106 protein-coding genes, 3 tRNA genes and 2 pseudogenes (1 of these 111 only partly in view) are annotated in these 112,945 nt (G+C 71.9%); 84 read left to right on the forward strand and 27 right to left on the reverse strand.

All coding sequences use genetic code 11. From position 1 onward, the window contains the following. A protein-coding gene (locus ABZ810_RS10875; RefSeq protein WP_358401922.1) for an aminotransferase class I/II-fold pyridoxal phosphate-dependent enzyme crosses the window boundary here: on the forward strand, positions 1-357 show its final stretch. The gene continues 921 nt to the left of window position 1, outside the view; only the last 357 of its 1,278 coding nucleotides appear in the window; its start codon lies off the left edge, out of view; its stop codon occupies positions 355-357. A 102-nt stretch (positions 358-459) separates the two neighbouring features. Then, positions 460-1,569, forward strand: coding sequence for a D-alanine--D-alanine ligase family protein (locus tag ABZ810_RS10880; RefSeq protein ID WP_358401924.1), 1,110 nt, complete (start codon positions 460-462; stop codon positions 1,567-1,569). 121 nt (positions 1,570-1,690) lie between these two features. Here the strand turns inward: ABZ810_RS10880 and ABZ810_RS10885 are convergent, their stop codons facing one another. After that, a complete protein-coding gene (locus ABZ810_RS10885) occupies positions 1,691-3,661 on the reverse strand; it encodes a beta-propeller domain-containing protein (RefSeq protein ID WP_358401926.1) in 1,971 nt (656 codons plus the stop codon). Positions 3,662-3,900: 239 nt separating this feature from the next. Here ABZ810_RS10885 and ABZ810_RS10890 point away from each other — a divergent pair, with 239 nt between their 5' ends. Then, positions 3,901-4,488, forward strand: a complete 588-nt coding sequence (locus ABZ810_RS10890; protein WP_358401928.1) for an acetamidase/formamidase family protein — start codon at positions 3,901-3,903, stop codon at positions 4,486-4,488. An 82-nt stretch (positions 4,489-4,570) separates the two neighbouring features. Then, positions 4,571-5,035, forward strand: a complete 465-nt coding sequence (locus ABZ810_RS10895; RefSeq protein ID WP_358401930.1) for a GNAT family N-acetyltransferase — start codon at positions 4,571-4,573, stop codon at positions 5,033-5,035. Here ABZ810_RS10895 and ABZ810_RS10900 read toward each other — a convergent pair. From ABZ810_RS10900 to ABZ810_RS10915, 4 genes are read right to left on the reverse strand one after another with little or no spacing between them, the layout of a single operon-like run. Next, the gene (locus ABZ810_RS10900; protein WP_358401932.1) at positions 4,956-5,381 is read right to left on the reverse strand and encodes a carboxymuconolactone decarboxylase family protein; all 426 of its coding nucleotides are present in this window, start codon (positions 5,379-5,381) and stop codon (positions 4,956-4,958) included. The two genes, ABZ810_RS10895 and ABZ810_RS10900, sit on opposite strands and share 80 nt — an antisense overlap. After that, positions 5,374-6,210 (reverse strand): NAD(P)-dependent oxidoreductase, encoded by an 837-nt coding sequence (locus ABZ810_RS10905; RefSeq protein ID WP_358401934.1) that lies wholly within the window; start codon positions 6,208-6,210, stop codon positions 5,374-5,376. Before ABZ810_RS10905 ends, ABZ810_RS10900 begins: the two co-directional genes overlap by 8 nt. A gap of 31 nt (positions 6,211-6,241) precedes the next feature. After that, positions 6,242-6,976 (reverse strand): SDR family oxidoreductase, encoded by a 735-nt coding sequence (locus ABZ810_RS10910; RefSeq protein ID WP_358401936.1) that lies wholly within the window; start codon positions 6,974-6,976, stop codon positions 6,242-6,244. Continuing rightward, entirely contained in the window at positions 6,973-8,406 is a 1,434-nt protein-coding gene (locus tag ABZ810_RS10915; RefSeq protein WP_358401938.1) for an aldehyde dehydrogenase, read from the reverse strand. Before ABZ810_RS10915 ends, ABZ810_RS10910 begins: the two co-directional genes overlap by 4 nt. A gap of 1,070 nt (positions 8,407-9,476) precedes the next feature. Here ABZ810_RS10915 and ABZ810_RS10920 point away from each other — a divergent pair. Beyond that, positions 9,477-11,075, forward strand: coding sequence for a DUF222 domain-containing protein (locus ABZ810_RS10920; RefSeq protein ID WP_358401940.1), 1,599 nt, complete (start codon positions 9,477-9,479; stop codon positions 11,073-11,075). Positions 11,076-11,290: 215 nt separating this feature from the next. Then, positions 11,291-11,818, forward strand: coding sequence for an SMI1/KNR4 family protein (locus ABZ810_RS10925; protein ID WP_358401942.1), 528 nt, complete (start codon positions 11,291-11,293; stop codon positions 11,816-11,818). A gap of 253 nt (positions 11,819-12,071) precedes the next feature. On the opposite strand, the gene ABZ810_RS10930 is transcribed toward ABZ810_RS10925, so the two are convergent. Continuing rightward, complete coding sequence (locus tag ABZ810_RS10930; RefSeq protein ID WP_358401944.1) at positions 12,072-12,476, reverse strand: ATP-binding protein; 405 nt, start codon at positions 12,474-12,476, stop codon at positions 12,072-12,074. A gap of 117 nt (positions 12,477-12,593) precedes the next feature. Between ABZ810_RS10930 and ABZ810_RS10935 the strand changes: the two genes are divergently transcribed. From ABZ810_RS10935 to ABZ810_RS10945, 3 genes are read left to right on the forward strand one after another with little or no spacing between them, the layout of a single operon-like run. Continuing rightward, positions 12,594-13,403: a DUF5753 domain-containing protein gene (locus ABZ810_RS10935; protein WP_358401946.1), complete on the forward strand. Its 810-nt coding sequence runs from the start codon at positions 12,594-12,596 to the stop codon at positions 13,401-13,403. Further along, positions 13,400-13,597 carry a DUF397 domain-containing protein gene (locus tag ABZ810_RS10940; RefSeq protein ID WP_358401948.1) on the forward strand — a complete coding sequence of 66 codons (198 nt, stop codon included), beginning with the start codon at positions 13,400-13,402 and terminating at the stop codon, positions 13,595-13,597. The genes ABZ810_RS10935 and ABZ810_RS10940 overlap by 4 nt, the downstream gene beginning before the upstream one ends. 20 nt (positions 13,598-13,617) lie before the next feature. Further along, positions 13,618-13,812: a DUF397 domain-containing protein gene (locus tag ABZ810_RS10945; RefSeq protein ID WP_358401950.1), complete on the forward strand. Its 195-nt coding sequence runs from the start codon at positions 13,618-13,620 to the stop codon at positions 13,810-13,812. 45 nt (positions 13,813-13,857) lie between these two features. Here the strand turns inward: ABZ810_RS10945 and ABZ810_RS10950 are convergent, their stop codons facing one another. Then, positions 13,858-14,538 carry an enoyl-CoA hydratase-related protein gene (locus tag ABZ810_RS10950; protein ID WP_358401952.1) on the reverse strand — a complete coding sequence of 227 codons (681 nt, stop codon included), beginning with the start codon at positions 14,536-14,538 and terminating at the stop codon, positions 13,858-13,860. Positions 14,539-14,610: 72 nt separating this feature from the next. Here ABZ810_RS10950 and ABZ810_RS10955 point away from each other — a divergent pair, with 72 nt between their 5' ends. The 5 genes from ABZ810_RS10955 (at position 14,611) to ABZ810_RS10975 (ending at position 19,910) form a co-directional block, all read left to right on the forward strand. Continuing rightward, positions 14,611-15,189 carry a TetR family transcriptional regulator C-terminal domain-containing protein gene (locus ABZ810_RS10955; RefSeq protein WP_358401954.1) on the forward strand — a complete coding sequence of 193 codons (579 nt, stop codon included), beginning with the start codon at positions 14,611-14,613 and terminating at the stop codon, positions 15,187-15,189. 109 nt (positions 15,190-15,298) lie between these two features. Then, on the forward strand, positions 15,299-16,177 hold the full coding sequence (locus tag ABZ810_RS10960; protein WP_358401956.1) for a metal-dependent hydrolase: 879 nt from the start codon (positions 15,299-15,301) through the stop codon (positions 16,175-16,177). 2 nt (positions 16,178-16,179) lie between these two features. After that, a complete protein-coding gene (locus ABZ810_RS10965) occupies positions 16,180-17,226 on the forward strand; it encodes a PDR/VanB family oxidoreductase (RefSeq protein ID WP_358401958.1) in 1,047 nt (348 codons plus the stop codon). Between the two features lie 72 nt (positions 17,227-17,298). Continuing rightward, entirely contained in the window at positions 17,299-18,822 is a 1,524-nt protein-coding gene (locus ABZ810_RS10970; RefSeq protein ID WP_358401960.1) for a protein kinase, read from the forward strand. Positions 18,823-18,905: 83 nt separating this feature from the next. Continuing rightward, a complete protein-coding gene (locus ABZ810_RS10975; protein ID WP_358401962.1) occupies positions 18,906-19,910 on the forward strand; it encodes a glycosyltransferase family 2 protein in 1,005 nt (334 codons plus the stop codon). Positions 19,911-19,915: 5 nt separating this feature from the next. Here the strand turns inward: ABZ810_RS10975 and ABZ810_RS10980 are convergent, their stop codons facing one another. Further along, positions 19,916-20,740: a glycosyltransferase family 2 protein gene (locus ABZ810_RS10980; RefSeq protein ID WP_358401964.1), complete on the reverse strand. Its 825-nt coding sequence runs from the start codon at positions 20,738-20,740 to the stop codon at positions 19,916-19,918. A gap of 38 nt (positions 20,741-20,778) precedes the next feature. Between ABZ810_RS10980 and ABZ810_RS10985 the strand changes: the two genes are divergently transcribed. From ABZ810_RS10985 to ABZ810_RS11035, 11 genes are all read left to right on the forward strand, one after another. After that, complete coding sequence (locus ABZ810_RS10985) at positions 20,779-21,390, forward strand: acyltransferase (protein ID WP_358401966.1); 612 nt, start codon at positions 20,779-20,781, stop codon at positions 21,388-21,390. A 195-nt stretch (positions 21,391-21,585) separates the two neighbouring features. Continuing rightward, the gene (locus ABZ810_RS10990) at positions 21,586-26,463 is read left to right on the forward strand and encodes a DUF4082 domain-containing protein (protein WP_358401968.1); all 4,878 of its coding nucleotides are present in this window, start codon (positions 21,586-21,588) and stop codon (positions 26,461-26,463) included. A gap of 40 nt (positions 26,464-26,503) precedes the next feature. Then, complete coding sequence (locus ABZ810_RS10995) at positions 26,504-27,559, forward strand: Gfo/Idh/MocA family oxidoreductase (protein ID WP_358401970.1); 1,056 nt, start codon at positions 26,504-26,506, stop codon at positions 27,557-27,559. Next, entirely contained in the window at positions 27,556-28,521 is a 966-nt protein-coding gene (locus tag ABZ810_RS11000; RefSeq protein ID WP_358401972.1) for an NAD-dependent epimerase/dehydratase family protein, read from the forward strand. Before ABZ810_RS10995 ends, ABZ810_RS11000 begins: the two co-directional genes overlap by 4 nt. A 99-nt stretch (positions 28,522-28,620) precedes the next feature. Next, positions 28,621-29,811: a glycosyltransferase gene (locus ABZ810_RS11005; RefSeq protein ID WP_358401973.1), complete on the forward strand. Its 1,191-nt coding sequence runs from the start codon at positions 28,621-28,623 to the stop codon at positions 29,809-29,811. A 5-nt stretch (positions 29,812-29,816) separates the two neighbouring features. Continuing rightward, the gene (locus ABZ810_RS11010; RefSeq protein ID WP_358401975.1) at positions 29,817-30,935 is read left to right on the forward strand and encodes a DegT/DnrJ/EryC1/StrS family aminotransferase; all 1,119 of its coding nucleotides are present in this window, start codon (positions 29,817-29,819) and stop codon (positions 30,933-30,935) included. After that, positions 30,932-32,167, forward strand: a complete 1,236-nt coding sequence (locus ABZ810_RS11015) for a glycosyltransferase family 4 protein (protein ID WP_358401976.1) — start codon at positions 30,932-30,934, stop codon at positions 32,165-32,167. The genes ABZ810_RS11010 and ABZ810_RS11015 overlap by 4 nt, the downstream gene beginning before the upstream one ends. Then, positions 32,164-33,630 (forward strand): lipopolysaccharide biosynthesis protein, encoded by a 1,467-nt coding sequence (locus ABZ810_RS11020; protein WP_358401978.1) that lies wholly within the window; start codon positions 32,164-32,166, stop codon positions 33,628-33,630. The genes ABZ810_RS11015 and ABZ810_RS11020 overlap by 4 nt, the downstream gene beginning before the upstream one ends. Further along, the gene (locus ABZ810_RS11025; protein WP_358401980.1) at positions 33,614-34,291 is read left to right on the forward strand and encodes a NeuD/PglB/VioB family sugar acetyltransferase; all 678 of its coding nucleotides are present in this window, start codon (positions 33,614-33,616) and stop codon (positions 34,289-34,291) included. The genes ABZ810_RS11020 and ABZ810_RS11025 overlap by 17 nt, the downstream gene beginning before the upstream one ends. Next, complete coding sequence (locus tag ABZ810_RS11030) at positions 34,288-35,376, forward strand: DegT/DnrJ/EryC1/StrS family aminotransferase (RefSeq protein WP_358401982.1); 1,089 nt, start codon at positions 34,288-34,290, stop codon at positions 35,374-35,376. The genes ABZ810_RS11025 and ABZ810_RS11030 overlap by 4 nt, the downstream gene beginning before the upstream one ends. 10 nt (positions 35,377-35,386) lie before the next feature. Continuing rightward, complete coding sequence (locus ABZ810_RS11035; RefSeq protein WP_358401984.1) at positions 35,387-36,370, forward strand: hypothetical protein; 984 nt, start codon at positions 35,387-35,389, stop codon at positions 36,368-36,370. 11 nt (positions 36,371-36,381) lie between these two features. Here ABZ810_RS11035 and ABZ810_RS11040 read toward each other — a convergent pair whose 3' ends face one another. Beyond that, a complete protein-coding gene (locus ABZ810_RS11040; RefSeq protein WP_358401986.1) occupies positions 36,382-37,728 on the reverse strand; it encodes an O-antigen ligase family protein in 1,347 nt (448 codons plus the stop codon). A gap of 15 nt (positions 37,729-37,743) precedes the next feature. Next, entirely contained in the window at positions 37,744-38,766 is a 1,023-nt protein-coding gene (locus tag ABZ810_RS11045; protein WP_358401988.1) for a hypothetical protein, read from the reverse strand. A gap of 138 nt (positions 38,767-38,904) precedes the next feature. On the opposite strand from ABZ810_RS11045, the gene ABZ810_RS11050 reads away from it, so the two are divergent. Further along, positions 38,905-39,603 carry a hypothetical protein gene (locus ABZ810_RS11050; protein WP_358401990.1) on the forward strand — a complete coding sequence of 233 codons (699 nt, stop codon included), beginning with the start codon at positions 38,905-38,907 and terminating at the stop codon, positions 39,601-39,603. Here the strand turns inward: ABZ810_RS11050 and ABZ810_RS11055 are convergent. Genes ABZ810_RS11055 through ABZ810_RS11065 form a run of 3 tightly spaced genes read right to left on the reverse strand, consistent with a single transcriptional unit; the run spans position 39,485 to position 42,167 of the window. Then, positions 39,485-40,300: a WecB/TagA/CpsF family glycosyltransferase gene (locus ABZ810_RS11055; RefSeq protein WP_358401991.1), complete on the reverse strand. Its 816-nt coding sequence runs from the start codon at positions 40,298-40,300 to the stop codon at positions 39,485-39,487. The two genes, ABZ810_RS11050 and ABZ810_RS11055, sit on opposite strands and share 119 nt — an antisense overlap. 41 nt (positions 40,301-40,341) lie before the next feature. After that, the gene (locus ABZ810_RS11060; RefSeq protein WP_358401993.1) at positions 40,342-41,535 is read right to left on the reverse strand and encodes a hypothetical protein; all 1,194 of its coding nucleotides are present in this window, start codon (positions 41,533-41,535) and stop codon (positions 40,342-40,344) included. A 5-nt stretch (positions 41,536-41,540) separates the two neighbouring features. After that, positions 41,541-42,167 carry a class I SAM-dependent methyltransferase gene (locus tag ABZ810_RS11065; protein WP_358401995.1) on the reverse strand — a complete coding sequence of 209 codons (627 nt, stop codon included), beginning with the start codon at positions 42,165-42,167 and terminating at the stop codon, positions 41,541-41,543. 1,005 nt (positions 42,168-43,172) lie between these two features. Here ABZ810_RS11065 and ABZ810_RS11070 point away from each other — a divergent pair. From ABZ810_RS11070 to ABZ810_RS11080, 3 genes are read left to right on the forward strand one after another with little or no spacing between them, the layout of a single operon-like run. Beyond that, complete coding sequence (locus tag ABZ810_RS11070; RefSeq protein ID WP_358401997.1) at positions 43,173-44,654, forward strand: sugar transferase; 1,482 nt, start codon at positions 43,173-43,175, stop codon at positions 44,652-44,654. A 10-nt stretch (positions 44,655-44,664) separates the two neighbouring features. Then, on the forward strand, positions 44,665-45,744 hold the full coding sequence (gene wecB, locus ABZ810_RS11075) for a UDP-N-acetylglucosamine 2-epimerase (non-hydrolyzing) (RefSeq protein ID WP_358401999.1): 1,080 nt from the start codon (positions 44,665-44,667) through the stop codon (positions 45,742-45,744). Between the two features lie 29 nt (positions 45,745-45,773). After that, positions 45,774-47,048 (forward strand): nucleotide sugar dehydrogenase, encoded by a 1,275-nt coding sequence (locus ABZ810_RS11080; RefSeq protein WP_358402001.1) that lies wholly within the window; start codon positions 45,774-45,776, stop codon positions 47,046-47,048. A gap of 45 nt (positions 47,049-47,093) precedes the next feature. Here ABZ810_RS11080 and ABZ810_RS11085 read toward each other — a convergent pair whose 3' ends face one another. Both ABZ810_RS11085 and ABZ810_RS11090 read right to left on the reverse strand, forming a co-directional pair. Further along, positions 47,094-47,624: a potassium channel family protein gene (locus tag ABZ810_RS11085; protein ID WP_358402003.1), complete on the reverse strand. Its 531-nt coding sequence runs from the start codon at positions 47,622-47,624 to the stop codon at positions 47,094-47,096. Next, positions 47,624-49,066: an MFS transporter gene (locus tag ABZ810_RS11090; protein WP_358402005.1), complete on the reverse strand. Its 1,443-nt coding sequence runs from the start codon at positions 49,064-49,066 to the stop codon at positions 47,624-47,626. Before ABZ810_RS11090 ends, ABZ810_RS11085 begins: the two co-directional genes overlap by 1 nt. Positions 49,067-49,306: 240 nt before the next feature. Between ABZ810_RS11090 and ABZ810_RS11095 the strand changes: the two genes are divergently transcribed. From ABZ810_RS11095 to ABZ810_RS11105, 3 genes are all read left to right on the forward strand, one after another. Beyond that, a tRNA-Leu gene (locus tag ABZ810_RS11095) sits at positions 49,307-49,380 on the forward strand. Between the two features lie 5 nt (positions 49,381-49,385). Continuing rightward, positions 49,386-49,458: transfer RNA gene (locus ABZ810_RS11100), tRNA-Leu, on the forward strand. Between the two features lie 29 nt (positions 49,459-49,487). Beyond that, positions 49,488-49,574: transfer RNA gene (locus tag ABZ810_RS11105), tRNA-Tyr, on the forward strand. 77 nt (positions 49,575-49,651) lie between these two features. Here the strand turns inward: ABZ810_RS11105 and ABZ810_RS11110 are convergent. Further along, positions 49,652-50,128, reverse strand: coding sequence for a hypothetical protein (locus ABZ810_RS11110; RefSeq protein WP_358402007.1), 477 nt, complete (start codon positions 50,126-50,128; stop codon positions 49,652-49,654). Between the two features lie 139 nt (positions 50,129-50,267). Between ABZ810_RS11110 and ABZ810_RS11115 the strand changes: the two genes are divergently transcribed. Together ABZ810_RS11115 and ABZ810_RS11120 are read left to right on the forward strand one after the other, a co-directional pair. Further along, complete coding sequence (locus ABZ810_RS11115) at positions 50,268-50,927, forward strand: response regulator transcription factor (RefSeq protein WP_358402009.1); 660 nt, start codon at positions 50,268-50,270, stop codon at positions 50,925-50,927. After that, positions 50,924-52,120, forward strand: a complete 1,197-nt coding sequence (locus tag ABZ810_RS11120) for a HAMP domain-containing sensor histidine kinase (RefSeq protein ID WP_358402011.1) — start codon at positions 50,924-50,926, stop codon at positions 52,118-52,120. Before ABZ810_RS11115 ends, ABZ810_RS11120 begins: the two co-directional genes overlap by 4 nt. Positions 52,121-52,169: 49 nt before the next feature. Here the strand turns inward: ABZ810_RS11120 and ABZ810_RS11125 are convergent, their stop codons facing one another. Beyond that, a complete protein-coding gene (locus tag ABZ810_RS11125) occupies positions 52,170-53,096 on the reverse strand; it encodes a hypothetical protein (RefSeq protein ID WP_358402013.1) in 927 nt (308 codons plus the stop codon). Between the two features lie 305 nt (positions 53,097-53,401). Between ABZ810_RS11125 and ABZ810_RS11130 the strand changes: the two genes are divergently transcribed. Together ABZ810_RS11130 and ABZ810_RS11135 are read left to right on the forward strand one after the other, a co-directional pair. Then, positions 53,402-54,034: an HNH endonuclease family protein gene (locus ABZ810_RS11130; protein ID WP_358402015.1), complete on the forward strand. Its 633-nt coding sequence runs from the start codon at positions 53,402-53,404 to the stop codon at positions 54,032-54,034. 121 nt (positions 54,035-54,155) lie between these two features. Then, positions 54,156-55,397 carry an MFS transporter gene (locus ABZ810_RS11135; RefSeq protein WP_358402017.1) on the forward strand — a complete coding sequence of 414 codons (1,242 nt, stop codon included), beginning with the start codon at positions 54,156-54,158 and terminating at the stop codon, positions 55,395-55,397. Positions 55,398-55,409: 12 nt separating this feature from the next. On the opposite strand, the gene ABZ810_RS11140 is transcribed toward ABZ810_RS11135, so the two are convergent. Continuing rightward, positions 55,410-56,939: a beta-N-acetylhexosaminidase gene (locus ABZ810_RS11140; protein WP_358402019.1), complete on the reverse strand. Its 1,530-nt coding sequence runs from the start codon at positions 56,937-56,939 to the stop codon at positions 55,410-55,412. Between the two features lie 15 nt (positions 56,940-56,954). Next, complete coding sequence (locus tag ABZ810_RS11145) at positions 56,955-57,875, reverse strand: MBL fold metallo-hydrolase (protein ID WP_358402021.1); 921 nt, start codon at positions 57,873-57,875, stop codon at positions 56,955-56,957. A gap of 167 nt (positions 57,876-58,042) precedes the next feature. Between ABZ810_RS11145 and ABZ810_RS11150 the strand changes: the two genes are divergently transcribed. From ABZ810_RS11150 to ABZ810_RS11175, 6 genes are read left to right on the forward strand one after another with little or no spacing between them, the layout of a single operon-like run. Next, the gene (locus tag ABZ810_RS11150; protein WP_358402022.1) at positions 58,043-58,642 is read left to right on the forward strand and encodes a helix-turn-helix domain-containing protein; all 600 of its coding nucleotides are present in this window, start codon (positions 58,043-58,045) and stop codon (positions 58,640-58,642) included. 10 nt (positions 58,643-58,652) lie between these two features. Next, entirely contained in the window at positions 58,653-59,852 is a 1,200-nt protein-coding gene (locus ABZ810_RS11155) for a cytochrome P450 (protein ID WP_358402024.1), read from the forward strand. Beyond that, a complete protein-coding gene (locus tag ABZ810_RS11160) occupies positions 59,852-60,631 on the forward strand; it encodes an SDR family oxidoreductase (RefSeq protein ID WP_358402026.1) in 780 nt (259 codons plus the stop codon). The genes ABZ810_RS11155 and ABZ810_RS11160 overlap by 1 nt, the downstream gene beginning before the upstream one ends. After that, entirely contained in the window at positions 60,628-61,962 is a 1,335-nt protein-coding gene (locus ABZ810_RS11165) for a cytochrome P450 (RefSeq protein WP_358402028.1), read from the forward strand. Before ABZ810_RS11160 ends, ABZ810_RS11165 begins: the two co-directional genes overlap by 4 nt. Continuing rightward, on the forward strand, positions 61,959-62,159 hold the full coding sequence (locus ABZ810_RS11170; RefSeq protein WP_358402030.1) for a ferredoxin: 201 nt from the start codon (positions 61,959-61,961) through the stop codon (positions 62,157-62,159). The genes ABZ810_RS11165 and ABZ810_RS11170 overlap by 4 nt, the downstream gene beginning before the upstream one ends. Then, positions 62,156-62,716 carry a nuclear transport factor 2 family protein gene (locus ABZ810_RS11175; protein ID WP_358402031.1) on the forward strand — a complete coding sequence of 187 codons (561 nt, stop codon included), beginning with the start codon at positions 62,156-62,158 and terminating at the stop codon, positions 62,714-62,716. The genes ABZ810_RS11170 and ABZ810_RS11175 overlap by 4 nt, the downstream gene beginning before the upstream one ends. 126 nt (positions 62,717-62,842) lie before the next feature. Here ABZ810_RS11175 and ABZ810_RS11180 read toward each other — a convergent pair whose 3' ends face one another. Together ABZ810_RS11180 and ABZ810_RS11185 are read right to left on the reverse strand one after the other, a co-directional pair. Next, positions 62,843-63,292: a DUF3515 domain-containing protein gene (locus ABZ810_RS11180; RefSeq protein ID WP_358402033.1), complete on the reverse strand. Its 450-nt coding sequence runs from the start codon at positions 63,290-63,292 to the stop codon at positions 62,843-62,845. Positions 63,293-63,341: 49 nt separating this feature from the next. Beyond that, positions 63,342-63,575, reverse strand: coding sequence for an Lrp/AsnC ligand binding domain-containing protein (locus ABZ810_RS11185; protein WP_358402035.1), 234 nt, complete (start codon positions 63,573-63,575; stop codon positions 63,342-63,344). A 139-nt stretch (positions 63,576-63,714) separates the two neighbouring features. On the opposite strand from ABZ810_RS11185, the gene ABZ810_RS11190 reads away from it, so the two are divergent. The 3 genes from ABZ810_RS11190 (at position 63,715) to thiD (ending at position 66,631) form a co-directional block, all read left to right on the forward strand. Beyond that, positions 63,715-64,635 (forward strand): thiamine-phosphate kinase, encoded by a 921-nt coding sequence (locus ABZ810_RS11190; protein WP_358402037.1) that lies wholly within the window; start codon positions 63,715-63,717, stop codon positions 64,633-64,635. A 102-nt stretch (positions 64,636-64,737) separates the two neighbouring features. Then, positions 64,738-65,787 carry a cellulose binding domain-containing protein gene (locus tag ABZ810_RS11195; RefSeq protein WP_358402039.1) on the forward strand — a complete coding sequence of 350 codons (1,050 nt, stop codon included), beginning with the start codon at positions 64,738-64,740 and terminating at the stop codon, positions 65,785-65,787. A 40-nt stretch (positions 65,788-65,827) separates the two neighbouring features. Beyond that, on the forward strand, positions 65,828-66,631 hold the full coding sequence (gene thiD, locus ABZ810_RS11200) for a bifunctional hydroxymethylpyrimidine kinase/phosphomethylpyrimidine kinase (RefSeq protein ID WP_358402041.1): 804 nt from the start codon (positions 65,828-65,830) through the stop codon (positions 66,629-66,631). Positions 66,632-66,720: 89 nt separating this feature from the next. Here thiD and rpmB read toward each other — a convergent pair whose 3' ends face one another. Then, positions 66,721-66,915 carry a 50S ribosomal protein L28 gene (gene rpmB, locus ABZ810_RS11205; protein WP_358402043.1) on the reverse strand — a complete coding sequence of 65 codons (195 nt, stop codon included), beginning with the start codon at positions 66,913-66,915 and terminating at the stop codon, positions 66,721-66,723. A gap of 270 nt (positions 66,916-67,185) precedes the next feature. Between rpmB and ABZ810_RS11210 the strand changes: the two genes are divergently transcribed. From ABZ810_RS11210 to ABZ810_RS11235, 6 genes and pseudogenes are all read left to right on the forward strand, one after another. After that, on the forward strand, positions 67,186-68,775 hold the full coding sequence (locus tag ABZ810_RS11210) for a DAK2 domain-containing protein (protein WP_358402045.1): 1,590 nt from the start codon (positions 67,186-67,188) through the stop codon (positions 68,773-68,775). Between the two features lie 26 nt (positions 68,776-68,801). Further along, a pseudogene (locus ABZ810_RS11215) lies at positions 68,802-70,520 on the forward strand (LAGLIDADG family homing endonuclease); the annotation flags it as partial. A gap of 138 nt (positions 70,521-70,658) precedes the next feature. After that, positions 70,659-72,011 (forward strand): annotated as a pseudogene (locus ABZ810_RS11220) (helicase-related protein); the annotation flags it as partial. Positions 72,012-72,082: 71 nt separating this feature from the next. Beyond that, entirely contained in the window at positions 72,083-72,181 is a 99-nt protein-coding gene (locus ABZ810_RS11225; protein WP_358402047.1) for a putative leader peptide, read from the forward strand. Between the two features lie 50 nt (positions 72,182-72,231). Beyond that, complete coding sequence (locus ABZ810_RS11230; protein ID WP_358402048.1) at positions 72,232-73,206, forward strand: HEAT repeat domain-containing protein; 975 nt, start codon at positions 72,232-72,234, stop codon at positions 73,204-73,206. Positions 73,207-73,367: 161 nt separating this feature from the next. Beyond that, a complete protein-coding gene (locus ABZ810_RS11235) occupies positions 73,368-75,257 on the forward strand; it encodes a serine/threonine-protein kinase (protein ID WP_358402050.1) in 1,890 nt (629 codons plus the stop codon). Positions 75,258-75,362: 105 nt separating this feature from the next. On the opposite strand, the gene ABZ810_RS11240 is transcribed toward ABZ810_RS11235, so the two are convergent. Further along, positions 75,363-76,160, reverse strand: coding sequence for a hypothetical protein (locus ABZ810_RS11240; RefSeq protein WP_358402051.1), 798 nt, complete (start codon positions 76,158-76,160; stop codon positions 75,363-75,365). A gap of 137 nt (positions 76,161-76,297) precedes the next feature. Here ABZ810_RS11240 and rsmD point away from each other — a divergent pair, with 137 nt between their 5' ends. The 20 genes from rsmD to ABZ810_RS11340 all read left to right on the forward strand — a co-directional run bounded on the left by rsmD (position 76,298) and on the right by ABZ810_RS11340 (position 97,937). Next, entirely contained in the window at positions 76,298-76,858 is a 561-nt protein-coding gene (rsmD, locus tag ABZ810_RS11245) for a 16S rRNA (guanine(966)-N(2))-methyltransferase RsmD (protein WP_358402053.1), read from the forward strand. Between the two features lie 198 nt (positions 76,859-77,056). After that, a complete protein-coding gene (locus ABZ810_RS11250) occupies positions 77,057-78,502 on the forward strand; it encodes a penicillin-binding transpeptidase domain-containing protein (RefSeq protein WP_358402055.1) in 1,446 nt (481 codons plus the stop codon). 113 nt (positions 78,503-78,615) lie between these two features. Continuing rightward, a complete protein-coding gene (gene coaD / locus ABZ810_RS11255) occupies positions 78,616-79,095 on the forward strand; it encodes a pantetheine-phosphate adenylyltransferase (RefSeq protein ID WP_358402057.1) in 480 nt (159 codons plus the stop codon). Between the two features lie 77 nt (positions 79,096-79,172). Then, positions 79,173-79,757 carry a YceD family protein gene (locus ABZ810_RS11260; protein ID WP_358402059.1) on the forward strand — a complete coding sequence of 195 codons (585 nt, stop codon included), beginning with the start codon at positions 79,173-79,175 and terminating at the stop codon, positions 79,755-79,757. Between the two features lie 3 nt (positions 79,758-79,760). Further along, positions 79,761-79,940 carry a 50S ribosomal protein L32 gene (rpmF, locus tag ABZ810_RS11265; protein ID WP_358402061.1) on the forward strand — a complete coding sequence of 60 codons (180 nt, stop codon included), beginning with the start codon at positions 79,761-79,763 and terminating at the stop codon, positions 79,938-79,940. Between the two features lie 324 nt (positions 79,941-80,264). Further along, positions 80,265-81,020 (forward strand): ribonuclease III, encoded by a 756-nt coding sequence (gene rnc / locus ABZ810_RS11270; protein ID WP_358402846.1) that lies wholly within the window; start codon positions 80,265-80,267, stop codon positions 81,018-81,020. A 10-nt stretch (positions 81,021-81,030) separates the two neighbouring features. Beyond that, complete coding sequence (locus ABZ810_RS11275; protein WP_358402063.1) at positions 81,031-81,231, forward strand: DUF1737 domain-containing protein; 201 nt, start codon at positions 81,031-81,033, stop codon at positions 81,229-81,231. Next, positions 81,224-82,126: a bifunctional DNA-formamidopyrimidine glycosylase/DNA-(apurinic or apyrimidinic site) lyase gene (gene mutM, locus ABZ810_RS11280; RefSeq protein WP_358402065.1), complete on the forward strand. Its 903-nt coding sequence runs from the start codon at positions 81,224-81,226 to the stop codon at positions 82,124-82,126. Before ABZ810_RS11275 ends, mutM begins: the two co-directional genes overlap by 8 nt. Before the next feature lie 91 nt (positions 82,127-82,217). Continuing rightward, positions 82,218-82,499, forward strand: coding sequence for an acylphosphatase (locus ABZ810_RS11285; protein WP_358402848.1), 282 nt, complete (start codon positions 82,218-82,220; stop codon positions 82,497-82,499). Positions 82,500-82,676: 177 nt separating this feature from the next. Further along, positions 82,677-82,874: a hypothetical protein gene (locus ABZ810_RS11290; RefSeq protein ID WP_358402067.1), complete on the forward strand. Its 198-nt coding sequence runs from the start codon at positions 82,677-82,679 to the stop codon at positions 82,872-82,874. A 386-nt stretch (positions 82,875-83,260) separates the two neighbouring features. Beyond that, positions 83,261-86,929, forward strand: coding sequence for a chromosome segregation protein SMC (gene smc / locus ABZ810_RS11295; protein ID WP_358402068.1), 3,669 nt, complete (start codon positions 83,261-83,263; stop codon positions 86,927-86,929). A gap of 553 nt (positions 86,930-87,482) precedes the next feature. Next, positions 87,483-88,193 (forward strand): response regulator transcription factor, encoded by a 711-nt coding sequence (locus ABZ810_RS11300; protein WP_358402070.1) that lies wholly within the window; start codon positions 87,483-87,485, stop codon positions 88,191-88,193. Between the two features lie 169 nt (positions 88,194-88,362). After that, positions 88,363-89,211 (forward strand): glycoside hydrolase family 16 protein, encoded by an 849-nt coding sequence (locus ABZ810_RS11305; protein ID WP_358402072.1) that lies wholly within the window; start codon positions 88,363-88,365, stop codon positions 89,209-89,211. A 127-nt stretch (positions 89,212-89,338) separates the two neighbouring features. Continuing rightward, entirely contained in the window at positions 89,339-89,755 is a 417-nt protein-coding gene (locus ABZ810_RS11310) for a globin domain-containing protein (RefSeq protein WP_358402074.1), read from the forward strand. Positions 89,756-89,983: 228 nt separating this feature from the next. Further along, positions 89,984-91,192 carry a globin domain-containing protein gene (locus ABZ810_RS11315; RefSeq protein ID WP_358402076.1) on the forward strand — a complete coding sequence of 403 codons (1,209 nt, stop codon included), beginning with the start codon at positions 89,984-89,986 and terminating at the stop codon, positions 91,190-91,192. Positions 91,193-91,196: 4 nt separating this feature from the next. After that, positions 91,197-92,156: a DivIVA domain-containing protein gene (locus ABZ810_RS11320; RefSeq protein ID WP_358402078.1), complete on the forward strand. Its 960-nt coding sequence runs from the start codon at positions 91,197-91,199 to the stop codon at positions 92,154-92,156. Between the two features lie 120 nt (positions 92,157-92,276). Next, a complete protein-coding gene (gene ftsY, locus ABZ810_RS11325; RefSeq protein ID WP_358402080.1) occupies positions 92,277-93,437 on the forward strand; it encodes a signal recognition particle-docking protein FtsY in 1,161 nt (386 codons plus the stop codon). Positions 93,438-93,728: 291 nt separating this feature from the next. Continuing rightward, positions 93,729-95,066, forward strand: coding sequence for an ammonium transporter (locus tag ABZ810_RS11330; protein WP_358402082.1), 1,338 nt, complete (start codon positions 93,729-93,731; stop codon positions 95,064-95,066). A gap of 2 nt (positions 95,067-95,068) precedes the next feature. After that, positions 95,069-95,407, forward strand: coding sequence for a P-II family nitrogen regulator (locus tag ABZ810_RS11335; protein ID WP_358402083.1), 339 nt, complete (start codon positions 95,069-95,071; stop codon positions 95,405-95,407). Between the two features lie 4 nt (positions 95,408-95,411). Further along, positions 95,412-97,937 carry a [protein-PII] uridylyltransferase gene (locus ABZ810_RS11340; protein ID WP_358402085.1) on the forward strand — a complete coding sequence of 842 codons (2,526 nt, stop codon included), beginning with the start codon at positions 95,412-95,414 and terminating at the stop codon, positions 97,935-97,937. Between the two features lie 36 nt (positions 97,938-97,973). On the opposite strand, the gene ABZ810_RS11345 is transcribed toward ABZ810_RS11340, so the two are convergent. Together ABZ810_RS11345 and ABZ810_RS11350 are read right to left on the reverse strand one after the other, a co-directional pair. Then, on the reverse strand, positions 97,974-98,885 hold the full coding sequence (locus ABZ810_RS11345; protein ID WP_358402087.1) for a hypothetical protein: 912 nt from the start codon (positions 98,883-98,885) through the stop codon (positions 97,974-97,976). Between the two features lie 52 nt (positions 98,886-98,937). Then, complete coding sequence (locus ABZ810_RS11350; RefSeq protein ID WP_358402089.1) at positions 98,938-99,534, reverse strand: RNA polymerase sigma factor; 597 nt, start codon at positions 99,532-99,534, stop codon at positions 98,938-98,940. 315 nt (positions 99,535-99,849) lie between these two features. Here ABZ810_RS11350 and ffh point away from each other — a divergent pair, with 315 nt between their 5' ends. The 6 genes from ffh to rplS all read left to right on the forward strand — a co-directional run bounded on the left by ffh (position 99,850) and on the right by rplS (position 104,336). Next, the gene (gene ffh / locus ABZ810_RS11355) at positions 99,850-101,415 is read left to right on the forward strand and encodes a signal recognition particle protein (RefSeq protein ID WP_358402091.1); all 1,566 of its coding nucleotides are present in this window, start codon (positions 99,850-99,852) and stop codon (positions 101,413-101,415) included. A 208-nt stretch (positions 101,416-101,623) separates the two neighbouring features. Beyond that, a complete protein-coding gene (gene rpsP, locus ABZ810_RS11360; protein ID WP_358402093.1) occupies positions 101,624-102,097 on the forward strand; it encodes a 30S ribosomal protein S16 in 474 nt (157 codons plus the stop codon). A gap of 1 nt (position 102,098) precedes the next feature. Next, complete coding sequence (locus ABZ810_RS11365; protein ID WP_151568089.1) at positions 102,099-102,341, forward strand: RNA-binding protein; 243 nt, start codon at positions 102,099-102,101, stop codon at positions 102,339-102,341. Between the two features lie 163 nt (positions 102,342-102,504). Further along, the gene (gene rimM / locus ABZ810_RS11370; RefSeq protein WP_358402095.1) at positions 102,505-103,020 is read left to right on the forward strand and encodes a ribosome maturation factor RimM; all 516 of its coding nucleotides are present in this window, start codon (positions 102,505-102,507) and stop codon (positions 103,018-103,020) included. Next, a complete protein-coding gene (gene trmD / locus ABZ810_RS11375; protein WP_358402097.1) occupies positions 103,017-103,850 on the forward strand; it encodes a tRNA (guanosine(37)-N1)-methyltransferase TrmD in 834 nt (277 codons plus the stop codon). The genes rimM and trmD overlap by 4 nt, the downstream gene beginning before the upstream one ends. Positions 103,851-103,982: 132 nt before the next feature. After that, positions 103,983-104,336 (forward strand): 50S ribosomal protein L19, encoded by a 354-nt coding sequence (gene rplS, locus ABZ810_RS11380; protein WP_358402099.1) that lies wholly within the window; start codon positions 103,983-103,985, stop codon positions 104,334-104,336. A 122-nt stretch (positions 104,337-104,458) separates the two neighbouring features. On the opposite strand, the gene ABZ810_RS11385 is transcribed toward rplS, so the two are convergent. Together ABZ810_RS11385 and ABZ810_RS11390 are read right to left on the reverse strand one after the other, a co-directional pair. After that, complete coding sequence (locus tag ABZ810_RS11385; RefSeq protein WP_358402101.1) at positions 104,459-104,665, reverse strand: hypothetical protein; 207 nt, start codon at positions 104,663-104,665, stop codon at positions 104,459-104,461. Between the two features lie 803 nt (positions 104,666-105,468). Further along, a complete protein-coding gene (locus ABZ810_RS11390) occupies positions 105,469-106,737 on the reverse strand; it encodes a hypothetical protein (RefSeq protein WP_358402103.1) in 1,269 nt (422 codons plus the stop codon). Positions 106,738-107,225: 488 nt separating this feature from the next. Here ABZ810_RS11390 and ABZ810_RS11395 point away from each other — a divergent pair, with 488 nt between their 5' ends. From ABZ810_RS11395 to lepB, 7 genes are all read left to right on the forward strand, one after another. Continuing rightward, on the forward strand, positions 107,226-107,864 hold the full coding sequence (locus tag ABZ810_RS11395; protein ID WP_358402105.1) for a hypothetical protein: 639 nt from the start codon (positions 107,226-107,228) through the stop codon (positions 107,862-107,864). Next, on the forward strand, positions 107,861-108,067 hold the full coding sequence (locus ABZ810_RS11400) for a hypothetical protein (protein WP_358402106.1): 207 nt from the start codon (positions 107,861-107,863) through the stop codon (positions 108,065-108,067). The genes ABZ810_RS11395 and ABZ810_RS11400 overlap by 4 nt, the downstream gene beginning before the upstream one ends. Continuing rightward, positions 108,064-108,435: a helix-turn-helix transcriptional regulator gene (locus tag ABZ810_RS11405; RefSeq protein WP_358402108.1), complete on the forward strand. Its 372-nt coding sequence runs from the start codon at positions 108,064-108,066 to the stop codon at positions 108,433-108,435. The genes ABZ810_RS11400 and ABZ810_RS11405 overlap by 4 nt, the downstream gene beginning before the upstream one ends. Before the next feature lie 62 nt (positions 108,436-108,497). After that, entirely contained in the window at positions 108,498-109,961 is a 1,464-nt protein-coding gene (locus ABZ810_RS11410; RefSeq protein ID WP_358402110.1) for a replication initiator, read from the forward strand. 153 nt (positions 109,962-110,114) lie between these two features. Then, positions 110,115-110,306: a helix-turn-helix domain-containing protein gene (locus ABZ810_RS11415; protein WP_358402112.1), complete on the forward strand. Its 192-nt coding sequence runs from the start codon at positions 110,115-110,117 to the stop codon at positions 110,304-110,306. Beyond that, positions 110,306-111,586 carry a site-specific integrase gene (locus ABZ810_RS11420; RefSeq protein WP_358402114.1) on the forward strand — a complete coding sequence of 427 codons (1,281 nt, stop codon included), beginning with the start codon at positions 110,306-110,308 and terminating at the stop codon, positions 111,584-111,586. The genes ABZ810_RS11415 and ABZ810_RS11420 overlap by 1 nt, the downstream gene beginning before the upstream one ends. 230 nt (positions 111,587-111,816) lie before the next feature. After that, a complete protein-coding gene (gene lepB / locus ABZ810_RS11425) occupies positions 111,817-112,689 on the forward strand; it encodes a signal peptidase I (protein WP_358402116.1) in 873 nt (290 codons plus the stop codon). Positions 112,690-112,945 lie beyond the last annotated feature (256 nt).

A 112,945-nucleotide genomic window follows, 5' to 3' on the forward strand; every position in this document is an offset into this window, starting at 1 on the left:
CGCAAGCTCTTCACCGCCGGCCCCGAGGGCACCCGCTTCGGCGCGATCGTCACGGTGGCCCCGCACGGCGGCCGGGACGCCGGGCTCGCCCTGGTCGACGCGCTGCGGCTGGCGCTGGTCGGCACGTCGCTCGGCGGCACGCACACCACCGTCGGCCACGTCGCCTCCACCACCCACCACCGGCTCGACGACGCGGCGCTGGCCGCCGCGGGCATCGACGCCGCGGCCGTGCGCTTCTCGATCGGCCTCGAAGACGCCGACGACCTGGTGCGCGACGTCACCGAGGCCCTCGACACCATCAGCCGCGTCCTGCGGCCGTCCGGCCCCGCCGTTCCCCTGGTGGCCGACCCCCGCTGACGAACGGCCGGGCACCGGCCATACCCGTCGTGCCGTGCCGGTCTTGCGGCGCACACGGCCTTCGTGGCCGGTTCGTGCTGTTCACCGGTAGGGTCGGCACTCATGTCCCAGGATTCAAAGATCCGCGTGGCCGTGGTGTTCGGCGGGCGCAGTTCTGAGCACAACATCTCGTGCGTCACGGCGGGGGCCGTGATGGCCGCCATCGACCGGGACCGGTACGAGGTGGTGCCGGTCGGCATCGCCCGCGACGGCCGCTGGGTGCTCCCTCCCGCGGACCTCGATCTCGCCATCGAGGGCGGCCGGCTGCCCGAGGTGTCGGGGGAGGGCTCGGCGCTGGCCCTGCCGTTCGATCCGGACAGCCGCGGCCTCATGGTCGTGGACCCGCTGAAGGCGCCGTCGGCACTGGTCGACGTTGACGTCGTCCTGCCGGTGCTGCACGGCCCGTTCGGCGAGGACGGCACCATCCAGGGCATGCTGGAGCTGGCCGGGGTGCGCTACGTCGGCGCCGGCGTGCTGGCCAGCGCGGTCGGCATGGACAAGGGCTTCATGAAGCTCGTCTGGGAGGCCCAGGGCCTGCCCATCGGCCCGTACGTGATCATCACCGACCGCGAGTGGCGGCGCGAGCGCAAGCGCAAGATCGACGAGGTCAAGGACCTCGGCCGGCCGGTCTTCGTCAAGCCCGCCCGCGCCGGGTCGAGCATGGGCATCAGCCGGGTCGAGGCCGAGGAGGATCTGGAGGCCGCGGTCGAGGCCGCCCGCGAGCACGACCCCAAGGTGATCGTCGAGGCCGCGATCGTCGGCCGCGAGATCGAGCTGGGCGTGCTCCAGGGGCTGGACGACGGCCCGCCCGAGGCCAGCCTCCCCGCCGAGGTCGTGATGGGCGGGGACGCCGACTTCTACGACTTCGAGACCAAGTACCTCGACAGCTCGCTGCGCCTGGACATCCCGCCGGACCTCGACCCGGCCGCCATCGAGGAGGCGCAGCGCATCGCGGCCCAGGCGTTCGACGCGCTCGACTGCGAGGGCCTGGCGCGCGTCGACTTCTTCTACACCGGCGACGGCCGGTGGATCCTCAACGAGATCAACACCATGCCCGGGTTCACCCCGGCGTCGGCGTTCCCGCAGATGTGGGCCGCGACCGGCGTCGACTACCCGGCACTGGTCGACCGCCTCATCCAGACCGCGCTGGGCCGCTCCATCGGCCTGCGCTGATCAGCGGCGACCGGTCGGCCGGTCGCGGGAACGGGGCCGGGGCCGGTTACAGCGACCGGTCGCGGGGGGCGCGCTGATCAGACGCGCTCCCGCGACCGGCCACCAGGGCCGCGGCATCCCCTCAGAACCGCAGCCAGCCCTGGTCGTCCAGCGTCGAGGCGCCGGTCGCGCGGGCTCCTTCGCTCGAGATGGTCCACAGGGTGTCGCCGACGAGCAGCGACCGCAGGATCTGGACCGGGATCTCCGAACGAGCGCTCGGGTGCTCGACCTCGCCGGTCCTGCTGATGCCGTCGGCGTTCACCGAGAGCACCAGCGCGCCGCCACCGCCGCGATGGCCGTTGACGGGGAGCACGGTGAGGCCCGTCCTGGGCCAGTACAGGAACGCGTGCGGGTCGTACTCGCCCAGCGTGCTCGTCCCGGGCAGCTTGAACGAGTCCAGCCGGCGCGGCGCGCCCGACACGTCGAAGAGGGACACCTGCGTGCCCAGCGTCCGGCCGTTCTCGTCGGCGTCCTGCCCGACGCCGAGCAGCTTGCCGTCGGCCGTGGGGTGCAGGTACGCGGAGTAGCCGGTGATCTTGAGCTCGCCCACGCCGCGCGGCCGGGCCGGGTCCTTCAGGTCGAGCACGTAGAGCGGGTCGACCTGCCGGAACGTCACCACGTAGCCCTTGTCGCCGATGAACCGGACCGAGTAGATCCGCTCACCCTTGCCCAGGCCGCCGATCTCCCCGATGGTCGTGAGCTTCGACCCGCGCTGCGCGAGCACCCGCACCGCGCTCTGCGACCTGTTCTGCGGCGCGGGCCGCGTGATGGGGTCACCCGTGCGCTCCGGGCCGACCTGCGGCGTGCTGGTCGTGGCGATCCGCAGGTTTCCCGCGTGCTCGGAGAGCGAGTACTGGTTGAGCAGCTCGCCCGGGACCGAGCCGGACGCGGCGTACGCGGGCCTCCCCTGCCCGCGCACGTCGAACTTGTGCACGTCGGTGCGCTGCTCCCGCTGTTTCGGCACGACATCGCCCCAGTTGCCCGGCTGCGGCGGCGTCCCGGTCACGTAGAGGCTCGCGCCGTTCCCGTACACGGTCTGCCCGTCCGCGGCGACCGCCACCGGGTCGGGGTCGCCCAGGCCCTTGGCCAGGTCGACGGTGAGGATGCTGAGCATCGTCGTCCCGGTGTAGGACGCGGGGCGGCTGACCTGGCCGCACGGCGTGGTGTACGACCGGACGTCCGAGCCGTTGCGCACCTCGACCTTCGGCAGCCACGCGCTCAGCGGGGCCTGCCGCACGATCCGCCGGTTGCGTTCGAGCGCCGTTCGGTTGTCGCCGTTGTGGGGCGACTGCGGAAAGTCGATGTCCGGCCGGTTCTTGACCACGATCCGCGCCACCGACCCGGTCTGCCGCGCGTCGACGAAGTCGCCGTCCGCGGTCATGCTCGCCGCCACCTTGGGCGGCCCGCCGAGGTCGACCAGCGTCAGCGTCGTCGTCGACCTGGTCCGCCCCGGCAGCGGCTTGGCGACGTCGCTGCGCGTCATCGTGTCGATGCCGACCGGTGAACGGCGGGTGAGCACCAGCGCGCGGTCACCGTTCAGGAGCAGTTGCGAGTCGCCGTCCCCGGCGTACATGCCGGGGCCCCGCACCGGAAGGTCGAGCCGGTGCGCCACCTTCTTCGTCGCCGGGTCGATCACCTGGAGCCGGTTGCGGGCGATCGTCACGATCCGCCGGCCGTCGGTCTTCACCAGGTCGGGCTCGTCGGCGCCCGCCTCGTGCACGTTCGTTCCGGAGAAGTCCTGCGCGCTCTTGCCCGCGCGGCTCTGCGCACCGCTCTCCGCGCCGCCGCGCGCTCCGTCCGCGGCCTCCGGCGCCGGGGCGCCCGGCACGGCGCCCTCCGGGACCTTCATCAGCCACCGGTTGCCGTCCAGCCCGTACGGCGTCACCTGCTTGGCGGCCGCGTCCCGCAGGCCCCCCAGCAGGTCGTCGCAGTCGTCGTAGGCGACCAGCCGCATCGGCGGCGCGTCGACGGTGCCGCCCTGCCGTCCTGCCGGATCGTCGCCCCCCGAGCACCCGGCCACCAGGAGTGCCGACACCACGGGCAGCGCAGTCACATATGCACGGGGACGCATTGCTCTTAGATGCCGACTTCGGCCCGCAGGTTCCCGCCCGGCCCCAACTTTCTTCGCGTTCTTCGCGATCCGGTCCGCGGAGACGCCGGGGAGACGCCGCGGAGACGCCGGGGAGACGTGGCTGGGGTTCGCTTACCGGCTCGTATCGGCGACGAAATGGGTCTGAAACAGGTGCGACGGCAGGATCACTCGTATCAATGATCTCTGTGAGGAGGGCTTACGTGGGGCTTTCGCTTGCGGTGCCGGGGCACGACCGCTGGCATCCGGAGATCCCGGCGGTGGCGGAGGTGATCACCGGGGGGTCGGTGCGGCTGGAGTGCGAGGGCCGGGAGGTGGCCGCCGAGCCGGTGTTGTGCGGGCCGATCGTGGTGGTCGGCGCCGAGCCGGGCGACGTGATCGTGGTCGACGTGATGGGCGTGGGACGCGCGGACGGCCTCTACTCGGCCGACGGGCACCCCGGGATCATCGGGTGCGCTCCGGCGGAGGGTCGCGCCGGTGGCGGCGGCGGGCTGCTCGGGCGGGTGCGGCCGATGGACCCCGAGTACGCGCGGATCGCCGGTGAGGCGGTCAGGAGCCGGGAGCGGGGACGGGAGATCGGGGGATGCACGATCGCGCGGCTGACGGCGGGATCGCGCATCCTGCTGCCGGTGCATGTGCGCGGGGCGAAGTTGTCGGTGGGGGACCTGCACTTCGGGGCCGCGTGCGCCGAGGCCGTGCCGGGCTGGGTGGACCTCCGCGTGAACCTGACCAGGAGGGGCGTGGAACGGTTCCGGGTGAACGGGCCGATGCTGATGCCGGATCCCGGATGACAGGGGAGCCCCGGTCCTGGATGGCGGCACCGACCGCGCCGCAATGACATAAAGGACGTGAAAAGTCGCTTAGGGTGTCTAAATGATTGTTCGCCCGGCGACCGTCGCCGACATCCCCGAGCTGACGCGTCTTCGCGAGCTGCTGTTCCGGCGGCTGGCCGACTCCGACAACCCGGTGGCGGCGTGGGAGTGGCGCGACCAGTTCGAGCGCGACATGAAGGAGCGGCTCGGCGGCCGGGAGCTGGGCGTGTTCGTGGTGGACGGCGACGAGGGCCGGCTGGCCGCCTGCGGCATCGGCGTCGTGGAGTACCGGCTGCCGACGCCGTACCAGGCGAACGCCCTGGCCGGCTACGTGCTCGGGATGGTGACCGATCCCGCCTACCGCGGCCAGGGCTACGCGCGGCTCATCATGAAGGAACTGCTGGCGTGGTACGCGGCGAACGACGTGGCGCGCGTCGAACTGCACGCTACGCCCGAGGCTGCTCCGCTGTACCGTTCGATGGGGTTCCGGGATCATCAGATCGCGCTGACCTGGCACGCGCCTTAGCGGCCTTGGCGATCAGGCCGTCGATCTGGACGCTGAGCTTCGAGCCGAGCGGCCAGCCGATGTAGTGGGTCAGGAAGATGGCGATCTCCCTGAGCTCCTCGGGGGTCAGCTCCTCGTTCTGCAGGGACGCCGGGATCTGGATGTCGAGGACGTCGTTGAGGCCCTGACCGGCGAGCGCCCCGATGAGCAGCAGCCGGCGGTCGCGCATCGAGAGGCCCGGCCGGGTCCAGATGTCGCCGAAGAGATGGTCGACGGTGACACCGAAGAAGTCGCCCGGCGCGTCACCGACCTCCCAGCCGTACACCTGGCGCATCATCTCCAGGCCGCGTGCGCGTCGTTCATCCATGGTCGTCCTCGAATCCGAGCCCGGCGGCGAAACGGTCCAGCGCCAGGCGGGCCAGCGGGGCGTCCACGCCCAGCTCGTCGGCGAGCTCCAGGGCCAGGGTGAGGTCCTTCTCGCCGAGCGCCTGGGCGTGCCGCATGATGTCGTGCAGTTCGTCGTCGGGGGTGAGCGGGGCGGTGGTGGCGCGCACCATGATGGAACCGGGGCCGCCGGTGACGGCGTCGGTGTGGCGGACGACCCGGCCCAGCTTGCGGAGCGAGACCCCGGACGCCTCGGCGAGGCGCTGGGCCTCGGCCGCGGCGGTGAACGCCACGAAGTGCAGCAGGTTGCGGGCGAGCTTGGTGCGGGTGCCCGTCCCGACCGGGCCCATGTGGAGGATCAGGTCGGCCCAGGCGCCGAAGGTCTCCTTGCACCGTTCGAAGGCCTCCGGGGTGCCGCCGACCATGACGGCGAGCGTTCCCGCGCTCGCGCCCATGAAGCCGCCGCTGACCGGCGCGTCCACCACCTCGATGCCGTACGGCGCGGCGCGTTCGGCCAGCTCCTCGGCGGTCCGGGCGCGGATCGTGGAGTGGATCGCGAGGACCGTCCCGGCCCGCGCCGACGCCAGGATCTCGGCGGCGACCTCGTTCACCTGCTCGTCGTCGCGCACCATCACGGAGATGACGTCGGAAGCGCGGGCCAGCTCGGACACCGTCGACGCGGCCTTGGCGCCCTTGTCGACGAGCGGGCCGAGCGCCTCGGGCCGGGTGTCGTAGGCGATGAGGTCACCGCCCGCCAGGTGCTGGGCCATGGGCGCGCCCATCTGGCCCAGCCCGATGAATCCGACGGTCATCGCATCGCCCCGTCCGTGCGCGGTGGGATCGTCATGCCCGGAACACCTCGCCGCCGTCGACGTTGAAGACCTGGCCGGTCACCCAGCCCGCCGCGTCCGACAGCAGGAAGAGGCACATGCCCACCAGGTCCTCGGGCGTGCCCATGCGCTTGAGTGCCATCTTGTCCTTCACGATCTTCTGCGACATGTTGCCGGGCACGACCGTGCGGTTGGCCTCGGTGTCGATCGGGCCCGGCGCGATCGCGTTGACCCGGATGTTCATGCTGCCCAGCTCGTGCGCGAGCTGCTGGGTCAGGCCGTTCACGCCGACCTTGGCCAGCCCGTAGAAGCCGGAGTACTGCCAGGCCGCCGTGGACGACTGGTTGACGATCGCGCCGCCGCCGCGTTCCTGCATGGACGGGTAGCAGGCGCGGGCGCACAGCAGCGCGCCGTCCATGTTCACGGCCATGAACTTCTTGTAGTAGTCCCAGTCGACCGTGAACAGGAAGTCCAGCTTCATCGTGCCGAAGATGGCGGCGTTGTTGACCAGGTAGTCGATGCCGCCGAAACGGTCGGCGGCCGCGGCCGCCATGGCCTCCACCGACGCGGGGTCCGACACGTCGGTCCGCACGTACAGGCCCTTGACGTCGTCGGCGACGCCCTGGCCCTTCTCGCTCAGGTCGGCGACGACGACGGAGGCGCCCTCGGCGGCCAGCGCCCGCGCGTACGCCTCGCCGATGCCGCCCGCCGCGCCGGTGACGACCGCGACCTTGCCCTCGAACCTCATGAGATCCCTTCCGCGATCGACTTCGTCTCCAGGTACTCCTCGAACCCGGCCACGCCCATCTCGCGGCCGACGCCCGACTGCTTGTAGCCACCGAACGGCACGTCCGCGGCGTACCAGACGCCGCCGTTGACGCTGACCGTGCCGGTGCGCAGGCGGGCCGCGACGCCGCGGGCCCGTTCCAGGTCGCCGCCGTGCACCGCGCCCGACAACCCGTACGGCGAGTCGTTGGCGATCCGCACCGCGTCGTCGTCGCCGTCGTACGGCAGGATCACCAGCACCGGGCCGAAGATCTCCTCGCGCGCCGCCCGGCTCTCGTTGGTCAGGCCGGTGATCAGCGTCGGCTCGATCCAGAAGCCGCGGTCGCGGTCGGCCGGACGCCCGCCGCCGCACGCGAACGAGCCGCCCTCCTTGAGCGCGAGCTCCAGGTAGCTCTCGACGCGGTCGCGCTGCCGCGCGGAGATGACCGGCCCGCACAACGTCTTGTCGTCGTTCGGGTCGCCGACGCCGATGCGCCGCAGCGACTTGGCGGTGATCTCCACGGCCTGGTCGTAGGCGGCGCGCGGCACCAGCAGCCGGGTCGTGATCGCGCAACCCTGGCCGGCGTGCGTGGCGACGTTGAACGCGGCGTACGAGCAGGCCGCCCGCAGGTCGGCGTCGTCGAGCACGATGAACGCCGACTTGCCGCCCAGCTCGAGGAACACCCTCTTCAGGGTCTGCGCCGCCGAGACCATCACGTTCCGCCCGGTCGCGGTCGAGCCGGTGAACGACACCAGGTCGACCCGCGGGTCCTCCGTCAGCCGCGCGCCCAGCGCGTGGTCGGACGAGGTCACCACGTTGACGACGCCCGCCGGGATGTCGGTCTCCTCGGCGATGATCGTGCCGAGCACCGACGCGCACCACGGGGTGTCGGGCGCCGGCTTGAGCACGACGGTGTTGCCCGCGGCCAGAGCCGGGCCCAGCTTGGCGAGGTTGATCTGGTGCGGGAAGTTCCACGGCGTGATCGCGCCGACCACCCCCACCGGCTCGCGCACCACCCGCCGCTCGCTCGGAATCCCCATCGGCTCGGCCCGCCCGAGGCCGGTGCTCCATTCGTACGACTCGGCGAGGTCGGCGAACCAGCCGAGGTCGCCCACCGGCCCGTCCAGCTGGGCCCCGTAGGTCAGGAAGCGCGGCGCCCCGACCTCCTTGATGGTGAGCTCGCGCAGCTCGTCGGCGTGCCGCCGCAGCCCGTCCCGGAGCTGCCGCAGGCAGCGGGCCCGGAAGGCCACGTCGACCGACCAGGTGCCGGAGTCGAAGGCCCGCCGGGCGGCGGCGATGGCCTGGTCCATGTCATCGGCGGTGCCGTCGGCGGCGACGCCGAGCACCTCTTCGGTCGCGGGATCGAGGGTCTCGAACGTGCCGCCGGACCCGGGGGTCAGACGCCCGTCCACAAGCAAGCGATCGGTTGTTCTGGACACGTGTCCAGGTTACCGTCCGGCGCCCGACCGAACGCAAGCACTCAGCCAACCCAATTCACCCCATCCCGGATCACCGTCCGGCCGCCCGGGTTCGCTCGCGATGCCTCGGGCTGCCAGCCGGCCTCGGACCATAGGCCGTCGGCCGTCGGCCGTCGGCCGGGGGCTTGGCGGGCGGACTGCCAGGGCAGATCGTGGCTTGGAGGTGCCTGTCGTTGTTCTTCTCGCTATGTGCGCTTTTCGAGGGCGGAGTTTTTTGTGATTGGCGTTCTTGGGGTTTGTGCTTAGGGGTTGGCGGTTCCCCTGCTTGCGATCGTCCTACCGGGAGGTGGTCGGCTGGGGTTGTTGTTTCTCGGAGCAGGGTGGCTGATCTGGGTGGACGGCTGGGCGGAGCCGAAATGACCCACTGCGATCTCGTTCAGCGGTTCGAGCGTTGCGGTCACGTTGGTTGCTGTGGTGGGTGGAGGAGTGGTGATTATCTGCTGCTTGGCGTTGGCTCGGTCTCGCGCGAGCTGTGCGCATTTGCGTTTCTGATCGTCCGGCGGCGGGTGGTCGGCTGGGGTTGTTGTTCTCTCGAAGCGGGGTGGCTGATCCGGGTGGACGGTTGAGCGGAGCCGAAATGACCCACTGCGATCACCTCCAGCGATCCGAGCGCTGGATGCACGTTGGTTGCTGTTGTCGGCTGGTCATCGGCGATGTGGATCGGCAGTGGCGTGGCCGCTCGCCGTGCAGGACCCCGCGCCGACCGAAACCAGATCACCCTCCTCGAACCGGCGACCTCAGCCAACGTGCCGTCAATGCGCGAAACGCGAAAGACGAACGCATCGGGTCATTTCAGCTCCGCTCAACCACCCACCCACATCAGCCACCCTAATCCACCGACTCACCCGTCCCGGGCCACGCACCCACCGCTGGACGAACAACCAAGCCCAAGTATCGGCAGCAGTTCATAAACCCAAAGCCATCAGAATCCAGCGCACCCAAATATGTTGCCACGCAGCGTGATCGACATATATCATATGAGTAGCCGAAAGGGAGGTGAGGAAATGAACGCCGACGTCGGCACCATGCAGTTACGGGACGTCCCCGCCGGTCCCGCATTGGCCGCTGAATTAGCCCGTTTCGACTGCGGGAGTGTGACCGATGCCGATCTGGTCGAGGTGATGGCCGCCTACCGGCGCCTGGCCTCCTGGGCGCAGGCCGGGGAACTGGCCGCCGTCGCCGAATTGGCCGAACGGCGTCCCGCCTACCCCTACGAGCATGAACTGGCCGACGGCCGTCACACCGACCCGACCGGCGCCGCCATCACCGAGTTCGTGACCGATGAGGTCGCCGCCGCGCTCACCCTCACCACCAAGGCCGCGCACGTCCATCTGGAACTGGCTCTGGATCTGCGGCAACGCCTGCCCGCAACCCAGACCGCATTGCGGTCCGGTGCCATCGACCTGGCCAAGGCCAAGATCCTGGCACGCGGCACCCTGGCCACCCACAGCGCCGTCGCCCGCCAGGTCGAGGACACGGTACTGGCCAACGCACCACGCCAGACCACCGGCGAACTACGCGCCAAAGTCTCCCGCGCCGTCCTGTCGGCCGACCCCGACGCCGCCGACCGGCAACGCCGCACAGCCGAAACCGAACGCTGCGTCACCCTCCGCCAAGACGGACAGGGCACCGCCACCCTCACCGGCTGGAACCTGCCCGCCACCCCCGCCATCGCCGCAGCCAACCGCCTCAACGCCATCGCCCGCGCCCTCAAAACCGACGGCGACCACCGCCGCCTGGACACCATCCGCGCCGACGTCTTCCTCTCCCTCCTCCTCGGCATCCTCCCCACCGCACCTGCCCCCGCTTGCGGCATCGCTATCGACGCCGCCACCTTCGACGCCGCCACCTTCGACGCCGCCACCTTCGACGCCGCCACCTTCGAGGGCGACGACAGCGATGGGGGATGGCGCGACCCAGACGCTCGTGGTGTGGATGTGTGCGCTCCTGAGGAGGAGTCACCGGCCGTCGTTCCGACTGGTCGGTCTGGGGCGGACGCCACCTCGGCAGGGGTCTCGCTGGAGGAGATCCGGCCTTGGTATCAGGACTGCGACGAGCCTGGCGGGGGTGGGGGCGGCGAGGCGCCGGTCGTGTGGAGTGGTGAGGTCGCGGCTCGGGCGGGTGCCCAGGTCGGCACCGTCCAGCTCACGCTTCCGCTCGCCACGTATCTGAAGCTTGCGGATGAGCCTGGTGAGATCGGCGGGTACGGGCCGATCCTGGGCGAGGTCGCCAGGACGCTCGCCGGCAACGCCCGGGACGCGCGCTGGTGTGTGACCGTGGTGAACGACAAGGGTGAGGCCATCGCCCACGGCGATACCCCCTACCGGCCCGGCTCCAAGACCCGGACGATGGTGCAGGCGCGTGACCGCACCTGCCGCTTCCCCGGATGCCGCAGACCCGCGCACCGGTGCGACCTCGACCACTCCACGCCACACGATCAGGGCGGGGCGACGTGCCCGTGCAACCTGGCCGCGTTGTGCCGACGACACCACCGGCTCAAACAGCGGAACGACTGGGCGCTGCACCAGGTCAGCCCCGGTGTCCTGATGTGGGTCACGCCCACCGACCACTGGTACATGGCCCAGCCCGACACCTACGGCTGAGGTCCGCGAGCGCCCGGCCCCTTTCATCCAGGATGGGGGCGCTCGCCGCCAACGTTCCAGATGTGTGCGCTGGGGACTTCCACCCTGATCGGCGGCATGCCGGACCCGGAGGCCGGGCGCCCCGTCGCGGGCCACCAAGAAGGTAATGGGAGGCGTCGGGTGTTACCCGCTCCAGGTGGGAGGCTGGGCGCGTGGAGGAGAAGGGTGTGTGTTCGATGTCCAGCCTTGACGAGCTTCGCCTGATCCTCGGGAGAGCGGAAGGTTCTCGGCCCGGTCCCGATTGGGAACGCGTCGAGCGGGAGATCGGATTGCGGCTTCCCGGCGACTACAAGCTGATCGTCACCGAGTATCCCGGGCTGACCATCGACAGGTTCCTCACGGTCCATCGGCCGGCGGGAGAGTCGTTTCATGACCTGCGGTCGTTCGCGGAGAGCATCCTCGAGGGCGCCCGTGAGCTCAGGGACGAGTTCGACGAGATTCCGTATCCTCTCTATCCAGAAGAGGGCGGTGTCTACCCTTGGGGCAGCACGGCTAACGGTGACCATGTCTTCTGGCAGGTGACCGGTCCGCCGGATTCATGGCCGGTGGTCGTGGCCGGTCGCGACTACGCAGAGGACGACTGGTGGCGGTTCGACGGCTCGGCGAGCGACTTCCTGGCGGGCGTCCTCACGGGCCGGGTCAGCTGCCCGGTCCTCGTCGAAGGGTTTCCCAGAGCCGAGCCGACGTTCTCGACCCATGATTGACGCGCCGAGCCGGGTGCTCTGCGCCGAGGCAAGCTGGACGAAGAGGACCTGACCGCGACAGAGGCCGTCTGGAGTTGATTCGTCCGGATGCGCGGGCGCCTGAGCATCGTTGTGGTCGTGGGGCGATGTACGGGTTGAACCAGGGCGGGATGGACGTGCCGCGGGTGCGGTGGTCGCCGGCCTCCGGGCGCACTGCGTCTGGACCCCAGCACTGACGAGTACTGGAACGCCTTGCGCCCGGAGGGGTCTTGGATTAGGTGGACATTTCTACGCGAATGGCCTTGCTGCCGTCGCTGAAGTCCACGACGCACCAGCTTTCTGGCAGCGCGTCCACGATCGGAAGTCCTCTGCCGTTCTCCTGCTCCATGCCGAGGACGCCCATTTCGACCGGTCCCGGAGCGTTGTCGCGGACTTCGATGATGGGCGCTCCTTGCTCGCTGAGAAGGCAGCGGAAGACGATTTCGGGTGGTTTCGGAAACACTCCGTTCGTGCAGGCGCGTACGGCATTGGTGATCAGTTCGGAGACGACGACCTTCGCCGTGTAGGCGTCTCCCAGTTCCCAGCGGGACCAGGCGAGGGCGAGGAGGTCACGGGCCTCCTTCGCGGACTCGGGGATCGGCTTCAGGGTCCAGGTGAACGCTGCCTGCTGAAGTTCCATTGGCCGATCTCCTTGGCGGGGTGACTTTGCTGCTTCGCCCACCAGCGTGAACGCCCCCTGCTTCACTGACCATGAATACGAAGACATTGGAGGCAACATCAACTTAGGTGGTGTGTGGTGGTCCTCAGGGAGACCCTCGATCCCAAGGCATCGATCAAGAACCTTCTGGCCATCCACCTGCATTTTCTTCGCACGGAGCACGGCTATTCATGCGCCTATGTCGGCGAGCGGGTGAGGGCTGCCCGGCAGACTGTCTCCCACTGGGAGTCCACCCTGCGTGTGCCGGACGAGCGCCAGGCGGAGGAGCTTGATCGACTGTATGGGACAGGGGAACTCGTTCAGGCGCTCCTCTTTTATGCGACATCACTTCATGAGCCGGAGTGGTTCCAACGGCAGGTGGAACTGGAGGCGAAGGCGGATGTGATCCAGCTCTACGAGTGCCAGGTGATACCGGGCGTGCTTCAGACTGAGAGGTACGCCCGGACGGTCTACACGGTCGGCGATGTTTCCGACGTCGAGAAGTCCGTTCGGGAGCGATTGAGCAGGCAGAAGACTCTGACCAGGCCCGACCCGCCGCGTCTGTGGGTGCTGCTGGAGCAGGACGCGATGGAACGTGTTGTGGGCGGCCCCGAAGTGATGCGCGAGCAGATCGGCCGGCTGCTGGAGATATCGGAGACGCCCAGGGTCGTTCTTCGGATCGTGCCTCGCTCACTCGCCTACCACACCGGGCTGCTCGGGGCGTTCAAGGTCCTCACGCTGGGGCGCAAGGCGTACGCCTACACCGAGGCGGCCGCCGGTGGAAGACTGACGGAGGACCCCAGCGAGGTTCGGAAGATGACCGAGCGCTTCGACCTGCTCGGCGCCGACGCGCTGTCACGCGACGACACGCGGAACCTCTTGAGACGAGTACAGGAGTCGATGACATGAGAGCCGAGTGGCGGAAATCAAGCCACAGTCACGGCGTCGAGAATTCTGACTGTGTGGAGTTGGCGGATTTGGGTGGGCTCGTTGCCGTTCGGGATGGCAGGGCGGTTGAGGCGGGGCGTCTGGCAGTGAGTGTGGCTGATTTCGCGGAGCTCGTGCGGCGGATCAAGGCGGGGGAGTTGGATCTTCGACGTTGACGTGTACAGGAGTCATTGCCGTGACAGACAAGTGGCGGAAGTCCAGCTACAGCCACGACTCGAATTCCGATTGCGTTGAGGTCGCCTGGTTGGGCGTGCGCGTTGCCGTTCGGGATAGTAAGGCGGTTGAGCTGGGGTGTCTGGTGGTGAGGGTGGGGGACTTCGCGGGTCTCGTGCGGCGGATCAAGGTGGGGGAGCTGGATCTGCGGGGGTGACGGCGGAGCCGCTCGGAGCCGCTCGGAGCCGCTCGGCGGTGTCGGTCAGGTGAGGGCGAGGGTGGCCTCGTTGCGGGTGGCGTCCGGCTCGGGGAGGGACCACTGGGTCAGGGCTGAGCGGCGGGCGGCGGCCAGGGCGTCCGGTGGGGTGGCGGCGATGCGGGCGGCCAGGGCGAGGGCGGTGTCGAGGGCCTTGCCGGGGGCGGTGAGCTCGGTGATGAGGCCGTACGTGAGCGCCTCGGCGGCGGGGAGGCGGCGGCCGGTGAGGATCAGTTCCATCGCGCGGCCGTGGCCGATGATGCGGGGGAGGCGGACGGTGGCGCCGTCCAGGCAGGGCAGGCCCTTGCCCAGGTTGAGCAGGCCGAACTCCGCGGTGGTGGACGCGACGCGCAGGTCGGCCCAGAGCGCGAGTTCCATGCCGCCGCCGAAGCAGTAGCCCTCGATCGCGGCGATCACCGGCTTGGCGGGTGCCGTGCGGGTGACCTGCATCGGGGGAGGGCCGTCGGTGGTGGCCGCGGGGAACTCGCCGGCCATGATCGCTTTCAGGTCGTTGCCCGCGCAGAACGTGTCGCCGGCGCCGGTGAGGACGGCGACCCTGGTCTCGTCGTCGTTCTCGAAGGCCTGGCGCAGGTCCTCGGCCATGGGGCCGTCGACGGCGTTGCGGCGGTCGGGGCGGTCGATGGTGATCAGGAGGATGTCGTTCCTGGTCTCGGTCCTGATGGGCACGGGGTCTCCTTCAATATCTAGATCGATCGTCATATTAGATAGATCGATCTAGCCTTGGCTAGGGTTGGCGCCATGGCGAACGACACGCGCGAGCGGCTGCTGGAGGCGAGCGCGCGGCTCTTCCGCGAGCAGGGATACGCGGGGACCGGGCTCAAGCAGATCACCGCGGCGGGGGGTGCGCCGTGGGGCTCGCTCTACCACTTCTTTCCGGGCGGCAAGGAGCAGCTGGGCGTCGAGGCGATCGCGCATTCGGGGGCCCGGTACGAGCGGCTCTTCGAGCTGACGTTCGCGCGGGCGGACGCCGACGTCGTGCGGTGCGTACGCGACTTCTTCCAGCTGAGCGTGGACGCGCTGGAACGGTCGGGCTGGGGCGACGGGTGCCCGATCGCGACGGTGGCGCTGGAGGTGGCCAGTACGAGCGAGCCGCTGCGGCACGCGTGCGCGGAGGTGTTCGCCTCGTGGGAGGCGGTGTTCGCGCGGCGGCTGGCCGGGGCGGGGCTCGCGGAGGAGCGGGCGGCCGATCTCGCGACGTACGCCCTCGCGGCGTTCGAGGGGGCGATCGTGCTCAGCCGGGCGGCGCACGACACCCGGCCGCTGCGGGTCACCGCGGACGTCGTCGCCGGGACGCTGACCAGCGCGCTCGCCGGGTGACCAGGCTCACGGGAACGGCCCGTTGTTGGGCGGGTCCGGCGCCGGTAACGTTCTGGACGAATCGTCAATAAGCCCTGCGCTTTCCCAGCCCACCCGGGGGAGGCCGCCCATGACCGCGCAGCTCGGCGAGCCGGAGAACATCGTCCTCCAGGCACGCGACGTGTCGTTCGACTGGTCCGAGGTCCCGCTGCACTGGATCCCCGGGGACCCGGTCGCGACTCATCTGATCAACGTGCTGCACCTGCTCCTGCCCGCGGGCGAGGAGTGGTTCGTCAAGGTCTTCAAGGAGGCCCTGCCCTACGTCAAGGACGACCGGCTGCGCGAGGACGTGCTCGGGTTCATCGGCCAGGAGGCCATGCACGCGAGCTCGCACGACGTCGTCCTGGACCACTTCGTCGAGCAGGGGCTCGACGTGCGGCCGTTCGTGCGGCAGGTCGAGTTCATCTTCGAAGGGCTGCTCGGCGACCGGGGCCTGACCGGCGCGCGCGGGCAGGCGTGGCTGGTCGAACGGGTGGCGATCATCGCGGCGATCGAGCACTTCACCGGCGTGCTCGGCGCCTGGATCCTCAACGCCCGGAAGATGGACGCGGCGGGCGCCGACCCGACGATGATGGACCTGCTGCGCTGGCACGGCGCCGAGGAGGTCGAGCACCGGCACGTCGCGCACGACCTCTACATGCACCTGGACGGCTCGTACCGCAACCGGGTGCGCGCGATGACGATGACGGTCCCCATGCTGCTCACCCTGTGGTCGCGCGGCCACAAGTTCCTGATGGCCAGGGACCCGCTGGTCAGGGGCCGGATCAAGGGCGGGCTGCACCACCTGCGGCGCACCGGCCCGGCCGGGCTCACGCCGCCAGGCCGCGACCTCGGCCCGTCGATCATGCGCTACCTGAAGCGGTCCTACAGCCCGCTGAACGAGGGTTCGACCAGCCAGGCGCTGGCCTACCTCGCCTCGTCCCCCGCCGCCCGGGCCGCGCTGCGGTGACGATGAGCGAGATCCCGCCCGACCTGCGTGGCCGCCGGGACCGGGACCCGTTCTGGGTGGCGGTCAACGCGTTCTTCAACGGCCTCCAGCGGGTGCGCTCGCTGCGCACCCCGGTGATCCCGTACGTCCGGCCGGTCGACCGCACCCTGACCCTGATCGTCCAGGAGGCGCGCCGCGCCGCCACGGACGTGGTCGCGCTGCGCCTGGCCGCGCCGGACGGGGGAGTGCTGCCCGCCTGGCAGCCCGGCTGCCACCTCGACCTGCTGCTTCCGTCGGGACGCCGGCGCCAGTACTCGCTGTGCGGCGACCCGGCCGACCGCCGGTCCTACCGGATCGCCGTCCGCCGCCTGCCCGCCGGTGGCGGCGGCTCCGTCGAGGTGCACGAGGAGCTCGTCGAGGGCCGGACGGTCCGCGTCCAGGGACCGCGCAACGCCTTCCCGTTCCTCGCGCGCGAGTCGTACCTCTTCCTCGCGGGCGGCATCGGCATCACGCCGATCCTGCCGATGGTCCAGGCGGCCGACCGGCTCGGCGCCGGCTGGAGGCTGGTCTACACCGGCCGGTCCCGCGACACCCTGCCCTTCCTGGACGAGCTCCCGCACGACCGGGTCGTCGTCCGCACCGACGACGAACACGGCGTCCCGGACTGCGCCGGGCTGCTGGAGGAGACGGCCTCGGGGGCGGCCGTCTACTGCTGCGGCCCGGCGCCCATGATCGACGCCGTGCGCGCCGCGTTCGTCCCGGACGGCGGGTCCACGCTCCACTACGAACGGTTCGCCCCGGCGCCCATCGTTGACGGCCGCCCGTTCCAGGTGGAGCTGGCCCGCAGCGGCGTGACCGTGGACGTCCCCGCGGACCGGTCGGCGCTCGACGCCATCCGGGAGGCGGTCCCCACCGTCGCCTACTCCTGCCGCCAGGGTTTCTGCGGCACCTGCCGCGCCGGCGTCCTCGCCGGCGACGTCGACCAGCGGGCCCCCTCCGACCCGGCCCCCGGCACCATGCTCCCCTGCGTCTCCCGGGCCCGCGGCGGACGGCTCACGCTGGACCTTTGATCACGGCACCCGCACCGCCCCGGGTATGCGAGGCTTGGGGGGCTTTCTGTCAGGTCCCCTAGGAGTGGTTCCGTGTCCCAAGCCGATCTGCCGACCCGCATCGGCCCGTACCGGGTGATGGAAAGGCTCGGCGAAGGCGGCATGGGCATCGTCTACCTGGGGACGGACGAGAAGGGGCAGCAGGTCGCCATCAAGGTGATCCGCCGGGAGTACGCGGCGGACGCCAGGTTCCGGGCCCGGTTCGAGTCGGAGGTGTCGGCGGCCCAGCGGGTGCGGCCGTTCTGCACGGCGCCCGTGCTGGACGCGGACCCCAAGGCCGACCCGCCCTACCTGGTCACCGAGTACGTGAGCGGGTCGTCGCTGGCGGCGGCGGTCGACCGGCAGGGGGCGCTGCGGGGCGCCGACCTGGAGGCGCTCGCGGTGGGGATGGCGTCGGCGCTGACGGCCATCCACGACGCGGGGGTCGTCCACCGGGACCTCAAGCCCGCCAACGTGCTGCTGTCGCCGTACGGGCCGCGGGTGATCGACTTCGGGATCGCGCGGGCGGACGACATGACGCGGCTGACCGCGACGGGCGGGATCGTGGGGACGCCCGCGTTCATGGCGCCCGAGCAGCTGAACGGCAAGCCCGCCACGCCCGCGTCGGACGTCTTCGCGTGGGGCGCGACCGTGGCGTACGCCGCCAAGGGCTCGACCTGCTTCGGCGGCAACTCGGTGCCCGCGATGATGCACGCGATCATGAGCGGCGAACCCGACCTGCGGGGGCTCCAGGGGACGGTCCTGGACGTGGTGAAGGCCGCCCTGGCCAAGGACCCGGCCAAGCGGCCCACCGCGCAGCGGCTGCTCGAACGGCTCGTCTCCAGCGCCTCGACCCGGCACACGCAGGACCAGCCCAAGCCGCCCGCCACCGAGCCCTCCCTCGCGTCGCAGGCCGCGCCGCCGCCCGCCTCGTCGATCTCCACGCCGCCGGCCTCGTCGCATTCCACTCCGCCGCCGGTGCTGCCGCCGCCGGCGGTGGGCACCGACCAGGCCGCCGCGCTCGTCGAACGGCAGTACCGCGAGGCGGCCGAGGCGGGCGACACCGCGGCGATGTACAACCTGGGCGTGCTGCTGAGCTGGCGCGGGCAGACCGGCGAGGCCGACTACTGGTACCGGCGCGCGGCGGCGGGCTCCGGCGGCGGCCACCACTCCCAGCCCGGCTACGGGCAGTCGGTGTACGGCCAGTCGGCTTTCGGGCAGTCGGCGTACGGGCACCCCACCTATCCGTCGCAGTCCTACGCGCCCTCGGGCTACACCACGGCGCCGCCCGTCCCGCAGCAGCCGCGCTACAACCACCTGGCCATCTACGCGATGACGCTCGGGCTGGTGGGCCTGATCAGCTGCGGCCTGACGTCCATCCCGGCGATCGTGCTCGGGCATCTGGCGTGGCGGCAGATCGGGCGCACCCAGCAGCGCGGGCTGGGGATGGCGGCGACCGGGCTGGCGCTGGGCTACCTCCTGGTGGCCTTCTGGCTGCTGGTCGCCTTCGGTGCCTCGCTGCCCGACACCGATCCCGATCCGGGCAACACCGGTCTCCCCACTCCGGCCGGCACCTGACCACGACCGGTCACCGGGCGGGGCCGCGGGCGTGATTTGGGGGAACCTGTGATCGGCCACGGCGGTCGCGGGGAGGGACGGGGATGCGGACCGATCAGGACGAACGGCGGTTTCTCGGCGAGGGGGACGATCCGGCGGGCGGGGACGGGGTGTCGATCATCCTGCTGACCTATCGCAGCGGGCGGTACCTGGAGAGCTGCGTCGGCGCGCTGCGGCGGGCGACCGGCGAGGTGCCGGCCGAGCTGATCATCGTGGACAACGACTCGGGGGACGACACCCCGGAGGTCGCGCGGAAGGTCGCGCCGGACGCCCGGGTGATCGAGACGGGGCACAACGGCGGGTTCGCGTACGGCATCCACGAGGGGGTGGCGCGGGCCAGGTTCGGCTGGTTGTGGTTCGTCAACCCCGACGCCGAGGCCCTGCCGGGGTGCGCGGAGGCCCTGCTGGAGTGCGCGGGCGCGGAGCCGGCGGCCGGGGTCATCGGCGGGCGCTGCGTGGCGGCGGACGGATCGACCGACCCGCGGTCCTGGTGGGGACGGGCCGGGTTGTGGTCGGCCTTCTGCTTCGCGACGTTGCTGAGCACGGTGTTCCCGGGCAGCAGGATCTTCGATCCGGAGTCGCCGCGGCCGTGGTCGGACGCGGCGGACGAGACACGGGAGGTCCCCGTCGTGACGGGCGGGTTCATGTTCGTGTCGCGGCGGGCCTGGGACTCGACCGGCGGGTTCGACCGCGCCTACTTCATGTACGGGGAGGACGCCGACCTGTGCCGGCGGGCCCAGGCGGCCGGCTTCCGCACGCTGGTGACCGGGAAGGCCGTCTACCGGCACGAGGGCGGCGCGTCGTCCACGAGCGTCGGCAAGCTGGTCATGCTCTTCACCGGCAAGGCCACCGTCCTGCGCGCGCATCTGCCCCGGGGCACCCGGCGGCTGGGCGTCGGGCTGCTGCTCACGGGGGTGCTCGTCCGCGCGACCCTGAGCCGGCTGCTGACCGCGCGGCCCGAACGGCAGGGGCGGCCCACGGCCAAGGGCGAGGACTGGCGGACGTTGTGGTCGAGGCGGCGGACCTGGTCTGCCGGGTGGACGAGCTGACCGCGTCAGGCCCGGCTGCTCTCGTCCCGCTGCCACACCACGGTCCCCGGTCGGCGCCGCCGGCCGCGGGCGATCAGCGCGACGGCCAGGAAGAGCACGACGTCGGGCGCGAGCGCGGGCTCGCGGCGGACCATCGCGGCCAGGTCGCCGGGACCGGTGCGGGCCGAGCCGCCCGCCTGGTCGAGGTCGGCGGCCTCGAGCTCGTCCACGCCGGTGGCGGCGCGTTCGCGGCGGCGCAGCAGGTCGCCCCAGGTGCGCGGCGGGTGCACGACGACGGCGGCCTCACCGACCACCGTGCGTTCCGCCGGGGCGAAGGCGAGGGACGAGGCCAGGTCGTCGGCGACCAGGTGGGGGAGCGCGGCCAGGCGGGCGTGGCCCTCCTCGGTCACGCCCACGACGCCGCGGCCGAAGAGGCCGGCGCGCACCTCGGGGAGGCGCGTCCACACGCGGTAGTACGAGCGGACGGACCAGGGGCGGCCGGTCATCTCCAGATGCCGGGAAGGGGCCGCGGCGAGGACCCCCGGGCGTTCGAGCGCGGACGTCAGGGCCCGGACGTCGGCGGTCCGCAGCTCGATGTCGGCGTCCACGTAGAAGCGCGGGAAGCCGTGCGCGGCCTCGTCGCCGAGGCGCAGCGCCACGGCCTTGGACGCCTCGGGGGACTCGACCACCCGGGCGCCCTCGAAGCCCCGGGCCACCGCGGCGGTGTCGTCGGTGCAGCCGTTCGGGACGATGACGACGTCGAACTCGCCGGGCTCCGCCGCGTCCAGCAGCCCGTGCAGGAGACGGCCGATGACCTTGGCCTCGTTGTGCGCGGGGATCACGATGCTCACCACAAGCGACGAGTATGTAGCAACTCTGGAGATCACGAATGGACCAGGCACGCATCCTTCCCAGCGCCGACGTCGACGAACGTGCCGTCATCGGCGGTGGGACCACGATCTGGCATCTGGCGCAGGTCCGCGAGGAGGCCAGTATCGGCCGGGACTGCATCGTCGGGCGCGGCGCGTACGTCGGGCCCGGCGTACGGCTGGGCGACCGCGTCAAGCTCCAGAACCACGCGCTGGTGTACGAGCCCGCCGTGCTGGAGGACGACGTGTTCATCGGCCCGGCGGTCGTGCTGACCAACGACCTCTACCCCCGTTCGTCGGACGTGGACGGCGGGCTCAAGCGGCCGGGCGACTGGCACGCCATGGGCGTGACCGTCCGTCAGGGCGCCTCGCTGGGCGCGCGGTCGGTGATCGTGGCGGGGCTGACGATCGGGCGCTACGCCCTCGTCGGCGCCGGCGCGGTCGTCACCCGGGACGTGCCGGACTTCGCGCTCGTCGTCGGCAACCCCGCGCGGCGGATCGGGTGGGTCGGCCGGGCGGGCGTGCGCCTCCAGGCGGAGGACGGCGGACGCTGGCGGTGCCCGGAGACCAAGGAGGAGTACGTGGAGGAGCGGACGGCGGACGGCGGACGCCTGAGTCCCGCTTTCAGGTGACGTGTCCTTCCCTATAGGCCATCTCCGGCCAAGCGGTCGGTAACCGGCCCCTCACCGCCTATAGTCGGAGTGCTTTCGAGTACGGGCTTTATCAAAAGCTCGGTAGTCGGGGTGGAACCGGGGCTTCGGTCAGGCACCCGCGGGACTGCTCACGGGGTGCGCCTGAGGGGGCCGTGTGTTGAGGTCGCGTGCGTCATGAAACGTGACGGGATCTGGGGAGGTCCGCGGGGGGCCATTCTCCTGTTGCTCGTATTCGTGCTGGTGACCGGTGGTGTCACCGCACTCACCCCGCCGGCCGTGGAGGCCGCCGCGGGGCCTTGCGACACCGGTGGCAATCCGGTGGCCTGCGAGAATTCGAAACCGGGTTCGCCTTCCTCTGAGTGGGAAAAGGCGTCGGGCGCGGGACAGACCATCGAAGGCTTCACGACGAATTTCAGCGTGAACGTCGGACAGCAGGTCCAGTTCAAAATCAGGACCACCGCGTCGGCTTACTCCGTCGACATTTTCCGCATGGGCTATTACGGCGGGGACGGCGCCCGAAAGGTCGCGACCGTCACGCCGTCGCTCTCGCCGCAGAACCAGACCACGCAGTGCGTCACCAGTGACGTGACCGGCATGACCGACTGCAGCGCCTGGGGCGTCTCGGCGAGCTGGCAGGTGCCGGCGAACGCCGTGTCGGGGATCTACTTCGCGCACCTCGTCCGCACCGACGGGCAGGAGGACGACAACCACGTCGTCTTCGTCGTGCGCGACGACTCCAGCCATTCGGACATGGTCTTCAAGACCGCCGACAGCACGTGGCAGGCCTACAACAGGTGGGGCGGCAACAGCCTCTACGCCGGTGACAGCACCGAGGCGCCCGGCCGCGCGGTCAAGGTCAGCTACAACCGGCCGTTCGGCACCCGCGAGGACACTCCGTGGGGCCGCGACTTCGTCTTCGCCAACGAGTACCCGATGGTCCGCTTCCTCGAGGCCCAGGGCTACGACGTCAGCTACATCGGCAGCGCGGACGCCGACCAGCGCGGAGACCTCATCCGCAACCACAAGACGTTCCTGTCGGTCGGCCACGACGAGTACTGGTCGGGCAACGAGTTCAACAACGTCATGGCCGCCCGGGACGCGGGCGTCCACCTCGCGTTCTTCAGCGGCAACGAGGTCTACTGGAAGACGCGCTGGGAGAACGGCATCGGCAGCTCGTCGGGCACGTCCCACCGCACGCTCGTGGTCTACAAGGAGACCCGCGCCAACAACAAGATCGACCCGAGCCCGCAGTGGACCGGCACCTGGCGAGATCCGCGCTTCAGCCCGCCGTCCGACGGCGGGCGGCCGGAGAACCAGCTGACCGGCACCCTCTTCACCGTCAACTGTTGCGGCGTGGCGCTCAAGGTGCCCGCGGCCGACGGCAGGATGCGGTTCTGGCGGGGCACCCCCGTGGCGCAGCAGGCCACCGGGACGACCATGACGCTCTCCGACCACGTCGTCGGGTACGAGTGGGACGAGGACATCGACAACGGCGCCCGGCCGGCGGGCCTGTTCAGGATGTCGACGACCACCGCCGACGTCCCCGAGAAGCTCATCGACTACGGCTCCAACGTCGCGCCGGGCACCGCCACCCATCATCTGACGATGTACAAGGCGGCGAGCGGCGCCCTGGTCTTCGGCGGCGGGACGGTCCAGTGGTCGTGGGGCCTGGACGCCAACCACGACGCGCACTCCGAGGCGCCGTCCTCGCCCGACCCGCGCATGCGGCAGGCGACCGTCAACCTCTTCGCCGACATGGACACGCAGCCGTACGCGCTGCAGGCGGGCCTGACCCGCGCCACCAAGTCGGCCGACACCGTCGCGCCGGCCACGACCGTGACCTCGCCGGCGCCCGGCACCCAGGTCGTCAACGGCCGCACCCTGACGGTCAGCGGCACGGCGACCGACGGCGGCGGCGGGCAGGTCGCCGGGGTCGAGGTGTCCACCGACGGCGGTACGAGCTGGCACCCGGCGACCGGGCGCGGCACCTGGACCTACACGTTCGACGTCACCGGCAACGGCCCGGCGACGATCAAGACCCGTGCGGTGGACGACAGCGGCAACATGGAGACCGCCGGCGCGGGGACGCCGCTCACCGTCTCGTGCCCCTGCCGCCTCTTCGGCGACTCCTCGGTGCCCGAGCGCCCGTCCGACCCCGACACCACGTCGCTGGAGGCCGGGGTCAAGTTCAGGTCGACCGTGGCGGGCTGGGTCACCGGCGTGCGCTTCTACAAGGGGACCGGCAACACCGGCACGCACACCGGCAGCCTGTGGGACCCCCAGACGCAGCAGCGGATCGCGACGACGACGTTCACCGACGAGACCGCGTCCGGCTGGCAGACCGCGACGTTCCCGACCGCGATCGAGATCCAGGCCGGCAAGACCTACATCGTCTCCTACTTCGCGCCCAACGGCCGGTACGCGGCCGATCCCGACTTCTTCGCGCTCAAGGACCACGACAGGACGCCGTTGATCGCGCCCAAGGCGGAGGAGGACGCGGGCAACGGCGTCTACCGTTCGGGCGGCTCGGGCTTCCCGACCGCGACCTACAAGGGCGGCAACTACTACGTCGACGCGACGTTCGTGACCGTCAAGCCCCCGGACACGATGGCGCCCACGATCGTCGACAACACGCCCTACACCGGCTCGTCCAGCGTCAAGACGTCGGCGAAGCCCACCGTGACGTTCAGCGAGCCGATCGAGACCGGCACGCCCGCGTTCAGCCTCAAGAACGGCACCGCGACCGTCGCCGGCTCGGCGAGCCTGGACGCCTCGCGCACCGTGCTGACCTTCACCCCGTCGGCCGCGCTGCCGGACGACACCCGGCTGACGGTCGCCGTCACCGGCGGCAAGGACGACGCGGGCAACACGATGCAGGACTTCGCGTCCAGCTTCACGACCGCCAAGCCGGCGCCCCAGCCGGGCAACTGCCCGTGCAGCATCTGGGCCGACGACCGCGCCCCGGCGGTGGAGGGCGTCAGCGACCCCAACGAGATCGAGCTCGGCGTCCGGTTCACCGCCGACACCGACGGCTTCATCAAGGGCATCCGCTTCTACAAGGGCCGCAACAACGACGGCACCCACATCGGCACGTTGTGGAGCGCGCAGACCCAGCAGCAGCTGGCGACGGCCACGTTCGGCAGCGAGTCGACGCTGGGCTGGCAGGAGGTCAGGTTCGGCACGCCGGTCCCGGTGATCGCCGGGCAGACCTACGTGGCGTCGTACCACACGACCAAGGGCTGGTACTCGGCCGACTACGGCGGGCTGGCGCGCGCGGTCGACAACGCGCCGCTGCACGCGCTCGCCAGCGGCGACGGAGGCGGCAACGGCGTCTACAAGTACGGCGCGCGCGGCTTCCCCACGCAGACGCACGGCCAGACCAACTACTGGGTGGACGTGGTCTACGAGCCGCCGCCGGACGAGACCCCGCCGGCCGTCAGCGTCAAGAGCCCCGGCAACGACGCCACCAGCGTGCCGACCGGCGGCAAGGTCAAGGTCACGTTCAACGAGCCGGTCCGCTCCGGGAGCCCGGTGTTCACGCTGGCCGGCCCGAGCGGCCAGCCGGTGGCGGGCGGCGCGGTGCTCGACGCGACGGGACGGATCCTGACGTTCACCCCGTCCTCCGGGCTCGCCACGGCGACCAGCTACACCGCCTCGGTCAGCGGGGCGCGCGACATCGCCGGCAACACCATGTCCGGCACGACGACGTGGTCGTTCACCACGGCCGGATCGTGCCCGTGCACGCTGTTCGCCAGTGACGCCGTGCCCGCGACGACCTCGTCCGGCGACGCCAAGGCGATCGAGGTCGGCGTGCGCTTCACCGCCGACCAGTCCGGCTGGGTGTCGGGCGTGCGCTTCTACAAGGGCGCCGGCAACACCGGCACGCACAGCGGCAGCCTCTGGACGACCGACGGGGTGCGCCGCGCGACGGGGACGTTCACCGGCGAGACCTCGTCGGGCTGGCAGACGCTGACCTTCTCGGCACCGTTCGCCGTCACGGCCGGGACGACCTACATCGCGTCCTACTTCGCGCCGAACGGCAACTACTCGGTCGACTCCGGGTTCTTCAACGGCGCCCACACCAACGCTCCGCTGAGCGCGCACGCCAGCGGAGCGCCCTCGGGCAACGGCGTCTACGCCTACAACGCCACGTCGCGGTTCCCCAACCAGACCTACGGCGCGGCCAACTACTGGGTCGACCCGGTCTTCTCGACCGCCGCGCCCGGCGACACCGAGCCGCCGTCCATCGAGGCGATCTCGCCGGTCAACGGCGCGACCAGCGTGCCGCGCGCGGCCAGGCCGTCGGTGCGGTTCGACGAGGCGGTGCAGGGCAGCACGGTGCAGTTCACCGTCACCGGTCCCGGCGGGGCCGCGGTGGCGGGCTCGCTGAGCTACGACGCGGCGACCCGCACCTCGACCTTCACCCCGGCCGCGCCGCTGGCATGGCAGACGCAGTACAACGTGCGGGTCGAAGGTGCCCGCGACCTGGCGGGCAACGAGCTGCCGGCGCCGCGGACCTGGTCGTTCACCACGTCCAAGCAGCCACCGCAACCGGGCCAGTGCCCATGCTCGGTCTGGGACGACGAGGCCACCCCGCAGATCGCGGACGTGGACGACGGCGGCTCGGTCGAGCTCGGCATGAAGTTCCGCACCGACGCGGCCGGATGGGTCACCGGAGTGCGGTACTACAAGGGGCCGAACAACACCGGGTCGCACACCGGAAGCCTGTGGGACACCGCGGGCAACCGGCTGGCCACCGCCACGTTCGGCGGCGAGTCGGCGTCCGGCTGGCAGCAGGTGACGTTCTCCACGCCGGTGCAGGTCGCGGCGGACACCACCTACGTCGTGTCGTACCACGCGCCCAACGGCCACTACTCGGCGAACGTCGGCGGCTTCGCGAGCGCCGGCGTGGACGCTCCGCCGCTGCACGCGCTGCGCAACGGGACGGACGGCGCCAACGGCGTCTACGCCTACGGTTCCGGCTCGTTCCCGGGCAGCCCCTCCAGCTCCAACTACTGGGTCGACGTCGTGTTCACCACGACCCAGCCCTGACACGTTTCCCCACGTTCCCGACGACGAGGAGAACACACTGATGGAGCCCATAGGCCTGGCCGTGGTCGGTGCCGGCTACTGGGGACCCAACCTGGTACGGACGGCCCAGGCCACGCCGGCGCTGCGGCTGAAGTGGCTGTGCGACCTCGACGAGGAACGGGCCCGTGCCGTGCTGGGCGGTTACACCACCGTCCGCGCGACCACCTCGTACCAGGACGTCCTGGCCGACCCCGAGGTGGGCGCGGTGGCGATCGCCACGCCCGCGGCGACGCACTTCGACCTGGTGCGGGCGGCGCTGGAGGCGGGCAAGCACGTGCTCGTCGAGAAGCCGCTCACGCCGAGCGTGGCGGAGAGCGCCAAGCTGGTGCGGCTGGCCGAGCAGAACGGCCTGGTCCTGATGTGCGACCACACCTACTGCTACACGCCGGCGGTACGGAAGATCAGGGAGCTGGTCCGGGGCGGTGAGATCGGCGACGTGCAGTTCGTCGACTCGGTCCGCATCAACCTGGGCCTGGTCCAGCCGGACGTCGACGTCCTGTGGGACCTGGCGCCGCACGACCTGTCGATCCTGGACTTCGTCCTGCCCGCCGGCGTGGCCGTGGAGGCGGTGGCGGCGCGCGGCAGCGATCCGATCGACGCCGGGCGGTTGTGCGTCGCCCACCTGTCGGTGCAGCTGTCGACGGGCGTCATGGCCCACGTTCACGTCAACTGGCTGAGCCCCACCAAGATCCGGACCACGGTGATCGGGGGGTCCCGGCGCACGATCGTCTGGGACGACCTCAACCCGATGCAGCGGGTCGCGGTCTACGACCGGGGCGTCGACCTGACCCCGGCCGGCGGGCTCGGGCAGGCCGAACGGCACCAGGCCCTGATCTCCTACCGCGTCGGCGACATCCTCGTCCCGGCGCTGCCCGAACGGGAGGCGCTGCGCGAGGTGATGACCGAACTGGCCGCCGCGATCACCGCGGGACGCCCCGCCACCACCGACGGCCGCGCGGGCCTGCGCGTGGTCGCCCTGCTGGAGGCGGCCAGCCGAAGCGTGGAGACGGGCGGCGCGCTCGTTCCCGTACAGAACGTTCTCGAGGAGAGCCAATGATCGAAGGATCCCGCTGCCTGGTGACCGGGGGAGCCGGGACCATCGGGTCCACCGTCGTCGACCAACTCCTGGAGGCGGGCGCCGGCGAAGTGATCGTCCTGGACAACTTCGTCCGCGGGCGGCGTGCCAACCTCGGCGACGTCACCCGTCCCGGCCTGCGGGTCGTGGAGGGCGACATCAGGGACCGCGCGCTCGTGCGCGAGCTGATGGACGGCGTCGGCGTGCTCTTCCACCTGGCGGCCATCCGCATCACCCAGTGCGCCGAGGAGCCTCGGCTCGCCCTGGAGGTGCTGGTCGACGGCACCTACGAGGTGATCGAGGCCGCCGCCGACGCCGGCGTGCGCAAGGTCGTCGCCTCGTCCTCGGCCTCGGTGTACGGGATGGCGACGGAGTTCCCGACCACCGAGGACCACCACCCGTACGCCAACGACACGTTCTACGGCGCGGCCAAGTCGTTCAACGAGGGCATGCTGCGCAGCTTCCACGCGATGCGCGGCCTCGACTACGTCGCGCTGCGCTACTTCAACGTGTACGGGCCGCGGATGGACGTGCACGGGCTCTACACCGAGGTGCTGATCCGCTGGATGGAGCGGATCGTGGACGGCAGGTCGCCGCTCATCCTCGGCGACGGCCTGCAGACCATGGACTTCGTCTTCACCGAGGACATCGCCAGGGCCAACCTCGCGGCGGCCGAGGCGGACGCCACCGACACGGTGTTCAACATCGGCAGCGGCACCGAGACGAGCCTGCGCGGGCTCGCCGCCGCGCTGCTGCGGATCATGAACGCCGAGGAGCTGGGCGTGGAGTTCGGCCCGGCCCGCGCGGTCAACGGCGTGACACGGCGGCTGGCCGACGTGTCCGCGGCGCGGGAGTCGCTCGGCTGGAAGGCCCAGATCGACCTCGAGGAGGGACTGCGACGACTGGTCGACTGGTGGCGGGCCGCGCGCGAGGAGACCGAGTGAGCGAGCGGGAGGCCGAGTGAGCGAGCGGGAGACCGTGTGAGCGAGCGGGAGGCCGAGTGAGCGAGCGGGAGACCGTGTGAGCGAGCGCAGGGAGCCTGGGTGATCGTCTACTTCGGGGGAACGGCGTACGACGGGGTGGCGGGCACCGACCGGCAGCTGGCCGACCGGCTCGACGTCCTGGAGCCCGTGCTCTACGTCGATCCGCCGGTGTCGGTCCTGACGCCGCTGCTGCGGCCCCAGCTCGCCGGCTCGCTGCGCGGTTCCGCGCTGCGGCGGGAGGACACGGGGGTGTGGCGGCTCCGTCCGAGGGTGCTGCCGGGCGCGTACCGGCCCGGCATGCACCGCGTCACCGCCGCACTCGTGCGCCGTGCCGCCCGGCGCGCCGCGCGGCGGGCCGGCGACCGGGTCTCCGCCGTCGTGGTGGCGACGTCGCTGGACGTCGTGGCGGCCGTGCCGGGCGCCCGCACGCTCTACTACGCCACCGACGACATCGTCGCGGGCGCCGACCTGATCCGGCTGCCGCGGCGGCGGCTGGCCGCGGTCCGGGACCGGATGCTGGCCCGCGCCGACGTGGTCGCGGTGGTGTCCCCGGCGCTGGCCGACCTGTGCCGCGAGCGCGGGCGGGAGGCGGAGCTCGTCCCCAACGGCTGCGCGCCCGAGGTGTACGAGGGCATCGGCACGGCGCCGTGGCCGGCCGACGTGCCGCGCTTCGACGGGCGTCCCGCCGCCGGGTTCACCGGCCACATCAACGGCCGCATCGACCTCGGGCTGCTGGAGGCGGTGGCCGACGCGGGGCACCCGCTGGTGCTGGTCGGGCCGCACGACCCCGGCTACGAGCCGGACCGGTTCCGCGCGCTGTGCGACCGGCCCGGCGTCTGCTGGACGGGCCGCAAGCCGTTCGCCGACATGCCCTCCTACCTCAGCACGATCGAGGTGGGCCTCACCCCGTACCTGCTCGACGGCTTCAACCGGGCGAGCTTCCCGATCAAGACGCTCGACTACCTGGCCGCCGGCCGCGCCGTGGTGTCCACCGACCTGCCCGCGACGCGCTGGCTGCGCGCGGACGGCGACGGCGAGGGCGCCGCCCTCGTCCGCGCCGAGGCCACCACCGCGGAGTTCGTCCGCGCGGTGGGGGAGGAGCTCGCGGCCGGGGCGTCGCCCGGGCTGCGGGCCCGGCGCCGGCGGTTCGCCGCGCGGCACACCTGGACGGGCCGCGCGCGGACGCTGGCCGATCTGCTCGACATCGACCCGGTCCCCGGCGGCCGGCGACAGGAGGTACCCGCACCGTGATCCCGGTGATCAAGCCAGTGCTGGACGAGGAGGAGGCCGCCGCGGTCGCGGCGGTCGTGCGTTCGGGCTGGGTGGCCCAGGGCCCGCGCGTCGCCGAGTTCGAGGCGGCGTTCGCCGCGCGGATGGGCGCCGGCCACGGCGTGGCCGCGTCGTCCTGCACGACGGCCCTGCACCTGGCGCTGCTGCTGGCGGGAGTGGGCCCGGGCGACGAGGTGGTCGTGCCGTCGTTGTCGTTCATCGCGACCGCCAACGTGGTGCGGCACGCGGGCGCGGACGTGGTGTTCGCCGACGTCGACCCCGTCACCGCCAACCTCACCGCCAAGACGGTCGAGATGGTGCTGACGCCGCGCACCCGCGCGGTGATCCTCGTCGACCAGGCCGGGGTGCCGGCCGACCTCGACGAGGTGCGGGCGCTGTGCGACCCGCGCGGCGTGCCCGTGATCGAGGACGCCGCGTGCGCGGTCGGCGCGACCTACAAGGGCCGCCCGGTCGGGGCGGGCGCCGAGCTGGCCGCCTGGTCGTTCCACCCGCGCAAGCTGCTGACCACGGGTGAGGGCGGGATGCTCACCACCGGCGACGCGGGCCGGGCGGCGCGCGGGCGGCGGCTGCGCGAGCACGGCATGAACGTGAGCGCCGCCGACCGGCACGGCAGCGCCCGGGTGGTGATCGAGGAGTACGAGGAGACCGGGTTCAACTACCGGATGACCGACATGCAGGCCGCGCTGGGGCTGGTGCAGCTGACCCGCCTCGACGCGATCGTCGCGCGCCGCCGCGAGCTGGCCGAACGGTACCGGCGGTTGTTCGCGGACCTGCCCGGATTCGTGTGCGTGAACGACCCCGGCCACGGCACGACCAACTACCAGTCGTTCTGGATCATGCTGCCGGACGACCACCCGGTGGGGCGCGACGACCTCCTGCAGGGGCTGCTCGACGCGGGCATCTCGGCGCGCCGCGGCATCATGGCGGCGCACCGTGAGCCCGCCTACGCCGGGACCGCGGCCGACCTGCCGGTGACCGACCGGTTCACCACCCGCTCGCTGATCCTGCCGATGTTCCACGAGATGACCGCCGGGCAGCAGGAACGCGTCGTGGCCGAGGTCGCGGCGGTGGCTGGTCCGGCATGAGGATCCTGGTCTACCCGCACGCGATGGAGATCGGCGGCAGCCAGCTCAACGCGATCGAGCTGGCCGCGGCCGTCCGCGACCTCGGGCACGAGGTCGCGGTCGCGGGCGAGCCGGGCCCGCTGGTCGAGCGGGTGCGCGCCGCGGGGATCGAGCACCTGCCGCTCGACCCCGGCCGCCGCCGCCCGTCCCCGGCCACCGTCCGGATGTTGCGCGGGCTGGCCGCCGACCGCGGCTTCGACGTCGTCCACGGGTACGAGTGGCCGCCCGGCCTGGAGGCGTTCCACGCCGCCCGGGGCCGTCGCGACCTGGCCGCCGTCTGCACCGTGATGTCGATGTCGGTGGCGCCGTTCCTGCCGCCGTCCCTCCCGCTCGTGGTGGGCACCGAGGACATCCGGCGGACGGTGCTCGGCCGGCGCGGCCGCAGGCCCGGCGCGGTGCACCTGATCGAGCCGCCGGTCGACGTGCGGGCCAACGCCCCCGACCACCCGGCCGAGGAGTTCCGGCAGCGGTTCCGGCTCGACGGGAGGGCACTCGACGTGGTCGTCGTCTGCCGCCTGGTCGCCGAGCTCAAGCTGGAGGGGCTGCTCACCGCCATCGACGTCATCGGCACGCTCGACCCGCTGCCGCTGCGGCTGGTCATCGTGGGCGACGGCCCGTGCCGCGCCCAGGTCGAGTCCCGCGCCACCGAGGTCAACGCCCGGCTGGGGCGGCGCGCCGTCATCCTCACCGGCGAGCTGGACGACCCGCGCCCGGCGTACGCGGCGGCGTCGATCGCGCTCGGCATGGGCGGCTCGGCGCTGCGGGCGCTGGCGTTCGCCCGGCCGCTCATCGTGCAGGGCGAGCACGGCTTCTTCGAGCTGCTCACGCCCGAGACCGCCGAGATCTTCCTCGACCAGGGCTGGTACGGGGTCGGGGGCCCGGGGGCCACCAAGCTGGCGGCCGTCCTGCGCGACCTGGCCACCGACGAGGTCCGGCGCAAGGAGCTCGGCGACTACGGCCGGCGGCTGGTGACCGACCGGTTCAGCCTGGAGCGCGCGGCGCGCGTCCAGGTGGAGATCTACACCGCGGCGCTGGCCGCCGCGCGCGGAGGGCCGGACGCGGCCGGACGGTGGGACGCGGTGAGCACCGTCGGCCGGGTCGCGGCCTACAAGGTGCGGCGCAAGGCGGGCCGCTTCCGCGGGTCGGCGGCCCGTGACGACTTCAACGCCGTCGCGAGGAGGCCCCGCGGGTGAGGCGACTGACCGTCGGCGACGAGGACTCCCTGTTCGGCAAGGCGTCCAGGGCTCTGGGCTGGAGCCTGGCCAACGCCGCCGTGGGCCGGCTCGGCACGCTGGCCATCGGCATCGCGCTGGCCCGGCTGCTGGGCCCGGCCGAGTTCGGCGTCTTCGCCGTCGCGATGGTCGCGCTGCTGGCGGTGCTCAGCTTCCACGAGCTCGGCGTGAGCCTGGCGATCGTGCGGTGGCCCGGCGATCCGCGCGAGATCGCCCCCACCGTCGCCACGATCTCGGTGGCCGCCAGCGTGCTGATCTACGCGGGCTGCTTCCTCGCCGCGCCCGCGTTCGCCTCGGCGATGGGGGCGCCCGGCGCGGCCGACGTGATCAGGCTGCTCACGCTCAGCGTCGTCGTCAGCGGGCTGGTCGCCGTCCCCGCGGCCCTGATCCAGCGCGGCTTCCGGCAGGACCGCAAGATGCTGGCCGACCAGGTCAACAACTGGGGCGGCGCGATCGTGTCGATCGTGCTCGCCGCCACCGGCATGGGCGCGATGAGCCTGGCGGTGGGGCGGCTGGCCGGGTCGGCGGGCTCGGCGATCCTGCTGGTGCGGGCGTCGCCCGAGCCGCTGCGGTTCGGCTTCGACCGGGAGAGGGCGCGGGCGCTGCTGCGCTTCGGCCTGCCGCTCGCCGGGTCGAGCATCGTGGTGTTCGGGGTGACCACGGTCGACCAGGTCATCGTCGGGCACACGCTCGGCGCGACGGCGCTCGGCTTCTACGTGCTCGCGTTCAACCTGTCCAACTGGCCGGTGACGGTGTTCTCGCAGCCGGTGCGCAGCGTCGCCCCGGCCGCGTTCGCCCGGCTCCAGCACGACCCGCCGGTGCTGCGCGGGGCGTTCGTCTCGACCACCGGGCTGCTCGCCGGTCTCACGCTGCCGGTCTGCCTGCTGCTCGCGGGCGCGGCGGAGCCGCTGATCCAGGTCGTGTACGGCGGACCGTGGGCGCCCGCCGCCGACGTGCTGATGTGGCTGGCGCTGCTGGGCGGCCTGCGCATCATGTTCGAGCTGATGTACGACTACTTCGTCGTCCTCGCCCGGTCCCGGGTGGTGTTCACCCTCCAGGTGGTCTGGCTGGTGGCGCTCGTCCCCGCGCTGCTCGTCGGGGCCGAGGCCGGCGGCATCGCGGGCGTCGCCGCGGCGCACGTCGCGGTCGCGGCGTGCCTCGTGCTGCCGCTCTACCTGTGGGAGCTGCACCGTGCGGGCGTCTCGGCGCGCGCAGTCCTCGCCCAGCTGGCGCTGCCCGCGCTGATCGCGGCCCTGGTCGGCGTGGCGGCCGCCGCCGCGCACACCACGATCTCGTTCGACCTGATCGCGCTCGCCGTGGCCGGGCTGGTCGCGCTGGCCGCGCTCGCCTTCTTCTTCCGCCGCGCACGAGCGGCCCTCGACGGGCTGCGCAACCTGGAGGGCGCCGATGCCACCCCCGCATGACCCGCGCCGCGACCTGGTGATCGTCGGCGCGGGCGGATTCGGCCGCGAGACCGCGCAGGCCGTCGCCACGCTGCCCGGCTGGCGGCTGCTGGGCTTCGCCGACGACGACCCCGGGCGGCACGGCACCACGGTCGACCGGGTGCCGGTGGCCGGCGCGGCGGGCACGTTCGCCGGCAAGCCCGAGATCAGCCTGGTGGTCTGCACGGGCAGCCCGAGCGACTACGGCAGCCGCGAACGCATCGTCCGGCGGCTCGACCTGCCGCCGGAACGGTACGCCACGCTCGTGCACCCGGCCGCGTGGGTGTCGCCGTCCTCGCGGGTCGGCCCCGGCTCGGTGCTCCTGGCCCAGACCGTGCTCACCGCCTCGTGCGAGGTCGGCGCCCATGTCGCGATCATGCCCCATGTCACGGTGACGCACGACGACGTCATCGAGGACTTCGCGACGATCGCCGCCGGGGTCCGTCTCGGCGGCGGCGTCCGGGTGGGCCGCGGCGCCTACCTCGGCTCCGGCGCCCTGCTCCGGCAGGGCGTCACCGTCGGGCCCGGCGCGCTGGTCGGCATGGGCTCGGTGGTGCTCGACGACGTTCCCGCGGGCGAGGTCTGGGTCGGCTCGCCCGCCCGATTCCTGCGGCCCGCACCGCAGCGGAAGGAAACCCGATGACCGATGTGCCCTTCGTCGACCTGGCCGCCTCCCACACCGAGGTGGATCGCGTGGTCCGCGACGGCTTCGACCGCGTGCTGGCCGCGACCTCGTTCATCAACGGCGAGGAGGTGGCGGCGTTCGAACGGGAGTACGCCCATTTCACCGATGTCGGGCACTGCGTCGGCGTCGGCAACGGCACGGACGCGATCGAGCTGGCGCTGCGGGCCCTCGACGTCGGCGCCGGCGCGGAGGTCGTGCTGCCGGCCAACACGTTCGTCGCCACCGCCGAGGCCGTGGTGCGGGCCGGCGCCAAGCCGGTCCTGGTGGACGTGGACGCCGACCTGCTGCTGATGGACCCGGACCGGACCGCCGCCGCGGTGGGCCCGGCGACCGGCGCGATCATCCCCGTGCACCTGTACGGCCGGCTGGCCGCCATGCCGCCGTTCCTCGAACTCGGGCCGCCGGTGCTGGAGGACGCGGCGCAGTCCCAGGGCGCGGTCCGCGACGGCCGCGGGCTCTTCGGCGCCGTCGCGGCGACCAGCTTCTATCCCGGCAAGAACCTCGGCGCCTACGGCGACGCCGGGGCGGTGCTCACCGGCTCCGCGGACCTGGCGGCCAGGCTGCGGCTGCTGCGCGACCACGGCAGCGAACGCAAGTACCACCACGAGATCGTCGGCTTCAACTCGCGGCTCGACACCCTCCAGGCCGTCGTGCTGCGGGCCAAGCTGCGCCGCCTCGCCGGCTGGAACCAGCAGCGCCGCACCGCGGCGGAGCGGTACCGCGAACTCCTCGCCGACATCCCGGATCTGGTCCTGCCGGCCGCCGCGGGCGAGGACCATGTCTGGCATCTGTACGTCGTGCGCGTGCCGCGGCGCGACGAGGTCGCCCGGCGGCTGGCCGAGCTGGGGGTGCGCACCGGGGTCCACTACCCGGTCCCGGTCCACCTCCAGCCGGCCTTCCGGTGGCTCGGCCATGGGCCCGGCGACTTCCCGGTGACCGAGGCGGCCGCCGGCGAGATCCTCTCGCTGCCCATGTTCCCGCAGATCACCGACGCGCAGCAGCAGAGGGTGACCGATGCGCTCAGGAAGATCCTCCTCGGCTGAAGGGAATCGCATGACTCGGAAGACGGTGCTCGCGCCGGCCCTGGTCCTGGCGATCGGCTCGCTCGCGGCGTGCTCGGACGACGACGGCGCCCGGAAGTCGGCGCCGCCGTCCGGCAAGGGCCCGGGCCAGGGACCGGCCGCGTCCCCGGACCGGCCGTCCGGCTCGGCGCTGCCGGCGCCCAAGCTGGGGCTGAAGTCCCAGCGCCCGCCCGGCGGCGAGGGCACCCGCCTGGCCTGGCCCACGCTGCGGACCACCGGGGTGCCGCAGGGCACGAGACTGCGTTCGAGCGGCCCCATCACGGTGCGCAAGCGCGGCGCGATCATCGACGGGCTGAAGGTGTCGACCGAGATCAACGTCGAGGCGAACGACGTGACGATCCGCAACACGCAGGTGGTCGGCGCCGGGCAGTGGGCGATCATCCAGCGCAAGGGCGTGTCCGGCCTGCGGGTGGAGAACAGCGAGGTCAAGGGCGACGGCCGGGCCAAGGTGCAGTACGGGATCGTCAACCACGGCGGCATGCTGACGGTGCGGAAGGTGCACGTCCACACCGTCAGCAACGGCGTCAACACCGACCACGGCCTCATCGAGGAGTCGGTGATCAGGAACCTCAAGGAGTTCCCCGGCGACCACGTGACCGGCATCCAGTCCAACTCCGGCCCGGCCCCCGGGTTGTCGCTGGTCATCCGGCGCAACGTGGTGCTCAACCCGGTCGGCCAGACCTCCGCCGTGTCCATCTACCAGGACTTCGGCCGCGCGCACGACGTGACGGTCGACGGCAACATGCTCGCGGGTGGCGGCTACTCGCTGTACGCGGGCCGGGGGCGGTTCGGGAAGACGTCCAACATCAAGGTCGTGCGGAACGTCTTCAGCCGCTCCCTCTTCAAGAAGGGCGGCTACTACGGGCCGGTGACGCGGTTCGAGAGGTCGGGGAGCGGCAACGTCTGGCGGGACAACATCTGGGAGGGGACGGGCAAGGCCGTCCAGCCGTCCTGACCGCCTGGCCGTCAGGCCTGCTCGGCGCCCGCGTCGCCGGCCCCGCCGCCGGAGCCGTCGTGGGTGAGGCGCCAGAGCGCCCCGCAACACCCGAGGATCAGGAACGCCAGGTTGGCGACCATCGGGAAGCTGAACGCGTCGAACGTGCCGAACGAGAAGACGGCCACCGCCGCCGCGGCGGCGAAGCACTGCGCCAGGTGGCGCACCTCCGGGTCGGTGCTCGCCCGGCGCGCGGAACGGGCGAGGAACCAGCCCGACAGCAGCACGGTGAGCAGCGCGACCAGCCCGACGACCCCGGTCTCGACCAGCGACAGCAGGTACTGGTTGTCCAGGATCCGGTACGACTGCGGCAGGTAGGTGCCGAACCCCTGGCCGAGCCAGGGCCGGTGCGCGACGGCCTCGCCGAGGACGACGTAGTCGCTGGAGCGGGCCACGGTGCTGGAGTCGGTGCCGATGCTGGACACCAGGCTGGTCAGCGTGCCGATCAGGCCGGGCACCAGGGCGCGCAGCGCGACGGTCAGCACCCCCAGCACCATGATCGCCACGACCCGCCAGATCGCCGGCCAGATCGGCAGGATCACCACGCACACCACGGCCATGCCGAGCACCGCCGACCGCGAGACCGTCATCGGCAGCACCATCAGGATGAGCGCGACGACCAGCCAGCGGCGGCCCTTCCTGCCCTCGGGCGCGAACACCGCGCCGTGCACGGCCAGCGGCAGCAACATCGCCAGGACGACGCCGAACTCGATGGGGTGCGTCGCGGTCGCCATCGGCCGGTTGAACTCCTCGCGCTGCAACAGCGAGGTGTAGTTGGTGCTGGTCGTGAGCCCGGGGAACGCCAGATGCCCGGCCAGGTCGAAGCCGGTGAAGAACTGCAGGCCGCCCAGGACCGCGATGACCCCGCCGCCCATCACCAGGCGGCGGCGCACCGCCTCCAGCCGGTCCAGCCGCGGGATGCCGTCGGCGGCCAGCAGCGCCACCCCGACCCAGCCCGCGGTGAGGATCAGGCCGCGGTCGGCGCCGTTGACCTCCAGGCCGGGCATCGGCCGGCTCATCGCCGCCGCGTACGAGGCGAGCATCGCGCAGGTGAACACCACCGCGACCGTGCGGACCGGCTGCCGGCCGATGATCGGCGACGTGCGCGAGGTGATCATCGCGCTGAGGTACCAGAACAGGCACAACACCGCCATCACGCCGGCCGGGGTGCCGGCGGCGCCGAGGGGGCCCACCACGAACCGGGCGGGGACCATCGTCAGGACGACGACGAAGACGCTGAGGACGGTGACCCCGTCGACCTGGCCGAGGAGCGGACGCGCCTCGGGACGGTCGGCGGGGGCCGCCATGATCGTGGACATGGATGGCCGCCGGGGTCAGGCGTCGGGCTCGGACTGCGTGGGCCGCTGGGACGCGGGCGGCGTGGCCCCGTTGGACGCCGACGACGCCGACGCGGTGTTGCCGGTGGACGCCTTGGGCTTGCCCTTCCGGAGCGGGATGTCGTGGGGGATCTGCAGATCCGGGCGGGTCAGCCCCATCGGGTCGAGCTCGTCCTCCCGCTGAGCGCGTTCGGCGGAACGGTCGGCCGTGCGGTCCGGTGCGGGCTCCGGCGCGCGGTCGGAGCCGTGGCCCGTGGCCCGCTCCGCCGTGCGCTCCGTCCTGCGGCCGGGCGGTTCGGACCCTGCCTTGCGCGGCTTGCCCTTCGCCTTCGTCCCGTCCCTCGGCTCGCCCGCCATCGCACCCTTCGGCCCGGGCTTGCCCTTGCCGCGCTTGGCGGGCCCGACGCCGCGGGCGGCGCGCCGGCGTTCGGACAACACCTCGGCGAACAACGGCACCGCCACCGTCAGGACGAGCCCGACGAACAGCACCATCACGCACAGGCGCACCTTGTCGGTCGACACCAGCGCGGCCTTCGGGCTGGCGCTGATCACGTTCATCTTGATCTGGGCGCGCGGCGCGACGCTCTCCTGCGCCTGCAGCTTGGTCAGCCGCTCCGGCACGATCGTGATCAGCGCGTCGAGCGTGGCCTTGACGACCTTCGGGTCGGAGCCGGTCACCTCGATCATCAGCACCGGGCCGGTGGAGTCGGGCGCGACCCCCACCTGGTAGGCCGCCGTCAGCCCCCGCGCCTTGAGCTCGGCCGCCGTGCGCTCGTCCATCATCTCGCGGCCCACCACCTCGGCGGTGACGGTCAGCGAGCTGTCGAAGACCAGCCACGGGTTGCCGCCCGCCTGCTTCGCCTGGAACGGGGAGGCGAGGAGGACACCACTCGCCTGCGCCTCGTACGTCCAGGGCGTCACGGCGGCGACGGCACCGACGCCCGACAGCGACAGCACGAGCAGTGGCACGGTCAGCCACCATCTCCGCAACAGGGTTCCCACCCAGTCGAGCAGATCCATCAGTCCCCCCTTCATGACCACGTTGTCGGTACGGGGGATCGTCCACAACCCCCCGGGTCTGGCCACACCCGGTTACTCGCCTCGTTCGGCGCCCCTCTCGTGCCACGATGTCTCGGACACGGGGAAGTGGAGTGGCTTGTGGCGGTTCGGGATTTCGTGACGGCGTTGCGGCGCCACCTCATGGTGACGCTGACCGTCGCCGTCCTCACGGTGTCGGTCGCGGCGCTGGTCAAGCTGGCGCCGCCGAGCTACGAGGCCCGCTCGGTCGTCACCTTCCTGTCGCCGCAGGCGCCGTTCCCGCGCAACTCGTACGCGAGCTTCACCCCGGCCCTGGTGACCACGGCCGAGGTGCTCACCCGCGGGGTCAACTCCGCGGCCGGCCGGTCCGAGATCCTGCGGGCCGGCGGCACCACGGCGTTCCAGGTCGTCCTCGCCAACCGGGGCAACCAGGAGCTTCCCATCCACGATCAGCCGTACCTCACCGTGACCGTGACCGGGAAGGACGCCGCCCGGGTGCGGCGCACCCACCTGGCCGTGCTCGAGGTGCTGCGCGACCGGCTGCGCCGCGAGCAGGTGGCGCAGGGCGCGCGGCCCGGCTCGTTCATCTCGTGGCGGGTGACCGCGGGCAGCGATCGGGCGGTGCCGGTGTCCGGCCGCCCGTCCCGCGCGCTCCTCGCGATCCTGCTGCTCGGCGGGATCGGCGCGGTGTACGCGGCGGTCACGGCCGACCGCCGCCGGGCGGGCGCATCGCCCCGCGCGGCCGCAGCGTTCCTCGCCCGCGCACTGCCGCGCCGCGGTCCCGGCCGGAGCCGTGCGGGCGCGGCCGGCCGCGCATGAGCTCGCGCGCCACCAGCACGATGAACGCGAAGTTGGTGGTGAAGTAGCGCGGGCCGAGCCGGCGCGGCTCCTGGAGCACCCGGTAGAGCCACTCGATGCCGTGCCGCTGCCACCACACGGGCGCCCGCCGCACCTCGCCGGCCAGCACGTCGAACGTGCCGCCGACGCCGTGGACGACCTGCGCCCCGGTGCGCGCCGCCCAGTCGCGGACGAACAGCTCCTTCATCGGCGACGAGACGCCGATGAACAGCAGGTCGGCCTTCGACTCGCGGATCTCGTCGGCGATGTCGGGCGCCTCGGCCGAGGAGAAGTAGCCGTGCCGCGAGCCGGCGATGACCAGCTTCGGGAACCGCCGCAGCAGTTCGGCGACCATGCGGTCCAGGACCTCCTGCCGCGCGCCCATCAGGTAGACGCGGTGGCCGCGCCGTTCCGCCTCGGGCAGCAGCGCCAGCATCAGGTCGATGCCCGCCACCCGCTCGGGCAGGGGCCTGCGCAGGTGCCGCGAGGCCCACACCACCGACTGCCCGTCGGCCAGGACCACGTCGCAGCTCAGCACCGCCTCGCGCAGCCGCTCGTCCTTGCGCATCTTCACGATCTTGGCCGCGTTCAGCACCCCGATCGTCACCGGTGACCGCTCCTCGACCGCCTTCACGCAGCGGGCCACGGTCTCGTCGATGGTCAGCGGATCGACCCACACGCCCAGAAAGTGTCGCCGGTCCGGTTCTGGACGCGCGCCCGTCATGATGTCTCCCTCGGTTCGTCGACGAGCCAGGTGTGCAGAAGCCAGCCGAGCTCGTACGGCCGGCACTCCCGGTCGACGGCGACCGGGGGGAACGCTCTGTCCAGGGGGGCGAGCCGCCATCCGGGGCGCAGCCCGGTCGTCGCGGCGCGCACGCCGCGCACGGCCTTGCGGGGGTCCTTGCGGGCGACCTTGCGCCAGGTCATGACCGGGTCGCCGCCGAGGACGAGGGACTCGCCGGTCTCCGGCGGCCGGGTCATCCAGCGCACGCCGCGGGCGATCGCGTCGAGGTGGGAGGGGCCGCCGGCGTCGGCCAGGTCGAGCAGCGCCATGGGCGCCATCGCGTGCTGGTGGACGCTGTAGACCGGGTAGCCCTCGACGACCCCGCCGTCGCGCGCGTCGTAGTGCCACCACCACTGGCCGCCGGCGCCCTGCGCCGCGCAGATCGTGGCGGCGACGCGGGCCGCGCCCTCGAGCGAGAGCTCGTCGCCGAGCCGGGCCAGCGCCTGGACGGGGTAGACCTGGTCGGCGAAGCAGCCGACATGGGAACGGAAACGCGGGACGAGGCCGTGGCCGCCCACCTCGTGGGAGTACAGCGACCGTCCGCCCAGGCCGTCCAGGAGGCGGAGCCGGGCCCGGTCGAGATGTTCCTCCGGGATCGGCACGTCGCCGGCGTCCCGGACGGCCGCCAGGGCCGACGCCACCCAGGCCGCGTCCACCGTGAACACCGGGGGCCCGCCCGGCGGGTCGGCCGCGGTCATCCGGTCGAGCGCGCGCGGCAGCCCGGCATGGCGGGTCTCGGCCGCCGCCCAGCAGACGAGCGCCAGGTCGCCCAGCGAGGTGACGGCGTCCGGACCGGTGACCTCCACCCGTGCCACCAGCGCGTCGACGAGTTCCTCGACCGAGTCGCCGCCGAGCGCGGCGCGCTGCCCGGGCTCGGGCAGCAGATGCGCCCCGAGCGCCACGATGGCCGCGTACCGCAGGCTGGTCCCGGCCGGTTCGGCCTGCCGGCCGCGCAGCGTGAAGACGAACCCGCCGTCCGCGCCGCGCCGCCCGGGAAGAGCGCGCCCCGGCCGCATCCGCGGCAGGCCGCGCACGGCGTCGTCGATGAGGCCGGTGATGACGTCCCGCGCCTCGGGGTCCGCCTCGCCGAGGAGGCGCAGCCGGGGCAGGTCGGTACGTACGTCGCTCACGCCGGTCACGTCGTCTTCACCGCGATCATCGATTTGGTCAGGCCCGCGGCACGTTCGGAGAGGATGTCCGAGCGCGGGAAGTAGGCGCGCATCTCGGTGCGGCTCAGCAGCTCGATGTCGAGCACCGAGCGCAGCGCGGTCTCGCGGTCCGGCGGCGGCGTGTGCACCAGCGGCCAGTGCCGCGCCACGGTCACCCGCGCGGCCAGCGGCAGGAACTGCATGCCGGGGCAGACCCAGTGCGGCTCGACCGGGAAGTACCGGTAGGGCGTCTGCACCCAGTGCCGTTCGGCCAGGGCGTGCACGGCGTCGGCGAACCGCTGCCGCCGGGCGTGCCCGCCGACGTGCTCCAGCACCGAGTTGGAGATGACCAGGTCGTAGTCGCCGGCCAGGATCTCGGGCGGCAGCTCGCAGGCGTCGCCGTGGTCGGCGCGCAGCCAGTCGGGCAGGCCCTCCGGTGGTTTCTCCAGATTGACGATGTGCACGGCGGCGGGCCGCACGGGCGCGCGCAACCACACGTCCGCGGTGCCGCCGAGGTCGATGACCGACATTCGCTCGAGTTCGGGAAAGGCCTTGCGGAGCCAGTTCCATCGTCGGGCGCGATACCGCGCGCCGAACGAGTCCGGTGCGTCCACAAAACGATTCCGGAAAGTATGAATACGGCTCAACCGATCATCCCCGTCACCCCCGCCAATGATTCGGCTCATTATTGGCGCCAACGCCACCGGGAAAGCCAGCCGGAAGAGTGGCCTACTTTGGTCAACCGTTCTTGTAAACTGGCGAGCCTTCTCGCGCCACGCATTGGACCGGTCTTGAAATGAACTGCGCCACGCGGTCCGGCCCGGCATTACTCCGATCCGTGTCCGTGTCGCTACCCACCGGCGTGGGCTGATGGCCGGATACGGGCATGGCGTGGCCGGATTGCGGCCTGGGCGAATGCGGTCACCTGCTGTATCAGTGCAGTTCCGCGCGTGTTCGATGGAACGATTCCGACGTGGCTCGATGCCGCCCGGCCCCTGGGGGCGGGCTGTGCGCCCGCTGGGGGCCCAGCGTCGCGCCGACTCGTGGATCATGACGGCCGTGCGGAGAGCCGGCGTCGCTCCGCCCGAGGTCGGGGCGGTGCGAGGCGGGACGCACGTCCCGTTAAAGCAATTGTCCCGGGTGGCCTAGGGACAGTGTCCCGGCTGTTATAGGCGCATTGTCCCGGCCTTTGCGGGCAACCCCGTCGAACCCCCGGAAAGCTTGTCTGCCAGGCAGAATAATGCGGTCACGGCGGTGACCACGGGTGCGGAAGTCAACAGATAGAGCGCCGCGTGAGAGTAGGCTCGCCATCCCGGAGCACTCCGAACTCCGGCCGAATCCGGCCACCCGAATGGTTTATGACCACGGAATTCACAATCCGGCCGGGTCCGGCCTAGGCTGATTACCTTCCCTTCGTCTTCTGACACTGGCAGCTTTACTCTCTGGTTAGGTTCGCATTCAGTGCTTGGAGGGGCGCTGGACGCGGATCCGGGGAAGGGGAGACGGGGGATGACGGCATGAGCGTGCTCGACCGTCGTACGGCGTCCATCCGGTGGTGGCGAAAACGAGCGGCCGGTGCACCGGGCTGGGTGTCAGGTTATGTTCACCTCGCCATTACCGTGGATTTCTGCTGTGCGGTAGCCGCGGGCGGTTTCGGATACCTGCTGCGCTTCGGTGAGGGGGATCAGGCGCCGCGGCCGGACGCCGTGCTGGCCGTCGCGCTGCCGCTGATCTGGGTCGCCTGGGTGGCCGCGGCACGGGCCTACGACGCCCGGTTCTTCGGCGCCGGCACCGAGGAGTACCGGCGGATCATCGACGCGGGCCTGAGCCTGACCGCGACGGTGGCGGTCGTCTCGTACGCGACCAAGGCCGAGGTGGCCCGGGGCTTCGTGGTCGTCACGCTGCCCGCCGTGACCCTGCTGTCGCTGTTCGCGCGCCGGCACCTGCGCAAGTTCCTGTGGCGGCGGCGCGCCCAGGGCGAATGCCTGCGCCGGACCGTCGTGGTCGGCCACCGGGAGGCGGTGACCGAGCTCGTCCGCGAGCTGGACCGCGGCCGCGCCCACGGCATGCAGATCGTCGCCGCCTGCCTGCCCGGCGACCACACGGGACCGGCGCGCGGGGCGGGAGTGCCCAGGACGGGCGTGACCGGCGTCCCGGCGGGCCTGGACCCCGACGGCGTCTCGACCGTCCCGATGCGGGTGGTGCCGTACGGGGACGGCGCGGACATCCTCGGGACCGTGCCGGTCGAGGGGCGGCTGGGCGACGTCGCCGACGTGGTGCGCCGGTCCAACGCCGACACCGTGGCGGTGCTGGCCTGCCCCGAGCTCGCCGGCGTGGAACTGCGCCGGCTGGCGTGGAAGCTGGAGAAGACCCACACCGAGCTGCTGGTCGCCTCGGCGCTGCTGGACATCGCCGGGCCGCGGACCTCGATCCGGCCGGTGGCGGGCCTGCCGCTGCTGCACGTCGAGCATCCCGAGCTCGCCGGGACCCGGCGCCTGCTCAAGGCGATCTTCGACCGGACGGCCGCCGCGGTCGCCCTGGTCCTGCTCGCGCCGCTGTGGGCGCTGACGGCGCTGCTCGTGCGGCTCGACGACCCGGGCCCGGCGTTGTTCTCCCAGGAACGGATCGGGCGGGACGGGCGGCGGTTCCGGATGCTCAAGTTCCGCACCATGGTCGTGGACGCCGAGCGCCGCCGGTCCGACATCGCCGTCGTGGCGACGGACGCGGTCAGCACGGGCAACGCCGTGCTCTTCAAGATCAAGAACGATCCGCGGATCACCCGGCTCGGCGCGTGGCTGCGCCGCTTCTCCATCGACGAGCTGCCGCAGCTGGTCAACGTGCTGCGCGGCGAGATGTCGCTGGTGGGCCCCCGGCCGCCGCTGCCCCAGGAGGTCGACCAGTACGGCCAGGACGTGTACCGCCGGCTGGCGGTGCTGCCGGGGATGACCGGCCTCTGGCAGGTGAGCGGCCGGTCGGACCTGTCGTGGGACGAGACCGTGCGGCTCGACCTGCGCTACATCGAGAACTGGTCGCTGGTCCTGGACATGCAGATCCTCTGGAAGACCTTCGCCGCGGTGTTCCGCGGCCAGGGCGCTTACTGAAGGGACATTGATGATCACTTCGATCGTGCACGTGGTCGGGGCCCGGCCCAACCTCGTCAAGGCGGCGCCGGTGATCGCGGCGGCCGCCGACCTGGACCAGGTCGTGGTGCACACCGGCCAGCACTACGACGAGCGGATGTCGGAGGTCTTCTTCCGCGACCTGGGCCTCCCGGAGCCGGACGTGAACCTCGGCGTCGGCTCGGGCGGCCACGCCGAGCAGACGGCCGCGTTGCTGGTGGGCCTCGAACGCGAGTTCCTGGCCCGTTCTCCCGAGCTGGTGGTGGTGTACGGCGACGTCAACTCCACGATGGCCGCCGCCCTGGTCGCGGCCAAGATCGGGATTCCGGTCGCGCACGTCGAGGCCGGGCTGCGCAGCTTCGACATGACCATGCCGGAGGAGGTCAACCGGCGGCTGACCGACCAGCTCTCCGACCTGTGCTTCGTGACGAGCCCGGAGGCGGTGGGGCACCTGGCGAACGAGGGGGTCCCGGTCGACCGGGTGCACTTCGTCGGCAACCCGATGATCGACACCCTCCTGGCCAACATGGACGCGTTCGACACCGGGAAGGCGCGCGCCGCGCACGGCCTGCCCGACCGCTACGTGCTCGCGACGATGCACCGGCCCGCCAACGTGGACCGGCCGGAGACAGCCGCCGCGCTGGTCGGCCACCTGCACGGCGTCGCCGACCTCGCCGACCTGGTGATCCCGGTGCATCCGCGCGGCCGCGCCACCCTCATGGCCGCCGGGCTGGACGACCACCCGCGCGTGCACGTCCTGGACCCGCTCGGCTACATCGAGTTCATCGCCGCGGTGCGCGGCGCCGCCGCGGTCCTGACCGACTCGGGCGGCCTCCAGGAGGAGACCACGATCCTCGGCGTGCCCTGCCTGACCGTACGGCCCAACACCGAACGGCCGATCACCGTCACGCACGGCACCAACCGCCTCGTCACGTTCGAGGAGGTCGTGCCGGCGGCCCGCAAGGCGCTCGCCGCGGCGCCGGCGTCCGGCGGCAGGACGCCGCCGCTGTGGGACGGGAAGTCCGGCGCCCGCATCGCCGACGTCATCCGGCACTGGAAGCGGGCGGCGTAGCCATGGGCCTTCCCAGCGGGGACAGGGGCGTGCGCGGCGACCGGGACCTGGTCGTCATCGGGCTCGGGTACGTCGGGCTGCCGCTCGTCCGCGAGGCGTGCCGGGCGGGCCTCAAGGTGGGCGGCCTCGACCTCGACGCGCGGGTCGTCGCGGCCCTGGAGGCGGGGCGGTCGCACATCGACGACGTCTCCGACGCCGAGGTGGCCGAGATGCTGGCCCAGGGCTTCGCGCCCAGCGCCGACGAGGACGTCCTGCTCGACGCGCGCACCGTGGTCATCTGCGTCCCCACGCCGCTGTCGGACGGCGGCGGCCCGGACCTCACCGCGGTACGCGGCGCCACGCGTTCCATCGCCGAACGGCTGGCGCCGGGCACGCTGGTGGTGCTGGAGTCCACCACCTACCCCGGCACCACCGAGGAGGTGGTCCGGCCGATCCTGGAGACGTCCGGGCTCGTCGCCGGGCGGGACTTCCACCTGGCGTTCTCGCCCGAGCGCATCGACCCGGGCAACCCGGTGTACGGCGTCCGCAACACACCCAAGATCGTCGGCGGGCTGACCCCGGCGTGCGCGACCGCCGCGTCCGCGCTCTACGGCAAGTTCGTCGAACGCGTCGTGCAGGCGCGCGGCACCCGCGAGGCGGAGATGGCCAAGCTGCTGGAGAACACCTACCGGCACGTCAACATCGCGCTCGTCAACGAGATGGCCGTCTTCTGCAACGAGCTCGGCATCGACCTGTGGGACGCCATCGACTGCGCCGCCACCAAGCCGTTCGGCTTCCAGGCGTTCCGCCCCGGGCCCGGCGTCGGCGGGCACTGCATCCCCATCGACCCCAACTACCTGTCGTACAAGGTGCGGTCGCTGGGCTACCCGTTCCGCTTCGTCGAGCTCGCCCAGGAGATCAACGACCGCATGCCGCGGTACGTCGTCGAACGGGCGCAGCAACTGCTCAACCGCGAGGGCCGCGCGCTCAAGGGCGCCAAGGTGCTCCTCCTCGGCGTCACCTACAAGGCCGACATCGCCGACCAGCGCGAGTCGCCGGCCCGCCCGGTGGCCAGGAGGCTGCTGGCGCTCGGCGCCGACCTGAGCTTCCACGACCCCTACGTCGCGAGCTGGCGGGTCGACACCACCGACGTCCCGAGGGCCGGCGCCGATCTGGCCGCGGCGCTGGCGGGCGCCGATCTGGCCATCGTGCTGGCCGACCACAGGGTGTACGAGGCCGAGACGCTCTCCCGGCACGCGAAGCTGGTCTTCGACGCCCGTGGCCGCACCCGCGACGTGGGCGACCCCTCCGTCGAGCAGCTCTGACGTCCTCGAGGGGCCCGCCACCGCGCGGTGGCGGGCCCCTCGGCGTCATTCGCTCCGCGCCCGCCGGTCGAGCCCCCGGTGCACCGCCTCGAGCAGGATCTTCGCGACCAGCCCCAGGAAGACCAGGTTGCCCAGCATCTGCACCATGGTCAGGACCCTGGCCCCTTCCGAACGCGGCGTGATGTCCCCGAAGCCCACCGACGAGAAGCACGTCAGGGTGAAGTACAGGGCGTCCGTCCGGGTCAGCGGCTCGGAGAAGGACATCTCCGCACCGCTGCTCATCAGGCAGTAGCTCAGCGAGAACACCACCAGGAACAGCGCGAGCGAGCTCGTCAGCGCCTCGACCGCCCGCAGCCGCGGATGCTCCGAGCGCATGATGGCCCGCGCGTGCCACCCGATGATCCACGCCAGCACCACCAGGGCACCGGCCAGCACGGACCCCGTCACGACGCTGAACCCCCTGTCCAGCGGCACCACGTAGTACGCGACCCCCAGGCAGGCCACGGTCGCCCCCGTCCGCGCGGCCGTCCGCAGCGCCAGCCGGCGCCGCCTGCGTCGCGGTATCCCCTCCAGCATCACGCCGCCGTCTTCGCGGCCGCCTTACGCGGAAGGAGCAGCGCCAGCACCCACCCGATGACCAGGAACGACCCCAGGACGACCAGCGAGAGCACGAACGGCCGTCCACCCGGATGCGACGCCGCGACGATGATCGACCCCGCCAGGGCGGTCCCCAGCGACGACCCGAGGTTGGAGACGCTGCGCGACAACCCCGAGATGTCGCCCTGGTCCGAGTCCGGGAACGCCGACTGCACCACGTTCACCGAGGCGGTCAGCATGATCCCGATGCCGATCCCCATCAGCAGCAACCCCGGCACGAGCGTCAGGACGTTCGAGTCCTCACGCACCAGCGCCAGCAACAGCAGCAGCCCGCCGACCGACGCGCCGAACCCCGCCCGGATCAGCCGCCGCTGCGAGTGCCGCCCCGCCATCCGCTCGGCCGCCGCCGACGCGAGCAGGATGCCCGCCGTCGCCGGCGTGAGCGCCAGCCCGGTCTGGATCGCGTTGAAGTCCCGCTCCTGCTGGAGGAACACCGAGATGACGAAGAAGCTCCCCTGCAACGTGAGCCACTGGATGTGCTGCGTCCCCAGCCCGAGGTTGGACGTCCGGTTCTGGAACAGCCGCAACGAGATCAGCGGGTCCCTGCCCGCCCGCTCCCTCGACCGCACATGCAGGAAGAACCACGCGAACACCACGACGCCGACGGCCACGAAGATCCACACCGGCGAGATCCCGCCCTCCGGGACCACCTCGACGTCGCCGATCGTGAACGCCTCGCGCGACGTGAGCCACCCGTACGTCCCCGACTGGAGGACGCCCAGCACCACGAACATCATCCCGGCCGCCGACAACACCGCGCCCACCACGTCCAGCCGCGGCCGCGGCTCCTTCATCGGCGGATCGGGCAGCCGCCGGGCGAGCACCAGGATCCACACCACCAGCAGGACCTGCGCCAGGAACGACGCACGCCAGCTGATCGCGCTCGTGATGAGCCCGCCCACCAGCGGCCCGGCCGCCGCGCCCAGCCCCGCCGCCCCGCTCACGACCCCGAAGTACTTGGCCCGCGACTTCAGGTCCGTGAACACCACGGTGATCAGGATGTAGATGGGCGGGATCATCAGCGCCGACCCCACGCCCTCCAGCACCGAGTATCCGACGATCATCGTGCCCAGTCCGGGCGCGAGCGCCGCCAGCAGCGCCCCCGTCCCGTAGATCGCCAGCCCGCCCACGAAGCACCGCTTGCGGCCCCAGATGTCGGTCAGCTTGCTGCCCGTGATCATCAGGGCGGCCATGGTCAGCGTGAACAACGTGATCGTCGTCTGGATCCCGATGACCGTCGTGTCGAGGTCCTCGGCGATCGTGCTGATGGCCACGTTCATGTTCGTGGCGGCGTAGCTGGCGACGAACTGCGCCAGCGCCAGCGGGACGACCACGGTCCGGGCTTGCGGAGTCTCCGTCACAGCGCTCAGGCTCCGGTGGACCCCGGCCCGCGCTCATCACCCCTCCCGGGTGACCGCCGATAAACCCGTTGCACCGGCCGTCCCGCCGGTGGCACCGTATGACCCGTCAGGCCGTCCAAGAGGACACCGAGAGGAGGACCGGCCATGAAGCACCTGTATCTACTTAGCCAGGCGTCGCTCGGCCGGTATCCCGCCTGACCTTCACGGCCCCGCCGGAGTGACGCCGCCTTCGCCCTCCACGCGGCTCTACTCCAATCGGTAGAGAGGCCAGTCTCAGACACTGGATGTTCCGGGTTCGAATCCCGGGGGCCGCACGCATGCCTCCGTAGTCCAACGGTAGAGACAGCAGCCCGAGGAGCTGTGTAGTGCAGGTTCGAATCCTGTCGGAGGTACGACGCGAGCCGGCCCCCCGGCTCGCCCCGGGGCGGCGCGAACGTCCGGAGAGTTCGGCCTGGCTGTAACCCAGGTGCCTTGCGCTGAGTGGGTTCGAATCCCACCCGCCCCACCATCCGTCCGAGAACAGGTCTGCGTCCGGTCGGGCCAGGGCCGCGGGCGGGGCGCCTCCGCCCACGGCTCAGCCCGTCGTCACGGGAGCCGCGGGAGCTCCGGGAGTTCCGGCCGGTCGGGGAGCTTCAGATCCTTCAGGCGTTCGCGGATCTCGCCGAAGTCCGACGGGGTGGTGACGAGGGCCGCGGTCCGGGTCTGGCCGTCGCGCGGGCCGCCGACCATCACCGTGTCGCCCACCTCCCAGGACTTCGCCCGGTGGCGGGTCCGCCCGTTCAGCACCCAGGCGTACGTGGTGCCGTCGGAACTGCGCACCGTGAGCCTCGTACCGCCCTTCTCGGTAATCGTTCCGGTCTGCCACGTGTACACCCGCGTCCACCCGTCGGCGCCCTTGACCACCGACTCGCCGTGCACCGCCTTCGGTGCGGTGGGGGCCGCCGGAGCGGACGGGGTGGAGGGGCCGGGGCCCGATGACGGATCGGCCGCCGCGGCGGCGGTGGTCGTCGCGAGGACGCCGGCGATGACGGCGGTCCCGATGATCAGGGTGGGCGGTTTCATGAGCTGGCCTTTCGGGTGAGGAGCACCTGACGCCAGTGATCGTGCGGGGGCACGGCTAACACTGGGGTAACACGTGTCGCGTTATTCAGGGGTTATGCGGCGTCCGCGAAGGTGGGACGCGGCCACGAGGGAGGACGCGATGCGGGTGTTGGTGGTGGAGGACCAGGCCGACCTGGTCGAGATCCTCCTCGAGGGGCTTCGCGCGGCCGGCCTGGCGGTGGACGCGGTCGCCGGCGGCGGTGCCGCGCTGGAGTTCCTCGCGGTGAACGAGTACGACGTCGTCGTGCTCGACCGCGATCTGCCCGACGTGCACGGCGACGACGTGTGCCGGGAGCTGGTCGCCGCCGGGGCGATGACACGGGTGCTGATGCTGACCGCGGCGGGCGCCGTCGACGACCGGGTCGAGGGCCTCGCCCTGGGCGCCGACGACTACCTGGCCAAGCCGTTCGACTTCGCCGAGCTGGTCGCCCGCATCCGGGCGCTGGGCCGCCGGGCGCGCCCGGCGATCCCGCCCGTGCTGGTGGACGGCGACCTGGTGATGGACACCGCGCGGCGGACGGTGACGCGCGCGGGCCGGCCGCTGGCGCTCACGCCCAAGGAGTTCGGCGTGCTGGAGGTGCTGATGGGCGCGGACGGCGCGGTGGTCACCTGCGAGCAGCTGCTCGAACGGGTGTGGGACGAGCACACCGACCCGTTCACCAACACCGTCCGGGTGACGATGATGCGGCTGCGCCGCAAGCTGGGGGAGCCCGCGGTCGTGGCGACGCTGCCGGGCGCCGGCTACCGGATCTCGCGATGAGGCCGCCGCCGTTCACCCTCAGGTTGCGGCTCACCGCTCTGTACGGCGGGTTGTTCGTCGCGGTGGGCGCGCTGCTGGTGTTCATCACCTACGTGCTGTTCGCGCGGCGGCTGGACGCGGCGGGGCCGCGGCGGCCGGACCTGTCGCGGCTGCCCGAGGCGCCGTTCGGCCTCGCCGGCCCGGCGGCGTTCCAGGAACGGCTCGACGCCGCGCTCGCCCGGCAGCGCGACGAGGCGCTGCGCGAGCTGCTCACCCAGTCGATGGTCGCGCTGGCCATCGTGTCGGTGGTGGCGGTCGCGCTCGGCTGGATCGTGGCGGGCCGGGCGTTGCGGCCGCTGCGCGACATCACCGCGACCGCGCGCCGGTTGTCGACCCACAACCTCGACGAGCGCATCGGGCTGCCCGGCCCGCGCGACGAGATCAAGGAACTGGCCGACACGTTCGACGCCATGCTCGGGCGGCTCGCCGCCGCGTTCGAGGCGCAGCGGCGGTTCGTGGCCAACGCCTCGCACGAGCTGCGCACGCCGCTCACCGTCCAGCGGGCCGCGGTGGACGTGGCGCTGGCCGACCCGGACCCCTCGCTGCGCTCGCTGACCGCGATGGCCGTCCGGGTCAGGACCGCGACCCACCGGCACGAACGCCTCATCGCCGGCCTGCTCACCCTCGCCCGCAGCGAACGCGGCGTCGAGCGCTACGAGGACGCCGACCTCGCCGAGATCGTGCAGACCGTCCTGGTCGGCACCGACGTCCGCGACCTGGAGGTGGTGCCGCGGCTGAGGCCCGCGCTGGTGCGCGGTGACCCGGCCCTGCTGGAACGGCTGGCGGTCAACCTGGTCGACAACGCGGTCCGCCACAACGTGCCCGGCGGCCGGATCGAGGTGTCGGTCAGGGCGGTGGACGGGCGCGCGGTGCTGCACGTCGCCAACAGCGGCCCGGTCGTCCCGGCCGAGAAGGTGGCGGCGCTGTTCGAGCCGTTCCGCCGGCACGCCCCGGGCGGACCGGCCGTGGCGGCGGACGGTCACGGGCTGGGCCTGTCGATCGTCGCCGCCATCGCCCTCGCGCACGGCGGCGCGCACGGCGCCGTCGCCCGTCCCTCCGGTGGCCTGGAGGTCACCGTCAGTCTCCCGGCGCATCAGCCCGGCCGAGCGGACGCCCACCCGCTCGACCGGCCCCCGGCGCCGGGGGCCGGCTGATCGCCGGGGCGCCCCTCCCTTCCCGTGGGCGCCCCGGCGATCAGTCCTGTCAACCGGCCCGCCGTGAATCGACCAGAGTCAGGAGCGCGGCGACGCCCAGGAGGAGGCCGGCGAGAGCGCCGTACATGTTGACGGCGCCGGCCGCACCGGCGGCGCCGGCGAAGAGGCCTCCGGCGAGGAGGTGCCCCGCGCCGGTCCATGCCGCCGTGAGCGCCAGGACCGGACGGCTGCCGCGGCCGTGCACCAGGGCCAGCGCCCCCGCCGCGCCCGCGAGCGCCAGCAGCCCGCCGACCGCGGCGAACGTCCGTTGCGCGACCGTCTCGTACGCCGTGTCGCCGCCGAACTCGCCGCCGGTGAACGCCCAGAGCACCTGCGTCACGCCGCACGCCACCGCCACGACGGACGCCCCGTTCACGAACAGGACCTGGGGGGCGCGCGTGCCGCCCGCCCGGATCACGGGCCGCCGGAAGGCCTCCGGCCAGCGGGCCCGGGCGTAGAGGACGAACGCCGCCAGCAGCGTGATCGCCTGGAGGACGAAGCCCCCGTACACGACGGCGAAGACCCAGCCGCTCATGTCGCCGCTGTCGTCGTTCTCAGGTATCGGGGACCCGCCGGCCACGGCCTGCGCCGCCAGACCCAGCGGAACGCCCAGCGCGATCGGCGCGAGCAGCCCGGTGCCGACCCACATGGGCGCCAGCACCAGCCAGGCCGGGATACGCCGCCCCCACGGGTAGGTGAACGCGAACACGATGACGACGGCGACGATCTCCATGCCCATGGTGATCGCGTTCGCCGCGACGAACGTCGCGCTGTGCATCTCGGTCGCCGCGTCGCCGCTCACCCCGAGGTCGCCGCCGGCGAGCCAGATCAGCTTGAGCGTGATGTACGGGGCGCACGCGGCGGCGGTCAGCAGGCAGAGCGCGCGCCGGAGGGGCCACGTCCGCCGGTCGCGGGCCGGGGTCGTCGAGATCGTCATGGCTCAAGGCTCGTCCGGGCGCCCGGCTCCGGGCCTCCCGCCGTGCGGGGATCCGCCTCCCCTGTGCGGGGGAGCTCCACGCGGGATTAACGCGAAGTTCATTCATGCTCACGCTGTGCTGATCTTCGCGTCGGTGCAGGTCAGTGATCCGCGGTGTGGTGATGTCACGAACGCGGTCCGCCTTACTGGTCAAGTCATGATATTTGCCCGCAAAGTACGGAATGCGACCGTCCCTTCTGACCCGTCGGCCCCGCACATGACCAGGGCTCCCCTCCTGGCCGGGGCACGGGCAGAAGGAGAGACTCGTGAACCGAGTCACGGCATTCGCGCTGTCCACCGTGGCGGCGCTCGGTCTCACCACGGGACTTGCCGCGCCCCCCGCCCTCGCGGCTCCCCCCAACATCCCGTCCGCGAGCACCGCCGCCTCCGAGCTGGCCGCGCTCACCGTCGCCGCCGAATCCCACGAATCGACCTACGACCGCGACCTGTTCCCGCACTGGAGCACCGTCTCCGGGGCCTGCAACACGCGCGAGACCGTGCTCAAGCGCGACGGCGTCAACGTCGTCACCAACTCCAGCTGTGCCGCCACGTCCGGCACCTGGACCTCGCCCTACGACGGTGGCCGCTGGACCGCCGCGTCCGACGTCGACATCGATCACATGGTCGCGCTCGCCGAGGCCTGGCGTTCCGGCGCCTGGTCGTGGACGACCTCCAGGCGCCAGTCGTTCGCCAACGACCTCACCAACGCCCAGCTGTGGGCCGTCACCGACAACGTCAACCAGGCCAAGGGCGACAAGGACCCGGCCGAGTGGAAGCCCCCGCTCAGCTCGTTCCACTGCGTGTACGCCCGCGCCTTCATCGACGTGAAGTACGAGTGGGGCCTGACGGTCGACAGCGCCGAGAAGTCCGCTCTCAGCGGCATGCTCGGCACCTGCTGACCGCACCCCCGCCTCCGGGATCGACGGCCGCCGCCCCTTGCCGGGCGGCGGCCTTCTTGTGAGATCGTGAGCGTTCTTGTCGGGGGAGCGGCCGGTACGCTCGCCCCGGATGGGAGGCCCTATGCACGAGGCGCCGGAGACGGCGGAGGCCGTGACGGCGCCGCGTGGTTTCGCCGGGCTGCTCGCGATCGCCAACCTCGGGTTGTGGATCCCGCTGATCCCGCCCGTGCTGGTGACGCTGCAACTGCGGCTGGAGGACCTCGACCCGGCCGACAAGGAGCGCAACGCCGGCATCGTGCTCGGCCTCGGCGCGTTCCTGGCGCTGATCGGCAACCCGCTCGCCGGGCGGCTGTCGGACCGCACCACCTCCCGTCTCGGGCGCCGCCGCCCCTGGCTCGTCGGCGGCATGGCCGGCGGCGTGCTCGGCCTGGCCGTCGTCGCGCTGGTGCCGTCGCTGCCCGCGATCGTGCTGGGCTGGTGCCTGGCACAGCTCTCGTTCAACGCCACCCTGGCCGCGCTCGCCGCCACCATCCCCGACCAGGTCCCGGTGGCGCGCCGCGGCTCGATGTCGGGCCTGCTCGGTTTCACCCAGATCATCGCCATCACCATGGGCGTGGGCCTCGTCGCGGTGCTGCCCGGCATCCCCGCCAAGTTCCTGGTGCCCGCCGTCATCGGCACGGTGTGCGTCGCGGTGTTCGCGCTGCGCCTGCCCGACCGGCCGCTGACCGAGCCCGCCGCGCCGTTCTCCGTCCGGGAGTTCGCCGGCACGTTCTGGGTGAACCCGCGCCGCCACCCCGACTTCGGCTACGCGTGGCTGACCCGCTTCCTGGTCTCGTTCGGCGTCTTCGCGCCCCTGACCTACCTGGCGTTCTTCCTGCCCGACCGGGTCGGCGTCGCCGAGGACGAGGTGGACGAGACCGTGGCGCTGCTGGTCGTCGTCGCCCTGTCCTGCACCGCGGTCACCTCGGTGCTGGGCGGCTGGCTCTCCGACCGCGCCGGCCGCCGCAAGCCGTTCGTCATCGGCTCCGGCGTCATCCTCGCCGCCGGCATCGGCCTGCTGGCCCCGGCGACCTCGCTGCCGCAGGCGATCGCCGCCCAGGTCGTGCTCGGCGTCGCGGGCGGCATGTTCCTCGCCGTGGACATGGCCCTGATCACCCAGGTGCTGCCCGACCCCGAGAGCACGGCCAAGGACCTCGGCGTCATCAACATCGCCAACACCCTGCCCCAGTCGCTCGCGCCCGCCGTCGCGCCGCTCTTCCTGGCCATCGGCGACGGCGAGAACTATCCCGCCTTCTACGGCTTCGCCGCGCTGTGCGCGCTGGCCGGCGCCGTCCTCGTCACCCGCATCAGGTCCGTCCGCTGACGCGGTGGGGCGTCAGGCGTCGCCCCAGATCTTGCGCGGCTTGTGGTGCATCCTGCCGGGCACGCCGGGGCGCCGCTGCCAGGGATGCGGGCCGGACGGCGGACGGTAGCCGACGCCCAGCGCGTCCAGCCGCGCGTAGTGGGCGGCGTCCATCCGGCGCTCGAACCCGGCGAAGTCGCGTTCGTCCGGCAGGGGCAGCGGCGTCCAGGCCACCTCGGCGAACGCGACGAGGCGGGGGAACGCCTGGTAGTCGACCCGGGCGCGGCTGTCGACGACCTCGGTCCACAGGTTGGCCTGGGTGCCGATGACGCGGTCGGCGTCCGGGGTCCCGGCGAGGCTGGGCGGCACGGGCTCGAAGCGGTAGACGTCCTCCAGCGTGTGCACCCAGCCGAACGGGACGGGTTCGTCCGGGCCCGGCGCCTGGACGTGGTCGAGGTAGACCTCCTGCTGGGGGCACATGACGACGTCGTGACCGGCCTTGGCGGCCGCGACGCCGCCCCGGTACCAGCGCCAGCAGGTGACGGCGGCGCCCTCCGCCAGCCCGCCCTCCAGGATCTCGTCCCAGCCGATGAGGCGCCGCCCGCGATCGGCGAGCCAGCGGTCGAAGTGGCGGATGATCCAGGACTGGAGCCGGTCCTCGTCGTCGAGCCCCAGCTCGCGGATGCGCGCCTGCGCGGTGGGGGAGGCGCGCCACTGGTCCTTGCGGCACTCGTCGCCGCCGATGTGGACGAAGCGGCCCGGGAAGATGCCGAGGACCTCCTCCAGCACCCCCTCGTAGAAGCGCAGCACGTGCTCGGTCGGCGCGAGGACGTTGGGGTTGATGCCCCAGTCCGTCTTCACGCCGAGGGCCGCGGTGTCGACGACGTCGGCGTTGCCGAGCTCGGGGTAGGCGGCGATGGCCGCCTGCGAGTGGCCGGGCAGGTCGACCTCGGGGACGACGGTGACGTGCCGTTCGGCGGCGTACGCGACGATCTCGCGCAGGTCGTCCTGGGTGTAGAAGCCGCCGTGCGGACGCTCGTCCCACGTCAGCGGCTCGCCCCACCCCTTGCGGGTGCGCGGCCGCCACGCGCCGACCTCGGTCAGCCGCGGGTACCGCTCGATCTCGACGCGCCAGCCCTGGTCGTCGGTCAGGTGCAGGTGCAGGACGTTGAGCTTGTGCGCCGCCAGCAGGTCGATGTAGCGGATGACGTCGTCCTTGGGCAGGAAGTGCCGCGCCACGTCGAGCATGAACCCGCGCCAGGCGAACCGCGGCGCGTCCTCGATGACCATGTACGGCACCGTGGGCGCCGCGCCGCCGATGGACGCGCGGCGGAACGCGTCCGGTCCCCTCAGCTGCCGCAGGGTCTGGCGCCCCCAGTGCACCCCTGCCTCGTCCCCGCCCACGATCTCGGCGCGTTCGGCCGAGACGGTCAGCCGGTAGGCCTCCGGCCCGAGCGCCGGGTCGACGGCGGTGCGCACCTCCGCCGGCAGCGGGCCCTCGCCGCCGGTGCGGGTGATCCGGCGCGGCGCGGGGATGAGGCCGAGGTCGAGGTCTCCGGTCATTCGCCTGCCTTTCGTCTACGAGTGCTGGTGCTGCTCGGGCAGGTGGCTCTCCGGGTGCGCCCACGGCAGGACGTTGGCGGGCGCGCCGGTCTCCTGGAAGAAGGTCAGGACCTCCTGGTCGGAGTGGCGCAGGCTGAAGTGCGTCAGCACGAACAGCGTCTCGGGGTGCGCCTCGACCACGGGCCTGAGCCGGCTCCACACGGTGTGCCCGACCCGGTCGGCGCGTTCGAGCTCGCTGTCGTACAGGAACGTGCACTCGGTGATGACGACCGGATAGCCGAAGAGCCACGGGTTGCGGTCGAACACGTTCACATGCGTGTCGCCGAGGAAGGCGAACAGCGGCCGGAGGACCTCCTCGTCGACCCGCACGCCCTCCTTGCGCCGGCTCGCCATGAGCCGGCCGAACTCGCCGGGCGCCAGCGTCGCGCGCAGCTCCTCGAACTCCGGGCGCAGCGCCTTGCGGCGTTCGGAGAACGCGTAGCCGACGCAGGGCACCTTGTGCTCGCACTCCACCACCCGCACGTGGTGCCCCCGGCGCCCGAACGTGAACTCGTCGCCGTGCCGCACGCCGTGCAGGGCGTGGCCGCCGCCCAGGGCGGGGTCGTAGGCGGGCCCGTGGTTGAGCTCGGCGGACGCGCGCAGGTAGGCCTCGGCGTACGGCACGGCCTCGGCCGGCAGGTGCACGTCCGCGCCGGAGGCCAGGAAGTCGAGGTCCTTGGAGTGGTCGTGGTGGGTGTGCGTGAGGAAGACCGTGTCGACCTGCCGCCCCTCGCACAACCCGGCGTCCAGGGCGCACCGCAGCTCGGGGATGTGGAAGAACGTCTTGTCGTTGGCGCGGGAGTAGCCGGTGAGCGTCAGCTCGGTGCCCGGGATCCGCAGGGTCTTCCACTGGCGGAACGGATGCCCCTTGTCCAGTAGTTCAGGAAGCCGCGTCATCGGAGCCGCCCTCCCGGACGCTCCCGGACCGTCCGGCCGCCCTGATGAATACGGCCGATCGTAGCGAGCCCGGCCTCGCCCGCTCGACCCGTTTTCGACCGGGAAGCCTGACGTCGCGGGCGTGGCCCACTTGTCGGGTGCCGGTGTCTGAACTATTGTCTGGACACGTGTCCGGTATTAACCAGCAGAGCAGTCAGGCTCTGGCCAACGAGTCCACCCGGCGGCGGCTGACCGACCGCCAGGCCGACACCGTGCGGCGTCTGACCGACGCGGCGGTGGAGGAGGTGCGCGAGGCCGGCTACGAGGGCCTGACCGTGCGCAACGTCGCCAAGCGGGCGGGCGTCGCGCCGGCCACTGCCTACACCTACTTCGCCTCCAAGAACCATCTCATCACCGAAGTGTTCTGGCGGCGGCTGAGCGCGCTGGAGCCGGTCGCGGTGGAGGGCTCGACGAAGGAGCGCGTGGGCGCCGTGCTCCGGGAGATCGCCCTGCTGGTCTCGGACGAACCCGAACTGGCGGCGGCCTGTACGACCGCCATGCTCGGCACCGATCCCGACGTGCGCGAGCTCCGGCTCAAGATCGGCATCGCGATCCGGGAGCGGCTCCAGGCCGCGATGGACGAGGACGCCGACCTGAAGATCGTCGGTGCGCTGGAGCTGGCGTACGCGGGCGCGCTGGTGCACGCGGGCATGGGCTACACCTCGTACGCCCGCATGGCCGACCGGCTCGCCGAGATGGCCGAGCTCATATTGCCCGACTCTGAGTGAGGTGACGGCTGTGGGGCAGTCCCCCCAGGTCTCTTACAGCCCCTTCGACTATGCGATCCACGAAGACCCCTACCCGACGTACGCCAGGCTGAGAGACGAGGCTCCGCTCTACCGGAACGAGGAGCTGGGCTTCTGGGCCCTGTCACGGCACGCCGACGTCGCGTCCGCCTTCCGGGACCACGCCACGTTCTCCAACAGCAACGGCGTCTCGGTGGAGCCCAGCGCGTGGGGGCCGCACGCGCACAAGACGATGTCGTTCCTGGCCCTGGACCCGCCCCGGCACACGCGGATGCGGGCCCTGGTCTCCAAGGGCTTCACGCCGCGCCGGGTCAAGGAGCTCGAGGGCGGCATCCTCGACCTGACCCGGCGGTACCTCGAACCGCTGGTCGAGGCGGGCGAGGGCGACTTCGTCGAGACGTTCGCCGGCAAGCTCCCGATGGACGTCATCTCGCAGATGATGGGCGTCCCGGAGGCCGACCGCTCCGAGGTGCGGCGGCTGGCCGACCTGGTGGTGCACCGGGAGGAGGGCCTCAACGACGTCCCGCACGCCGGGATGGAGGCCGCCCTCACCCTGGCCGGCTACTACGAGCAGATGGTCGCCGAACGGAAGAAGCGGCGCACCGAGGATCTGACGTCCGCGCTGCTGGACGCCGAGATCGACGGCGACCGGCTCGCGGACCGCGAGGTCATCGCGTTCCTGTTCCTGATGGTCGTGGCCGGCAACGAGACCACGACCAAGCTCCTGGCCAACTCGCTCTACTGGGGCTGGCGCAACCCGGCCGAGTCCCGGAAGGTGCTGGACGACGCGAGCCGCGTCGACGACTGGATCGAAGAGACGCTGCGGTACGACACGTCCAGCCAGATGCTCGCGCGCACCGTCACGCGGGAGACCACCTGGCACGGGGAGACGGTCCCGCCGGGGGAGCGGATGTTGCTGCTGGTCGGGTCCGCCAACCGCGACCCGCGGGTGTTCGCCCGGGCCGACACCTACGACATCGACCAGGACACCTCACAGATCGTCAGCTTCGGCGGCGGGCGGCACTTCTGCCTCGGCGCCAACCTCGCGCGGCTCGAGGCCCGCATCGCACTCGGCGAGTTCGCCCGGCAGGTGTCGGCGTACGAGGTCGACGGCGACCGGGCCGAACGCGTGCATTCGGTGAACGTTCGGGGGTTCGCGACCTTGCCCGTACGGCTGGAGAGGCGGCGGTAGTGCCCAGATTCGAACCACATCCCGAGCGGCGTCCGGCTTTGGTGGCCGGGGCGTCGTCGGGGATCGGCGCCGCGGCGGCGACCGCGCTGGCGATGGCCGGGCATCCGGTCGCGGTCGGCGCGCGGCGCACCGACAAGTGCGAGGAGCTCGCGGCGACCATCCGCGCGGGCGGGGGAGAGGCGTTCGCGCACCCCCTCGACGTCGGCGACTCCGACTCGGTGAAGTCCTTCGTGGCGGCCGCCGAAGAGGCGCTCGGCCCGGTCGAGGTGCTCGTGTCCGGCGCCGGCGACCTGGCCGCCGACCGCATCCACGAGCTGGACTCGGAGAGCTTCCTCGCCCAGGTGCAGGTGCACCTGATCGGCGCGCACCGGCTCGTGTCGGCGATCGTCCCGGGGATGGTCGCGCGCCGCCGCGGCGACGTCGTCTTCATCTCCTCCGACGTCGTCCGGGCGCCGCGCACCCGGATGGGCGCGTACGTCGCCGCCAAGAACGGCGTCGAGGGCATGGCGCGCGCCATGCAGATGGAGCTGGAGGGCACCGGCGTGCGGGCCTCGCTCGTCCGGCCCGGCCCGACCGCGACCAACATGGGCCTGGGCTGGGACGCCGAGACCACCGGCGAGGTCCTGGAGGAATGGGTCAGGTGGGGCCTCGCCCGGCACCCCTACTTCCTGCGCCCGTCCGACGTCGCGGCGGCGGTGGCCGCCGTCGTGGGGACGCCGCGCGGCGCGCACCTGTCCCTCGTCGAAGTCCAGCCCGAGGCACCCGTGGAGAAGTCATGACGATCCCTGTCGTGTCCGGTGGTCCCGACCACCTGGACGAGCTGCGGTCGGACCCGATCGAGCTGATGCGCCGCGTCCGGCGGGAGTGCGGCGACGTCGGCGAGTTCCAGCTGGCCGACCGCCGGGTGGTGCTGCTGTCCGGCGAGGAGGCCAACGAGTTCTTCTTCCGTTCCCCGGACGAGGAGCTCGACCAGGCCGAGGCCTACCCGTTCATGACGCCGATCTTCGGCGAGGGCGTCGTGTTCGACGCGACCCCCGAGGAACGCCGCGAGGCGCTGCACAACCAGGCGCTCAAGGGCAGCTACCTCAAGGGGCACGCGGCGACGATCGCGGCCGAGGTCGACCGGGCCGTGGCCGGCTGGGGCGACGAGGGTGAGATCGACCTGCTCGACTGGTTCGCCGAGCTCACCATCTACACCTCGTCCGCGTGCCTGATCGGCAAGAAGTTCCGCGAGCAGCTCGACGGGCGGTTCGCCGAGCTGTACCACGACCTCGAACAGGGCACTGACGCGATCGCCTACGTCGACCCGTACGCCGACATCGAGAGCTTCCGCAGGCGGGACGCGGCGCGCGCCGCGCTGGTCGACCTCGTCCAGGGCATCATGAACGGCCGCCCGCCGAAGCCGCCGCGCGAGGACCGCGACCTGCTCGACGTGCTCATGTCGATCAAGAACGAGGACGGCTCGCTGAAGTTCGACGCCGACCAGGTCACCGGCATGTTCATCTCCATGATGTTCGCCGGGCACCACACCACCTCCGGGACGGCCGCGTGGACGCTCATCGAGCTGCTGCGCCACCCGGACGTGCTGGGCGGCGTGACCGGGGAGCTGGACGAGCTCTACGCCGACGGCAGCGAGGTCAGCTTCCAGGCGCTGCGCGAGATCCCGCGCCTGGAGTCGGCGATCAAGGAGGCGCTGCGGCTGCACCCGCCGCTGATCCTGCTGCTGCGGGTCGCCAAGTCCGACCAGGAGGTGCTCGGCCACCGCATCCCCGAGGGCACCATGGTCGGCTGCAGCCTCGCCGTCTCCAACCGGATCGCCGAGGACTTCCCCGAGCCCGACGCGTTCCGGCCCGAACGGTACGCCAAGCCGCGCGAGGAGGACCTGGCGCACCGCTGGACGTGGGTGCCGTTCGGGGCCGGGCGGCACCGCTGCGTCGGCGCCAACTTCGCCATGATCCAGCTCAAGGCGATCTTCTCGGTGCTGCTGCGGGACTGGGAGTTCGAGCTGGCGCAGCCGTCGGAGACGTACCGCAACGACCACTCCAAGATGGTCGTCCAGCTCGCCCAGCCCTGCACCGTGCGCTACAGGAGGCGGAGGCGGCACGCATGAGGGTCGAGGCCGACCTGGACCTGTGCCAGGGACACGCGGTGTGCGAGATGGAGGCGCCCGACGTCTTCGAGGTGCCGTCCAAGGGCAAGGTGCAGGTGCTGGACGCCGAGCCCGCCGAGGAGCTGCGCGACGAGGTCGCCGCGGCCGTGCGTTACTGCCCCACCCGGGCGCTCACACTGAAGGAGACCACCCCATGAGCGGCACGACAGGCTTCCCGCGCGAGGAGCTCGACGACATGGTGGAGCACTGGCTGGCCACCAACCGGCACTGCGAGGAGATCGGCGACTGGCGTCCGCTGGCCGAGCTCTACACCGAGGACGCCACGTACGGCTGGAACATCGGGCCCAAGCAGGACTTCATGGCGGTCGGCCGCGACGAGATCCGCGACGTGGCGCTCGGCCTGGAGATGGGCGGGCTGGACGGCTGGCAGTACCCGTACCAGAGCATCCTGGTCGACGAGCGCAAGGGCGAGGTCGTCGGCTTCTGGAAGCAGATCGCCGACGCGAAGCGTCCCGACGGCGGCGCCTACGAGGTGGCGGGGATCGGCGGGAGCTGGTTCCGGTACGCGGGAAATCGGCAGTGGTCGTGGCAGCGGGACTGGTTCGACCTGGGCAACGTCACCTCGCTGTTCATCGAGATGATGAAGGCCGAGGTGTTGTCGGACGGGATGAAGCGGCGCCTGGACCGGGCGGCCTCGGGCGACCCCATCCCGGGTTACTACAAGCGCGGCGAGAGTCCCGCCCCGCTCTGGTGATCTCCGGTCCGGGGACGATCGCCCGGCCCTGGTGATCGCCCCGGCTCGGTGGCCGGCCGGACAGGCGCGATCCGGCCGGCCAGATCTTCGCTGGGCCGGGCCCGGCGAACGCAGCGCCCGGCCGGGCTAGACCTGGCCTTCGGGCTTGGCGGGGATCGTGGCCTTGATCGCCTCGCCCAGCTCGATCAGCACGTCGCCCGGCGGGGCGTACTTGGCGGGCACCGTCACCTCGACGTAGGCCTGGCGGGCCACGGCGGTCCAGGTGACCGGCCGGTCGGCGGGCTGCCCGAACCAGTCGACGCCGTTGATGGTCATGAGCCGCGAGACCGGCTGGAGCGCGGCGGGCCTGGGCACGCCGCAGCGCAGCGCGATCGCCGGTGCGCCCCAGGCGGCGGTCAGCGGCGAGTCCGGCTCGGTGTCGCGGCGGGACAGGCCGTTGACCTTCTCCGGCAGCCGGAGCCCCTCGCACAGCCGTGCCGTGGCCGGGTCCGGCTTGGGCGGCTCGATGCGCACGGCCCCCTGGCCGCACGCGGCGGCCGTCAGCAGGGTGACCAGGCCGAGCGCCAGCGCCCGCACCGCGGCGCTGGAGCGGGCGCTGGTCAGGGGAGGCCTGCGGGCCGGACCGTCAGATGTGCACGATCGGGCAGGTGAGGGTGCGAGTGATCCCCTCGACCGCCTGGATCTGCGCGACGACGAGCTTGCCCAGCTCGTCGACATTGTTGGCCTCCGCTCGGACGATCACGTCGTACGGCCCCGTCACGTCCTCCGCCAGCTTGACGCCCGAGATCCCGGCGATCTCGAGGGCCACTGCGGCAGCTTTGCCTACCTCGGTCTGGATGAGGATGTAGGCCTGCACCATCACGTCCTCCCCGGGCGGAGAAAATAGCCGTCGGAAGGTCACCGTATCGTGTTACGCGGCGCGACGGGGGTCCGGGGGCGGCCGATCGTTCCGGGGCGCACCGGGCGCGAGGGATTCGGATGGGGGAGCCGGAGGGCGGATGCGGACCGTTGGCGAGATGGGGGAGTTCGAGCTGATCGCCCGGCTCACCCGCAGGCTGCCCCAGGGCCCGGCGATCGAGCTGGGGCCCGGCGACGACGCCGCCGTGGTCGCGGCGCCGGACGGGCGGGTGGTGGCCACCACCGACCTGCTCGTCGAGGGCCGCCACTTCCGCCGCGACTGGTCCGGCCCCTACGACATCGGGCGCAAGGCCGCCGCGCAGAACCTCGCCGACGTGGTCGCGATGGGCGCCAGGCCGACCGCGCTGCTGATCGGCCTCGCCCTCCCGCCCGCCACGCCCGCCGGCTGGGCCGAGCGCCTCTACGACGGGCTCGCCGACGAGTGCGAACGGGCCGGAGCCTCGGTGGCCGGGGGCGACGTCGTCGGCGCCGCCGAGATCACCCTCGCCGTCACCGCCCTCGGCGACCTCGGCGGTGCCGCGCCGCTGACCAGGTCCGGCGCCCGCCCCGGCGACGCCGTGGCCGTCCGGGGCCGCCTCGGCTTCTCCTCGGCCGGTCTCGCCCTGCTGGCGGGCGGGCGGGACGCCCCGGAGGAGCTGACCGAGGCGCACCGTCGGCCGGAGCCGCCGTACGAGGCGGGCGCCGAGGCCCGCGCGGCCGGGGCCACCGCCCTCATGGACGTCAGCGACGGGCTCCTCCAGGACCTCGGCCACATCGCCCGCGCGAGCGGCGTGCGGATCGACGTGACGAGCGCGGCGGTGCCCGTGCCCGGAGTGCTCGGCCCCGACGGGCTGCGGCACGCCCTCACCGGGGGAGAAGATCATCCCTTCGTCGGGACGTTCCCGCCCGGCGCCCCGGTCCCCGCAGGGTGGACGGTCCTCGGCGCCGTCACCGAGGGTGACGGCGTGACCGTCGACGGACGGCCGTACGGTCCTGGCGGTTGGGATCATTTCCGCAGTTGAGGGCCCTTTTGACGGGCTGTGGTGGCTCGCACCCTTTTACCCATCCGGTAGGCATATTTGGTACTGGTTTGGTATACCTTCCTGTGATCGAAGAGGGATGGGATGGGACGACACACCAAGCCGCACCGGCCGGACGACGAGGGGCCCCACCAGCCGCCGCCGACCGCGCAGCACCGGCCGGGCGTACCGTCGACCCCCGCTCCGCTCCCGGCTCCGCCTCCCGCCCAGGCTCCGCCTCCCGCCCAGGCTCCGCCTCCCGCCCCGCCGCGGGCTCAGGCTCCACCGCCCGTCCAGGGCCCGCCGCCCGCCCAGCCCCGGCCTCCGGCCGCCGCGCCGACCCCTGCCCCGACCCCTGCCCCGGCCCCCGCCTCGCCGCCCGTCCCGCCTCCGGCGGCGGGCCGTCCCCCGGTCTCGCTCGACGTGACCATGCCGGACGTGAACGCCTTCTACAAGACCCGGGGCCCGGAGCCCGGCCCGGCGACCGACCTCCCGTCGGCGCCCGCCCGGCCGCCCGCCACCGGCCGCCCGGGCGTCGCCGCGCCCGTGGCCGGCGCCGAGACCGGCGCCCCGCGCCCGCCCGGCCGCGGGTCCGGCAAGAAGAAGTCCGATGACGACGGGGCCGCGTCCGGCTTCCGCTGGTCCAAGAAGCTCGTCATCGCCCCGCTCCTGCCCATCACCGCCCTGGTGATCGCGGTGGGCATCGTCGCGTACGCGGGCAGCACCTCCCAGATCTCCCTCAACTTCGGCGGCGGCACGCACGAGACCGTCGAACGCGGCGGCGACGGCGCCGAGGTCACCGAGCGCGAGCCGAACGGCCGCGCCAGCCGCGGCGCGGGCAAGCAGGGCCTGGTCGTCGCCTTCCGGCTCGCGAGCCGCACCGAGACCGGCTTCCGCGGCACCGTGACGATCGCCAACCGCGGTCGCCAGCCGGTCGCCGACTGGGCGATCGCGTTCAGGATCCCCAACGTCACGTTCGTCTCCGCGACCGGCGGCACCGTGGTCCGCACCGGGCAGACCCTCTACGTGCGCAGGGCGCCCACCGCGGCGGCCCTCGCGCCCGGCCAGCGCGTCCAGATCGCCTACGCCGCCAACGGCGTCGCGCAGGGCCCCTCCGTCTGCCGGATCAACAAGGCGCCCTGCCTGCTGGTCTGACCCGGTTCGAGGCACTTCGTGGCCGTCTAGGCTTGGCGGCATGACGCAGAACCCCCGGCAGGCGCCTCCGCTCGTCCTCACCATCGCCGGCTCCGACTCCGGCGGCGGCGCCGGCATCCAGGCCGACCTGAAGACGATGCTGGCCCTCGGCACGCACGGCATGAGCGTCATCGCCGCCGTCACCGCGCAGAACTCCCTCGGCGTCCAGGGTTACTGGGAGCTGCCGCCCGAGGCCGTCCGCGCCCAGCTCGACTCGGTGCTCGGCGACATCGGCGCCCAGGCGATCAAGACCGGCATGCTGGCGTCCAGCATCCTGGTCGAGACCGTCGCGGACCGCCTGGCCACCGTCGACGTCCCGGTGATCGTCGACCCGGTCGGCGTCTCCAAGCACGGCGACGCCCTGCTGGCCCCCGACGCGGTCGCCGCCGTACGGTCCGCGCTGCTGCCCGTCGCGACCGTCGTCACCCCCAACCTGTACGAGGTCGAGCAGCTCACCGGCGTCAAGGTGGTCGACGAGTCCGGCCTGCGCGGGGCCGCCGAGGCCGTCAAGGCGCTCGGCCCCGCCTGGGTCCTGATCAAGGGCGGTCACCTGCCGGGCGAGCCCGCGGACCTGCTCTTCGACGGCACCACCGAGCACCGCTTCACCGCCCCGCGGCACGACAACCGCCACACCCACGGCACCGGCTGCACCCTGGCCTCCGCCATCGCCTCCCACCTCGCCCTCGGCGAGGACGTGCCCGGCGCCGTCGCCAAGGCCAAGGAGTACGTCACCGGCGCCATCGCGGCCGGCTTCCCCCTCGGCGCCGGCATCGGCCCCGTCGACCACGCGTGGATGCGGCGCTGACCGGGGCGGGCGCGGGCATCGCGGCGCCGGAAAGCGCGAAGTCGGCCCACCGCCTGGCGGTGAGCCGACTCGAAACCCTTATGCGACCGTCAGACGGTCGGCTTGGTCACCTTGCCCGCCTTGATGCAGGACGTGCAGGCGTTGATCCGCTTGGTGCCACCGTTCACGACGGCGCGCACACGCTGGATGTTGGGGTTCCAGCGGCGCGGGGTGCGGCGGTGCGAGTGGGAGACACTCATGCCGAAACCGGGTCCCTTGCCGCAGACGTCGCAGACGGAAGCCACGGGAAACTCCAAAGTGGGTGTCGGTGCTCTGAATCGGAGCGATCCGGCCCGCGGGGCCGTCTGGAGCGCTCGCTGAAGGCGCCTCGGAGGAGGCGCATGGGCCAGAGTAGCCGACGGCGCGCCCGGTAAGCGAATCGGCGAAGGGATTCGGCCTGCGGAATCCCGGTGTGATCGGTTCCCAAAGGGACGCCTCACGCGATACAGCTTTATCGCGGACACGACACCGGCATGGGACGGTACGTGACGCCGACAGCGCGGAGGGGAGCCGGAGTGGGCGAGGTCCTCGACGGGGCGGCGGTACGGCGATGGTGCCGGCTGGCGGCCGACGCGCTCGGCAGGACCCGGGGAGAGATCGACGCGCTCAACGTGTTCCCCGTCCCCGACGGCGACACCGGGACGAACCTGCATCTCACCGTGCTCGCCGCCGCCGAGGCCGCGGAGGGGCTGCCCGGCGGCGCCGACGCCGCGTCCGTCTGGAAGGCCATGGCCCAGGGATCGCTGCTCGGCGCCCGCGGCAACTCCGGGGTGATCCTCAGCCAGGTGTTCCGCGGCCTGGCCGAGATCATGGGACGCTCCGGCGCCCGCGTGGACGCCGAGGTCTTCTCCGAGGCCCTGGAGTACGCCTCCCACCTGGCCCGCAACGCGGTCGAGCACCCGGTCGAGGGCACCATCCTGAGCGTCCTCCAGGCCGCCTCCACCGCGACCGGCACCGGCGACGGCCTCACCGGCGCCGCGCGCGCCGCCGCGACCGGAGCGCGCCAGGCCCTCCGGCTGACCACCGGCCAGCTCGACGTCCTGGCCCGCAGCGGCGTGGTCGACGCGGGCGCGGCCGGGCTCTGCGTGGTCCTCGAGGCCCTCGCCGCCGTGATCACCGACGAGTACCCGGAACGGTACGAGATCCCCGCCCGGACCCAGGGGGAGCCCGCGCCGCGCGAGGAGCCGCCGGAGACGCCCGGCCCCGGCTACGAGGTCATGTACCTCCTGGACGCCCGCGACGAGGCCGTCCACGAGCTCCGCGAGGCCCTCGACGGCCTCGGCGACTCCCTGGTCGTCGTCGGCGGCGACGGGCTGTGGAACGTCCACGTCCACGTGGACGACGCCGGGGCGGCCATCGAGGCGGGCCTGGCGGCCGGCCGCCCGCACCGCATCCGGGTGACCTACCTGAAGGCCGTCACCCCGGACCAGCCGCACGCCCCGCACGTCGGCCGCGCCGTCGTCGCGGTGACCGCCGCCGACGGGCTGGCCGCCCTGTTCGAGAGCTGCGGCGCCCGCGTCGTCCGCCGCGAGCCCGGCGCCGTCCCGCCCATCGCCGTCCTCGCCGAGGCGATCCTGGCGGCCGGCGACGAGGTGGCGGTGCTGCCCAACGAGCCCGAGGTGCTGTCCCTGGCCGAGGCCGCCGCCGAACGGGCCCGCGACGCCGGAGCCCACATCGCCGTCCTCCCCACCAAGGCCTCCGTCCAGGGCCTCGCCGCGCTGGCCGTGCACGACCCCCTCCGCCGCTTCGCCGAGGACGTCATCGCCATGACCCGCGCCGCGGGCGCCACCCGTTTCGGCCATCTGGAGGTGGCCGCCGAGGAGGCGTTCACCAGCGTCGGCCTCTGCCAGCCGGGCGACGTCCTCGGCCTCATCGAGGGCGACGTCGCCATGATCGGCGCGAGCCTGGCCGACGTCGCGCGCCTGTGCCTGGACCGCATGCTCTCCGGCGGCGGCGAGCTGGTCACCCTCATCGTCGGCACCCACGCGCCCCCCGGCCTGGCCGAGGCCATCGAGGACCACCTGCGCGACGTCCGCCCCGACGTCGAGGTCGGCGTCTACGACGGCGCCCAGGAACGTTACCCACTGCTCATCGGCGTCGAATGACCGCGTGATGGGCTAGAAAAGAACGCGTGGCGAAACTCGACGAGCCGTTGCGCAAGGTCCTCGGCGACAAGACCGCCAAGGTGCTGGCGAGCGGGCTCGACCTGCACACGGTCGGTGACCTGCTCCACCACTACCCGCGGCGCTATGCCCACCGGGGCGAGCTCACCGAGCTGAGCGGCCTGGAGGACGGCGAGCACGTGACGGTCATGGCCGAGGTGACCAAGGTGCAGGGCCGCACCCTCACCCGCAGTCCCGGCTACGTCCTGGAGATCACCGTCACCGACGGCACCGGCGAGCTCAAGCTGAGCTTCTTCGGCCGCAAGGGCTCCTACGTCGCCGAGCGCGACCTCTCCCCGGGCACCCGCGGCCTGTTCGCCGGCAAGATCAGCACCTACCGCCCCCGCTCCGGCCGCCCCGTCCGCCAGCTCACCCACCCCCAGTACAAGGTCGTGGCCGCCAAGAACGCCGAGGCGGCCGCCCAGGAGTGGGCCGACGAGATCATCCCGATCTACCCGGCCACCAAGGGCCTGGACATCGACGCCATCACCAAGTCCGTCGGCATGGTCCTCGACCAGCTCGAGCTCGGCGGCGACCCGATGCCCCAGCTCACCCTCAAGCGTTACGGCATGATCGGCCTGCGCGACGCCTACGAGGGCATCCACCGCCCCACGACCTGGGACGATCTGGGACGCGCCCGCAAGCGCCTCAAGTGGGACGAGGCGTTCGTCCTCCAGATCGCCCTGGCCCAGCGCCGGCTGGCCGCCGCGGCCCTCCCAGCCAAAGCCCGCCCCGCCATCGAGGGCGGCGTCCTCGACGCCTTCGACGCCCGCCTCCCGTTCGACCTCACCGAGGGCCAGCTCGCCGTCGGCCGCGAGATCGCCGAGGACCTCTCCCTCGAACACCCCATGCACCGCCTCCTCCAAGGCGACGTGGGCGCCGGCAAGGCCCAGCCGCTCGACGCGCGGGTCCTCACGGCCGAGGGTTTCCGGACGATGGGCAGCATGGCGCCCGGGACCGAGGTCGTGACGCCGACCGGCGAGATCACCGTGGTGACAGGTGTGTTCCCGCAGGGGGAACGGGAGGTCTACCGGATGGTCTTCTCCGACGGGACCTCGGTCGAGTGCGACGACGAGCACCTGTGGCCGGTCAAGACCGACACGGGGTGGCACCGGGGCCGTCCGCTCAAGGTGCTCACCACGCGTGAGCTGCGTCAGGACCTGCTCAGGAAGAACGGCGGCGGCAAATGGTACGTGCCGCTGCTGGAAGCGCCGGAGATCGAGGGCTTCGGGGCGCGCCCGGTCGACCCCTACCTTCTGGGGCTGCTGCTGGGAGACGGCTTCATGAAGTACGGGCGCGTGGCGATCTCCACCGCCGATCCGGAGATCGTCGACGCGGTCTCGGCGGTCATGCCGGTCGGCTGCAGGCTCCGTCAAGTGGAAGGCCGGCCGCTGGACTGGCTGATCCTCGGTGAACGGCGCGGCACGGGCAACCCGCTGCTCCAGGCGTTGCGCGATCTCGGCGTGTACGGGACGGGGGCCCATGACAAGTTCGTTCCGGCGTCCTACCTGGAGGCTTCGGTCAAGGAGCGGCACGCGCTGCTCCAGGGGCTGATGGACACCGACGGGACGTTGCGGGCGGAAGGACGTGACGTCAGCTTCACGTCGGCCTCCCGGCGACTGGCCGAGGACGTGGCATGGCTCGCCCGGTCGCTCGGCGGATACGCGCGCTGCAGGCCGGTGACCAAGGTCGGCAAGCGTTACTGGATGACGAGCGTCGCGTTGCCGAACCGGTTCGCGCCGTTCCGGCTGGCCCGCAAGTCAGGGCTGCTCCGGCCCCGTTCCAAGTACGAGCGCAGGCGCAAGTGCGTACGGGCCATCGAATACGTGGGCCGCAAGCAGGTGCAGTGCATCTCGGTCGCCCATCCCGATCGCCAGTACGTGACCGACGGCTGGACGCCGACCCACAACACCATCGTGGCGTTGCGGGCGATGTTGCAGGTGGTGGACGGGGGCGGTCAGGCGGCGTTGCTGGCTCCGACGGAGGTGCTGGCCCAGCAACATTTCCGGTCGATCGGCGGGATGCTGGGGGAGCTGGCGCAGAAGGGGCAGCTGGGCGGCGCCGACGACGCGACCAAGGTGACCCTGCTGACCGGGTCGCAGGGGGCCAAGGCGCGCAAGGCCTCGTTGCTGGACGCGGCCTCGGGCGAGGCGGGGATCGTGGTGGGGACGCACGCCCTGTTGCAGGACCACGTGCAGTTCGCCGACCTGGGGCTCGTGGTGGTGGACGAGCAGCACCGGTTCGGGGTGGAGCAGCGGGACGCGCTGCGGGAGAAGGTGTCGGGCGGGCGGCCGCACGTGCTGGTCATGACGGCGACGCCGATCCCGCGGACGGTCGCGATGACGGTCTTCGGCGACCTGGAGACGTCGGTGCTGGCGCAGCTGCCGGCCGGGCGTTCGGAGATCGGGACGCACGTGGTGCCGCCGGAGAAGCCGGCGTTCCTGGCGCGGACGTGGGAGCGGATCAAGGAGGAGGCGGCGAAGGGCCGCCAGATCTACATCGTGTGCCCCCGGATCGGCGAGGCGGAGGGCGACGAGGGCGACCGGATCGAGGAGGACGGCGAGCGGCGGTCGCCGCTGGGGATCATGGAGGTGCTGCCCCGGCTGGAGGAGCTGCTCGACGGGCTCCGGATCGGGGTCCTGCACGGCAAGCTGCACCCGGACGAGAAGGACGGGGTGATGCGCCGGTTCACGGCGCGGGAGCTGGACGTCCTGCTGGCCACGACGGTGATCGAGGTCGGGGTGGACGTGCCGAACGCGACGGTCATGGTGATCATGGACGCCGACCGGTTCGGGGTGTCGCAGCTGCACCAGCTGCGGGGCCGTGTCGGGCGGGGGACGCTGCCCGGCCTGTGCCTGCTGGTGACCGACGCCGAGGCGGGGAGCAAGGCGCGGGAGCGGCTGGACGCGGTGGCGTCGACGACCGACGGGTTCGAGCTGTCGCGGCTCGACCTGGAGCAGCGGCGCGAAGGCGACGTGCTCGGGGCGACCCAGGCGGGGCGGTCGTCGAGCCTGCGGCTGCTGACGTTGCAGCGTGACGAGGAGGTCATCCGCAACGCGCGGGACGAGGCGACCGTGCTGGTCGAGGCCGATCCCGAGCTGGAGGACAACCCGGGCCTGGCGGCCGAGCTGGCGGCCCTCCTGGACGAGGACCGGGCGGACTTCCTGGAGAAGGCCTGAGCCCCGGGGCGCGGCCTGGGCGCCGCACCCGGGAGGTAATCCCTATTTAATAGGTTGACTATGTCGAGAATATGGGTCAGGATTGCCGTGTGCAGCCGAGAGAGCCCCTGACGGTCCGCCGCCACGTCGATCTTCGACGTGTGGCGAGCGCGCTGTGTTCCCGCCGCTGATCCCCGCGACCTTCCCGTACCGGATCAGACGGCTCTGCCGGAGGCCTCCCATGACGATCATCGACGCCGACGCGACGACCGCCACCGACCCCACGTCCAGCACCGACCCCACGGGCGGCGGCTCCTCGTCCGGGCTCCTCGCCCGGGTCGTCGAGCTGCACCGCATCGCCGACCCCGACCCCGCCGACATCGAGCCCTACCTGCGCGACGCCGAGCCCGAGGTGCGCGGCGCCGCGCTGGGCGTGCTCATCCGCGCCGCCAACGCCGGCGCCCTGCCGAGCGGCCTCGGCGACACGCTCGCCTGGGCGCTCGCCGACGAGGACGAGCAGGTCCGCGGGCTCGCCGCCGAGGCGCTGCGCGACCTGCCCGAGCTCTACATCGGCGACGACGGCGTCAAGGCGCTGCTGCTCGCCGCCCGCCACGGCCGCGACGCGCTGGTCCGCGAGAGCGCCGCCGGGCTGCTCGACGTCCTCGCCGAAGGGGCCGCCGAGCTGTACGCGCAGGGCCTGCACGACGGCGAGGTGCACGTGCGGATCCAGGCCGTCCTCGGCCTGGTCGCCCTGCACGCGGTCGCCGAGGTGGCCGAGGCCGCCGACGACCCCGCCCGCGAGGTGCGGGTGGCGGTGGCCGAAGGCCTGGCCAGGCTCGCGGTGCCCGCCGGGCTCCCCGTCCTGGAACACCTGCTCGCCGACCACGACGCGGTCGTCCGCATGGCCTCGCTGGACGCCGCCGCCGAGCTCGGCCTGCCCGAGCCGCTGGAGGGGCGCGTCATCACCGCGGTCGCCCACCAGAGCTGGCAGGTGCGCAAGCGCGCGGCCCTGGCGCTCGGCGTCGCCGGCGCCGAGGTCGCCGTGCAGCCGCTGCTGCACGCGCTGCGCGACCGCATCGTGGACGTGCGCCGCGCCGCGGTGCAGTCGCTGGAGCAATGGGCGGCCGACCGTCCCGAGGTCGTGACCGCCCTTACCGAGGCGCTCGCCGACCCTGACCCGGGGGTGCGAACACAGGTGCGCTGGGCACTCGCCTGAGGGCCCGAGCGTCAGAAGAACGTGGGCGGGATGTTCCGGGGTGGGGGCATCCCGCCCGCCCTTTCACAGGGTGGCTGAGTACGCCTCTGTGATCGGGTGACAACAGAGGGGCGCGCGGGTAGGGGTCGGCTGTCGAATCGGTGCGCGACGGAGGAGAACCGATGACGGCTGTTCGCCCCCTGCAGCCGGACGATCCGCCCACGCTGGGCCCGTACGAGATCATCGGGCGGCTCGGCGAGGGCGGCCAGAGCGTCGTCTACCTCGGCCGCGGCCGCGGCGGCGGGCAGGTGGCCGTCAAGCTGCTGCACGCCCAGCTCAGCGCCGACCCCGAGTGGCGGGCCAGGTTCGAGCGCGAGCTCGACGTCATCGGCCGAGTCGCGGGGTTCTGCACCGCCCGCGTGCTCGACGCCGACGTGGGCGGCGAGCTGCCGTACGTGGTCAGCGAGTACGTGCCGGGGCCCTCGCTCACCGAGATGGTCGCCGGGCAGGGGCCGCGCACCGGCACCGACCTCGACCGGCTGGCGATCGGCACGGTCACCGCGCTCGCCGCCATCCACCGGGCCGGGATCCTGCACCGCGACTTCAAGCCGTCGAACGTGCTGATGGGTCCGGACGGGCCGCGCGTCATCGACTTCGGCATCTCCCGGGTGCTGGGCGGCGCGGCGACCACGCGCGCCGGCGGCGTGGTGGGCACCCCCTCCTACATGGCCCCCGAGCAGGTCAGCGACGGCGATCTCGGGTCGGCCGTCGACCTGTTCGCGTGGGCGTCGACGATGCTCTTCGCGGCGACGGGGCGGCAGCCGTTCGGCAACGACACGATCTCCGCGGTGTTCCATCGGATCCTCTACTACGACCCGGACCTGTCGTCGCTGCCCGGGTCGCTGCGCGTGATCGTGGGCGCCTGCCTGTCCAAGGACCCGGTGGCGCGGCCGACGGCGCAGCAGGCGCTGCTCGACCTGCTCGGCCGCGAGGTGACCGTCACCGCCGAGCCCGGCCAGGCCGAACGCGCGCTCAGCACGGGCGCGCACCTCGCCGGCGACGACCGCACCGGCGAGCAGGACGGCACGTCGTCGCCGTGGACGCCGACCCCGCCGCACGCGCTCAACCCCGCGCAGCGCGGCGTCGATCCCGCCGCGCTGACCCAGCGCACGCACCCGCCCACGCCCGCGCCCCCGGATCCGCTCGCGGCGCTGCCGCGGGTGCCGGCGCCGCGCCCGGCGCCGCAGGGCGCGCCGGCCACCATGCCGCCGCGCCGCCGTGACCGCCGGCGGATCGCCGCCGCCGTCGTGGTGCCCCTGATCGTCCTGGCGGCCGGCGCCGCGGCCTGGGCCATCGTCTCGGGCGGCTCGGGCGCGCCCGGCGCGAAGGAGCGGCCGACCGCCGACGAGGCGGAGCCGCCCGCCGCCGCGGCCGCGGTGCTGACCACGGCGAACGTGTCGGTCAAGGCCGTCATGAGCTTCGACCACACCCGGGTCGACAAGGACGTCGCCGGCGCGCACGCACGTTCGACGCCGCAGTTCAGGGCCGAGTACGACCGGCAGTTGCGCACCGACGGCTGGCTGGTCAAGCTGCGCGACAGCAAGAGCGTGGTCGGCGTCGACGTGGTCGACTCGGCGGTCGTCGCCGCGTCGCCCGGCACGGTCACCGTGCACGCCTACCTCAAGCGCTCGGTCCGGTCGGCAAACGCGGCCGCGCAGCTCCAGCCGTACTCCATGCGGCTGACCATGGCCGAGCAGGAGAACGGCGCCTGGCTGCTGGACACGCTCTACACCCTCACCGCCGACCAGGTGCCGGCCACCGCGGGCGCCTGGCCGGGGGCGCAGGCGCGCGCCGCGACCACCGCGGCCGCCCGTGACAAGGTCGTCGCGGGCGGCTCGCTGATGGAGGCCGGGCTGCGGCCGGGCGGTGCGCCCGGCCAGGTCATCGCGCTCGTCTCGGTCGGCGACTGCACACGGGGGAGCTGCAAGGCCTCCGACGCGGTGAGCGTCTACCGGCTCGTCCTCAGCCGCTCCGGCGGCGGCTGGCAGGTCGGCCGTTCAGAGCGGCTCTGAACGAGCCTGACACGACTCCGAACGACTCCGAACGACTCCGAACGACTCCGAACGACTCCGAACGGCGCTGAACGGCGCTGAACGGCGCTGAACGGCCGACCGGCTTCAGGACGAGGGGGCGCGGCGCCGGCGCGTGCTCGCCACGGCGACGCCGCCGGCGAGCACCGACACCAGCCCCAGGACGGCCAGCGGAACGGCGTCGGCGCCGGTGAACGGAAGGTCCTCCGGCAGGACGCCCGACGCCGACGGCCCGTCCTGCCCGGACGGCAGGTCGGGGAACAGCGGCGAGGCGGGCGGGAGTTGCGGGAGCCCCGGCGACGGCCCGGGGGCGCCCGGGCCCGGCGGCGGGGTCGGTGGCGGGGTCGGTGGCGTCGGCGGGGTGGGCGGCGTCGGGGGAGTGGGCGGCTGCGGGGGAGCCGCGGCGCATCCCGCGCCGGCGCAGCCGCTCACGTCCAGGTCGAGGGAGGCGCCCTGGCCGCCTCCCGACGGCTTGACTCCGGCGCTCAGCGCGACGCCGGCCGCGGCCTTGGTGCCGCCGGCCTGGGCCCCGGCCTTGACGTCGAGCTCGGCACGGCCGGCCGCGGGCGCGGTGACGTGGCCGGTGACCTGCGCGCCGGCCGACGCCGTTCCGCCGCCGAGGCCGGCCCCGACGCGCACGTTCAGCCCGGCGCCGGCGTGCGGGGTGTTGAGCGACGTGCCCACGCCGAGCCCGGCCCGGGTGGTGCCCCCTTCGCCGGTGAGCCCTCCGTCGAGGCGCAGGGAGAGCAGCGGCTCGGTGGTCTTGGTGGTCGTGGTCGTCGTGGCGGGTTGGGAGCTCTTGCCGGTCGTGGCGGGTTCGGCGGACTCGGCGTGTGAGACTCCGCTCAGCGCGGCGAGGCCGAGCGCTGTCGCGCCGGCCGTCACCGCCAGTCTCCTGCCTTGGTGCACGGGGGGTCTCCTGATGTCAGTGATGTCCACAATCTGCGATCAGACTGGCACGCGAAGTAGCCATTGTGAACCTTGATCACGTTCGCCTGTCCGGGTCCGGCCATACTGGGGACATGACCAGGGTCATCGCGGGAAGCGCGGGCGGGCGCCGGCTGGCCGTCCCCCCGGGCCGGGACACCAGGCCGACCAGCGACCGTGCCCGGGAGGGCCTGTTCTCGACCGTCCAGGCGCTGCTCGGCCCCCTCGACGGGCTGCGCGTCGCCGACCTGTTCGCCGGGTCCGGCGCGGTCGGGCTCGAGGCGCTGTCGCGCGGCGCGGCGCACGCGCTGCTGGTCGAGTCGCACCCGCGTGCGATCAAGGTGGTCCGGGACAACGCGGCGGCGCTGGGCCTCCCCGGCGCCGACCCGGTCGCCGACAAGGTCGAGCGGGTCGCCGCCAAGCCGCCGGACGAGCCGTACGACCTGGTCTTCGCCGACCCGCCGTACGCGCTGGGCGACGCCGCCGTCCTCGGCCTGCTCGCCGCCCTGCGCGACAACGGCTGGTACGCGCCGGACGCGCTGGTCGTCGTCGAACGTTCGATCCGCACCCCGGCCCTGGCATGGCCCGACGGCTACACCCCCGAACGCGAGCGCCGCTACGGCGAGGCCGTCTTCTACTACGCCACCCACCACTGACCCGCGCCACCCGCCACCGCCCCCGTCCCACCCGCCACGTGTGCTGCGGGCGAGGCGAGGCCGGGGTTGGCTCGGGCCCATGGAAACGTCTCCCTCGGCCAACCTTCCGCAAGCCGGCGGCGCGCTGCCCGGGTCCACGGTTTCCCGGCGCGGTGTGATTACGCTTGATCGTCGCGCGACCTGGGGGAGTTGGCGGGCATGAACACGGCCGTGGGGCGCACCTGGATCCTGTCCTTGCTGATGGTCCTCGCACTGATTGCGAACGTGACGTACATCCAGGGGTTCAGGGCCCAGGAGCTGCGCGACGACCCGCTCAACGCGCGCCAGTACGAGGGGCGCCACCGGGTCGAACGCGGCCCGATCGTCGCCGGGGGACGGCGGCTGGCCTGGTCGGAGCAGGTCGGCGACAGCGAGACCTACCGGCGCCGCTACTGGAACAGCGAGGTGTTCTCGCCGGTCACCGGCTATTTCTCGCTCTTCTCCCAGAGCGCCCTGGAGAACGCCGAGAACCACTTCCTCGACGGCTCCGACCCGCGCCTGGTCACCACCAGCTTCATCAACAAGCTGCTCGGCAAGCAGACGCCGGGCGGCACCGTCGAGGCCACGGTCGACGTGGAGGCGCAGCAGGCCGCCTACTCGGCACTGCGCGCCAGCGGGGCGCGCCGGGCCGCCGCCGTCGCGCTCGACGCCAGGACCGGCGCGATCCTGGTCATGGCGTCCACGCCCTCGTACGACGCCAACTCGGTGACGACGCTGGACGCCGACACGGCGACCGAGCGGTTCGAGCGGCTCAACGACGACCCGCTGCAGCCGCTGCTCAACAAGGCGATGAACGAGCTGTTCCCGCCCGGGTCCACGTTCAAGACGGTGGTCGCGGCCTCGGCGCTGACCGCCGGGGCCACCGAGGACACCCGGGTCAAGGCGGGCCGGAGCTACCGGCCGCCGGGCGCCGGGCAGGCGATCAACAACGACGCGGGCGACATCGGCGGCCAGTGCGACCTGCCCGCGATCCCGCTGATCGACTCCTACGCCCAGTCGTGCAACACCACGTTCGCCTACATGGGCGCCGAGAAGCCCGGCAACGACGCCGTCGCCGACCAGGCCGAGAACTTCGGCTTCTACGGCAAGATCGATGTGGCGGAGGGGAAGATGGCCGCCGCCGCCAGCTCGTTCCCCCGCACCGACCAGGCGTCGCTGAGCGCGCTCGGCTCGATCGGCCAGGGCAGCACGGTCGCGACGCCGCTCCAGATGGCCCTGGTCACCGCCGGGATCGTGAACGGCGGCCGGATCATGCGGCCCTACCTGGTCGGCACGCTGCGCGGCGCCGACGGGTCGGTGGTCAGCGAGGCGAACCCGCGGACGCTGACCCGGCCGCTCACCGAGGAGCGGGCCGGGCAGATGCGGGACATGATGCGCGAGGTCGTCCGGTCCGGCACCGGCAAGAGCCTCCAGGGGACGTCGGTCGCGGGCGGCAAGACCGGGACCGCCGACATCGAGGGCAAGGCCTACAACGACCGCTGGTTCATGGGGTACGGGCCGACCTCGAACCCGCGGTACGCCGTCGCGGTGATGACCGAGGCGTCCGGGTACGGCATCGAGTCGGGGCCGATCGCCGCGAAGATCATCGACGCTCTCGCGGGATGACCGGGGGAGGGGGCGGCGGAAACCCGGTGCGAACCGACCGAATCCCGTTTGGTAGTTTCGCGCCGCAGGCCGTCACCTGCACAGAAGGCCAACCGCAAGGATGGAGCCACCTCGTGCGCCGTGTCGTTTGTCCGGGCTCGTTCGACCCCGTCACCAATGGACACCTCGACATCATCAGCCGGGCCTCCCGCCTCTTCGACGAGGTGGTCGTCGCCGTATTGATCAACAAGACCAAGCAGGGGCTCTTCGCCATCGACGAGCGCATCCAGATGCTCGAAGAGGTGACCAGCGAGTACGGCAACGTCAAGATCGATAGCTGGCACGGCCTGCTCGTCGACTTCTGCCGCCAGAACGACATCCCCATGATCGTCAAGGGTCTGCGCGCGGTCAGCGACTACGAGTACGAACTGCAGATGGCGCAGATGAACCACCGGATGGCGGGGGTGGAGACGATGTTCATGTCCACCAACCCGCTCTACTCCTACCTCTCCTCCAGCCTGATGAAGGAGATCGTGAAGTACGGGGGCGACGTCTCCGGCCTGATCCCCGAGATCGTTCACGAGCGTCTGGTCAAGCGCCTCCAGGAGGGCTGACCGGGTCACGAGTTGGGTTGGCGGGCCTGCGTTCGGTACCCTGGGGAGTCGGCCACGACCGACGGCCGCAATTCGCCATGCCACACGAAAGCAGGACCACTCTGTCTCGCCTCGACCCCCATGCCCCGCTCGTGCTCGACACCCGAGCTCTCAGCAGGCAACCCGGGTCGTCCCGCGAGCAGACCCTGAGCGTGCCGGCACCGGAGGATTTCGGCGTCGAGATGGTGGGCGTGCCCGAGGGCGCCGAGCTCGAACTGGATCTCCGGTTCGAGGCGGTGCTGGAGGGCGTGCTCGTCACGGGCACGGCGTGGGTCCCCCTGGAGGGGGAGTGCGCCCGCTGCCTCGACCCGATCGCCTCGACCTTCGAGGCGGACTTCCAGGAGCTCTTCGTCTATCCTGACACCCGCTCCGGCGGGAACGCGGACGACGACGAGCTCCGCCTCGAGGACGATCTCATCGACCTCGAGCCGGTGCTCCGGGACGCGGTGCTGCTCGCACTGCCGCTGTCCCCGCTGTGCCGGGACGACTGTCCCGGCCTGTGCACGGAGTGCGGTACGCGGCTGGCGGACGCCGGCCCGGACCACCACCATGACGTCGCCGACCCACGATGGGCGGCGCTGCAAGGTTTCACCGACCCACGAGAAGGAAAGCAGGAGGGCTGACCAGTGGCCGTCCCCAAGCGGAAGAAGTCGCGCAGCAACACGCGGCACCGTCGCGCGCAGTGGAAGACCAGCGCGCCGACCCTGGTCGAGTGCCCGACCTGCCGCGACCAGAAGCTCCCCCACACCGCGTGCGCGACCTGTGGGACCTACGACCGGCGTCAGGTCATCACCCCGTCGGCTTGATCTTCGAATCTCGGGGGGCGGGTCCGCGTACGGCGGCCGCCCCTCGAGGTACGTGACACGACCACCCGGCGAGTGACGTCGGCGTGGCGACCGGCACCGGGGTCGGCGCCCGAGGCCGTGGTGCACGCCGGGAATGATCAACCGGCGCGCACCTCGTCTTCGTGGACCCTCCCTCGCACGGTGCTTTCGCGTCGGCACGGCCGTCACACGCCGTAGCGGCTACCGCACATTGTGGAATGAGCCCTGCGAGGAGGGCCTGTGACCGGCAAGAACCACGAAGCCACGGCGGATCGTGCGGAGCTCAGCCGCGCGCTCGGCATCGAGATGTCCCCCGAGCTTCTCGAACGCGCGCTGACCCACCGGTCCTACGCGTACGAGAACGGCGGCCTGCCCACCAACGAGCGCCTGGAGTTCCTGGGCGACTCGGTGCTCGGCCTCGTCGTCACCGACACCCTGTTCCGCGACCACCCGGACCTGCCCGAGGGGCAGCTGGCCAAGCTGCGCGCCGCGGTGGTCAACATGCGCGCCCTGGCGGGCGTCGCGCGCGGGCTCGGCGTCGGCGCCCACATCCGGCTCGGCCGGGGCGAGGAGGGCACCGGCGGCCGCGACAAGGCCTCGATCCTCGCCGACACCCTGGAGGCGCTGATCGGCGCCGTCTACCTCGACCTCGGCCTGGGCGAGGCGTCCGCGCTGGTGCACCGGCTGTTCGACGCGCTGATCACCCGTTCGGCCGGGCTGGGCGCCGGGCTCGACTGGAAGACCTCGCTGCAGGAGCTCACGGCGGTGGAGGAGCTCGGCGTCCCCGAATACCACGTCGCCGAGAGCGGCCCCGACCACCAGAAGACCTTCCGCGCCTCGGTCCGCGTCGGCGGCACCACCTACGGCTCGGGCGAGGGGCGCAGCAAGAAGGAGGCCGAGCAGCACGCCGCCGAGGCCGCCTGGAACGCGATCCGCGAGATCGTCGTGGCCCGCGAGGCCGGCGAGAACGCCGCCGCGGGAGGCGCCGCCGGGGGCAACGGGCACGGCTCCGCGACGGCCGGCACCAGCGACGACAACGGGCACGCCGGCAGACAGTCGTAACCTGGGTCGCATGGTTTCCACCCCTCGACTCCGCTACCGCATGATCACCGGTCCGGACGACGCCGAGTTCTGCGGGCGCGTCAGCGCGCTCCTGGACGAGGGCTACGAGCTGTACGGGGCGCCCACGATGACGTTCGACGCGGCCCGCGTCCGGGTCGTCGTCGGCCAGGCCCTGGTGCTGGCCCCGGCTCCGGGAGGCGAAGATGCCTGAGCTTCCCGAGGTCGAGGTGGTCCGGCGCGGCCTGGAGAGCTGGGTGACGGGACGCACGGTCGACGCCGTCGAGGTGCTGCACCCGCGCTCGGTCCGGCGGCACGAGGCGGGCGCGGGCGACTTCGCCGGCCGGCTGACGGGCGGCACGGTCGTGGCGCCCCGCCGCCGCGGCAAGTACATGTGGCTGCCCCTGACCGCCCCCGGCGAGCCCGGCGACAAACCGGTCGAGGCGCTGCTGGCGCACCTGGGCATGAGCGGCCAGCTGCTCGTGGGCGAGCCGGCCCGTGAGCGCGAGAAGCACCTGCGCGTCCGGCTCACGTTCACCGACGGCGGGCACGACCTGCGCTTCGTCGACCAGCGCACGTTCGGCCACCTGATGGTGACCGACCTGGTCCCGGACCTGGTCGGGGGCGGCGACGGGTTCGTGCCCGAGCCGATCGCGCACATCGCCGCCGACCCGCTCGAGGCCGCCTTCGACGACGAGGCGTTCTTCCACGCGCTGCGGCGCCGGCGCACCGGCGTCAAGCGGGCGCTGCTCGACCAGTCGCTGATCAGCGGGGTCGGCAACATCTACGCCGACGAGGCGCTGTGGCGGGCCGGCCTGCACTGGGCGCGGCCCACCGAGACGCTGACCCGCGCCGAGGCGTCCCGCGTGCTGGCCGCCGCCCGCGAGGTGATGGAGGCGGCCCTGCGCGTGGGCGGCACGTCGTTCGACAGCCTCTACGTCGACGTCAACGGGGAGAGCGGCTACTTCGACCGGTCCCTGGACGCCTACGGGCGCCGCGACGAGCCCTGCCGCCGGTGCGGGTCGGCGATCAGGCGCGACGTCTTCATGAACCGCTCGTCCTACAGCTGCCCCAAGTGCCAGCCGCGCCCCCGCCGGGCGCGCTACTAGGGCGGGCACGGGCCTGAGCGGCGGCGGACCGAGCGGCGGCGGACCGAGCGGCGGAGACTTGAGCAGTGGAGACCTGAGCAGCGGGGAGACGATGGGCGACGAGAGCGTACGGCTCACGGCCTGGGCGCGCGGGCGCGTGCAGGGCGTGGGCTTCCGCTGGTGGGTCCGGGCCAGGGCGCTGGAGCTCGGGCTCGTGGGGAGCGCCGCCAACCTGCGCGACGGCAGGGTGGAAGTGGTCGCCGAAGGCCCTCGTTCGGCCTGTGAGCGCCTGCTGGAGGCGTTGCGGGGTCCGGGTACCCCGGGACGCGTCGCGGGCGTCACCGAGCGCTGGAGCGACCCCCGCGGCGGCCTCTCCGGGTTCGTCGAGAGGTGACCGGTAGGGTTTTCCGGTTTGTACCTGCTAAACTAGTGACGACAGGTTGTTACCGGCCCGTGATGTCCATCTTGACCAGGACACCGGCCGGTGCGACTCTAGACGATACGCGCACCGACTTTATTTGCTCATTGTGCGCGATCCCTGCTGGTTACTCAGCGTGGAGGACCCTTAGTCATGGCGAAGGCTCTACTCGGCCACGTCGGCGGTCCCGACCCCCGGATGGTCGCGGAGATGCGGCGCCTTCAAAGGCGCGTACGTGATCTGGAGGCCGAGCTCGTACGGCTTCAGGCAGAGAACGACGCGCTTGCGACGGCGACCGACGACGACATCGTGTCGCTCGGAGTGAAGGACCGCGAACCGGCGCTTACTTAACGGAGGCGCCTAGGGCTGGGCGGGGAGGCATGGCCGGCGTTTTTACGGCATCTTCCCCGGTTCCCAGCCCTTAGTGTTTTCACTGTTTCCCCAGGGGGACGCCCCTCTGGAGTCCCCGGCACACAGGGGGACGACCATTCCAGGCTTGAACGTACCGGGACTCTTCGGGTCGGCGGTCGTCACTCTCCGTGACCAAGCCCTGGGGTGGAAGATCGATGACCTCGTGCGCCCCGCCCCGCGATGCTCGCATGGGCGGGGTCTCGCTTGTCTTGATCTCCCTTGCGGCGTGTTTAGCGGGCTCGCGACGCGCAATCGGGCAGATCATGGCACATTGAGTGAAGGAGTGGTCCGACCCTGCGCGGATCCCGGAGGAGGACTGACGGCGCGTGTATCTGAAGACGTTGACGCTGCGCGGCTTCAAGTCCTTCGCGTCCTCCACCACGCTCAAGTTCGAGCCCGGCATCACCGCCGTGGTCGGGCCCAACGGCTCCGGCAAGTCCAACGTGGTGGACGCGCTGTCGTGGGTGATGGGCGAGCAGGGGGCCAAGTCGCTGCGCGGCGGCAAGATGGAGGACGTCATCTTCGCCGGCACGGCCACCCGGCCGCCGCTGGGCCGCGCCGAGGTCGTGCTCACGATCGACAACGCCGACGGCGCCCTGCCGATCGACTACTCCGAGGTGACGATCAGCCGGCTGATGTTCCGGTCGGGGCAGAGCGAGTACGCCATCAACGGCGACTCCTGCCGGCTGCTGGACATCCAGGAGCTGCTCTCCGACTCCGGCATCGGCCGCGAGATGCACGTCATCATCGGCCAGGGCCAGCTCGACCGCGTCCTGCACTCGGGACCCGAGGGCCGCCGGGCGGTCATCGAGGAGGCGGCGGGCGTCCTCAAGCACCGCAAGCGCAAGGAGAAGGCGCTGCGCAAGCTGGACGCGATGCAGGCCAACCTGACCCGCGTCCAGGACCTCACAGGCGAGCTGCGCAGGCAGCTCAAGCCGCTGGGCAAGCAGGCCGAGATCGCCCGCCGCGCCGCCGTCATCCAGGCCGACCTGCGCGACGCGCGGCTGCGCCTGCTGGCCGACGACCTGGTCACGCTGACGACCAAGCTCGACCAGGAGGCCGCCGACGAGGCCGCCATCCGGGAGCGGCGCACCGAGACCGAGCGCGCGCTGGCCGGCGCGCAGGAGCGCGAGGCCGGGCTGGAGGCGGCCGAGGCCGCCGAGGCGCCCCGGCTGGCGCAGGTGCAGGACACCTGGTTCCAGCTGTCGGCGCTGAAGGAGCGGCTGCGCGGCGTCGCCGACCTGGCCGCCGAACGGCACCGCAACGCGGCTGAGGCGCGCGACGAGGAGCGCCGCGGCCGCGACCCCGAGGACATGGAACGCGAGGCCGTCGCCATCCGCGAGCAGGAGGAGACGCTCCGCGCCGCGCTGGAGGAGGCGCAGGAGGGGCTCGCCGGGGCGGTCGAGGAACGTTCGGTCGCCGAGGACGCGCTCCAGGCCGAGGAACGCCGCCTGCAGAGCGCCGCCCGCGCCGCCGCCGACCGCCGCGAGGAGCTGGCCCGGCTGCGCGGCCGGGTCGAGGCGCTGCGCAGCAGGGCGCAGGCGGGCGAGTCGGAGATCGGCCGGCTGGCCGAGGCGCGCACCGAGGCCGAGCAGCGGGCCGGGGCCGCGCAGGCCGAGTTCGAGGCCTTCGAGGCCGAGGTCGTCGAGGACCCCGAGCTCGCCGCCGAGCACGAGGTCGCGCAGGAACGCCTGGCCGTCGCCAAGGAGGCGGTCGAGGAGGCGCGGGCCGGCGTCGAGGGGCCGCGCGAGGAGCTCAAGGCCGCCCGGTCGGCGGTGTCGGCCGCCCGTTCGGCCGACCAGTCCGCGCAGAAGAGCGTCGCCGCGCTCCAGGCGCGGATCGAGGCCCTGGAGCTGACGCTGGCCAGCGCCGCCGACGGCGGCGAGGCCCTGCTGTCGGCGGGCGCGGACGGCACCCTGGACGGCGTGCTGGGCACGGTCGCCTCGCTGCTGACCGTACGGCCCGGTTACGAGACGGCGGTCGCGGCGGCCCTGGGCAACGCGGCCGAGGCCATCGCGGTCGGTTCGGTCGACACCGCGGCGGCGGCGCTGGCGCTGCTGCGCTCGCGCGACGCCGGACGTGCCGGAGTCCTGGTCGGCGGCGGTCCCGGCGCCGCGACGAGCCGGGTCCCGGGCGTCGACCACGCGATCGACGCGGTCACCGTTCCCGACGAGGTACGGCCGGCGCTGGAGCACCTGCTCGGCGACGTCGCGGTGGTGGACGACCTGGCCGCCGCGGCCGACCTGGTGCGCCGCGAGCCGGCCCTGCGCGCGGTCACCCGCGACGGCGACCTGTTCGGCGCGCACTGGGCGATGGGCGGCGCCGCGGGCGGCGGGCAGGGCCTGCTGCAGATGCGCGCCACCCTCGACCAGGCGACCGGCGACCTGGCGGAGGCCGAGGCGGGCGCCGAACGCGGCGCCGCCGGGCTTGAGACGGCCATGGAGGCCGAGCAGTCCGCGCAGTCCGCGCTGGACGCCGCGCAGTCCGCGGTCAACCAGGCGCAGTCCGGCGTCAACCAGGCCCAGTCCGACCTCGACCGGGTCCGCGGCAGGCTGCGCGAGTTCGACGCCAAGGCCGCCCAGGAGGCCAAGCACGCGGCGCGGCTGGAGGCCGGCGTGCGGGCCGCGCGCGGCGAGGTCGAGCGGCTGACCAAGGCGCTCGACGCCGCGAGCGAGTCGCTCGAACGCGACACGCAGGCCGCCGAGGAGCTGGCCCTCCGGCTCGCCGAGTCGGAGGAGGCCGCCGAGGTCGCCGACGAGATGGGCGACGAGACCGACCAGCGCGACGAGCTCGACGAACGCTGCCGACGGTTGCGTGCCGTCGAGATGGAGTCCCGGCTCGCCGTCCGTACCGCCGAGGAGCGGGTCCAGGCCATCTCCGGCCGGGCCGACGCCCTCGAACGCGGCGCCCGGCGCGAACGTGAGGAGCGGGCCCGCGCCGCCTCACGGCGTGCCCGCCGCGAACGCCAGGCCAAGATCGCCGAAGCGGTGCACAAGGGGGCGCGCACCGCCCTGGACCGCATCGACCTGTCGCTGGAGGCGGCGGTGACGCAGCGCGAGGCCGCCGAACGCGGTCGCGCCGCCCGCGAGTCCGAGCTCAAGGTCGTCCGCAGCCAGGTCCGCGAGCTGTCCGGCACCCTGGAACGGCTCGTCAACGTGGTGCACGGCAGCGAGGTCGCGCGGGCCGAGCAGCGGCTGCGGCTCGAACAGCTCGAGGAGCGGGCGCTGGAGGAGTTCGGCCTCGAGGTCGAGGCGCTGGTGTCGGAGTACGGCCCGGAGCAGCACGTGCCGCCGGGCCCGGAGGCGGACGAGGACGCGCAGCCGACCCCGTACAGGCGGGCCGAGCAGGAGAAGCGCGCCAAGGCCGCCGAACGCCAGCTCAACCAGCTCGGCAAGGTCAACCCCCTCGCGCTGGAGGAGTTCGCTGCGCTCGAAGAGCGGCACGCCTTCCTCACCTCGCAGCTCGAAGACCTCAAGAAGACGCGGCGCGACCTGCTGACCGTGGTCAAGGAGGTCGACGACCGGGTGCAGCAGGTCTTCGCCGCCGCCTACGACGACACCGCGCGCGAGTTCGAGCGCATCTTCGCCCGGCTGTTCCCGGGCGGTGAGGGCAGCCTGTCGCTCACCGAGCCGGGGGACATGCTCGCCACCGGAGTCGAGGTCGCGGCCCGGCCGCCGGGCAAGAAGGTCAAGCGGCTGTCGCTGCTCTCGGGCGGCGAGCGGTCGCTGGTCGCGATCGCCTTCCTCGTCGCGGTGTTCAAGGCGCGGCCGTCGCCGTTCTACGTCCTCGACGAGGTCGAGGCGGCGCTGGACGACACCAACACCCAGCGCCTGCTGACCGTCTTCGAGGAGCTGCGCGAGGCGTCCCAGCTCATCGTCATCACGCACCAGAAGCGCACGATGGAGGGCGCCGACGCGCTCTACGGCGTCAGCATGCGCGGCGACGGCGTCACCCAGGTCGTGAGCCAGCGCCTGCGCGAGCACGAGCCCGCCTGACCGGCCCCGCCGTGCCGGTCAGCTGTGCCGGTCAGCTGTGCCGGTCAGCTGTGCCGGTCGGGGCCGCCGCCGGGGTGAGGACGTAGCCGGTCACGCCCACCCTGCCGCACTCGTGCGCACGGTGTGGGCCGAGTGCACGCCGCCCGGTGCACCGGCCACGACGCCGCGGCACATCGCGTGGGCCCTGGTGAACGCCCGGGTGCGGCATGGTCCGCCGGGTGCCGTCGGGAACGCCGGTTTTCGCGGGCATTATAGCGACCTCCGGGGCCGAAAGTGGTTAGTGTTCGCAGTGCGGCGATTGTGTGGAATAACGGTGTTTCTCAGTCGGCGCCGGTTTCTGGAGGTTCCCTGGGATGGTGGGCGGCGAGGGGCTGTCCTCCGCCTCGATGCGCGACTCCATCGAGACCCCGGATCCGCCTCACGTTCGTGCTCCTGATGCAGGTGCGCGAGCTGATCGTCGAGTCGCTGCCGGGGGCGGGCACCGGGATCACGGTGCGCTTCGCGGGGGAGGACGCGGCCGGCGGGCGAGCCGCGGTGATCAGGAGAAGGATCGATGAACGCGCATCCTGCTACCCCCGACGGACCGGCCGAGGGCGAACGTTTCCGAGTGCTCGTCGTGGACGACGACCAGTTCATCCGTTCGGGCCTGGTGATGGCACTGGAGGCCGGCGACGACATCGAGGTCGTGGGTGAGGCCGGCGACGGCGCCGAGGCGATGGAGAAGGCGCGCCGGCTGCTGCCGGACGTGACGTTGCTGGACGTGCGCATGCCGCACGTCGACGGCGTCGACGCGGTCGAGGCGCTGAGCCGGGTCAGCCGCGTCATCATGCTGACGCGGGTAGAGGACCCGGACGTGGTGCCGACCGCCGTGCGCAAGGGCGCCGTCGGCTATCTCGTGCACAACACGTTCACCATCGAGGAGCTCACCGTGGCGATCCGCGAGACCGTCCGGCACCGCGCCCACCCTCTCTCCCAGCTCTCCCAGGTCGCGTCCGCCGCCCTGATCGAGGCCACCCGCGGCGGGCAGGTCGCCGCGCCGCCGCCCGACCCGACGGGCCACCGGGCGCGGTTCGGCCTTTCCGCCCGCGAGATCGAAGTGATGGACCTCATTATTCAGGGACATGCGAACTCGGATATCGCGGCCAAGCTATTTCTGACGGAGAAGACCGTCAAGAACTACATCAACCGCATATATGCCAAACTCGGGGCGCCGAACAGGGCCGCCGCCATCGTGACCTGGCTGGGCGTGCCTCCAGGCGGCTGACCGGGGGTTTTCCTTGTGAGGCCCGGGTGATCGCCGAGTAGGGGCCGGAGAAGGTGTCCGCCGAGGCCCTAAGGCCCTATCCCGTCCAATTCCCCGGCAATGAATTCGCCGGACGGCGACATCCGGCGCGAGCGAACCTGGAGTTCGGCGACGCCGTTGAGTAACTTTCATGTTGGGGGCGGTGGCGATGCTGGACGGACTGGTGCGGATAGGCCTGGTCGGGCTGTGCACGGTGGTGGTGGGAGTGGCCGCCGGGCAGGACACGAGCGTGCCCCGCCGGCCCGACGTGGAGATGCCGGCGCCGCCCGAGACGCAGGCCCCGCCGCCGACCGCGGCGGCCCGGTACGGCTGGGGGACGCCCGTCGCCGCCGACGACTTCACCGGTACGGCGCTCGACCGTTCCTCCTGGCTCGTCTACGACGGCGAGGGGCACGCGGGCCAGGGGCGGCGCAGCCCCAAGGCGGTGACGGTCGGCGGGGGGCGCCTGACCATCACCGGCACGGCGGACGGCACCACGGGCGGCATGGCCTGGCTCGACGGCGAGCAGAAGGAAGGGCGCTGGGAGGCGCGCGTCCGGATGTCGCGCGGCTGCGCCTGCTACCACCCCGTGCTGCTGCTGTGGCCGCTGGGCGGGGGCGGCGGCGTCGCGCCCGAGGGCGGCGGCGGCGAGGTCGACTACACCGAGACCATCGACGACGGGCGGCGCCGCGGCACGCGGTTCTTCCTGCACTACGGGCCCGAGGACAGCCCGCGGACCATCTCGGGCTCGGTGCGCGCCGACCTCACCCGCTGGCACACGTTCGCCGTCGAGTGGACGCCGCGCAGCATGAGCGGCTTCATCGACGGGCGCCGCTGGTTCCACACCAACGAGCGCCGCGCGCTGCCGCCGGGATCGATGGGCCAGACGATCCAGCTCGACTGGTTCCCGCAGGACACCGGGCGCACCGCGAAGGGGATCGACCGGCGCGCCCCGGCGACGCTCGATGTCGACTGGATCCGGATGTACCGGCCCTCCTGAACGACCCGCCGCGCGGAACCCTTGTGCAAGATCCATCGATCCACTACTCATGTGGACCGGCCGTCGTTCTGGACCCCCGCGCGCGGGCACCGGCCCCGCACCAGTCGACGGCCTGGAAGGTGAGCGCATGGATCCGCAGCGGCTCAAGGACAACTTCGCGCTGGTCGGCCAGAACGGTGAGGACGTGGCCGCCTACTTCTACGCCGACCTCTTCGAGCGCGAGCCCGCCGTGCGCTCGCTGTTCCCCGCCGCCATGGTCAAGCAGCAGGAGAAGCTGCTCACCGCGCTGTCGCACATCGTGTCGCTCGTCGACGACGCCCCCGCGCTGGTCCCGTTCGTCCAGGACCTCGGGCGCCGCCACGCGGGCTTCGGCGTCTCCAACGAGCACTACCCGGTCGTCGGCGCCAGCCTGCTCGCCACCCTCGCCTACTTCAGCGGGCCGGCCTGGAACGACGAGCTCGAGCAGGACTGGGCCGCCGCGTACGGGCTGGTCGCCCAGGTGATGGCCGAGGCCGCCGCGGAAGCCGCCGACCAGCCCGTCTGACCGGCCCCGCCCTGGGCGTCGGACACCGCTGAGCAGGGCGTTCGACCTTGTGCGTTGGCGGGTCCGCCGGTCGACGGGACGTCGCCGGCGGGCCTTACCGCGCGCGTCCGCGCCGGGCTCTCTGTGACTGCTGTGACACCAGACGCATTTGCGTAAAAAGTCCTTGTTTGTACGCATCCCTCGGTAGGGTCGCCCCCTGATCATGACCGCTACCAGGAGACGACCGACGTGGACGCACAGCGGTTGAAGGACAACTTCGCGCAGGTCGCGCAGCAGGGTGACGCGGTCGCGCTGTTCTTTTATTCGGATCTGTTCGTGCGCAACCCGCATCTGCGGGACATGTTCCCCATCGGGATGAGCGGGCAGCGGGACAAGCTGCTCCGCGCGCTCGGACGGATCGTCTCTCAGGTCGACGACCTGCCCCGGCTCGTGCCGTTCCTCCAGCAGCTCGGCCGGGACCACCGCAAGTTCGGCATCGTGGCCGAGCACTACCCGCACGTGGGCGCCAGCCTCGTCCGGACCCTGAAGTACTTCTCCGGCCCCGACTGGACGCCCGAGCTCGAACAGGACTGGGGCGCCGCCTACGGCGTGCTCGCCCAGGTCATGCAGGAGGCAGCGGACGAGGACGCGCTCAGCACCCCGCCGTGGTGGGAGGGCCGCGTGCTCGGCGTCGAGCGCCGGCGGTTCGACCTGGCCGTCATCCGGGTCGAACCGGACCGGCAGCTGTCGTACCTGCCCGGCCAGTCGGTGGCGGTGGAGCTGCCGTCGCGGCTCCGGCAGTGGCGGTTCTACTCGATGGCGAACGCGCCGCGGCCCGACAACACGGTGGACTTCCACGTGCGCCTGGTCGACGGCGGCGGCGTCAGCCCGGTGCTCGTCCGGGCGTTGCAGCCCGGCGACCGGCTCCGCATGGGCGCGCCCATCGGCACGCTGGTGCTGGACGAGGCGTCGCCGCGGAACGTCCTGCTCGTCGCGGGGAGCACCGGCCTCGCCCCGCTGAAGGCGATCCTCGAACAGCTCGCCCAGCGCGCGGCGCCGCCGCCCGTCCGGCTGTACTTCGGCGCGCGCACCCGGGACGCGCTCTACGACCTGGAGGACCTGCGCAAACGCGCCGCCGAGCTGCCCTGGCTGACCGTGGTCGCGACCGTCTCGGACGAGGCGCCGCCGCCCCCCGGCGGGTCGTTCGCCATGGACGTGCGGCCGGGACCGAACGGGGCGCTCGTCCAGGTGCCCGCCCCGGGCTCGGGCCCGCACGACACCGACATCGAGTACGGCGCGCTCCCCGACGTACTCGCCCGCCAGGGTTCGTGGCACGGGCACGACGCCTACGTCTGCGGCCCGGCCGGAATGGTCACGAGCACGGTGGAGCAGCTGGTGCGGCTGGGCGTCGAGCACTCCCGCATCAGGTACGAGACCTTCGTCGACTCCGAGAGGTGAAGCGTTGAACTCTCCGAACCTTCCGGACCCGTTCGGCGACACACCCGGTTCGCCGGCCCACGAATCCCTTCCGGCAGACCAGGGCGGGCCCGGGGCGGTCCCCGCGTGGTCCGTCCCCGAACAGCCCCTGCCCCAGCAGTCGGCCTACCCGGTCGTGCCCGCCGGTGAGCCCGGCCTCCCGGCGCAGGGCGCGCCGCCCTCGCCCGGGACCCCGGGCGGCTTCGGCCTCCAGCGCGCCGACCGGCTGACCGCCGGCGAGGTGCGCTCGGTGGCGTTCGCGCGGGCCTCCCTCGGCAGGCGCGGCCTGGACGAGGACCACGTACGGGCGTTCCTGCTGCGCGTCGAGAACGAGCTGGTGCAGCTCGGCAACGAGAAGGCCGCGCTGGCCGAGGAGGTGGCCCAGCTCCGCGAGCGGCTGGGTTCCGCCGGCCCGGACGGGCGCGGCGGGATGGCGCACGAGGAGGCGCATTTCCAGGCGGTGCGCATCCTGTCGTCTGCCCAGCAGACCGCCGACCTGTACGTGGCGGACGCCGAGCGTTACACGCGCGAGCTGGCGCACGAGGCCCGCCTCCACCGCGAGGCGATCCTGTCGGACGCGCGCGGCCGGGCCGAGCTGATGCTGGAGGAGGCGCAGCAGCGGGCCGCCGACGTGGCCGAACGCGCCGCGCGGTCCGCCGCCGCCGCGGAACAGGCCCTCCATGATCAGGCCCTGCGCGAACAGTCCCCGCACGACCGGCCCGGCCCGTCGTCGGGCACCGCCATGGAACCCGTCGGGCAGGGCGCCCACCTCACGCAGACGTCGCTGTCCGCGGACGAACGGCAGTCGATGGAACGCGAGATCGCCTATCTGCGGACCTACAGCGACGTCTACCGCACCCATCTGCGCTCCTACCTGGAGGCGTTGCTGCGGAACGTCGACGAATGGGAGAACTCCGAGCGGGCCGCGCTGCCCGACCGCCCCTGATCCCGTCCGCCGCCCGCCCGGCCACCGCCCGGTCCGCGCCCGCCCCGGTCATGAACGTGCGTTCATGACCGGGGCGGCGTGTTCGGCGCATGGCCGGGGGTCTGGAAAACTGGATGCGCTATGGAATATCTGATCCTCATCGCCGGGCTCGCCGCTCTCGCCCTCATCGTGGGCGGTGTCATGTTCTTGCGGCCGTCCCGCCGCAAGCCCCGCCCGCCGGCCGAATCCGCGGAGCGCCCTGCCGACATCACGCCGGGCGGCACGACCGTCGTCGATGAGGCAGAGGCCACGGCGCCTCCCGCCGAACGCGCGCCGCCGGCGCCCACGGCGCCGCCCGAGGTCGAGATCGAGAAGCCGCCGCCGTCCGCGGGGCGCCTCGTCCGGCTGCGCGCGCGGCTGGCCCGTTCCCAGGGCACCTTCGGCAAGACCCTGCTCGGGCTGCTGTCGCGCGAGCGCCTCGACGACGACGCCTGGGACGAGATCGAGGACACCCTGATCGGCGCCGACATCGGCGTCTCGGTGGCCCGGCAGATCACCGAGGACCTGCGCACCAAGGTCCAGGTCCTCGGCACGCGTACGCCCGAGGAGGTGCGCGGGCTCCTCAAGGACGAGCTGGTCAAGCAGATCGGCACCGACCTCGACCGGTCCCTCAAGACCGGGCGGCACGGCAACAAGCCCGCCGTGATCATGGTCGTCGGGGTCAACGGCACCGGCAAGACCACCACCTGCGGCAAGCTCGCCCGGGTGCTGGTCGGCGACGACCGCACCGTCGTCATGGGCGCCGCCGACACCTTCCGCGCCGCCGCGGCCGACCAGCTGCAGACCTGGGGCGCCCGGGTCGGGGCCCAGGTCGTCCGCAAGGAGGAGGGCGCCGACCCCGCCAGCGTCGCGTTCGACGCGGTCAAGCAGGGCATCGACAGCAAGGTCGACGTCGTGATCGTCGACACCGCCGGGCGGCTGCACACCAAGACCGGCCTGATGGACGAGCTGGGCAAGGTCAAGCGCGTGGTGGAAAAGCAGGCCGAGGTCGACGAGGTCCTCCTCGTCCTCGACGCCACCACCGGCCAGAACGGCATGCAGCAGGCGCGCGTCTTCGCCGAGGTGGTCAACGTCACCGGCATCGTGCTCACCAAGCTCGACGGCACCGCCAAGGGCGGCATCGTCGTCCAGGTGCAGCGCGAGCTGGGCGTCCCGGTCAAGCTCGTCGGCCTCGGCGAGGGACCGGACGATTTGGCCCCGTTCGAGCCGGAGGCGTTCGTCGACGCCATCCTCGGCGACTGAGCCGGTCCGGTGGCGCCTCAGCGCCCGCACCGACGTTTCGACGCCCCGGCGGCCCCTCCGGCCGTCGGGGCGTCGTTCATTCAGGTCCCACGCGCACCAAGGGCAACTTCCACCCGAGAACGGCGAGCCGGCCTGTCTCCGGAGTAATGCGGTGAGGTGTTAGAAACACCGCCGAAACATGGTGCGACGGGGTTTCACACCGACGAAACACGAGAGCCCTTCAGGTGAAACGGCCGACCTCGAATCTCTGGAGCAACCCAACGTTCCGTGCCGAGGAGGGCTCTCTTCGAGATGAAAATCGACAGTGGAAGCACAGCTTGGATGCTGGTGAGCACCGCGCTGGTGCTGCTCATGACTCCGGGCCTTGCCTTCTTCTACGGGGGCATGAGCCGCGCCAAGAGCGTGCTCAACATGATGATGATGAGCTTCGTCAGCATCGCCGTCGTGGGAATGGCGTGGGTCGTCTACGGCTACTCGCTCACCTTCACCGACGCCGGCGGGCTCAGCGCGTTCATCGGCGGCTTCAAGGACTGGGGCCTGGTCGGCCTGGAGACGGTCGCCACGGCCGACGACGGCACCGGGATCCCGCAACTGGTCTTCGTGGCCTTCCAGGCGACCTTCGCGATCATCACCGTCGCGCTGATCAGCGGTGCGGTCGCGGACCGCGCCAAGTTCGGCGCCTGGGTGATCTTCACGCTGGTGTGGGTCACCCTGGTCTACTTCCCGATCGCGCACTGGGTGTGGTGGTCCGACGGTGAGGAGGGCGGCAAGGCCGGCTGGATCTTCGAACTGGGCGCCCTGGACTTCGCCGGCGGCACCGTGGTGCACATCAACGCCGGTGTGGCGGCCCTCGCTCTCGCCCTGGTCCTGGGCAAGCGGAAGGGCTGGCCGCGCGACCCGATGCGCCCCCACAACCTGCCGTTCGTCCTGCTCGGCGCCGCGCTGCTGTGGTTCGGCTGGTTCGGCTTCAACGCCGGTTCGGCGCTGTCGGCCGGCTCGACCGCCGCGGTCGCGTTCATCAACACCATGGTCGCCACCTGCGCGGCGGCGTTCGCCTGGATCGTGGTCGAGAAGCTGCGCGACGGCAGCTCGACGACCCTCGGCATCGCCTCCGGCATCGTGGCCGGCCTGGTCGCGATCACCCCGGCCTGCGCGTTCGTGACCCCGCTGGGCGCGATCGCCATCGGGCTCGTCGCCGGCGCGGTCTGCGCCTTCGCGGTCAGCCTCAAGTACAAGTTCGGTTACGACGACTCCCTGGACGTCGTCGGCGTCCACATGGTCGGCGGCATCGTCGGCGCGCTGCTGATCGGCATCCTCGCCACCACGGCCGTCAACGACGCCGGCGCGGACGGCCTGCTGGCCGGCGGCGGGCTCGGCCTGCTGGGCAAGCAGGCGATCGCGGTCGTCGCGACCCTGGCCTACTCGTTCATCGTGACGTTCATCATCGCCAAGGTCATCGACCTGATCATGGGCTTCCGGATCGACGAGGAGGACGAGATCGCGGGGATCGACAGCACCGCTCACGCGGAGACGGCATACGACTTCGGTAGCGTGCACGCCGGTGTCGGTGCCTCGATTCCGGCGGCCCCCAAGGTCTCCGAGGGCGCTGCCAAGAAGGTGGAGGCATAGCCATGAAGCTGATCACTGCGGTCATCAAGCCGTTCAAGCTGGACGAGGTCAAGGCGGCCCTGGAGACCTTCGGGGTCAAGGGCCTGACCGTCAGCGAGGCCAGCGGCTACGGCCGCCAGAAGGGCCACACCGAGGTCTACCGCGGCGCCGAGTACAAGGTCGACCTGGTGCCCAAGCTGCGGGTCGAGATCCTGGTCGAGGCCGAGGACGCCGAGGACATCATCGACGTCATCGTCAAGGCCGCGCAGACCGGCAAGATCGGCGACGGCAAGGTCTGGGCCGTCCCGGTCGAGACCGTCGTCCGCGTCCGCACCGGCGAGACCGGACCGGAAGCCCTGTAGGGCTGTGGTCCTCGCTCACGGAACGGTCGGGGGACAGAGCGACGCGGCCCGCGCAGCCCTGGCGGCTGCGCGGGCCGCCCGCGCCGACGAACTCGACCGATGGCTCACCGGTCTGCTGGGCGCCGGGCGGGCTCCGGGGTCCGCCGCCGAGGCGGACGGCCCCGCCGTCGCCGGCCCCGCCACGCCCCCCGCCGAACCCCCTGCCGAGTTCCCCGCCGAGTTCCCCGCCGAGACCCCCGCGGACGCGGCCGCTTCCGGCGCGCCCGAGTCCGGCCCGCGCGCCTCTGCCGCGCCCGCCGACGAGCCGCAGGTCGCCGCGCCGGAGGGCGTGGCCCTGATCGCCGTGGGCAGCCACGGCCGCCGCGAGCTGACGCCCGGCGGCGACCTCGACCTGGTCCTGCTGCACCGCGGGCGCAAGGGCGTCGCCGAGATCGCCGACCGCGTCTGGTACCCGATCTGGGACTCCAAGCTGCGGCTCGACCATTCCGTGCGCACGGTCCAGGAGGCGCGGGCCGTCGCCCGCACCGACATGAAGGCCGCGCTGGGCCTGCTCTCCGCCCGCCGCATCGCCGGCGAGCACGCCCTCGTCGACGAGCTGCGCGCCGCCGTCCTCGCCGACTGGCGCGCCGACGCGCGGCGCCGCCTGGCCGAGCTGGCCGAGATGTGCCGGGAACGCTGGGAGGGCCAGGGGGAGCTCGCGTTCCTCCTCGAACCCGACCTCAAGGAGGCCCACGGCGGCCTGCGCGACGTCCACGTCATGCAGGCGGTCGCCGCCTCCTGGGTCGCCTCCGCGCCCGGCGCCCGGGTCCGGGCCGCCCACGACCTGCTGCTGGACGTCCGGCACGCGCTGCACGACATCACCGGACGGTCCGCCGACAAGCTGGTGCTCCAGGAACAGGAGGCGGTCGCGCAGGCCCTCGGCATGCTCGACGCCAACGTCCTGCTGCGTTCGACCGCCGAGGCCGCCCGGACCGTCTCCTACGCCGGCGACCACCTGTGGCGGCGCGTCGAGCGTTTCTGCGCGCCGCGCCGCAAGTCGTTCCTGCGCCCCCTCACGGGCGGCCGCCGGAGCAACACGGTGGAGCGGACCCCCGTCGGCGACGGCGCGGTCGAGCAGGAGGGCGAGGTCGTCCTCGCCCGCGGTGCCGACCTGGACGACCCGGCGCTGGTGCTGCGGGTGGCCGCGGCCGCCGCGCAGGCCGACCTGCCCCTCGCCCCCGCGACCGTCGACCGGCTCGCCGAGAGCGCCGCGCTGCCGTCGGTGCCCTGGCCGCCCGCGGCCCGGGACGCCCTGGTGTCGCTGCTGGGCGCCGGCACCGCCGCGATCGGCGTGTGGGAGGCCCTCGACCAGGCGGGCCTGATCGTACGGCTGCTCCCGGACTGGGAACGGGTGCGCAACCGGCCGCAGCGCAACCCCGTCCACACCTACACCGTCGACCGCCACCTGGTGGAGGCCGCGGGCCACGCCGCCGCCCTCACCCGCGAGGTCGCGCGCCCCGACCTGCTGCTCGTCGGCGCGCTCCTGCACGACATCGGCAAGGGCTGGCCCGGCGACCACTCGCAGAGCGGCGCGGTCGTGGCGCGCGACATGGGCGCCCGGATGGGCTTCCCGCCCGGCGACGTCCAGGTGCTGGAGGCCCTCGTCCGGTACCACCTCCTGCTCCCCGAGACCGCGACCCGCCGCGACATCGACGACCCGGTCACCGTGGAGACCGTGATCAAAGCGGTCGCGACGGTGCCCGGCCGGGAGCGCGAGGTGATCGAGCTGCTGGCCGCCCTCGCCGCGGCCGACGGCCAGGCCACCGGACCGGCGGCGTGGGGCGGCTGGAAGGCGCGCCTGATCGCCGAACTGGCCCGGCGCACCATCGCCGCCCTGTCCGGCGGCACCCCGCCGCCCGCGCCCGCCCTGGCACCCGAGCAGCTCGCCCTGGCGCGCCGTGACGGCGTCGCCGTCCGGGTCGCGGACTCGCGCATCACCATCGCCGCCCCGGACCGTCCAGGGCTGCTGTGGCGGGCGTCAGGCGTCCTCGCGCTGCACCGCCTGGCCGTCCGCACCGCGCGCACGGTCAACGCCACCGCCACGCCCGCGGACGGGCGGACGACCGCCGTGCTCGACTTCACCGCCGTCCCCGAGTACGGCACGCCGCCGGACCCGGCCGCGCTGGAGGCCGACCTGCGGCGCATGCTGGCCGACCGGCTCGACGTGGCCGGACGCCTGGAACGCCGGGCCAGGGCCGTACGGGCCAGGCCCGGGGTCGTGGTGCCGCCGCCGCGCGTGACGATCGTCGACGACGCGTCCAGCACCGCCACCGTGGTGGAGGTGCGCGCCCACGACCGGCCGGGGCTCCTGTGGCGCATCGGCCAGGCGCTGGGGGACTGCGGCCTCCAGGTCCGCGCCGCCCAGGTCGACACCCTGGGCGCCGAGGCGGTCGACGTCTTCTACGTGGTGGACGCCGAAGGCCGCGTCCTCACCGACCCCGAGACCCTGACCTACGTACGCCGCCAGGTGCTCGACGCCCTGAGCGACTGAGCACGGCCGCCGCGCCGGGTCGGCCTGGCACGGGGGTCAGAACGGGAAAGGCGGAGGGGCGGCCACGGGGGCACGACCACCCCTCCACCGGTCTGGGGAGCCTGACCTGTCGTCGGCACCGGGGCCGTCCGGGCCGCCGGGGCCGGGGAGTGCGGGGGCGTGCGGCTGCGGAACGATTCCGTGGAGGCCGTTGGCACGGTCCTTTTGGACGCCGAAGGGCTTGGCGCCGCCGTCATCGTCGCCTCGCTGGTCGTTTCGGTTGCCATTCCCGACACCATTCCCGGCGCCGTTTCCGTTGCCGGCGTCGTTTCCGTTGCCGGTGTCGGGCTTCTTGCCCGGGTCGTTCTTGCCCGGAGGTTCGATCTTCTTCGGGTGCTTGCCGTCGCCGGGCTTGAGCACCTTCCCGCAGTAGTCCGGGACGTGGCCGACGCCGCCCGCGGCGGAGACCAGGGGCGCGAACGCGGGCGTGCGGAGCAGCTGCATGCGGTGGCGTGCCGCGTCGTAGGCCTCGCACAGGCCCTGGAGGTGGGCGGGGGAGCGGTCGGCGGGGGCACGCCCGGCCGTCGCCTCCGACCGCGGCGACTCGCTCTGCGGCGTGGCCGGCGTGAGCGTCGTCGCCGGCTCGCCGGGCCTGACCGGAAGGGCTCCGGTGCCGGCGGCCAGCGCGACCCCGCCGGCCGCCGTGGCCGCCAGGCCCACGGCCGCGATCTTGACGGTCAGGAGCCGCCGGGCCAGCGGGAGCCTGCCGGTCCGGGAACCGTCGGGGGACGCGGTGAGGAAGGCGGTCACGGCGGCGTCCTCGCCGAGCAGCTCGTCCTCCCGAGCGGACGAGGAGGCCGCTGAGAGCAGCCGGGCGAGGGGCTCCGCGGGGTCGCCGGACGGGCCGGCGCCGCCGCGGAGCAGGCGCTCGGCGGCGTCGCGGTCGAGGTCCCGGCGATCCGTACTCATCTCATTCCTCTCAGCGCCGCCGCCCCGCTTCGTGTCACACCCGGGATCGTGTTCATCCGTCGGCGGTCCCGGCATCAGGCCCTTCCTCCAGCATGGCGGCCAGGCGGTGCAGCCCCCGGTAGGCCGCGGTGCGCACCGCCCCGGCCCGCTTGCCCAGCACCCGGCCCGCCTCCTTGGCGTCCAGCCCGACGACCACGCGCAGCAGCACCGCCTCGGCCTGATCCCGGGGAAGAGTGCCGATCATGGCGATGGCGGCGTCGGTCGAGAGGCGGTCGAGCGCCTCCCGTTCGGTGTCGTCCCGGCCGATGAGGTCGGTCAGCTCGTCGATCTGGACGGTGGCCTCGGGACGCCGGTTGACGCGGCGCAGGTGGTCGAGCGCCCGATGCCGCGCCACCGTCGAGGCCCATCCGCGGAACTTGTCGTAGTCCCCGCGGAAGGTGTGGAGGTCACGGGCGATCTGCAGCCACGCGTCGGCCGCCACGTCCTCGGCGTCCGCGCCGACCAGCGCCCGCAGGTAGCGCAGCAGCCGAGGCTGCAGATCCCGGTAGATCGTCCGGAACGCGGTCTCGTCGCCGGCCTGCGCGGTCTCCAGGGCCAGCTCGAGATTCGGGCTCGGCGGCTCGACCCGGGTGGTCACCCGTTCGCTCATGGGTCTCCGTGCCGGCGCGGCCACGTCGTCACCTTGCGTCCTTCGGGGGGTTGATCAGGGCATTCGAGATCAGGCGTGCCGCCGGCGCCCGGCGGGGGCCCCACGGGCGGCGGGGCACCCTGAACGCATCAGCGTACGTGCCAACCTAATCGGGACGAGCCGTTCCAACCCCGCAAAACCCGATGTCGGGCCGGGACCTTCGACCGGACGGGCACCCGGACGCGCGATCGGGCCCGGTGATCGGCCGGGGCGTGGCGACCGACCCGATAGTCTGATAGGCGATCCCAGAAAGCTTCCAAGGACGGGTCCAGACACGTGTTCGAGACGCTCTCCGACCGGCTGACTACGGTCTTCTCGTCGCTGCGCAGCAAGGGTCGCCTCTCCGAGGCCGACATCAACGCCACCGCGCGCGAGATCCGGGTCGCGCTGCTCGAGGCCGACGTGGCGCTGCCCGTCGTCAAGGACTTCATCGCGCAGATCAAGGAGCGCGCCGCCGGGTCGGAGGTCTCGCAGGCGCTGAACCCTGCGCAGCAGGTCGTCAAGATCGTCAACGAGGAGCTCATCAACATCCTCGGTGGCGAGACGCGGCGCATCCGCTTCGCCAAGACCCCGCCGACCGTGATCATGCTCGCGGGTCTCCAGGGCGCCGGTAAGACCACCCTGGCGGGCAAGCTGGCGCGGTGGCTCAAGGCCGAGGGCCACGCGCCCCTGCTCGTGGCCGCCGACCTCCAGCGGCCCAACGCCGTCCAGCAGCTCCAGGTCGTCGGCGAGCGGGCCGGGGTGCCGGTCTTCGCGCCCGAGCCGGGCAGCGGCGTCGGCGACCCGGTCGCGGTCGCGCGCCGTTCGATCGACCAGGCCAAGCACGCGCAGCACGACGTCGTCGTCATCGACACCGCCGGCCGCCTCGGCGTCGACGCCGAGATGATGCAGCAGGCGATCGACATCCGCGACGCCGTCCGGCCGGACGACATCCTGTTCGTCGTCGACGCGATGGTCGGCCAGGACGCGGTCAACACCGCGCAGGCGTTCATGGAGGGCGTCGGCTTCGACGGCGTCGTCCTCACCAAGCTCGACGGCGACGCGCGCGGCGGCGCGGCGCTGTCGGTCCGCCACATCACCGGCCGGCCGATCATGTTCGCGTCGACCGGCGAGAAGCTCGAGGACTTCTCGGTCTTCCACCCGGACCGCATGGCCGGGCGCATCCTCGACATGGGCGACGTCCTCACCCTGATCGAGCAGGCCGAGCAGGCGTTCGACGCCCAGCAGGCCGAGAAGATGACCACGAAGTTCGCGTCCGGCGAGGACTTCACGCTCGACGACTTCCTCGAGCAGATGATGATGATCCGCAAGCTCGGGCCGATCGGCAACCTGCTCGGCATGATGCCCGGCATGGGCCAGGTCCGTGACCAGGTCAGCCAGATCGACGACAAGGACCTCGACCGGGTCGCCGCGATCATCCGCTCCATGACGCCGGGCGAGCGCGCCAACCCGAAGATCATCAACGGGTCGCGGCGGGCCCGCATCGCCGGCGGCTCGGGAGTCCAGGTCGGCGAGGTCAGCAGCCTGGTCACCCGCTTCTTCGACGCCCAGAAGATGATGCGGCAGATGGCCGGCGGCATGGGCCTGCCCGGCATGCCCGGCCGCCGCAAGGCGGGCAAGGCCGCGAAGGCGCAGAAGAACAAGAAGGGCAAGCAGCGCAGCGGCGACCCGCGCAAGCGCAACGCCGCCCCCCAGGAGGACGGGCAGCAGCCCGCGGCCGCTCAGGACGGCGGCCTGCCGCCCGGTCTCGGCGGCCAGCTGCCGCCGGGTCTGGCCGGTCAGCTGCCGCCCGGTTTCCAGATGCCCGACCTCGGCAAGCTGCAAGGACGCAAGAAAAAGTAAACGTTCGTCGTGGGTGGCCGCGTGTCACCGCACGATTGCGCTTTTTCCGCGATCGTCTGGCAGAATGGCAGGCTGGAAAACCCGGGAGCGCCAGGAGCCCTCTCTCGATCCTGAGCGGACCGGAAATCCATTGAACGGCCGGCAACCGGTGTTCCCCACCTGGTGAGGCTCGTTCAGCCCTGTATGTGAACTGGAGAACACCACACCCGTGGCAGTCAAGATCAAGCTCAAGCGTCTGGGGAAGATCCGGAACCCGCAGTACCGGATCGTCGTCGCCGATGCCCGCACCAAGCGTGACGGTCGGGCCATCGAGGAGATCGGCCTTTACCAGCCGAAGCAGGAGCCCTCGCTCATCGAGATCGACTCCGAGCGTGCGCAGTACTGGCTCGGCGTCGGCGCGCAGCCGACCGAGCCGGTCCTCAACCTCCTCAAGATCACCGGCGACTGGCAGAAGTTCAAGGGCGAGCCCGGCGCCGAGGGCACGCTCAGGAAGGCCGAGCCGAAGCCGGACAAGAAGTCGGTCTTCGAGGCGGCCGTCAAGGAGGCCTTCAAGGAGGACGAGGCCGCCGCCACGGCGACCAAGACCAAGAAGAAGGCCGAGCCGAAGAAGGCGAAGGCCGAGGCCAAGGAAGAGGCCCCGGCCAAGTCCGACGAGACCACCGAAGCCAAGAGCGAGGACTGACGTGCTCGAAGAAGCGCTCGAGCATCTGGTGCGCGGCATCGTGGAGCACCCGGACGACGTCCGGGTGCGCGCCCGCCGCATCAGGGGTGGCCGGGTCCTGGAGGTGCGCGTGCACCCCGAGGACCTCGGCAAGGTCATCGGCCGCAGCGGTCGTACCGCCAAGGCCCTGCGCACGGTCATCAGCGCCCTCTCCGGAGGCCGCTACGTGCGCGTGGACCTGCTCGACGTCAACGAGGTCCGCTGAGCGGCCCTCGTTCCCCCGGCGCCTCGCCGGGGACCTCGCCCGCGCCCGGCCCCCGGCCGGGCTCGCAGGCCGCAAGTGACCGGCCCGGACGGCCCTGCCGCCGGGCCGGTCGCCCGTTATAGGGGCGTTCCGTGCGACGGCGCCCGGTCAAGGGATGCGCGTGATGAAGGACCAGCTCGTGATCGGCCGCATCGGCCGGCCGCACGGGATCCGTGGTGAGATCACCATCGATCTCCGCACCGACGACCCGGAAAGCCGGTTCGCGCCGGGCAGCGAGCTCGCGACCGACCCCGCCGACGCCGGGCCGCTCACGATCGAACGGGCGCGCTGGCACTCCGGCCGCCTGCTGATCGGCTTCGCCGGCGTCGCCGACCGCGACGCCGCCGAGGGCCTGCGCGGCACCTGGCTGGTCGTCGACCCCGCCGACATCGGCGACTCCGACGACCCGGACGACTTCCACGACTCCCAGCTGATCGGGCTCACCGCCGTCACCGTCGCCGGCGACGATATCGGCACCGTGTCCGAGGTCCGCCACTCCGGCCAGGACCTCCTGATCATCGCCCGCCCCGGCGGCGGCGAGGCCCTGGTGCCCTTCGTCACCGCCCTCGTCCCCGAGGTCGACCTCGCGTCCGGCCGCCTGGTCGTCGATCCGCCCGCGGGCCTCCTGGACGACCAGTGAAACTCGACATCATCACGATCTTCCCGGACTACTTCGCCCCCCTCGACGTCTCCCTCCTCGGCAAGGCCCGCCGCAACGGCCTGATCGAGATGAACGTCCACGACCTGCGCCTCTGGACCCACGACCGCCACCGCACCGTCGACGACACCCCCTACGGGGGCGGCCCCGGCATGGTCATGAAGCCCGAGCCCTGGGGCGAAGCCCTGGACGCCCTGACCCCGCCCGCCGGCCCCCCGAGCACGGGCGGCGACCAAGCCGGAGGCGGCGGTCTCGGGGGAGTGGTGCCGCGGCTGGTGGTCCCCACGCCGAGCGGGCGGCCGTTCACCCAGGCACTCGCGGTGGAGTACGCGGCCGAGCCGTGGCTGATCTTCGCCTGCGGGCGGTACGAGGGCATCGACTCGCGGGTGGTCGAGGAGGCGCGCGTCCGGATGCGGGTCGACGAGGTCAGCCTCGGCGACTTCGTGCTCGCCGGCGGCGAGGTGGCCGTCCTGGTGATGGTCGAGGCGATCAGCCGGCTGGTGCCGGGCGTCCTCGGCAACTTCGACTCGGTGACCGACGACTCGTTCGCGCCGGGCGCCATGGAGTCGCTCCTGGAGGGGCCCGTCTACACCAAGCCACCGGTCTGGCGGGACCGCGCCGTCCCGGACGTCCTGCTGTCGGGCAACCACGGGGCGATCGCCCGCTGGCGCCGTGACCAGGCACTGCGCCGTACGGTCGCCAACCGGCCCGAACTGGCCGCCAGGCTCGATCCAGGCGATCTCGACAAGCATGATCGCCAGGTCCTCGCCGACGCCGGTTTTCCGGTGGACGGCGAACATATGGCACACTAGAGCGTCCGCCGTGTATCGCATGCCCGGCGCGCAGACCTTCAAAGAAGATCCACTTCGCGCGGCTCGACGCCCCCATGTACGAGGTCCGGGGCCTCTCGGTGTCCGCGTTCGACCCATGAGGAAACGCCTGTCATGCACACCCTGATCCAGGAGATCGAGAACGCCGCGCTGCGCAGCGACCACCCGGACTTCCGTCCGGGCGACTCGGTGAAGGTCCACGCCCGCATCACCGAGGGCAAGGTCACCCGAGTGCAGGTCTTCGAGGGCGTCGTGATCCGGCGCCAGGGCGGCGGCGCCCGCGAGAGCTTCACCGTCCGCAAGGTCAGCAAGGGCGGCTACGGCGTCGAGCGCACCTGGCCGCTCAACAGCCCCCACATCGAGAAGCTCGAGGTCGTCACCCGCGGTGACGTTCGCCGCGCCAAGCTCTACTACCTGCGCAACCTCCGCGGCAAGGCCGCGCGCATCAAGGAGAAGCGCGACTTCTAGGCACCCGCACTTTCGGGGCCTGTTCAACGCTGAGAACCACCGTGCTGACCTGCAAAGGGTCTCTCGGTGGTTCTCAGCGTTTCTCGGGTGATCCTGTCCTCATGTGCCCTGGCTGTGCCCTGTTATCTGGGGTCTCCCTGGTCATCAGGTCGGATGAAGATCACGAACTTCTCGTGGAACATGCGGACGGTCGTGCCCTCTTCGTCGTAGAAGACGTAGTGATTACCCCACAGTGAGTCAGCAAGCGGCGGAAGGATCTCGTACCCCTTGGCGACAACCTCGATTTCCTTGGGGTCCCTTCTCTTGTCTTCAAGCTCATCTACAGTCACAAGGTACGTACGCAAAGTAGTTCTCACTTAGGGTGATGGGTGGATGCAATCTGCTCGGCCGGGCGCCCAGGCCGGATGCTCCTAGTGTCTCGTGGTCGTCAGCCCATCGTCATGCGATTTTCGCGAGCTCTCGCCGGGCTTGACGCTTAAGCGTCAACGTCACAGCGCGTGACAGCGGGACGGTTCCGGACTTGCGCGGGGGCGGGGCCTCGTAGCCTGGATCGGCTGACGGGCGGCACCCGCCTGCCCGCATCGGCCCCGTCGTGAGGCCCCGCGCGGGGTCCCCGTGCAAGGCGGGAACCGGTCTGCGGCAACCTGGCGGACTTCTCCTGAATCTCATGCGGCACGAGTCATCTGGTCCCGGGCGCGCTGCGGGCCGATAGGGCTGGGCGCCGGCCAACGCTTGCGGGCCGGCGCCCACGCTTCCCAGGTCGGCGCGCCCGTGCGGCCCGTTCTCGGGCCGCCTTGAGATAGTGAAGAAAGTCTGCACAGGGATTGCTGGGCCCTCTGGGTCCTGTGATGCGACGACGAGGCCGCTGTCAGCGGTGCCTGTGATCGGGGAGAATGGCGGACGTGGTGGAGACTGAGGAGACTAAGCCTGATCCTTCCGCTGAGTGGTGGACCACGTCTGATGTCGCGGCCTATCTCGGCGTCAAGGTCGCAACTGTGAGCTCGTACCGGATTCGTGAGCAGATGCCGGAGCCTGATCTCACAGTTGGCAGGACCCATGTGTGGCACCCGGCCACGATTATCGAGTGGCACGAGAGTCGCCCTCGTCCTGGTGTCGGCGGTAGGACACAGGGCTAGGCAGCACCCAGCCGGGAATCGGCGTACTCGGCGAACTCGCGGGCGCTGGCGGAGTTTCCTGCCGAGGCGAGTTCGGTCTGGAACGTCCGGAGGAACCCCATGCCTCGCTCAGAGTCGATCTGATTAGCGATCAAGTCGACCGTCTGTCGGCCGGATTCGCATCCTGCATCGATGTCGCCAGTGCGGAGGTGAGCAATGGCGACACGACCTAGCCATGTGGCTCGGTCACGTGGGTATTTGGTACCGCAGGACTCCACGGCGCTGGTCAGCTCACGGGATGCTCCCGCGTAGTCCCCGAGATCGAACAGTGCGCGACCCAGCTGTGCGGCCATTCGAGTCTCATCGACCCAGTAGGCCCAGTTCGGAGAGTCTCCGTATACCGCCCGGTTCAAGAGGTTGGTCGACTTGGTCAAGGCCTGCCGGGCCATGGCGGCCTGCCCGACCTTGGCGTACGCGCGGCCAGCGCGAGCCCATGTCATTGCCTGGATGACACTTGGCGTCTTCTTCTGGGACTCGGCCGTCGCAACCTCTAGGAGCTGGGTGGCGTCATCTAGCCGACCCGTGGAGTAGGCCTGAATGCCGAGGAAGCCAACCACGTTCACGGCCAAGGGATGGTCGCCAACCGCCGCCGCTGCGCGAAGAGCTGCGAAGTAGTACTGCTGGGCAGCTGCTTGTCGTCCGCTGTCGAATGCAGCCCATCCGGCAAGCCGGGCAAGTTCGGCCGTGGCACCGTACAGTCGTTGTCCGGTGGCCTCGGTGTATCGCCCGTTCTTGAGCATGTCTGTTACGAAGCGAAGGTCGGAATGGAGCATCTCCAGGATTCCACCGCCGCCGTGCTCGTCGTCCATACGACGGCGGACTGAGATCAAACGTTCGATCTCGTCCACGAGCGCGTTGCTTACCTGATGACCGCGATCGCGGTACGCAAGCCAGGGTCCAGGGTTCAGGCGCCAGTTGTAGATGGGAAGAAGAAGCTCGGCGCCCATGAGCAGGACAAATTCACGGCGATCCACTATTGCATGCTCCGCGACGGTGGTGAGTGCGTTGATCGTTCCTTCGGCGTTCCACGGTTCCTGGATTCCAACCAGGCCGCTTGTGGGGAGCCATCCCGGCCAGGTGACGCGAAGGTAGGTCTCCGGGGGGAGACTGAACAGCTTGCAGAGAGCGGCCTGAGCGGCGTCGTCTGGAACTACACCGTGTTCCCAACGCGTGACGGTCTTGCGGGTCGTCCCCAGGCCTTGCTCCCTGAGCAGGTGGGCAAGCACCTCTTGGGACCAACCCCGGCTTCGGCGTGCCTCGACCAACGGGTGCCGAGGCGGATCAACGGCGGAGGGCAATGACGCCAGGGGCATAGCGCTCACGTTCTTCAGGATAGACACGCCTCGTCTGGGTGCGACGTGGATCAGATCGAGGAGACCCCTGGTGACCCCCCGCTGCCCTCTTGCGGGCCTGGTGAGGGGCCTCGGTGTCCGTTACAGCCTCAGCGTGACGCCTGTTGCCGGATGTGTCCTGTGGCGATGCTCGAAGTGAAGGGCAATTGAAGATCTCGCGAATGAACCGCCTTCGTGAGACACCTTGAGAAATACAAACTCAGTTTGTATTCTTCACATCAAGAAGGCCCCGGTGAGCTGCAACTCACCGAGGCCGGGCGCATCGTCCACCTCGTGAAAGGACACGGAAGATGCCAGTCCAGGCTACGTCACGGACACAGTGTGAGCCCAGCATGGGTGCTGAGGCTCGGCAGACTCCCGGCATGGATGCCTTCACGCATCCGAACCTGCACGCGCGGATCATCAACGACCTGCTTCAGGCCACCCTGCGAGCCCACATCGCGATCGTGGACCTGTGGACCGGTCGGCACGCCGCTGCGCTATGCACCGCACTCCGGCTCACCAACGAGGGCTTCGCGGAGCACCTGGGAACCGCCGTACGCACCGTCGCCAAGTGGAAGGCTCGCCCCGACACCGTCCTGACCATGGAGTTGCAACAAGCTCTTGACACCTCACTCGCCCACGCCTGCCGCGATGCCCAAATTCGCTTCGCCCTGCTGTTGGGCAAACTGACCTTCGGGCAACTCGCCGTCGCGCTGTACGCGGCGGATATCCCGGAGACCGGACCTCACACGCTTCCGGCAGATGAGGTCATCACGCTGGCCGCTCAAGGTCTGGAGCGACTCGGGTACGAACGCGTGCGGGAACTCGATGCACGCACTCGGAAGATCAACCGGCACTACCTTCGCGAGCTGGATTCCAGCTCACCCACTCGGATCCAGGCGATCACGGACGAGTGGAAGGCCGTCAGTGCGCAGCTCTGGCCCGATGAGCAGCGCATGCAGCGATGCACCGACCTGGCCTTCATCAACCGGCAGTCCGGTTCGGCGGTGGTCTCATGACCACACCCACCAGGATCCCCATCACCGTGGAGACGGTTACCGCGTTCGTCTCCCAACTCACCCGTGACGAACTCCTTGTTGCCTTGAAGGCGCTGGACGTCCCGGCTGACGACCTTCGGCCGCTGGTCACTCTGGCCCTCGTCATGGAGGCGGCATCTGTTCCGGCCGAGGCCGTTGCCCCGGTACCGGCGGTGACCTCATGACCGCTTCGACCGCATCCTTTCCGCAGCTGACGGAGCCGTGTGGCTCGTGTGGCCGTTCCTGGCTCGCCTCGCAGCTGCGAAATCAGCGCATCAACCGGCAGTGGAGCCAGAAGAGTCTGGCTGTCCGGTTGCGGCAATCCGCCAACTCCGATGAGCGTAGGCACCTGCCCGCGCTCCACGTCATCCAGCGAATGATCCGGTCCTGGGAGGCCGGAGACACTACACCTGGTGAGCCGTATCAGCGGCTGTACTGCCGCGCCTTCGGCATGAGCCACGATGACCTGTTCACCGTGACCGTGATGGAGGTTCTACCGGGCCTTGATGGTCCTCTCCTGGTCGCCGAACGCCCCCAGGTGGGCACGGCTTGACCCACACCCCAGGTACGGCGGCCCCAACCCCCTTCACGGCGGCTGGGGCCGCCCCGCCAACCTTGCTCACCGCTGCCATCCTGGAACGTGCCGCAGACGGCTACGCCGCTTGGCTGGAACACGTTCGCCCGGCCGCCGGATGCTCCCGCCCGGTCCGCCTGTTCGGAGAGTTGGACACCGTCGCCGAACACACTGGCGAGATCCAAGCGACAGCCCGTACCGCTGACATGCCCGATGGGGTGCTCTACAAGGCGTGCGGGAACCGGCGTCACAAGGTGTGCCCGTCGTGCGCCTACACCTACCAGGGAGACGCTTTTCAGCTCATCCGCGCGGGTCTGGTCGGCGGTAAGACCATCTCACCCGCCGTTGCTGCAAATCCGGCCGTGTTCGCCACCTTCACCGCCCCTAGCTTCGGTCAGGTCCACACCCGGCCCTTCCGCCGGCACTTGTGCCGAGACAAGTCCCGTTGCTCGTGTCGCCCTGACCCTTGCCACGCTCGTAGTCACGGCTCGGCCGAGACCTGCCCGCATGGCGTCACGCTCGCCTGCTTCGCCCGGCACGAACTTGACGACTCCCGTCTTGGGCAACCGCTGTGCCTGGACTGCTACGACCATGATGCACACGTGGTCTGGAACCACCAGGCCGGAGAGCTGTGGCGCCGCACTAAACAGGCCATCGAACGCCACCTCAACCACACCGCCCGGCGCCGTGGCCTGCCCCCGGTACGGGTCGCGCACGGCAAGGTCGCCGAATACCAAGCCCGCGGTGCCGTCCACTTCCACGCCGTACTACGCCTGGATGGCCACGACCCTGACAACCCCACCAGCCCGGCCACGCCTCCGGCCGGGCTCACCGCCATCGACCTGCACGACGCTGTCCATCACGCCGCCGCCACCATCACCCACACCACGCCCGCCCATCCCGGCAAGTCTGAAGGGTGGCGCATCGCCTGGGGCGGCCAGACCAAGGTCACCGTCATCACCATGACCGGCGCCGACCCGCTCACCGATCAGATGGTCGCGGGCTACCTGGCCAAGTACGCCACCAAAGGCACCGAGATCACCGGCCACACCTCCCGCCGCCTCGACGAACGCTCGGTCACCCTGTACGCCGACCCTGACGGCACCCACACCGAACGTCTCATCGCCGCCGCCTGGCACCTCGGCGACGATCCCGACTGGGCCGGACTTCGCCGCTGGGCCCACATGCTCGGCTTCGGCGGCCACTTCCTCACCAAAGGCCGCCGCTACTCGGTCACCTTCTCCTACCTCCGCCAAGCCCGCGCCCTACATCACTGCACCTCGGCGTCCGGCCCCGAACCAGACGAGATCAACCGTCAAGATCACCTTGACACCGAAACCACGCTCGTCGTCGGGCGGCTCACCTACGTCGGAACCGGCTGGCACACCATCGCTGACGCCCTCCTGGCCAACACAGCGGCCGACCAAGCCCGCCGACGACACCAAGCCGGACGCGAAGACCTCGCCCACGAACACGCCCACACCACCCAACTCCTAGCCGCATGACCCTCCATGGTCGCCGCAACGGCGAACCACCAGCAGGCCACGCCGCCGCGCACGCGGAAGACCACGGCAGGCCGGGAGTGATCAACCACACGGGATCACGACCCCCAACCGGAAGGACACCCATGATCCACATCCGCAAGGAGATCACCGCCCATGACCACCCTCGAATCAGATCGCACCTGGACACCTCAGGAAGTTGCCCGCTTCCTCGGCGTCCCGGTCCGGACCCTCTACCAGTGGCGTTACCTTGGCGTCGGCCCCAAAGCCGCCAAGGTTGGGCGCCATCTGCGCTACCTGCCCGACGATGTCATCGCCTGGGTGCGCCAGCAGCAAGAGGCCGCCTGATGGCCGTCTATGACCGCTGGCACACCCGCGAACCCCGCCTCGACGCCAACGGCCAGGCTGTTTCCCGGTGTCGCGAACACAAGCTCAACCCCAGCAAAGACCATGGCCAAGGCGACCGCTGGCAAGTTCGTTGGCGCGACGAGGACGGCAAACAATGCAAGCTCAACCGCCCCAGAAGAGGCGGCAAGCGCGACGACACCGATCCTGACATCTACGCCGAAGCCCTCGACGCCAAGATCACGTCAGAGCTCAACACGGACACCCACGTCAGTCCAGCGAACGGGAAGATCACTTTCCGTTCCTATGCTGATCAGTGGCTCGCCGCACAAACCTTTGACGAGAGCTCTCGGGAGACAGCAGAGCAGCGACTGAGACTGCACGCCTACCCGACCTTGGGCGATCTGGAACTGAGGGCGATCGCCAAACGGCCCTCGATCATCCAGGCCTGGCTTCGGGACAGGAAGACCTCCGCAAACCACGTCCGGGCCGTCTTCGATCACGTGTCCACGGTGCTCACCGCCGCTGTCGATGACGGCCTGATCAGCAGGAACCCGTGTCAGACCTCGTCGGTACGGCCACCCAAAGCAGAACGGAAGAAGATCGATCCATGGTCCGTCGAACAGGCTGACCTGGTCGCCAAGAAGATCAACCAGCGGTTTGCCGCCCTGGTAGCCGTAGGGGCACGGCTCGGCCTGCGACAGGGGGAAGCCTTCGGCCTGGCCGTCGATGACATCGACATGAACGAAGCTGTGGTTCACGTACGGCGACAAGTGAAGATCCTCGGCGGGTTCCGGCTGGTCTTCGCCCTGCCCAAGGGCGGCAAGATCCGCGAGGTACCGCTTCCGGGCTCACTCGCTCGCATCGTCGAAGCGCATATGGAGCAGTACCCTCCGATCACGGTGACACTGCCGTGGAAGATCCCTGATGGAGAGGCGATCACAACACGGCTCGTGTTCACCACACGGCAACGCAACGCGATCAATCGGAACGACTGGAACTGGCAGGTCTGGAAGTCAGCTCTTCGAGCGGCTGGAGTCGATCCGACCAGGGAGAACGGCTTTCACGCGCTGCGACATCATTTCGCCAGCGTGCTCCTGACCAAGGGTGTGGACATCCGCGCCCTCGCCGAGTACCTCGGCCACAGTGATCCGGGCTTCACGCTCCGCACATACACGCATCTGATGCCTTCGAGCAACGAGCGGATGCGACTCGCCGTGGACGAGGCATGGAGCGTGATCAGCGAGGGGAGTGCCCTCGATGTGCCCCCTGAGGAGAAATGATCTGTTCCGCTGCTGGTTGCGTGCGGGTAGCAAGGAGAAGCGCGACTTCTGATCCGTGCCGCGCACCTGATCCTTCGACGCCCCGGGAACCCTCAGCGGTGACCGGGGCGTTGGCCGTTCCGGACGGCGGCCGCAGGTAGTGGTCCGGCGACACGGCCGTGCGCACGGTGCGCAGGGCCGGACGCCGATAGGCTTTCGCTCTGATGACAGACGAGGACGATCGGAGAAACGTGCGTTCCGAAGCCGAGGGCGCGGTGCCCGACGAGAAGCAGGCCGTGAGCTCCGGTTCCGAAGAGTCGTCGTCCAAGGGCAAGTCCAAGAAGCAGGGCTCGTTCTGGAAGGAACTGCCGGTCCTGGTCGGTGTCGCCCTCGTCCTCGCCCTCGTCATCAAGGCGTTCGCGATCCAGGCGTTCTACATCCCGTCCGCGTCGATGGAGAACACCCTCCAGATCGGCGACCGGGTGCTGGTCAACAAGATCGTCTATCACATCCGCGACATCGAGCGCGGCGACATCGTGGTCTTCAACGGCCTGGACTCCTGGGACCCCGAGGTCGACTACGCCGAGCCGTCCAACCCGGTCTCCAAGGTGCTGCGCGCCATCGGCACCGCGTTCGGCGTCGCGCCGAACGAGAAGGACTACATCAAGCGCGTCATCGGCATCCCCGGCGACCGCGTCAAGTGTTGCGACGCGCAGAGCCGCATCACCGTCAACGGCGTGCCGATCGACGAGAAGTCCTACCTCTACGGCGACGCGCAGACCGGCGACCAGAACAAGCCCTCCAACGAGACGTTCGACCACACGGTGAAGCCCGGCCAGTTGTGGGTCATGGGCGACCACCGCGAGGTCTCGTCCGACTCGCGCGCGCACCGCGGCGACCCCGGCGGCGGCACCATCCCCATCAGCCGGGTGATCGGCCGCGCGTTCGTCGTCGTCTGGCCGCTCGACCGGATCGGGACACTGCCGATCCCCAAGACCTTCGAGCAGCCGGCGCTCAACGCCGCCGGCGTCGTGGTGCCCGCCACCCCGCTGGCCCTGGGGTTCGCGGGCGCGATCCCCGTCGTCCTCCTGCACCGCCGCCTCCGCCAGAGGCGCGACGCGTAGATCGCGGGCCTCCCTCCTGCCCGACATGACCGGCCGCTCGTGTCACGATGTCTTCCGGATCAGGCCCGCGGTGGGGGCCAGGTGATGAGGACGATCGGAGAAACGTGCGTTCCGAAGCCGAGGGCGCGGCCCCAGAGGACAAGCACCCCGCCGACCCCAAAGGCGGCCCCGTCCCCTCACCCCCAGCCACCCCCGGCCAGGGCGGCCAACCCTCCAGCCCCGTGAAGGACGCCGCGGCCTCCGGCCCCGTGAAGGA

This window comes from Spirillospora sp. NPDC047279 (assembly GCF_040643285.1).
Lineage (GTDB): Bacteria > Actinomycetota > Actinomycetes > Streptosporangiales > Streptosporangiaceae > Spirillospora.

What these genes read in the sequence shown, in the direction of transcription:
- ftsY (WP_358402080.1), top strand. Translation starts at nt 92,277, where the DNA reads ATGGAATATCTGATCCTCATCGCCGGGCTCGCCGCTCTCGCCCTCATC.
- rnc (WP_358402846.1), top strand. Translation starts at nt 80,265, where the DNA reads ATGTCCCCCGAGCTTCTCGAACGCGCGCTGACCCACCGGTCCTACGCG.
- rplS (WP_358402099.1), top strand. Translation starts at nt 103,983, where the DNA reads ATGCACACCCTGATCCAGGAGATCGAGAACGCCGCGCTGCGCAGCGAC.
- ABZ810_RS10955 (WP_358401954.1), top strand. Translation starts at nt 14,611, where the DNA reads ATGGCGAACGACACGCGCGAGCGGCTGCTGGAGGCGAGCGCGCGGCTC.
- ABZ810_RS11110 (WP_358402007.1), bottom strand. Translation starts at nt 50,128, where the DNA reads ATGAAACCGCCCACCCTGATCATCGGGACCGCCGTCATCGCCGGCGTC.
- ABZ810_RS11185 (WP_358402035.1), bottom strand. Translation starts at nt 63,575, where the DNA reads ATGGTGCAGGCCTACATCCTCATCCAGACCGAGGTAGGCAAAGCTGCC.
- ABZ810_RS11195 (WP_358402039.1), top strand. Translation starts at nt 64,738, where the DNA reads ATGGGACGACACACCAAGCCGCACCGGCCGGACGACGAGGGGCCCCAC.
- ABZ810_RS11140 (WP_358402019.1), bottom strand. Translation starts at nt 56,939, where the DNA reads ATGACCGGAGACCTCGACCTCGGCCTCATCCCCGCGCCGCGCCGGATC.
- ABZ810_RS11115 (WP_358402009.1), top strand. Translation starts at nt 50,268, where the DNA reads ATGCGGGTGTTGGTGGTGGAGGACCAGGCCGACCTGGTCGAGATCCTC.
- mutM (WP_358402065.1), top strand. Translation starts at nt 81,224, where the DNA reads ATGCCTGAGCTTCCCGAGGTCGAGGTGGTCCGGCGCGGCCTGGAGAGC.
- ABZ810_RS11230 (WP_358402048.1), top strand. Translation starts at nt 72,232, where the DNA reads ATGACGATCATCGACGCCGACGCGACGACCGCCACCGACCCCACGTCC.
- ABZ810_RS11000 (WP_358401972.1), top strand. Translation starts at nt 27,556, where the DNA reads ATGATCGAAGGATCCCGCTGCCTGGTGACCGGGGGAGCCGGGACCATC.
- ABZ810_RS11420 (WP_358402114.1), top strand. Translation starts at nt 110,306, where the DNA reads ATGGCCGTCTATGACCGCTGGCACACCCGCGAACCCCGCCTCGACGCC.
- ABZ810_RS10995 (WP_358401970.1), top strand. Translation starts at nt 26,504, where the DNA reads ATGGAGCCCATAGGCCTGGCCGTGGTCGGTGCCGGCTACTGGGGACCC.
- ABZ810_RS11305 (WP_358402072.1), top strand. Translation starts at nt 88,363, where the DNA reads ATGTTGGGGGCGGTGGCGATGCTGGACGGACTGGTGCGGATAGGCCTG.
- ABZ810_RS11135 (WP_358402017.1), top strand. Translation starts at nt 54,156, where the DNA reads ATGCACGAGGCGCCGGAGACGGCGGAGGCCGTGACGGCGCCGCGTGGT.
- ABZ810_RS10900 (WP_358401932.1), bottom strand. Translation starts at nt 5,381, where the DNA reads ATGGATGAACGACGCGCACGCGGCCTGGAGATGATGCGCCAGGTGTAC.
- ABZ810_RS10930 (WP_358401944.1), bottom strand. Translation starts at nt 12,476, where the DNA reads ATGGAACTTCAGCAGGCAGCGTTCACCTGGACCCTGAAGCCGATCCCC.
- ABZ810_RS11145 (WP_358402021.1), bottom strand. Translation starts at nt 57,875, where the DNA reads ATGACGCGGCTTCCTGAACTACTGGACAAGGGGCATCCGTTCCGCCAG.
- ABZ810_RS10985 (WP_358401966.1), top strand. Translation starts at nt 20,779, where the DNA reads ATGGACCAGGCACGCATCCTTCCCAGCGCCGACGTCGACGAACGTGCC.
- ABZ810_RS10925 (WP_358401942.1), top strand. Translation starts at nt 11,291, where the DNA reads ATGTCCAGCCTTGACGAGCTTCGCCTGATCCTCGGGAGAGCGGAAGGT.
- ABZ810_RS11260 (WP_358402059.1), top strand. Translation starts at nt 79,173, where the DNA reads ATGCCACACGAAAGCAGGACCACTCTGTCTCGCCTCGACCCCCATGCC.
- ABZ810_RS10895 (WP_358401930.1), top strand. Translation starts at nt 4,571, where the DNA reads ATGATTGTTCGCCCGGCGACCGTCGCCGACATCCCCGAGCTGACGCGT.
- ABZ810_RS11045 (WP_358401988.1), bottom strand. Translation starts at nt 38,766, where the DNA reads ATGGATCTGCTCGACTGGGTGGGAACCCTGTTGCGGAGATGGTGGCTG.
- ABZ810_RS11025 (WP_358401980.1), top strand. Translation starts at nt 33,614, where the DNA reads ATGCCACCCCCGCATGACCCGCGCCGCGACCTGGTGATCGTCGGCGCG.
- ABZ810_RS11035 (WP_358401984.1), top strand. Translation starts at nt 35,387, where the DNA reads ATGACTCGGAAGACGGTGCTCGCGCCGGCCCTGGTCCTGGCGATCGGC.
- rimM (WP_358402095.1), top strand. Translation starts at nt 102,505, where the DNA reads ATGAAGGACCAGCTCGTGATCGGCCGCATCGGCCGGCCGCACGGGATC.
- rsmD (WP_358402053.1), top strand. Translation starts at nt 76,298, where the DNA reads ATGACCAGGGTCATCGCGGGAAGCGCGGGCGGGCGCCGGCTGGCCGTC.
- ABZ810_RS11285 (WP_358402848.1), top strand. Translation starts at nt 82,218, where the DNA reads ATGGGCGACGAGAGCGTACGGCTCACGGCCTGGGCGCGCGGGCGCGTG.
- ABZ810_RS11175 (WP_358402031.1), top strand. Translation starts at nt 62,156, where the DNA reads ATGAGCGGCACGACAGGCTTCCCGCGCGAGGAGCTCGACGACATGGTG.
- ABZ810_RS11290 (WP_358402067.1), top strand. Translation starts at nt 82,677, where the DNA reads ATGGCGAAGGCTCTACTCGGCCACGTCGGCGGTCCCGACCCCCGGATG.
- ABZ810_RS10940 (WP_358401948.1), top strand. Translation starts at nt 13,400, where the DNA reads ATGAGAGCCGAGTGGCGGAAATCAAGCCACAGTCACGGCGTCGAGAAT.
- ABZ810_RS11040 (WP_358401986.1), bottom strand. Translation starts at nt 37,728, where the DNA reads ATGTCCACGATCATGGCGGCCCCCGCCGACCGTCCCGAGGCGCGTCCG.
- ABZ810_RS10990 (WP_358401968.1), top strand. Translation starts at nt 21,586, where the DNA reads ATGAAACGTGACGGGATCTGGGGAGGTCCGCGGGGGGCCATTCTCCTG.
- ABZ810_RS10910 (WP_358401936.1), bottom strand. Translation starts at nt 6,976, where the DNA reads ATGAGGTTCGAGGGCAAGGTCGCGGTCGTCACCGGCGCGGCGGGCGGC.
- ABZ810_RS11235 (WP_358402050.1), top strand. Translation starts at nt 73,368, where the DNA reads ATGACGGCTGTTCGCCCCCTGCAGCCGGACGATCCGCCCACGCTGGGC.
- ABZ810_RS10880 (WP_358401924.1), top strand. Translation starts at nt 460, where the DNA reads ATGTCCCAGGATTCAAAGATCCGCGTGGCCGTGGTGTTCGGCGGGCGC.
- ABZ810_RS11250 (WP_358402055.1), top strand. Translation starts at nt 77,057, where the DNA reads ATGAACACGGCCGTGGGGCGCACCTGGATCCTGTCCTTGCTGATGGTC.
- ABZ810_RS11030 (WP_358401982.1), top strand. Translation starts at nt 34,288, where the DNA reads ATGACCGATGTGCCCTTCGTCGACCTGGCCGCCTCCCACACCGAGGTG.
- ABZ810_RS10965 (WP_358401958.1), top strand. Translation starts at nt 16,180, where the DNA reads ATGAGCGAGATCCCGCCCGACCTGCGTGGCCGCCGGGACCGGGACCCG.
- ABZ810_RS11120 (WP_358402011.1), top strand. Translation starts at nt 50,924, where the DNA reads ATGAGGCCGCCGCCGTTCACCCTCAGGTTGCGGCTCACCGCTCTGTAC.
- ABZ810_RS11330 (WP_358402082.1), top strand. Translation starts at nt 93,729, where the DNA reads ATGAAAATCGACAGTGGAAGCACAGCTTGGATGCTGGTGAGCACCGCG.
- ABZ810_RS11405 (WP_358402108.1), top strand. Translation starts at nt 108,064, where the DNA reads ATGACCGCTTCGACCGCATCCTTTCCGCAGCTGACGGAGCCGTGTGGC.
- wecB (WP_358401999.1), top strand. Translation starts at nt 44,665, where the DNA reads ATGATCACTTCGATCGTGCACGTGGTCGGGGCCCGGCCCAACCTCGTC.
- ABZ810_RS11345 (WP_358402087.1), bottom strand. Translation starts at nt 98,885, where the DNA reads ATGAGTACGGATCGCCGGGACCTCGACCGCGACGCCGCCGAGCGCCTG.
- ABZ810_RS10905 (WP_358401934.1), bottom strand. Translation starts at nt 6,210, where the DNA reads ATGACCGTCGGATTCATCGGGCTGGGCCAGATGGGCGCGCCCATGGCC.
- ABZ810_RS11415 (WP_358402112.1), top strand. Translation starts at nt 110,115, where the DNA reads ATGACCACCCTCGAATCAGATCGCACCTGGACACCTCAGGAAGTTGCC.
- ABZ810_RS11275 (WP_358402063.1), top strand. Translation starts at nt 81,031, where the DNA reads ATGGTTTCCACCCCTCGACTCCGCTACCGCATGATCACCGGTCCGGAC.
- ABZ810_RS11085 (WP_358402003.1), bottom strand. Translation starts at nt 47,624, where the DNA reads ATGCTGGAGGGGATACCGCGACGCAGGCGGCGCCGGCTGGCGCTGCGG.
- ABZ810_RS11190 (WP_358402037.1), top strand. Translation starts at nt 63,715, where the DNA reads ATGCGGACCGTTGGCGAGATGGGGGAGTTCGAGCTGATCGCCCGGCTC.
- ABZ810_RS11300 (WP_358402070.1), top strand. Translation starts at nt 87,483, where the DNA reads ATGAACGCGCATCCTGCTACCCCCGACGGACCGGCCGAGGGCGAACGT.
- ABZ810_RS11165 (WP_358402028.1), top strand. Translation starts at nt 60,628, where the DNA reads ATGACGATCCCTGTCGTGTCCGGTGGTCCCGACCACCTGGACGAGCTG.
- ABZ810_RS11400 (WP_358402106.1), top strand. Translation starts at nt 107,861, where the DNA reads ATGACCACACCCACCAGGATCCCCATCACCGTGGAGACGGTTACCGCG.
- ABZ810_RS10920 (WP_358401940.1), top strand. Translation starts at nt 9,477, where the DNA reads ATGAACGCCGACGTCGGCACCATGCAGTTACGGGACGTCCCCGCCGGT.
- ABZ810_RS11015 (WP_358401976.1), top strand. Translation starts at nt 30,932, where the DNA reads ATGAGGATCCTGGTCTACCCGCACGCGATGGAGATCGGCGGCAGCCAG.
- ABZ810_RS10975 (WP_358401962.1), top strand. Translation starts at nt 18,906, where the DNA reads ATGCGGACCGATCAGGACGAACGGCGGTTTCTCGGCGAGGGGGACGAT.
- ABZ810_RS11310 (WP_358402074.1), top strand. Translation starts at nt 89,339, where the DNA reads ATGGATCCGCAGCGGCTCAAGGACAACTTCGCGCTGGTCGGCCAGAAC.
- ABZ810_RS11170 (WP_358402030.1), top strand. Translation starts at nt 61,959, where the DNA reads ATGAGGGTCGAGGCCGACCTGGACCTGTGCCAGGGACACGCGGTGTGC.
- ABZ810_RS11350 (WP_358402089.1), bottom strand. Translation starts at nt 99,534, where the DNA reads ATGAGCGAACGGGTGACCACCCGGGTCGAGCCGCCGAGCCCGAATCTC.
- ABZ810_RS11225 (WP_358402047.1), top strand. Translation starts at nt 72,083, where the DNA reads ATGGGTCAGGATTGCCGTGTGCAGCCGAGAGAGCCCCTGACGGTCCGC.
- thiD (WP_358402041.1), top strand. Translation starts at nt 65,828, where the DNA reads ATGACGCAGAACCCCCGGCAGGCGCCTCCGCTCGTCCTCACCATCGCC.
- ABZ810_RS10960 (WP_358401956.1), top strand. Translation starts at nt 15,299, where the DNA reads ATGACCGCGCAGCTCGGCGAGCCGGAGAACATCGTCCTCCAGGCACGC.
- ABZ810_RS11395 (WP_358402105.1), top strand. Translation starts at nt 107,226, where the DNA reads ATGGATGCCTTCACGCATCCGAACCTGCACGCGCGGATCATCAACGAC.
- ABZ810_RS11335 (WP_358402083.1), top strand. Translation starts at nt 95,069, where the DNA reads ATGAAGCTGATCACTGCGGTCATCAAGCCGTTCAAGCTGGACGAGGTC.
- ABZ810_RS11125 (WP_358402013.1), bottom strand. Translation starts at nt 53,096, where the DNA reads ATGACGATCTCGACGACCCCGGCCCGCGACCGGCGGACGTGGCCCCTC.